104 protein-coding genes (1 of these 104 cut by a window edge) are annotated in these 115,343 nt (G+C 44.3%); 52 read left to right on the top strand and 52 right to left on the bottom strand.

Translation table 11 applies throughout. From position 1 onward, the window contains the following. The 4 genes from OCU46_RS08975 to OCU46_RS08960 all read right to left on the bottom strand — a co-directional run. Nucleotides 1-128: the 5' portion of an FTR1 family iron permease gene (locus tag OCU46_RS08975; RefSeq protein WP_141268549.1), read on the bottom strand. 697 nt of this gene lie to the left of the window's left edge; 128 of the gene's 825 nt are visible here — the first part of the coding sequence; the start codon lies at nt 126-128; the stop codon falls past the left edge of the window. A gap of 175 nt (nt 129-303) precedes the next feature. Then, nucleotides 304-1,752, bottom strand: coding sequence for a vWA domain-containing protein (locus OCU46_RS08970; RefSeq protein WP_141268547.1), 1,449 nt, complete (start codon nt 1,750-1,752; stop codon nt 304-306). 9 nt (nt 1,753-1,761) lie between these two features. Further along, the gene (locus tag OCU46_RS08965; RefSeq protein WP_141268545.1) at nt 1,762-2,313 is read right to left on the bottom strand and encodes a TadE/TadG family type IV pilus assembly protein; all 552 of its coding nucleotides are present in this window, start codon (nt 2,311-2,313) and stop codon (nt 1,762-1,764) included. 2 nt (nt 2,314-2,315) lie between these two features. Continuing rightward, nucleotides 2,316-2,804 carry a TadE/TadG family type IV pilus assembly protein gene (locus tag OCU46_RS08960; protein WP_141268788.1) on the bottom strand — a complete coding sequence of 163 codons (489 nt, stop codon included), beginning with the start codon at nt 2,802-2,804 and terminating at the stop codon, nt 2,316-2,318. Between the two features lie 536 nt (nt 2,805-3,340). On the opposite strand from OCU46_RS08960, the gene OCU46_RS08955 reads away from it, so the two are divergent. From OCU46_RS08955 to OCU46_RS08940, 4 genes are all read left to right on the top strand, one after another. After that, nucleotides 3,341-3,496 (top strand): hypothetical protein, encoded by a 156-nt coding sequence (locus tag OCU46_RS08955; protein ID WP_167495318.1) that lies wholly within the window; start codon nt 3,341-3,343, stop codon nt 3,494-3,496. A gap of 186 nt (nt 3,497-3,682) precedes the next feature. Further along, nucleotides 3,683-4,564 carry a LysR substrate-binding domain-containing protein gene (locus OCU46_RS08950; RefSeq protein ID WP_141268543.1) on the top strand — a complete coding sequence of 294 codons (882 nt, stop codon included), beginning with the start codon at nt 3,683-3,685 and terminating at the stop codon, nt 4,562-4,564. Between the two features lie 137 nt (nt 4,565-4,701). Then, entirely contained in the window at nt 4,702-5,595 is an 894-nt protein-coding gene (locus tag OCU46_RS08945; protein WP_141268541.1) for an acyltransferase, read from the top strand. Nucleotides 5,596-5,762: 167 nt separating this feature from the next. Then, nucleotides 5,763-6,323, top strand: coding sequence for a sugar O-acetyltransferase (locus OCU46_RS08940; protein ID WP_141268539.1), 561 nt, complete (start codon nt 5,763-5,765; stop codon nt 6,321-6,323). 125 nt (nt 6,324-6,448) lie between these two features. Here OCU46_RS08940 and OCU46_RS08935 read toward each other — a convergent pair whose 3' ends face one another. From OCU46_RS08935 to OCU46_RS08915, 5 genes are all read right to left on the bottom strand, one after another. Next, nucleotides 6,449-7,630, bottom strand: a complete 1,182-nt coding sequence (locus OCU46_RS08935; RefSeq protein WP_141268537.1) for a multidrug effflux MFS transporter — start codon at nt 7,628-7,630, stop codon at nt 6,449-6,451. 112 nt (nt 7,631-7,742) lie between these two features. Further along, nucleotides 7,743-9,131: a sensor histidine kinase gene (locus tag OCU46_RS08930; RefSeq protein WP_141268535.1), complete on the bottom strand. Its 1,389-nt coding sequence runs from the start codon at nt 9,129-9,131 to the stop codon at nt 7,743-7,745. Next, nucleotides 9,128-9,814: a response regulator transcription factor gene (locus OCU46_RS08925; protein ID WP_141268533.1), complete on the bottom strand. Its 687-nt coding sequence runs from the start codon at nt 9,812-9,814 to the stop codon at nt 9,128-9,130. Before OCU46_RS08925 ends, OCU46_RS08930 begins: the two co-directional genes overlap by 4 nt. Before the next feature lie 11 nt (nt 9,815-9,825). Then, nucleotides 9,826-10,401: a PepSY domain-containing protein gene (locus tag OCU46_RS08920; RefSeq protein WP_141268531.1), complete on the bottom strand. Its 576-nt coding sequence runs from the start codon at nt 10,399-10,401 to the stop codon at nt 9,826-9,828. Between the two features lie 224 nt (nt 10,402-10,625). After that, nucleotides 10,626-11,528 carry a 1,4-dihydroxy-2-naphthoyl-CoA synthase gene (locus OCU46_RS08915; RefSeq protein ID WP_141268529.1) on the bottom strand — a complete coding sequence of 301 codons (903 nt, stop codon included), beginning with the start codon at nt 11,526-11,528 and terminating at the stop codon, nt 10,626-10,628. A gap of 221 nt (nt 11,529-11,749) precedes the next feature. Here OCU46_RS08915 and OCU46_RS08910 point away from each other — a divergent pair, with 221 nt between their 5' ends. The 3 genes from OCU46_RS08910 (at nt 11,750) to OCU46_RS08900 (ending at nt 16,577) form a co-directional block, all read left to right on the top strand. Next, nucleotides 11,750-13,186 carry a M48 family metalloprotease gene (locus tag OCU46_RS08910; protein WP_244311327.1) on the top strand — a complete coding sequence of 479 codons (1,437 nt, stop codon included), beginning with the start codon at nt 11,750-11,752 and terminating at the stop codon, nt 13,184-13,186. A 345-nt stretch (nt 13,187-13,531) separates the two neighbouring features. After that, entirely contained in the window at nt 13,532-14,947 is a 1,416-nt protein-coding gene (locus OCU46_RS08905; protein ID WP_141268525.1) for a sodium/glutamate symporter, read from the top strand. Next, complete coding sequence (locus OCU46_RS08900; protein ID WP_141268523.1) at nt 14,940-16,577, top strand: amidohydrolase; 1,638 nt, start codon at nt 14,940-14,942, stop codon at nt 16,575-16,577. Before OCU46_RS08905 ends, OCU46_RS08900 begins: the two co-directional genes overlap by 8 nt. A 111-nt stretch (nt 16,578-16,688) precedes the next feature. On the opposite strand, the gene OCU46_RS08895 is transcribed toward OCU46_RS08900, so the two are convergent. Then, on the bottom strand, nt 16,689-17,621 hold the full coding sequence (locus tag OCU46_RS08895) for a CorA family divalent cation transporter (RefSeq protein ID WP_141268521.1): 933 nt from the start codon (nt 17,619-17,621) through the stop codon (nt 16,689-16,691). Between the two features lie 280 nt (nt 17,622-17,901). On the opposite strand from OCU46_RS08895, the gene OCU46_RS08890 reads away from it, so the two are divergent. After that, entirely contained in the window at nt 17,902-18,297 is a 396-nt protein-coding gene (locus tag OCU46_RS08890) for a DUF2391 family protein (protein WP_141268519.1), read from the top strand. A 21-nt stretch (nt 18,298-18,318) separates the two neighbouring features. On the opposite strand, the gene OCU46_RS08885 is transcribed toward OCU46_RS08890, so the two are convergent. The 4 genes from OCU46_RS08885 to OCU46_RS08870 are packed head-to-tail and all read right to left on the bottom strand — an operon-like array spanning nt 18,319 to nt 21,922. Then, complete coding sequence (locus OCU46_RS08885) at nt 18,319-19,077, bottom strand: iron ABC transporter ATP-binding protein (RefSeq protein WP_141268517.1); 759 nt, start codon at nt 19,075-19,077, stop codon at nt 18,319-18,321. Nucleotides 19,078-19,079: 2 nt separating this feature from the next. Then, nucleotides 19,080-20,030, bottom strand: coding sequence for an iron chelate uptake ABC transporter family permease subunit (locus tag OCU46_RS08880; protein WP_141268515.1), 951 nt, complete (start codon nt 20,028-20,030; stop codon nt 19,080-19,082). Then, nucleotides 20,023-20,979, bottom strand: coding sequence for an ABC transporter permease (locus OCU46_RS08875; protein ID WP_141268513.1), 957 nt, complete (start codon nt 20,977-20,979; stop codon nt 20,023-20,025). Before OCU46_RS08875 ends, OCU46_RS08880 begins: the two co-directional genes overlap by 8 nt. A gap of 22 nt (nt 20,980-21,001) precedes the next feature. After that, nucleotides 21,002-21,922, bottom strand: coding sequence for a siderophore ABC transporter substrate-binding protein (locus tag OCU46_RS08870; protein WP_208733509.1), 921 nt, complete (start codon nt 21,920-21,922; stop codon nt 21,002-21,004). A gap of 105 nt (nt 21,923-22,027) precedes the next feature. Here OCU46_RS08870 and OCU46_RS08865 point away from each other — a divergent pair, with 105 nt between their 5' ends. Then, entirely contained in the window at nt 22,028-22,966 is a 939-nt protein-coding gene (locus OCU46_RS08865) for a LysR family transcriptional regulator (protein WP_141268511.1), read from the top strand. Between the two features lie 146 nt (nt 22,967-23,112). Continuing rightward, nucleotides 23,113-25,077, top strand: coding sequence for a TonB-dependent receptor domain-containing protein (locus OCU46_RS08860; RefSeq protein WP_141268509.1), 1,965 nt, complete (start codon nt 23,113-23,115; stop codon nt 25,075-25,077). A 74-nt stretch (nt 25,078-25,151) separates the two neighbouring features. Here the strand turns inward: OCU46_RS08860 and OCU46_RS08855 are convergent, their stop codons facing one another. The 4 genes from OCU46_RS08855 to OCU46_RS08840 form a co-directional block, all read right to left on the bottom strand. Then, on the bottom strand, nt 25,152-26,204 hold the full coding sequence (locus OCU46_RS08855) for a DUF2955 domain-containing protein (protein ID WP_141268507.1): 1,053 nt from the start codon (nt 26,202-26,204) through the stop codon (nt 25,152-25,154). Beyond that, the gene (locus OCU46_RS08850; protein WP_141268505.1) at nt 26,194-27,366 is read right to left on the bottom strand and encodes an HlyD family secretion protein; all 1,173 of its coding nucleotides are present in this window, start codon (nt 27,364-27,366) and stop codon (nt 26,194-26,196) included. Before OCU46_RS08850 ends, OCU46_RS08855 begins: the two co-directional genes overlap by 11 nt. A 103-nt stretch (nt 27,367-27,469) precedes the next feature. Next, nucleotides 27,470-28,618, bottom strand: coding sequence for a DUF481 domain-containing protein (locus OCU46_RS08845; protein ID WP_141268503.1), 1,149 nt, complete (start codon nt 28,616-28,618; stop codon nt 27,470-27,472). Nucleotides 28,619-28,715: 97 nt separating this feature from the next. Continuing rightward, complete coding sequence (locus tag OCU46_RS08840) at nt 28,716-28,985, bottom strand: hypothetical protein (RefSeq protein ID WP_141268501.1); 270 nt, start codon at nt 28,983-28,985, stop codon at nt 28,716-28,718. A gap of 220 nt (nt 28,986-29,205) precedes the next feature. Here OCU46_RS08840 and OCU46_RS08835 point away from each other — a divergent pair, with 220 nt between their 5' ends. Both OCU46_RS08835 and udp read left to right on the top strand, forming a co-directional pair. Then, nucleotides 29,206-29,622, top strand: a complete 417-nt coding sequence (locus OCU46_RS08835; protein ID WP_141268499.1) for a CBS domain-containing protein — start codon at nt 29,206-29,208, stop codon at nt 29,620-29,622. A gap of 225 nt (nt 29,623-29,847) precedes the next feature. Beyond that, the gene (gene udp / locus OCU46_RS08830; protein ID WP_141268497.1) at nt 29,848-30,618 is read left to right on the top strand and encodes a uridine phosphorylase; all 771 of its coding nucleotides are present in this window, start codon (nt 29,848-29,850) and stop codon (nt 30,616-30,618) included. 61 nt (nt 30,619-30,679) lie between these two features. On the opposite strand, the gene OCU46_RS08825 is transcribed toward udp, so the two are convergent. Further along, a complete protein-coding gene (locus OCU46_RS08825; RefSeq protein ID WP_141268495.1) occupies nt 30,680-31,840 on the bottom strand; it encodes a Card1-like endonuclease domain-containing protein in 1,161 nt (386 codons plus the stop codon). Between the two features lie 226 nt (nt 31,841-32,066). Between OCU46_RS08825 and hinT the strand changes: the two genes are divergently transcribed. The 8 genes from hinT (at nt 32,067) to OCU46_RS08785 (ending at nt 38,854) form a co-directional block, all read left to right on the top strand. Beyond that, nucleotides 32,067-32,417 carry a purine nucleoside phosphoramidase gene (gene hinT / locus OCU46_RS08820; protein ID WP_141268493.1) on the top strand — a complete coding sequence of 117 codons (351 nt, stop codon included), beginning with the start codon at nt 32,067-32,069 and terminating at the stop codon, nt 32,415-32,417. An 8-nt stretch (nt 32,418-32,425) separates the two neighbouring features. Next, nucleotides 32,426-33,820, top strand: coding sequence for a COG3014 family protein (locus OCU46_RS08815; protein WP_371858827.1), 1,395 nt, complete (start codon nt 32,426-32,428; stop codon nt 33,818-33,820). Further along, nucleotides 33,820-34,209 carry a YcfL family putative periplasmic lipoprotein gene (locus tag OCU46_RS08810; protein WP_141268489.1) on the top strand — a complete coding sequence of 130 codons (390 nt, stop codon included), beginning with the start codon at nt 33,820-33,822 and terminating at the stop codon, nt 34,207-34,209. Before OCU46_RS08815 ends, OCU46_RS08810 begins: the two co-directional genes overlap by 1 nt. A gap of 9 nt (nt 34,210-34,218) precedes the next feature. Beyond that, a complete protein-coding gene (lpoB, locus tag OCU46_RS08805; RefSeq protein WP_017029724.1) occupies nt 34,219-34,809 on the top strand; it encodes a penicillin-binding protein activator LpoB in 591 nt (196 codons plus the stop codon). 236 nt (nt 34,810-35,045) lie between these two features. Beyond that, complete coding sequence (gene ycfP / locus OCU46_RS08800) at nt 35,046-35,585, top strand: alpha/beta hydrolase YcfP (RefSeq protein ID WP_141268487.1); 540 nt, start codon at nt 35,046-35,048, stop codon at nt 35,583-35,585. Between the two features lie 341 nt (nt 35,586-35,926). Continuing rightward, on the top strand, nt 35,927-37,216 hold the full coding sequence (locus OCU46_RS08795) for an NAD(P)/FAD-dependent oxidoreductase (RefSeq protein ID WP_141268485.1): 1,290 nt from the start codon (nt 35,927-35,929) through the stop codon (nt 37,214-37,216). A 203-nt stretch (nt 37,217-37,419) separates the two neighbouring features. Beyond that, on the top strand, nt 37,420-38,298 hold the full coding sequence (locus OCU46_RS08790) for an amidohydrolase family protein (RefSeq protein WP_141268483.1): 879 nt from the start codon (nt 37,420-37,422) through the stop codon (nt 38,296-38,298). Nucleotides 38,299-38,503: 205 nt separating this feature from the next. After that, nucleotides 38,504-38,854 (top strand): RidA family protein, encoded by a 351-nt coding sequence (locus tag OCU46_RS08785; RefSeq protein ID WP_141268481.1) that lies wholly within the window; start codon nt 38,504-38,506, stop codon nt 38,852-38,854. Between the two features lie 43 nt (nt 38,855-38,897). Here OCU46_RS08785 and OCU46_RS08780 read toward each other — a convergent pair whose 3' ends face one another. After that, a complete protein-coding gene (locus OCU46_RS08780) occupies nt 38,898-39,902 on the bottom strand; it encodes an AraC family transcriptional regulator (RefSeq protein WP_141268479.1) in 1,005 nt (334 codons plus the stop codon). A gap of 199 nt (nt 39,903-40,101) precedes the next feature. On the opposite strand from OCU46_RS08780, the gene OCU46_RS08775 reads away from it, so the two are divergent. From OCU46_RS08775 to OCU46_RS08765, 3 genes are all read left to right on the top strand, one after another. Next, nucleotides 40,102-41,664 carry an L-serine ammonia-lyase, iron-sulfur-dependent, subunit alpha gene (locus OCU46_RS08775; RefSeq protein WP_141268477.1) on the top strand — a complete coding sequence of 521 codons (1,563 nt, stop codon included), beginning with the start codon at nt 40,102-40,104 and terminating at the stop codon, nt 41,662-41,664. Between the two features lie 159 nt (nt 41,665-41,823). Continuing rightward, nucleotides 41,824-43,074, top strand: a complete 1,251-nt coding sequence (locus tag OCU46_RS08770) for a dipeptidase (protein ID WP_141268475.1) — start codon at nt 41,824-41,826, stop codon at nt 43,072-43,074. A 140-nt stretch (nt 43,075-43,214) separates the two neighbouring features. Further along, nucleotides 43,215-44,498, top strand: a complete 1,284-nt coding sequence (locus OCU46_RS08765) for a dipeptidase (protein ID WP_141268473.1) — start codon at nt 43,215-43,217, stop codon at nt 44,496-44,498. Between the two features lie 642 nt (nt 44,499-45,140). Here OCU46_RS08765 and OCU46_RS08760 read toward each other — a convergent pair. The 4 genes from OCU46_RS08760 to OCU46_RS08745 all read right to left on the bottom strand — a co-directional run bounded on the left by OCU46_RS08760 (nt 45,141) and on the right by OCU46_RS08745 (nt 48,913). Beyond that, entirely contained in the window at nt 45,141-46,004 is an 864-nt protein-coding gene (locus OCU46_RS08760; RefSeq protein ID WP_208733508.1) for a hypothetical protein, read from the bottom strand. Nucleotides 46,005-46,420: 416 nt separating this feature from the next. Next, nucleotides 46,421-47,401 (bottom strand): helix-turn-helix transcriptional regulator, encoded by a 981-nt coding sequence (locus OCU46_RS08755; protein ID WP_141268471.1) that lies wholly within the window; start codon nt 47,399-47,401, stop codon nt 46,421-46,423. 246 nt (nt 47,402-47,647) lie between these two features. Then, on the bottom strand, nt 47,648-48,439 hold the full coding sequence (locus OCU46_RS08750; protein WP_141268469.1) for an aspartate/glutamate racemase family protein: 792 nt from the start codon (nt 48,437-48,439) through the stop codon (nt 47,648-47,650). 114 nt (nt 48,440-48,553) lie between these two features. Further along, nucleotides 48,554-48,913 (bottom strand): DoxX family protein, encoded by a 360-nt coding sequence (locus OCU46_RS08745; protein ID WP_141268467.1) that lies wholly within the window; start codon nt 48,911-48,913, stop codon nt 48,554-48,556. 98 nt (nt 48,914-49,011) lie between these two features. Here OCU46_RS08745 and OCU46_RS08740 point away from each other — a divergent pair, with 98 nt between their 5' ends. Then, the gene (locus OCU46_RS08740) at nt 49,012-49,911 is read left to right on the top strand and encodes a LysR family transcriptional regulator (RefSeq protein WP_167495317.1); all 900 of its coding nucleotides are present in this window, start codon (nt 49,012-49,014) and stop codon (nt 49,909-49,911) included. Continuing rightward, entirely contained in the window at nt 49,901-50,947 is a 1,047-nt protein-coding gene (locus tag OCU46_RS08735; protein ID WP_141268463.1) for a helix-turn-helix domain-containing protein, read from the top strand. The genes OCU46_RS08740 and OCU46_RS08735 overlap by 11 nt, the downstream gene beginning before the upstream one ends. A gap of 95 nt (nt 50,948-51,042) precedes the next feature. Here OCU46_RS08735 and OCU46_RS08730 read toward each other — a convergent pair whose 3' ends face one another. Then, the gene (locus tag OCU46_RS08730; RefSeq protein WP_141268461.1) at nt 51,043-51,852 is read right to left on the bottom strand and encodes a peptidoglycan binding protein CsiV; all 810 of its coding nucleotides are present in this window, start codon (nt 51,850-51,852) and stop codon (nt 51,043-51,045) included. A gap of 154 nt (nt 51,853-52,006) precedes the next feature. Further along, the gene (gene mfd, locus OCU46_RS08725; protein ID WP_141268459.1) at nt 52,007-55,462 is read right to left on the bottom strand and encodes a transcription-repair coupling factor; all 3,456 of its coding nucleotides are present in this window, start codon (nt 55,460-55,462) and stop codon (nt 52,007-52,009) included. 227 nt (nt 55,463-55,689) lie between these two features. Between mfd and lolC the strand changes: the two genes are divergently transcribed. Genes lolC through lolE form a run of 3 tightly spaced genes read left to right on the top strand, consistent with a single transcriptional unit; the run spans nt 55,690 to nt 58,827 of the window. Next, a complete protein-coding gene (gene lolC, locus OCU46_RS08720) occupies nt 55,690-56,898 on the top strand; it encodes a lipoprotein-releasing ABC transporter permease subunit LolC (RefSeq protein WP_141268457.1) in 1,209 nt (402 codons plus the stop codon). Next, a complete protein-coding gene (gene lolD, locus OCU46_RS08715; RefSeq protein WP_141268455.1) occupies nt 56,891-57,586 on the top strand; it encodes a lipoprotein-releasing ABC transporter ATP-binding protein LolD in 696 nt (231 codons plus the stop codon). Before lolC ends, lolD begins: the two co-directional genes overlap by 8 nt. Then, entirely contained in the window at nt 57,583-58,827 is a 1,245-nt protein-coding gene (lolE, locus tag OCU46_RS08710) for a lipoprotein-releasing ABC transporter permease subunit LolE (RefSeq protein ID WP_141268453.1), read from the top strand. The genes lolD and lolE overlap by 4 nt, the downstream gene beginning before the upstream one ends. A gap of 260 nt (nt 58,828-59,087) precedes the next feature. Here lolE and OCU46_RS08705 read toward each other — a convergent pair whose 3' ends face one another. Further along, nucleotides 59,088-59,633, bottom strand: a complete 546-nt coding sequence (locus OCU46_RS08705; protein ID WP_141268449.1) for a DUF2062 domain-containing protein — start codon at nt 59,631-59,633, stop codon at nt 59,088-59,090. Nucleotides 59,634-59,641: 8 nt separating this feature from the next. Between OCU46_RS08705 and OCU46_RS08700 the strand changes: the two genes are divergently transcribed. Genes OCU46_RS08700 through kdsB form a run of 5 tightly spaced genes read left to right on the top strand, consistent with a single transcriptional unit; the run spans nt 59,642 to nt 65,609 of the window. After that, nucleotides 59,642-61,909 carry a DNA internalization-related competence protein ComEC/Rec2 gene (locus OCU46_RS08700; RefSeq protein WP_244311326.1) on the top strand — a complete coding sequence of 756 codons (2,268 nt, stop codon included), beginning with the start codon at nt 59,642-59,644 and terminating at the stop codon, nt 61,907-61,909. A 32-nt stretch (nt 61,910-61,941) separates the two neighbouring features. Next, nucleotides 61,942-63,690: a lipid A ABC transporter ATP-binding protein/permease MsbA gene (gene msbA / locus OCU46_RS08695; protein WP_141268447.1), complete on the top strand. Its 1,749-nt coding sequence runs from the start codon at nt 61,942-61,944 to the stop codon at nt 63,688-63,690. A 3-nt stretch (nt 63,691-63,693) separates the two neighbouring features. After that, nucleotides 63,694-64,692, top strand: a complete 999-nt coding sequence (lpxK, locus tag OCU46_RS08690; RefSeq protein WP_141268445.1) for a tetraacyldisaccharide 4'-kinase — start codon at nt 63,694-63,696, stop codon at nt 64,690-64,692. Next, on the top strand, nt 64,682-64,861 hold the full coding sequence (locus tag OCU46_RS08685) for a Trm112 family protein (protein ID WP_141268443.1): 180 nt from the start codon (nt 64,682-64,684) through the stop codon (nt 64,859-64,861). The genes lpxK and OCU46_RS08685 overlap by 11 nt, the downstream gene beginning before the upstream one ends. A gap of 1 nt (nt 64,862) precedes the next feature. Then, nucleotides 64,863-65,609, top strand: coding sequence for a 3-deoxy-manno-octulosonate cytidylyltransferase (kdsB, locus tag OCU46_RS08680; protein ID WP_141268441.1), 747 nt, complete (start codon nt 64,863-64,865; stop codon nt 65,607-65,609). Between the two features lie 71 nt (nt 65,610-65,680). On the opposite strand, the gene OCU46_RS08675 is transcribed toward kdsB, so the two are convergent. The 3 genes from OCU46_RS08675 to OCU46_RS08665 all read right to left on the bottom strand — a co-directional run bounded on the left by OCU46_RS08675 (nt 65,681) and on the right by OCU46_RS08665 (nt 70,625). Then, entirely contained in the window at nt 65,681-67,207 is a 1,527-nt protein-coding gene (locus OCU46_RS08675) for a SpoVR family protein (protein ID WP_141268439.1), read from the bottom strand. Nucleotides 67,208-67,230: 23 nt separating this feature from the next. After that, entirely contained in the window at nt 67,231-68,502 is a 1,272-nt protein-coding gene (locus OCU46_RS08670; RefSeq protein WP_141268437.1) for a YeaH/YhbH family protein, read from the bottom strand. A 188-nt stretch (nt 68,503-68,690) separates the two neighbouring features. After that, on the bottom strand, nt 68,691-70,625 hold the full coding sequence (locus OCU46_RS08665) for a PrkA family serine protein kinase (protein WP_141268435.1): 1,935 nt from the start codon (nt 70,623-70,625) through the stop codon (nt 68,691-68,693). Nucleotides 70,626-70,830: 205 nt separating this feature from the next. Between OCU46_RS08665 and OCU46_RS08660 the strand changes: the two genes are divergently transcribed. Beyond that, nucleotides 70,831-71,574 carry a MipA/OmpV family protein gene (locus OCU46_RS08660; RefSeq protein WP_141268434.1) on the top strand — a complete coding sequence of 248 codons (744 nt, stop codon included), beginning with the start codon at nt 70,831-70,833 and terminating at the stop codon, nt 71,572-71,574. A gap of 45 nt (nt 71,575-71,619) precedes the next feature. Here the strand turns inward: OCU46_RS08660 and OCU46_RS08655 are convergent, their stop codons facing one another. The 5 genes from OCU46_RS08655 to OCU46_RS08635 all read right to left on the bottom strand — a co-directional run bounded on the left by OCU46_RS08655 (nt 71,620) and on the right by OCU46_RS08635 (nt 78,354). Beyond that, complete coding sequence (locus OCU46_RS08655; RefSeq protein WP_017030372.1) at nt 71,620-72,120, bottom strand: YfbU family protein; 501 nt, start codon at nt 72,118-72,120, stop codon at nt 71,620-71,622. A 62-nt stretch (nt 72,121-72,182) separates the two neighbouring features. Continuing rightward, a complete protein-coding gene (gene pflA, locus OCU46_RS08650) occupies nt 72,183-72,917 on the bottom strand; it encodes a pyruvate formate lyase 1-activating protein (RefSeq protein WP_141268432.1) in 735 nt (244 codons plus the stop codon). 130 nt (nt 72,918-73,047) lie between these two features. Next, nucleotides 73,048-74,052 (bottom strand): lipid A deacylase LpxR family protein, encoded by a 1,005-nt coding sequence (locus OCU46_RS08645; RefSeq protein WP_141268430.1) that lies wholly within the window; start codon nt 74,050-74,052, stop codon nt 73,048-73,050. A gap of 128 nt (nt 74,053-74,180) precedes the next feature. Beyond that, entirely contained in the window at nt 74,181-76,457 is a 2,277-nt protein-coding gene (gene pflB / locus OCU46_RS08640) for a formate C-acetyltransferase (RefSeq protein WP_141268428.1), read from the bottom strand. A 355-nt stretch (nt 76,458-76,812) separates the two neighbouring features. Next, entirely contained in the window at nt 76,813-78,354 is a 1,542-nt protein-coding gene (locus OCU46_RS08635) for a DUF3360 family protein (protein ID WP_141268426.1), read from the bottom strand. Nucleotides 78,355-78,965: 611 nt separating this feature from the next. On the opposite strand from OCU46_RS08635, the gene OCU46_RS08630 reads away from it, so the two are divergent. The 5 genes from OCU46_RS08630 to OCU46_RS08610 all read left to right on the top strand — a co-directional run bounded on the left by OCU46_RS08630 (nt 78,966) and on the right by OCU46_RS08610 (nt 82,652). Then, nucleotides 78,966-79,736, top strand: coding sequence for an ABC transporter ATP-binding protein (locus OCU46_RS08630; RefSeq protein ID WP_141268424.1), 771 nt, complete (start codon nt 78,966-78,968; stop codon nt 79,734-79,736). A 66-nt stretch (nt 79,737-79,802) separates the two neighbouring features. Next, the gene (locus OCU46_RS08625; protein ID WP_307722290.1) at nt 79,803-80,579 is read left to right on the top strand and encodes an ABC transporter substrate-binding protein; all 777 of its coding nucleotides are present in this window, start codon (nt 79,803-79,805) and stop codon (nt 80,577-80,579) included. Nucleotides 80,580-80,749: 170 nt separating this feature from the next. Beyond that, the gene (locus OCU46_RS08620; RefSeq protein WP_141268420.1) at nt 80,750-81,490 is read left to right on the top strand and encodes an ABC transporter permease; all 741 of its coding nucleotides are present in this window, start codon (nt 80,750-80,752) and stop codon (nt 81,488-81,490) included. 3 nt (nt 81,491-81,493) lie between these two features. Next, complete coding sequence (locus OCU46_RS08615; RefSeq protein ID WP_141268418.1) at nt 81,494-82,177, top strand: ABC transporter permease; 684 nt, start codon at nt 81,494-81,496, stop codon at nt 82,175-82,177. Between the two features lie 322 nt (nt 82,178-82,499). Then, on the top strand, nt 82,500-82,652 hold the full coding sequence (locus tag OCU46_RS08610; protein ID WP_167495316.1) for a hypothetical protein: 153 nt from the start codon (nt 82,500-82,502) through the stop codon (nt 82,650-82,652). Between the two features lie 58 nt (nt 82,653-82,710). On the opposite strand, the gene xthA is transcribed toward OCU46_RS08610, so the two are convergent. Genes xthA through dinG form a run of 5 tightly spaced genes read right to left on the bottom strand, consistent with a single transcriptional unit; the run spans nt 82,711 to nt 87,147 of the window. Continuing rightward, nucleotides 82,711-83,517 carry an exodeoxyribonuclease III gene (gene xthA / locus OCU46_RS08605; protein ID WP_141268416.1) on the bottom strand — a complete coding sequence of 269 codons (807 nt, stop codon included), beginning with the start codon at nt 83,515-83,517 and terminating at the stop codon, nt 82,711-82,713. Nucleotides 83,518-83,558: 41 nt separating this feature from the next. After that, the gene (gene rsmS / locus OCU46_RS08600) at nt 83,559-83,723 is read right to left on the bottom strand and encodes a pleiotropic regulatory protein RsmS (RefSeq protein WP_017030361.1); all 165 of its coding nucleotides are present in this window, start codon (nt 83,721-83,723) and stop codon (nt 83,559-83,561) included. Continuing rightward, nucleotides 83,723-84,271, bottom strand: coding sequence for a primosomal replication protein (locus OCU46_RS08595; RefSeq protein WP_141268414.1), 549 nt, complete (start codon nt 84,269-84,271; stop codon nt 83,723-83,725). The genes rsmS and OCU46_RS08595 overlap by 1 nt, the downstream gene beginning before the upstream one ends. Before the next feature lie 9 nt (nt 84,272-84,280). After that, nucleotides 84,281-85,060: a sulfite exporter TauE/SafE family protein gene (locus OCU46_RS08590; protein WP_141268412.1), complete on the bottom strand. Its 780-nt coding sequence runs from the start codon at nt 85,058-85,060 to the stop codon at nt 84,281-84,283. Nucleotides 85,061-85,077: 17 nt separating this feature from the next. Continuing rightward, on the bottom strand, nt 85,078-87,147 hold the full coding sequence (dinG, locus tag OCU46_RS08585) for an ATP-dependent DNA helicase DinG (protein WP_141268410.1): 2,070 nt from the start codon (nt 87,145-87,147) through the stop codon (nt 85,078-85,080). Between the two features lie 535 nt (nt 87,148-87,682). Between dinG and OCU46_RS08580 the strand changes: the two genes are divergently transcribed. Then, nucleotides 87,683-88,705 carry a porin gene (locus OCU46_RS08580; RefSeq protein WP_141268408.1) on the top strand — a complete coding sequence of 341 codons (1,023 nt, stop codon included), beginning with the start codon at nt 87,683-87,685 and terminating at the stop codon, nt 88,703-88,705. 320 nt (nt 88,706-89,025) lie between these two features. Beyond that, a complete protein-coding gene (glgA, locus tag OCU46_RS08575) occupies nt 89,026-90,474 on the top strand; it encodes a glycogen synthase GlgA (RefSeq protein WP_141268406.1) in 1,449 nt (482 codons plus the stop codon). A gap of 688 nt (nt 90,475-91,162) precedes the next feature. On the opposite strand, the gene purB is transcribed toward glgA, so the two are convergent. The 3 genes from purB to mnmA form a co-directional block, all read right to left on the bottom strand. After that, nucleotides 91,163-92,533 (bottom strand): adenylosuccinate lyase, encoded by a 1,371-nt coding sequence (gene purB, locus OCU46_RS08570; protein ID WP_141268404.1) that lies wholly within the window; start codon nt 92,531-92,533, stop codon nt 91,163-91,165. Nucleotides 92,534-92,674: 141 nt separating this feature from the next. Next, a complete protein-coding gene (gene hflD / locus OCU46_RS08565; protein WP_102360223.1) occupies nt 92,675-93,292 on the bottom strand; it encodes a high frequency lysogenization protein HflD in 618 nt (205 codons plus the stop codon). A gap of 17 nt (nt 93,293-93,309) precedes the next feature. Next, nucleotides 93,310-94,440 carry a tRNA 2-thiouridine(34) synthase MnmA gene (mnmA, locus tag OCU46_RS08560; protein ID WP_141268402.1) on the bottom strand — a complete coding sequence of 377 codons (1,131 nt, stop codon included), beginning with the start codon at nt 94,438-94,440 and terminating at the stop codon, nt 93,310-93,312. A 165-nt stretch (nt 94,441-94,605) separates the two neighbouring features. On the opposite strand from mnmA, the gene OCU46_RS08555 reads away from it, so the two are divergent. Further along, nucleotides 94,606-94,869: a hypothetical protein gene (locus OCU46_RS08555; RefSeq protein WP_017030351.1), complete on the top strand. Its 264-nt coding sequence runs from the start codon at nt 94,606-94,608 to the stop codon at nt 94,867-94,869. 109 nt (nt 94,870-94,978) lie between these two features. On the opposite strand, the gene OCU46_RS08550 is transcribed toward OCU46_RS08555, so the two are convergent. Then, on the bottom strand, nt 94,979-95,656 hold the full coding sequence (locus OCU46_RS08550) for a pseudouridine synthase (RefSeq protein ID WP_141268400.1): 678 nt from the start codon (nt 95,654-95,656) through the stop codon (nt 94,979-94,981). 370 nt (nt 95,657-96,026) lie between these two features. Between OCU46_RS08550 and OCU46_RS08545 the strand changes: the two genes are divergently transcribed. Further along, nucleotides 96,027-98,255, top strand: coding sequence for an NADP-dependent isocitrate dehydrogenase (locus tag OCU46_RS08545; RefSeq protein WP_141268398.1), 2,229 nt, complete (start codon nt 96,027-96,029; stop codon nt 98,253-98,255). Between the two features lie 109 nt (nt 98,256-98,364). Here OCU46_RS08545 and OCU46_RS08540 read toward each other — a convergent pair whose 3' ends face one another. Then, complete coding sequence (locus OCU46_RS08540) at nt 98,365-99,789, bottom strand: basic amino acid/polyamine antiporter (protein WP_141268396.1); 1,425 nt, start codon at nt 99,787-99,789, stop codon at nt 98,365-98,367. Nucleotides 99,790-100,096: 307 nt separating this feature from the next. On the opposite strand from OCU46_RS08540, the gene OCU46_RS08535 reads away from it, so the two are divergent. Both OCU46_RS08535 and OCU46_RS08530 read left to right on the top strand, forming a co-directional pair. Next, nucleotides 100,097-100,387 carry a putative quinol monooxygenase gene (locus tag OCU46_RS08535; RefSeq protein WP_141268394.1) on the top strand — a complete coding sequence of 97 codons (291 nt, stop codon included), beginning with the start codon at nt 100,097-100,099 and terminating at the stop codon, nt 100,385-100,387. Nucleotides 100,388-100,480: 93 nt separating this feature from the next. Then, nucleotides 100,481-101,263: an esterase/lipase family protein gene (locus OCU46_RS08530; RefSeq protein ID WP_141268392.1), complete on the top strand. Its 783-nt coding sequence runs from the start codon at nt 100,481-100,483 to the stop codon at nt 101,261-101,263. 92 nt (nt 101,264-101,355) lie between these two features. Here the strand turns inward: OCU46_RS08530 and OCU46_RS08525 are convergent, their stop codons facing one another. Continuing rightward, nucleotides 101,356-102,012 (bottom strand): NAD(P)H-dependent oxidoreductase, encoded by a 657-nt coding sequence (locus OCU46_RS08525; protein WP_141268389.1) that lies wholly within the window; start codon nt 102,010-102,012, stop codon nt 101,356-101,358. A 309-nt stretch (nt 102,013-102,321) separates the two neighbouring features. Here OCU46_RS08525 and OCU46_RS08520 point away from each other — a divergent pair, with 309 nt between their 5' ends. Next, nucleotides 102,322-102,552: a glutaredoxin family protein gene (locus OCU46_RS08520; protein ID WP_141268387.1), complete on the top strand. Its 231-nt coding sequence runs from the start codon at nt 102,322-102,324 to the stop codon at nt 102,550-102,552. 72 nt (nt 102,553-102,624) lie between these two features. Here the strand turns inward: OCU46_RS08520 and cspD are convergent, their stop codons facing one another. Next, nucleotides 102,625-102,846 (bottom strand): cold shock domain-containing protein CspD, encoded by a 222-nt coding sequence (cspD, locus tag OCU46_RS08515; protein ID WP_141268385.1) that lies wholly within the window; start codon nt 102,844-102,846, stop codon nt 102,625-102,627. A gap of 443 nt (nt 102,847-103,289) precedes the next feature. Here cspD and clpS point away from each other — a divergent pair, with 443 nt between their 5' ends. Further along, the gene (gene clpS / locus OCU46_RS08510) at nt 103,290-103,610 is read left to right on the top strand and encodes an ATP-dependent Clp protease adapter ClpS (RefSeq protein ID WP_017030342.1); all 321 of its coding nucleotides are present in this window, start codon (nt 103,290-103,292) and stop codon (nt 103,608-103,610) included. A gap of 57 nt (nt 103,611-103,667) precedes the next feature. Further along, complete coding sequence (clpA, locus tag OCU46_RS08505; RefSeq protein WP_141268383.1) at nt 103,668-105,932, top strand: ATP-dependent Clp protease ATP-binding subunit ClpA; 2,265 nt, start codon at nt 103,668-103,670, stop codon at nt 105,930-105,932. A 115-nt stretch (nt 105,933-106,047) separates the two neighbouring features. On the opposite strand, the gene infA is transcribed toward clpA, so the two are convergent. The 3 genes from infA to aat all read right to left on the bottom strand — a co-directional run bounded on the left by infA (nt 106,048) and on the right by aat (nt 107,789). Beyond that, complete coding sequence (infA, locus tag OCU46_RS08500; protein ID WP_001040192.1) at nt 106,048-106,266, bottom strand: translation initiation factor IF-1; 219 nt, start codon at nt 106,264-106,266, stop codon at nt 106,048-106,050. Nucleotides 106,267-106,336: 70 nt separating this feature from the next. Next, nucleotides 106,337-107,035 (bottom strand): arginyltransferase, encoded by a 699-nt coding sequence (locus OCU46_RS08495; protein WP_141268381.1) that lies wholly within the window; start codon nt 107,033-107,035, stop codon nt 106,337-106,339. A gap of 46 nt (nt 107,036-107,081) precedes the next feature. After that, a complete protein-coding gene (gene aat, locus OCU46_RS08490) occupies nt 107,082-107,789 on the bottom strand; it encodes a leucyl/phenylalanyl-tRNA--protein transferase (RefSeq protein ID WP_141268379.1) in 708 nt (235 codons plus the stop codon). A gap of 6 nt (nt 107,790-107,795) precedes the next feature. Here aat and OCU46_RS08485 point away from each other — a divergent pair, with 6 nt between their 5' ends. Then, nucleotides 107,796-108,251, top strand: a complete 456-nt coding sequence (locus OCU46_RS08485; protein ID WP_141268377.1) for an outer membrane lipoprotein — start codon at nt 107,796-107,798, stop codon at nt 108,249-108,251. A 120-nt stretch (nt 108,252-108,371) separates the two neighbouring features. After that, nucleotides 108,372-109,655 carry a 3-phosphoshikimate 1-carboxyvinyltransferase gene (gene aroA, locus OCU46_RS08480; protein WP_141268375.1) on the top strand — a complete coding sequence of 428 codons (1,284 nt, stop codon included), beginning with the start codon at nt 108,372-108,374 and terminating at the stop codon, nt 109,653-109,655. Nucleotides 109,656-109,722: 67 nt separating this feature from the next. On the opposite strand, the gene OCU46_RS08475 is transcribed toward aroA, so the two are convergent. Further along, nucleotides 109,723-110,526: a glucosaminidase domain-containing protein gene (locus OCU46_RS08475; protein ID WP_141268373.1), complete on the bottom strand. Its 804-nt coding sequence runs from the start codon at nt 110,524-110,526 to the stop codon at nt 109,723-109,725. Between the two features lie 170 nt (nt 110,527-110,696). Further along, nucleotides 110,697-110,942: a YciN family protein gene (locus OCU46_RS08470; RefSeq protein ID WP_141268371.1), complete on the bottom strand. Its 246-nt coding sequence runs from the start codon at nt 110,940-110,942 to the stop codon at nt 110,697-110,699. Between the two features lie 245 nt (nt 110,943-111,187). On the opposite strand from OCU46_RS08470, the gene topA reads away from it, so the two are divergent. Together topA and OCU46_RS08460 are read left to right on the top strand one after the other, a co-directional pair. Next, entirely contained in the window at nt 111,188-113,821 is a 2,634-nt protein-coding gene (topA, locus tag OCU46_RS08465; protein WP_141268369.1) for a type I DNA topoisomerase, read from the top strand. A gap of 181 nt (nt 113,822-114,002) precedes the next feature. Next, nucleotides 114,003-115,307, top strand: coding sequence for an inosine/guanosine kinase (locus OCU46_RS08460; RefSeq protein WP_141268367.1), 1,305 nt, complete (start codon nt 114,003-114,005; stop codon nt 115,305-115,307). Nucleotides 115,308-115,343: the final 36 nt, after the last annotated feature.

Below are 115,343 nucleotides of genomic sequence, written 5' to 3'. Positions count from 1 at the left end.
CCGCCGATTCCGCCCATTAGAATCCATCGACTCGCCCCTTTTACTTGCTTAGTTGCGGCTAGTAATAGGGTGATGATCAAAACCATCTCGAATCCTTCTCTCGACACTATGGCCATACTTGCAAACATAACAACTCCGTTTATAAATGAAATGAATTCTCATTATCAGAAAACTGAGAGCGATGTTATAGATGAAAAAAATAAAACTAAGATGCAGGTTTTGAGCAGAGAAAAGAGTTTGTGGATGCAATATAAAGAAACAGCACCGAATTGAAGATTCGGTGCTTGAGGGATCGAGAGTGATTTATAGAGTCAATCGGATTATGACCTCGAGCATTTTATCGAAACAAGGGCCTAAATCGTCTTCAGTTTCCGCAAAGCAATAGACCCCCTGATTTTGGTCTGGCTCAAAGTCAGCTGCTAGTGGTGTTCCTGTTTCACCAGGGAAAGTCGCTGTCAGCATTGCTGGGTCGTTAGCCATTCTGTAAAGCAAATATTCTCCCCGTTCATCATTATTTTTCCCTGATTCTTCCTGTAGCGCATCCCCTAGACCTAAGGTAAACACAAATATGTTGTTCGAGCGAGCTGTCGATGCCATCTGTTCGGGTAAGTTTCGTGATGCTTGCTGAATATTTCCCCACAAAATGCTTGTGCTATCGCCACTGGGACCATCAAAATTGGTGAGAGGCCTTTTTACAGGAGTAACCTCATCTATCTCGAATAAATCAGTATTCCCATGATGTGGTCCAGTGCTATTACCAAAAGTACTCGTCATGGTTATTTTGCTTTCTATATTACTGCCGTCATAGTAATCTCCATCACTATTGTCTAGTGTCGCATATACTTGATCGGGATCCCAAAGCCCGTGGGCCTCGCTGCTTCCCGAAATACGCAATACCCCTTCAATGAGCTCATCTGTTGCGCCAGGACCCGTTCTATAGCCAACTTCAGCAGTCATTGCCGTTGGCGTTCCATCCGTAAAAAACACAATAACCTGCAAGTCGGCAGGTGTATCGACATTAGATATCTGTGAGTAGCCTTTATAAAACCCTTCTGCAGTATTGGTATATTGCCCGCTACTAATATTGAATTTATCAATTTCATCTATGACGCCATCTTCACCATCAGTCAGAGTAAACCCACGACTACTGTTAAAAGGTACCGCAACTTCCGCTCCGTTTGCATATTTGACAATCGATACTCTGTCGAAACTTTCACTGAAGTTGGAGACGAAGGATTTGGATCTTGCGATCACAGTGTCAGCTTCATCTGCAAGGGACCCACTGTTGTCAACAATTAAAACGATGTCTACAGGTCTTCGTATTGCTTCGGCTTGCACACTAACGGGCCAGGTATCAAATCCCAACAGGCCAATAAAAGTGGTTGGCATATTCGCAGTTGCAGATAGATTTATAGATATATGACCTGTTCCTCCTGAATCATCATCAACTTGAGTAATGATAGGGGTCCCTAGGGTAGGGTTAGCTATTTTTAGCGCTTGAGAAAGATTAACATTAAAATATTTTTCTGCAGCATCTTCTGCTGCATCTTCACCCTGTGCCACTGCTCGTGCTGCAGCAACGGCTGCAGCATCAACAGCGGCAAAGAGCTTGGCTTGCATACTGTAGGCGCGTCCGGAGTCAATTGCTAAACCAGCCATAATAAGCAAAAATGGTAGGGCTATCACTGTAAGCAACACAGCCAGTCCTTTCGACTCTTTCATGTTGCGATGAAATTTTTGAGTCACATCCATGCTGACTCCTTATAAGTAAGTTAATTCCTTGATGGTGATATCACTATCAAAGATGTAAGTGGAAATGGGGGAGTAACGGTAGATTACTTCAACAACGTAAACGGCTTCCCCTTCGTCTAATTCTAGAGGGAAGTCGCTTAATTCGGGTTCGGATTCCGGAAGGTCACACTCACCATCTGAACCCCAAGTATCACAGCCATTCCACGTGCTGCTGTTAGCAGAATAGCCGTAACTGGCCCAACGATACTGTTCAAGTAATTGGGGGGCCTCACCTTCAGCGCGACCATAAACAAGATTGACGTAGATTATCCCATCGGCTTCTAGATCCAGTGGGTCTGCTGTGGAAGCAACAGTATTCATAACCTGCTCAGGGGTTTGAGTCGTATTGCGTGAAATAAGGTTTGCACCTTCACGGCTGATACTAATGATGATGTTGTTCGCTTGGATAATCTGAGTTAATTCGAAAATACCGACCATAATAATCATAAGGATAGGCACGATGATGGTCATTTCGACTGAGGCTAGACCACGGATCTCCTTTAAATAGCTAGAACGCTTCATGACTAGAATGCCTCATTCTTCATAGCTGTTTTAACAGTAAATGTGTATTTGCCGTCGGTGAGTAGTGGGTAAATGATTGGACTTACTGTCGGCCACTCACAGGCTATCTCTAGCACTATTGCCTCACCGGAGGCACCAAAGGTTCCGTCATTGATATAAACCCCATTTGAACTGACTTTTATGCCATCCAGCACTACGACTTTTGATAAGAGGCCATCCGATGACTGATCTATTTTCTGCAAAATAGCTTTAGCTCGTTCTTTGGTTCCATCTTCATCTTCATCTGGGTCTAAGTCGTTACGTCCGGTGATGGCGTACCTTGCACCTTCTCGCACCGCATGTTGCATGGTTAATTTCACATAACCAAATAACGCAAAATCGACGATTGTGAAAAGCAACGCAAATAGAAGCGTCGCAACTATTGAAAACTCAATTAGAGCGACACCTTTTTCTCTTCTAAAAAGATACTTACTCTTTGTTTTGTTTAACATCATAGCTTTCCCCCAATCAGGGACTGCCCATAAGTGTTGGCCTCAAAGCATAGGGATGAAATTCTGTGAAAATGCATCTTTTTCAAATACAAATTCCAACATTGTGGTGCTTTTTGACGAGCGTCCATTGCTCCATCCTTAGGCTATAGGTAATTATTTTTAACCAATCGCAATTGAATATTCTGTCTAAAAAATAGACAGTCCTGACTTAGGATTAGTTGAAGTTATCTGGTAGATCAAGTGAGCAGGGTTGCATACTGTATAAGTGAGGGGCACCCTTTTCAGAAATACGAGTAACTACAAAGAGTTACTTCTTTATGATTATTTGTTCGTATATTGCACTTATTGATAGCCAAGATGTATAAGAGTCTCTTGTAACTATTGAGGTAGCTTATGGGTTTGCTTGAATTTTAAACAGGCATTGAAACTTCATTTATTTTAGTTTTGAAAGGTGATTAATGTCGCTGTTATTGAATTATTGTTAATGTATTGTCATCAGTAATGTTCAAAGCTATTACGGATAAAGAGGAAGTACCATGGTAGTGACAAAAGATAGCTTCAAGAGTGAGAACAAAACTCAAAGACCTACAAAGTCGGCAGGTAAGGAAGGAACCCTACCTAAATTCCTAGCGTTTTATGGTTTGCTAGTAGGTTGGTGTTCATTAGTTATCTATTCCATGATGACGAGTTGATGTTAACTTGTTATTAACAAAAAAAGGGGCGAAAGCTCCTTTTTTAGTTCTGCTTGTCATGCTTTACCACCATTCAATATTTACCTCTCTCCTTATTCCTCTGCTCGTTATTTTTTAGCCATCTAGACGTTTACATGCTGTTGTTAGATGAGTATGTTAGTAGGATAGTAATGGTTAGGATGGACGATGTTAGAGTTAAAACATTTAAGGACAATGCAAGGATTAGCTAAGTTTGGCTCTATTGCGAGCTGCGCTGAGAACTTGCACATTACCCAGTCGGCAATTTCTCATCAGCTTAAAGAGCTTGAGGTAAGAATTGGCGGGCAACTGTTTTATCGCAAAACTAAACCGATACGTTTTACCTCCCAAGGCCAGATTATTGTTGAGCTAGCACATCGAGTACTGCCCCAAATCTTGGCGACAGAGCAGCAATTAAGCCAGCCACAAGAAAATAGACGCTTTACTTTAGCCATCGATTGTCACTCGTGCTTTCAGTGGTTATTACCAACAATCAAGCGTTTTCAAAACCAATACGCAGAATTGGATGTAGACCTTGAATCAGGTTTTCATCAGCACCCGCAAGAGCGACTGTTAGCGGGTGAGATAGATCTCATGATTACCTCAGATATAGAAACTCGCGGAGACATCCATTTTCTGCCGTTGTTTGGTTATGACCTGCAACTGGTGATGAGTAGCGATCACCCTTTGAACAATAAGCCTTTCATTGAACCCGCCGACCTTGCCTCTGAAGTATTGCTCACTTACCCGGTAGATAAGCGCCGTATGGATGTTTACAACCTGTTTCTTAAGCCACATCAGTGTGAGCCTCTTAAGTGGAAGAAGGTTGATAACACATCAACACTATTACAGATGGTATCAGGTGGCTTTGGGGTAGCAGCATTACCGGATTGGGCTGTGCGCACGTTCGAGAATCAAGATCTTATCTCTACTAAGCCATTGGGTGATGGAATACGACGCCACTTATATGCTGGGGTACGCGTGGCGGATAGCAAGCTTGAGCATATTCAGGCATTTACTGAACTGACGCAGACACACAGTATTAATTAGATCTGATCGGATGTGTTTCGGTTTTATTCCTATTTATGTGCGATGTTTAGTATTGATTAAAGAAAATGTGTTTTTGAGATTAATATGCCGTTAATTCTGAGATATGATGTCGCCTTCACATGCTACGGACTCAGCAAATGCTTAAAAATCTTCAAATGATCATGAATATTTTCTTGGTCATGTTAAATACTGCCTACACCTCTTTGGTAGTTAGTATTCTGGCAATTATCAAAATAGTCTTACCGTTTGCCGGTGTTAAAGTCTCAATGAGTAAACTGGCGAATAAGCAGATGTGGTTGTGGGCGACGATCAACCTCTGGCTACTTAATGTAAATAACAAGATTGATTGGCAGATTGAGGGTGGAGAAAATCTTTCCACAGAGCAGTGGTATTTATTGATCTCAAATCACCTTAGTTGGGCTGATATTGTTATCTTATCTTCGGTGATGAAAGATAAGATCCCAATGGGTAAATTCTTGCTTAAGCATAGTTTGTTATACGTTCCCTTTGTTGGTTTAGCATGCTGGGGTCTGGACATGCCATTTATGCGTCGCCATTCCCATGAATTTTTGGTGCGCAACCCAGAGCGTCGTAATGATGACTTTGATGCGATTAATAAGGCGTGTGAGAAGTTTCGACGTGTACCAACGACCATGATCAGTTTTGCTGAGGGTACTCGTGCCAACCAGGAGAAAATGGCGACAGCGAAGACGCCATATCAACACTTACTAAAACCTAAGACAGGTGGTGTCGCGTTTACCCTTAATGCTATGAACGAGTTACTCGATGGGGTAGTGGATGTCACTCTTGCGTATCCTGAGAACCGTGAAGACCCATTCAACGACCTGTTGAAGGGGCGCTTAACTAAGGTTGTAGTGAATATTCGAGTGTATGATATTGATGAGAACCTTCGCGGTGATTACTTTAACGACAAAGTGTTTAAACGCGGTTTCCATCGTTGGCTCAATAATGTTTGGCAAGAGAAAGATGAATACCTAAAAGGTGTTTACTCAACCAATAAAGACCAATAATTAAGAGGCAGCAGTAGCTGCCTTTTTTGCGCCTATTGCATATGATTACAGCCTCAAAGTTCATAGCTACAGAGCGTGACCATGCTCGTTTTTTTGTAATTATATTCTCGCCTTTGAAGCCCTCTTTTTGCATATTGCTGATTCGATCTATTTCATCGGTAGTAGTAATGAAAACTGAAAAAGAAAAGATGCTGGCCGGAGAGCCGTATGAAGCATGGGATGAGCAACTTCTTGCAGAAAGAACCCAATGTCGTAAGGCTGTGAAAAAATTCAACGAAACCCTTCCAGGAACGCCAAACTGGCGCAGCACAATGGAAGACATGATTCCAAACAGTGGCGATGCGTATATTGAGCCGCCATTTCGTTGTGACTATGGCTCTAACATCAAGCTAGGCAAGAATTTCTACGCCAACTTTAATTGTGTGATTCTAGATGTGAATACCGTCGAGATTGGCGACAACGTGATGTTTGCGCCTAACGTTCAGATTTACACAGCGGGACATCCGATTGATCCGGTAGAGCGCATCGAAGTTGGTATTGAGTTTGGATTGCCGATTAAGATTGGTGACAACGTGTGGCTTGGAGGCGGTGCCATTATTTGCCCAGGAGTGACCATTGGCGAAAATGCAGTTATTGGTGCGGGAAGCGTGGTTGTGAAAGATATTCCGGCCAATGTGGTTGCAGCGGGTAATCCTTGTAAAGTGATTCGTCCAATTGACGTGAAATAATCCGCGTCTTTTAGTTGAAATGAAAGGGGCACGCCTAGTGAGGCACGCTTAGTGGGGCACGCCTAGTAGGGCATGTCGAGTAGGACAAACTTAGAGAGGCGCATTTAGCGCCTCTTTTTTATCTATCAACCGTTTGGTACTTCGCTCTTAAAGCCTCGGTAGATGTTGGCATAGGTGATTATAGAAAACAGGGCAATGACACAGCCCAGTTGCCATGCTTGGCTTAAGCCTATCGCCATCAGGCCCATACTGACTATGGAAGAAATGATCATCTGCCCGCCGCCAGACATCGCGGCAGCGACACCTGCTTTGCGTCCGTATGGCTGCATGATCATTGCTTGTGCACAGGGCAGTGCTAAACCATTTCCCAGCACCATAAATAGCTGACCAATCATCAACCATAAGGGCTCTAATGGGCAGAGTATCAGCCAAATCGCTCCGATCATCTGTAAGAAAGGCGTGATCCTGAGTGTCTTATGAATGCCTATTACCGGTCGTAATCGGTTACTTAGCGAAGTGCCAATCAGCATGCCCGCTGTTGGAATCAAAGCCCATAACGCGTATTGATCTGAGGTCATTCCAATCTCATCTTGCATGATGAAGGGCATCAGTGAAACGGTAGTGACCACCAAACTAAAATTGAGCCAGGAAATGCTTGAAAAGCTAATGAAATAGCGTGAATTGAGAAGCTCTTTATATTGCCCTAGCATGGTACCGACAGAAGGCAGTTTGCGCTTATCTAGCATGGTCTCTTTAAAGTTCATCATCAGCACTAACCAAGCGACAGCCACATAACAAAGCAAAGAGATAAAGACCATACCCCAGCCAAAGTAATGGTTAATAAAGCCACCGATCACAGGGGCAACTAATGGAGTGAGTGAGGCAACCATAGCGATATAAGAAAGCGCGGTAGGAAGTTGAGAGCCGGTATAGCTATCCCGAGTTGAGGCTCTAGCGAGAACCGCACAACACCCGGTGCCTAGACCTTGAAGGAAACGGCCCAATACCATAGCTTGGAACGAATCAGAATAGAGGATGATCGCACCAAGCCCCATCATGGCAATCAATAGTCCACTTAGAAGCACTTTCTTTCTTCCTAGTGCATCTGAAATCGGACCGTAGATAAACTGTGAAGGTCCAAATCCAAGTAAGTAGATACCAACAAGCAGTTGAGCTTGATCTAGCGTGATGGAAAAGTCTTTGGCAATCCAAGGAAGGGATGGGAAAACGAGTCCCATACTCAACTGACCAATACTGATGATCAAACAGGCAAGGAAAATAGGCTTTTTACGAAATAGCTGAGTCATGAGTGTCCGGCTTGGTCTACGCAATGAGCATTAGAAAGGAGAGTCATCGCGTTAAATTAGAAATTGAACCATTGGTTCATCTGCCAGTATATCAAGCTTGTATGACTTTTTCTCAGCCTTTTGTGTTAGGGAGATGTAAGGTGATCTTAAATCCTGTTTCTTGCTCTAAATGGCTGAATCCTACATCGATATTTATATCATGCAGTTTTGCCACAACCGCAACCAATGCTAGCCCTAGGCCATGCCCTGGAGTGTTTCTCGATTTATCTGCACGATACAGGCGCTGCATGATTTTTTGTTGCTGGCTCTTTGGTACACCAGGGCCATTATCTTCAATAATGAGTGCATTGTGAGTGAGTTGGATCTTTACCTTGGCTTGCTCAGGGCAGTATTTATAAGCATTATCCAAGAGGTTATAGATCAAGCGAAACAGTAAAGAAGGCTCACCTTTTATGGAAACAGGAGAGGCATCGATAGTGAGTGTTTGCTGTTTTTCTTCTAATTGTGGCTCGGCCAGCTCCGCAGCATCGTGAATGATGCGCGATAGGTCTAAGTCGACAAACTGGCTTTTGTCACCGATATTTTCCAGCTTGCTGAGTTCTAGCATCGCGTTGAAGGTTTGCAACAGATCATCGAATTCTACGCGAATCTGCGTAATGTTGGCTTGGGGTATCGATTGATATTCTGGTAAATCTTCTAATGTAGCGATACGGTTTTTGATACGCGTCAAAGGTGTGCGCAGGTCGTGTGCAATCGCATCAGTAACCCCTCGGATCTGACTAATCGATGATTCAATCTCGTCGAGCATGGCATTAATGTAATGCGCAATATTGTCCCATTCATCATGGGAGTCATTGGTTTTAATTCTTCCACCAAAACGCCCTTTCTCTATCTGGGACACCACGGAGTGTATTCCAGACAGTTGAGATTTCATTTTGCGACGGATTATCCAGCTTGGAATAAGTGCGATGAAAAATGCACAAATAAGTACCACGATAGCTGTATTTTCGAAGTTCTCACGCATTTGCCATAGATATTCGCTATCGGTCGCTACCAGTACCGAGTAGCCGTCCATTTCAAACTGGCATCCCTCTAGTAAAGAAATGCTATCACTGTTTCCTCGAATAACGGGAAACGGCTTGAGGCGGGGACATTCGGGCAAGGTTCTAGGAAAGTGGCTGAGTGAGCCGTACAGCTCACCGTTTTTGTTTCGTAATACTGTAATTATCCCCTGCGGATTGTAGAGTGTATCGTCAAGGAGATCGGGTAGGGTACTAGGTGCGTTAGTCTCACTGGCACTTTGCAGTTGCTGAGCATGCTGCAGCAAGATTTGTTGACGTGATTGTATAAGCGGCTGAATACTTAGTTGATAAATGGTAAACAAAGCCACGGCAACGGCTAGCCAGAGCATCAAGGCAATTGAAAGAGACAGGCGCCACAACGAATGGCGGCGCCATGCGTTTATGACCAACAGTTTGCCTTGATTGAGCAAGTTGCTCATGTTGCTTTTACCATTCTGTATCCTGCACCTCGCACCGTTTCGATAAGATTCGGCTTGCCTTCAACTTCGAGCTTTTTTCGAAGGCGCGCAATATGAACGTCGATAACGTTGGTTTGAGGGTCAAAATTGTAATCCCACACGGCTTCAAACAGCAGTGAGCGAGTCACGACTTGCCCTGCATGTTCAATTAAGTAGCGCAGCAGTTTAAATTCTTTTGCCTGCAGATTAATTTTTTGCGATGCAACGTAGACCTCTTGAGATAGGAGGTCTAATTGAATATGGCCATTTCGAAGTTGGCTTTGAACTGACGATGACGATGAGGCAGCCCCGCGGCTTGCAAGGATCTCGACACGAGCAATTAGCTCAGCTAAAGCAAAAGGCTTGGTGAGATAGTCATCGCCGCCTTGCTTTAATCCTTTTACTCGCTCATCGACGCTGTCTAGTGCGCTTAGAATAAGTACACGAGCAGCCGTATTGGCCGCTCGTAATGTTGAAAGTACAGTGAGGCCATCAATGGAAGGCAACATGCGATCCAGAATGATCACTTGATAGTCGCCCTCTAACGCTAGAAATAAACCGTCTTGTCCATTGTCTGCGCTGTCAATCTCATAGCCTTGTTGTTTGAGTGACTGACAAAGATACTCGCGTGTATCTTTGTCATCTTCGATCACCAGTACTTTCACTTAGACAGTCCTTATTTGTGCTTCTTATTCTTCATCACAGGGATCTCTTCACCCGTTGCGACATTAATGAGCAGTTTTTGTTTACCTTGCTCGGTGCTCGCTAGCTCAACTTCATAAAAAACGATGCCTTTTTTGCTTTCAAGTTCTACCTCTAGCGCTTTGGCTGAGTATTTGTCTTCAAGCTCAGTCAGCTTCTTCAAAATATCGAAATCAGCTTTCTGCACCTGCTCAATCGCATGTCGCTCATCGTCGTCTAAATCGCTGAAACCAAAGGTCATTAAGCTCTCTGATTTATGTTCTAGTAGCGCACCATCTTGAACAGAGTAGCTCATTTTGTGCTTGTAGCCCTCTGTTAAGTCCACCACTTTAAACTCGTAAGCAAATAGGGTGTCTTTGTAGTCATCAAGCTCTACTTCGGTAATGACACCAGTAGAAATACTGCGAACCTCAGGAGCTAAATTAGCTAAGCTAGCTGACCCAGAGTTGATGGCCATTAGGCTCAATGCTGCATCTTGACGATCGTCTGCGTGTACAAATGGAACAACAGCAAGAAGGCTAGCAAATAGTCCGGTTTTTAGTAGTTTCATGTTTGTTTCCTCGGCTAGTGAGTAATTGGGAAATAATGAGCAAGAGCATGGGTAACTGAAAATAAAAACGCATAAGCCATTGTACATACCAGTAGTCCGCGCTTGTTTTTGTGTTTCACTTTCGTTTTGCTCCCTGTCTCTCGATATGCAATTACTATAAAGTGCCGAGATAAACCCAAGATGGAGAGAAGATTAAATTAAATTAATCTTCTCTAAAAATGAGGTTAGTAGTGCCAAGGGAACTTAGAGAAATCTTTGGCGCGTTTCTCTAAGAAGGCATCGCGACCTTCTTGTGCCTCGTCTGTGCCGTAGGCTAGACGGGTGGCCTCACCCGCAAACAGTTGCTGCCCCACCAAGCCATCGTCAGGTAGATTAAAGCCATATTTGAGCATTCGCATGGCTGTTGGTGATTTACTGTTGATCTCGGTTGCCCAGCGCAGTGCCTCTGTTTCGAGGTCAACATGGTCAACCACTTTGTTTACCATACCCATGTCATAGGCTTCTTGAGCGCTATAATCAAAGCCGCAGAAGAAGATCTCTCGGGCACGCTTTTGCCCAATCATTTTCGCTAGGTAAGCTGAGCCGTAACCAGAGTCAAAGGACGCAACATCAGGGTCGGTTTGCTTAAAGACAGCATGTTCTTTTGAGGCAAGCGTAAGGTCGCACACCACGTGTAGGCTATGTCCACCACCCACGGCCCAACCTGGAACCACTGCAATCACGACCTTTGGCATAAAGCGTATTAAGCGCTGAACCTCTAGGATATGCAGACGACCCATGCGAGCGACATCGGCAACATTCTCGCCGTCACCCTCATATTTATAACCGTCTTTGCCACGAATACGTTGATCTCCACCCGAGGAGAACGACCATTGGCCTTTTTTAGAAGGGCCGTTACCGGTCAATAGAACGCAGCCTACGTCTGACCACTGTCTAGCATGATCGAGCGCGGTATAGAGTTCGTCTACTGTTCTAGGGCGAAAAGCATTCAGGCAGTCAGGGCGGTCAAAAGCAATGCGGACTGTGCCTTGGGTCTTACTTCTGTGATAGGTAATATCTTCGAAGTCAAAACCGGGTACTGTTTCCCAAAGTTCGGGATTAAAAATAGGTGAAGTGGTGTCAGTCATGATAATTCTCACTGGATGTTTCTATTAGGCTAGGAATTTGCTCGGTGTCAGTCAACATGAGTCTATGATTTGTTTAGTTTTTTCGTTACTTGTGTCGTTAAATTCAGCAATGTAGTGAGATTTCTGACAAGGATTTAGAAATAGTGGATTGAACAACTATCTTGATGATGAGGTTTTGTTATTATCAAGAAATATGAAACAAAATATTAAGCAAGGAAGATATGAATATTTTTGTCGAGAAGAATGTAGCGAGAGCATTCATAGTCTCAGCTGTCGCTCTTGGTTTGGCTGCATGCAGTGTTAGCACTGATTATGACAGAAAAGTTGGCGCACAAAATGCCGTTGCGGTAGAAATGCAGATGGGCGTCTATGATAAAAACCAGATGGAAGCATATGTGCAGCAAATCGGCGCTCGCCTTGTTAGCCACATTGAAAACCCAGAGTTTGAATTCCAGTTTAAGATTGTTGATGATGCCATTCCAAATGCGTTTGCGCTTCCTGGTGGGTACATCTTTGTTTCTCGTGGCTTGCTAAGTCTAGTGAACAATGAAGATGAACTAGCTTGTGTCTTGGCTCATGAAATTATTCACGTCACTGAGCGCCACTCGGTTGAGCAGATGAAATCGAGTGTTCTTCCTGGCCTAGTTGAACTACCAGGCAATATCGTTGGTGGAGTGGTTAATGAAGATCTTGGCAACCTCATCAACGCGCCAATCTCTGCGGGCAACAGTTTACTTATGGCCGGTTACAGTCGAGGACACGAGAGTGAAGCCGACAGACTTGGCATCCAACTTGCCGCCAAAGCGGGCTATGATCCTCTTGCGATGAACAGCATCTTGAGTCGCCTGAATAGGTCGGTAGAAATTCAAACTAAACAAGAATCCGAAAGAAGCTATTTTGATTCTCACCCATACACCCCCGATCGTGTTGCGGATGTAACAAAGGAAGCTAAAAACCTCAACGTGGCTGAGCTAGCACCTATTCACAAGGATTTCGTTTCTCAGATAGACGGACTTCTAGTGGGTCAAAACCCTGGAAAGGGTTTGTTTAGAGAACAGACCTTCATGCAACCGGATATGAAGTTTGTTATCGATTTTCCACAAGAGTGGCAAACTGTTAATCAGCCTGCCGCGGTTGCAGGGATAGATAAAGAACAAGATGCAGCGGTTGTATTGAGCATTGCATCAAATGAGTTCAGCGCGAAAGAACATGCACTTCGTTTTCAGAATGAATTGAAACGTCGTTATGGCATGGTTCTGGAAATTAATGAGAAGAAACTCGATTGGGAAAGTTCTTTGTACAGTATTACGCTGACAAATGAAGATAAAAAAGGTACTAGCTACATGACCCGAGGATGGGTGAACATGGGCATCGATACCTACCAAATTGTGACTATCTCTACTGAGGAAAAACAGAAGATAGCAAACGATAGTGCGGCCACTTTCCGTCCAATGACAGATAAGGAACTGGCATCTATTACTCAATTGGAGTTGAAGGTTATTGAAGCTAAGCAGGGTGAGACGATCGATATGATTTCTAACGAATCTCACAGTAAGGTCTCAGCTGAGTTATTGGCAGTAATGAACGCTGTCGGTGAAACTGAAGCACTTGAGAGCGGTGAAAAAGTGAAAGTGGTTGTCGAGGCACCATACAAGTAACGACATAGTAATGGCGTAACAGTGCTGGTGGTTTAGCGTCCTTTCTTTAACCAGTACTTGGTTATTACAAACAATCGAAGTTGGCGTAAAGCCATTCAAATAAGCCCCGAAAGGGGCTTTTAGTTTATCTCACATCCACTTTGTAACCCTCTACAAATAACATTGCCTAGACAAGTAATTAGATAGGGTCATTAGCAATGCTTCCCCTGCCTTGATTGATCATTCAAGCTTTCAATTTACTTCTCATCATATGCAAGCTGACACACTTGCATATGCAAACTGTCACTACCGCCTAAATAACCTCATAGATAGTGTGGGATTAGTTCATTAAATGAGGAAAATCATATGGAAAGCACCTTTCATGGAGTGATAGCATTCGCGCTTCTTTCAATGATGTTAATCATCGGTAATGTCATTCGAAGTAAAGTCACTTTTATAAAAAACAACGTCATCCCTTCAAGTCTAATAGCCGGTATTGTTGGACTAGTCCTACTAAACACGGGGCTGCTAGGCGATTTTACTTCTGACGATTTTGTCCCTATCACCTTCCACTTTTTCACCCTTAGCTTCATGTCACTCTGCCTGTGTGGTGGTATTCGCAAGAAAAAGCGTCCTGATAGCAACCCAAAAGATGTGGTACGAGGAGGTATGTGGCTAACTTCGGCCTGGTCTCTTTCCTTAGGACTGCAAGGGTTAACGGGCATTGCGGTAATACTGGTGTTTAATCACTTCTCTGGTGGGGAGATGAGCTATTTCCTTGGCTCAATTGCAACACATGGTTTTACCCAAGGGCCAGGCCAAGCGTTGACCTATGGCAGTATCTGGGAACAACAATACGGGATTGTAAATGCGGCTCAAGTGGGGGTGATTTATGCTTCTCTAGGATTTGTCGTTGCTTTCCTAGTCGGTATACCGATGGCAAAGCACTTTTTGCGTAAAAATCTGAACACGAACAAAGAATCCAAATTAGATAGCCATTACGTAAATGGTATTTTTGAACACCAATCCAAACCAGACAGTGGCAAACTAGTGACGCACTCTGCGAATCTGGATTCACTGGCTTATCATATTGGCTTGTTGGGAACCGCATACGTCATTACCTATCTATGGCTGCATTTCATTCAAGGTGTTGTTGCTGGTGTGGATATTTTTGGTATTGATTTTAGCGTGTTGTTTAGCTTCAACATGTTTTTCATTCATGGCTTTACCACCTGTTTGATTATGCGTACTACGATGAACAAACTAGGTTTATGTCGAACCGTTGATGATGAAACCTTAAAGCGTATCACAGGCTCTTCTGTCGACTTTATGGTGACTGGCACCATTATGAGCATCAAGTTGTCAGTATTAACAGCTCTGCTTGTACCTATTTTATTGGTGGCTGTTGCAACCTCGCTTGTTACCACCTTGATATGTCTATTGATCGGTAAATACAGTGGTTCACTTGGGCCAGAAAGAACAATAACCGCGTTTGGTTGCTGCTGTGGATCTACGGGCACAGGCTTGCTACTTCTTAGAATGTTGGATTCTAATTTCAGTACTAACGTCGCAAAAGAACTCGCATTTTTTAATGTTGCTATCGTCATCGTTAACTTCCCTATCTTAATGATATTTACTCCTATAGCACCTTCACTTTCTTTCTCTGGCTACATTCTTTTATTGAGCTCAGGAGTAATTATGTCATTGATATGTATGGCTCTTCTTGGTGCAACAAGTAAGAAATCTACTTCTATAAATTCAGAGGTAATACCGAATGGATAATCAGTTAACTGCATTTTTAGCAAAGCGCATAATCACTATGAACCCATCACTGCCAGATGCAGAGTGTGTAGTGTTGCGTGGTAATAAAATTCTAGCAACCGGCCCTAGGTCGATACTGTCTAGCTATCCATTAGTACAAATAAACAACAAGTATGCTGACAAGGTGATTGTTCCTGGATTTGTGGAGGGGCACTGTCATGCGATGGAAGGGGCAGTATGGAAATACTTGTACTTGGGGTACTTTCCCCGTGTAGATCCGCATAACGAGCTCAAGGCTGGCGTGACAAGCTATGAGCAACTTTCTCAACAGCTTCGCCAAGCAGATTTAGCACAGACAGACACAGCGCCACTAATTTGCTGGGGTTTTGACCCTATCTATTTTCCTAATAGTCGATTAGATAGGAAAGACTTAGATGAGGCATGCCCGAATAGACCTGTAGTGATCATTCACGCTAACTTTCACTTGATGACAGTCAATACTGCCATGCTAGAAAAAATTGGTATGGCGAGCTTAGAGAATACCGAAGGAGTGCTGAAGGATGAATTCGGCTACCCCAATGGCGAGTTGCAAGAAATGGCTGCCATGGGGCTAGTGTTTAAACTCCTAGAAGACAATGTTTTTGATGTGGCTGAGGATCAAGAGGCATTAGAGTTATTTGCCAAGTCCGCTAACAATAAGGGGATAACTACGATAACTGATCTGTTTAACCCTTTATCAGATGGAGGTTTAGAAACGCTGAAGAAAATGAGCAGTAGTGACAAATTTAATGTTCGCTTGGTACCGGCAATGAGTGCCCATAATTGGTCTATTGAACAAGGCACCAATCGCTTTCTGATGCTCAAAGAACATCAGAACGACAAGCTCTATTTTCCCATCGTTAAACTAATGACTGACGGTAGTATTCAAGGATATACAGCAAGATTACTGGAACCAGGCTATCACGACGGCCATCCTAATGGCCTTTGGAACAGCCCTTTACAGGAGGTAGCGGAACTACTTAATGCCTACCATCAAATTGGTGCTACGATTCATGTGCATACAAATGGTGATGAGGCGGTAGAAGAAATGCTGTCATCTATCGAGCAGGCACTAATACAACATCCGACTACGGATCACCGCCATACACTTCAACACTGCCAAATGATCAATCAGGCGCAAATGAAGCGTTCCGCTAACGCGGGGGTTTGCCTCAATATGTTTATTAATCATATTTACTATTGGGGGGATATCCATAGGGACTTTACTCTGGGTTACGAAAGGGCACAACGACTAGAGCCTGTTGCATCTTCTTGCAAGCATGGCATTGTCACAGCTATTCATAGTGATGCGCCGGTTACCCCATTAGGGCCTTTGTTCTCTATGTGGTGTGCAACGAATAGAAAGACCGCTACCGGAGACCTGTTGGGAGAATACGAAAAGGTTACCGCTTATCAAGCACTGGAGATGGTCACGATTAATCCAGCATACACCTTAAAGTTGGATCACCTAGTAGGGAGTATCGAGGCGGGTAAGTTTGCAGACTTTGCCGTATTAGATGAAGACCCTTTGCAAGTACCCTGCGAGGAGATAAATAAGATCAATGTGTTAGCAACTATTTTGGGAGGGGAAGTGGTTGCTGAGCTAGATTAAATTGGCAACATACCCACTTGTACTAAGAGGCGTTTATGCACAAAGTACAGGTGGGTTTTTATTTCTGGAACGGTTATTCCAAAAATATTATTACCTTTAAAGGGGAGTATCTTAGATAAACTTTAGCTTTTTCAACACAATCACCTCGATGGCTACGATCCCAAGTAGGCCAAGGCAAAACAAGGTAAAAGCCCACGGGTTATCAACCCCTGGTATCCCGCCAATATTGACTCCCAGTAACCCAGTGAAAAAACCGGCAGGAAGAAATAGCCCTGCGACAACAGAGAACAAATAGGTGTTGCGATTCATGCGCTCTGCTTGTTGCTGGCTGACACTGTTGAGAAACACGCTAATTTGCTCTAGGTAAAATTCTATAGATTCATTGAGCCTGATGACGGTATCTAAGCTGTTTTTAAAATGGTTGTGGTTTGAGGTGAGCGGAGTGACATCAGCGGCAATCAAATCCTCAAATACATAGCGCTGTGGCTTAAGGTATCGCCTCAGCCGCAGCAATCTTGAATGCAGCAGATTGATGGTGGATAGGTCGACGTTTTCTGCAGTTTCAAGGTGATCTATCTGCTCTTCAACTGGGGTAAGAAATTCAGCAATGATGGTATTAACGCCGTTCACCATCTCAAGTAGAAGGGAGGACAAATTGCTTGGCCCTTGACCGCTTTCCAACCTTTTTATCAGATTGTTGACCGCGCGTGATGGGATCTTTCGGGTCGAGATCAGCGCTCCCTTGAACCATAAAATTCGAAGGCTCAGCATGTCATCAGGGTCTGCATTATGATTAAGGTTTATGCCGCGTAAGATAATAAGAAAGCAATCTTCGGCAAACTGTTCAAATCTGGGGCGGGTATCATCAGCTAGCAGGGAATCAATCATGGCTGTGGGTATCGATTGTTCCGTCAGCCAGTCTTTTAGGCGTTCATCATCTCTTTGACAGTGATACCAGCATCCTGAGCGCAGTTTGTCGTGCGATTCAACAGGAGAAGCCACATCCGCAGAAAAGTCCCAACTTGAGATAACAAATTGATTCATAAGTAACCTTTGTGTGTTTGTCCAGCAACAACTAGCCTTATACCAATCGTACTAATTAACTGGTCATCCGAGCTTGTTAAAACACTCTATGACTGCGTTAGAATTTTTGATTGTAGAATCACTACTTATCGAAAAATTCTGCCTTGTCCTAGAGCATTTTTCCTGCGCTATTTCTGAACACTTACTTAGTGTGATTGGTATTAATCCTAGTCAATAAAACTATACTGGCGCTGATAAAAGGTGTATTTGTTTAGGGCAATTGGGCGCTTGGAGACATTCAATGAAGATTAGCTTCAATATGGAAGATGCAAGTCAGGTATTTGTTGGTGCATTTGCGCTTGCGGTACCGATTTCGTTTTCTGAAGAAGCGTGGCGACTGGGGGAAACCTTGCCACTTGGAAACCTGATGATGTTATTGGCACTATCGGTATTGTTTCTGGGCGTGTTTACGTATCAAAGCGTGTTTCAAAAAAACATACGGCAGCGCCTGTTTGTGTTCGTGTTTCGTATTTTTATTGCTTATATGATGACGGCGCTGGTGGTCAGTTTAGTGCTGTTTTGCTTGGATAAGTTGCCGCTTTTTGCCGATCCTATTACTTCGTTAAAAAGGGTAATAGTGATAACAATGCCTGCATCAATGGGGGCGATAGTCGTGGATAGTTTTGATAAAGAATGACTATTCACGACTTGCTTTAGATTAGCTGTAGTAGAGACAGATCTTCTGACCGTTGGCTTCACTAATGGAGAAGTCAATCTCGTAGATGTTGCTTAACGTCTGTGCATCAATCACTTGCTCTGTTTTTCCTTGCACTACGACTTCACCCAACTTCATAGCAATGATGTTATCTGAATACACTGAAGCAAAGTTGATATCGTGGATAACAATGACGACAGCCTTACCAGATTCATGAGCGAGGCGCTGAAGTGATTTCATGATCGCCACAGAGTGCTTAATATCAAGGTTGTTCAGCGGCTCATCAAGGAAGATATAATCCGTGTCCTGTGCCACTACCATTGCAATGAATGCCATCTGTCTTTGACCACCCGAAAGCTGGTCTAAAAAGCGGTGCTGAATATCGCAGATGTCCAACTGCTTTAACGCTTGGTCAATGATGTTTTCATCATTGGCAGTTAAACGGCCATTGCTATGAGGAAAACGGCCAAAAGCCACCAATTCACGAACAGTGAAGCGCATATTGATGTTGTTGCTTTGACGTAATACTGCCAAGCGCTTTGCCAGTGCCTGCGTATCCCATTGAGAAAGCGGCTTATCTGCGATCAGGACTTGGCCTGCATCACTGTCGGTGAGGCGACTTGCCATCGACAATAGGGTACTTTTACCCGCACCATTGGGGCCGATAATGCTGGTGACTTCCCCAACAGGGAACAAGGCGTCGGCATTATTAACCACGTATTTATCGTTGTATTTCTTACTTAATCCGGTGATCTTAATCATGATTAGCTGATCTTGTTTCGTACGAGTAGGCTAAGGAAGTAACTTCCGCCGACAAAGTTGATGATAACGCTGATGGTGGTTTGAAAATCCAGCATATGCTCAACCAACCACTGACCACTAATCAGCAGCGCAATAGAGACGACACAACTGCTAGCAATGAGAAATCGGTGCTGGTAACCAGTAAATATCTGCCTAGTCAAGCTCACAACAATAAGGCCAAGAAACAGTACAGGGCCTACCAATGCGGTCGATATCGAGACCAATAGCGTGGTAATAAACATGACTTTTTTGGTGAGCTTTGCGGTATCGACTCCGAGGCTTTTGGCGTTGTCGACCCCAAGCCAAAGTACATCTAGTTGTGAGGCATATTTATATAGGTAAGCAATACATCCCAGTAGGGGCAGGGTGCACCAGTACACTAATTCAGTGTTTACATTGTTGAAGCTGGCAAACATCGAATTTTGGATTGCGATGAACTCATCGGGGTCTATCACCATAGTGAAAAAACCGGTGACACTATTAAACAAACTGCCACATACCACGCCGATCAATAGAAGGGTAAAGATATTGGTTCTTTGCTTTTTGAAATAAAGCCCGAATAAAAAGGTCGCCAATACTGCCATGATTGCCGTTGAAAGCACAAAATTAATCTTGGCATCGGTAACCCAGATACTCAGACCGCCAAAGCTTGCCACCAGAATCACTTGAATCATGATGTACAAGGCATCAAAACCAAGTATTGAAGGCGTTAGAATTCGGTTGTTGGTAACGGTCTGGAACACTAACGAAGAGGCGGCTATTGCCATACCCGCTAGAACGATGGCCAGAACCTTAGGTATGCGACGTGACAAGAAAAATTGATAGTTGTCGACAGTTAGCCCTTTTCCTAGAAAGTAACCAACGAATACAAGTGCGAAGCCAAGGATCAGGGCAAATTTGGTCGTATCACGCATTGCTCTTATCCTTCAATATTAGGTGGATGAAAACCACACCGCCCAAAATGCTAATCACCATGGAAATAGGGATTTCATAAGGGAATATGATCACTCTACCTAATACATCACAGGCCAGTACTAGCATGATTCCGGTATACGCTGTCCAAGGAAGGTTCTTACGCATATTATCGCCAACAAACATCGACACGAGATTAGGAACAATCAGGCCAAGGAAGGGGATAACTCCAACAATCATTACTACTGAAGAAGACAGTACAGCCACAAGTAGCACGCCAATAAATACGATCTTTTGGTAGTTCAAACCAATATTTCTCGCAAAGCTTTCGCCAATGCTGGCGGCGCTAAACTGGCTAGCAAACCCATAGGCGAGCAATGAAGCCGGTATTGCTAAGTAGAGAAATTCGTAATTGCCTTGTAATACAGAGGCAAAGTTTGCCACCGTCCATGACGACATGCTTTGTACTAGGTCGTATTTGTAAGCGACGAAAGTCGTTAACGCAGAGATAACGTTGCCGTACATGATACCAATCAAGGGCACTAGCATGGCATTTTTGAACTTCAGGCTTTGCAAGAAGCGAACGAAGACTAAGGTACCCACTACAGAGAAAGCGAAAATAAGTGCAAGATGCGCCCAGCCACCGATATCTGAGAATACAACCAAGCTCAACACGTAACCTAACAGAGCGCAGTCTATAGTGCCGGTGGTGGAAGGAGCGGCAAAGCGGTTCTGAACGATTTGCTGCATGATGAGGCCTGCAATACTGAGGCCAGCTCCTGCAAGGCAAATAGCGATAAGGCGTGGAAGTCGGCTCTCAAACAAGATGTGCCAAGCGTGGCTGTCCCCGTCAATGAGGGCAGACAAGTTCATGCTAGCGACGCCGATAAACAAAGAGGCTGACCCTAATACTATTAGAGCCAGCGCAGAGAGATAGTGATGTACTTTCATCGGATTCGTCGTTTAGAACCCATTACAGAACAGATTCAACATCATTAATCATGATGTGCGTTGCTTTGTATCCGCCAGCACTCAGATACCATGCTGCTGGGTCCATGAAGACCATTTTCTGGTCTTGGTATGCAGGAGTACTGTGTACTAATGCATTATCAAATAGGGCTTTAGCGCGACCGTTGCTGGTGCCAATGGCTTGCTCTCTATCCAGAATAATCATGGCATCAGGCTTTGCTTCTGCGATGTATTCAAATGAAATCAGATTCCCATGAGGGCCTGTAGGTTTCTGAGACTGAGCAGTTGCTGGTGCAAAGCCAAAGTCTTCAAATATGATGGAAAAACGACTCTTTTCACCATACATAGCAAGATTGTTACCATTGTTCATCACCGCTAGAGTGCGAAGGTTTTCTTGACTATTTTTAGCGTGCACACTCTTCATTCGTTCATCGGTTTTAGCGATAAGAGATTCAGCTTCATCTTGTTTTTCAAAGATTTCACCTAACATACGCCAGTGGTGCTGGGTTGTTTTCCAATAGTCTTGATTGTCTATTTGAAATAGATAAGTTGGCGCAATTTGGCTCAGCTCTTTGTACATTGGTGCCTGACGGCCTTCAGCAATGATGAGATCTGGCTTTAGCATGAAGATAGTCTCAAAGTTGGGCTCTTTAAGAGATCCAACGGTTTGATAATCATCTCCTGCATAATGCGAGATAAAATGAGGGAGCAGAGGTTTTACTACACCAACGGGCTGAACACCGAGTTCGTCAAGGATATCTAGGCTACCGTGGCCCAACACAACGATTCGTTTCGGTGTTTGAGTAATTTCGATAGTTCCCATTGTATGGGTGATTTCTTTTGCTTGAATCGCTTGTGGCACAAGGGCGCAGCAAAGAACCGATAATGAGGTCACTAGATGCTTTATGGTTTTATTTTTTAACATAGTGCTAATATCACAACCTGAATAATTACAAATGAGAATTAATTTCAATTGACATAAGTTATCAAATGCATAAAATCCGTCAAATATATATTCGGAATAATCACTATGCACTTATTGAATAGCGGCCACTTGGATCTCAATCTCCTAATCGTTCTTAAACAGCTTCTAGAAGAGAAGCATGTCTCCAATACGGCACTCACACTTGGGTTAAGCCAGCCAGCGGTAAGTCGTGCTCTGCAAAAACTGCGAGTAGTGTTTAACGATGAATTACTGATTCGCTCTGGAGAGGGCTATCAAATTACAGAACGCGGCAAGGTGTTGCAGTCTGAACTGGACCAGGTACTGCAAGGACTCGAAGCCTTAATGCAAGGTGACAGCTTTGATCCTGCTTCTTCAACTAAGACCATTAAGTTGTTTGCTTTGGTTCCTCAGGCTACGGCGCTGATCCCTAAACTGTTTTCTGAATTAAGAGAACGAGCACCGAATATGCACATGGCGGTAGATACTGTACCCCAACACCATTTCTCCTGTTTAGAAAGTGGTGACGTGCATTTTGTTATGAGTACAGCTCAGCCCGACTATCGACAGCAAAACCTGTATCGTTTGCCTCTGCAAAAGCGAGACTTTCGTTTATTGATGAGTCACTCCCATCCATTGGCGAAAAAAAAGAAGATTCAGGTTGAAGATCTTTTGACTGCGCAGCTTGGCCGTATTTCTTTATATGGTGATAAACGCTTTAACTTGCAAAATCGCTTGAGGGAAAAAGGCTATCTAGGAAAAGACGAGCAGCTTAACGTTCCTGTTTCGTTGACCAATTTCAATCTTGCTTCCTCTATCGCGGAATGTAGCGATGTGATTTTTCACTTACCCACGCCTTATGCAAAAGAAGTGGCTAAGACAGGTAAGTTGGTATTGAAAGAGGTTCCGGAGGAGATACGCTCAGATAAAGAGCAAGTGTACCTATATTGGCATAAGCGCTTTCAAAACGATGGTATGTGCACTTGGTTTAGAGAATTGATAAAAGAAATTTATAGCGTGAGTTAGCCGGTTTGTTCAAATAGCGCTCATTATTCATAAGCTGAATACTAGCAATTCAGCTTATGCATTCGGTTGTGTTTGGTAAGTATGGCCACTGTCGAGTATGTTAATGCGAAACATTATCATTATTATTACGAAAAGCAGTGGTATCCATGTCAACTCGCACCAAAGTCTCTACTGCCATACTCGCAGTTCTGTCATCTTCGGCGTATGCCAACGAAGAAATGAAAACTGATGAGCAGATGGTAGTTACAGCTACACATACAGAAACCTCCGTCATCGAAGCTCCAGCAACCATTTCTGTCATCACCGCGGAAGAATTGATGGCAGAACCAGGTACAGCTCTTAACGATCTAGTAAAGAATATTGCTGGTGTTGAGAGTCAAATGGATGGTGGGCGCGCAGGTAGAGAGATGATCTCTATTCGTGGTATGGACTCAAAGTTCACAATGATCTTGGTTAACGGTCGTAAACTAAGCTCTTCGAATGCTATCTTCCGTGGTAATGACTTCGACTTGTCAACAATTCCAAAAGAAAGCATTCAGCGTATTGAAGTTATTCGTGGTCCAATGTCTGCATTGTACGGTTCAGAGGCGCTTGGTGGCGTAATTAACGTGATCACCAAAAAGCCAGAGAATGAATGGCGTACTCAATTTAACGCCGATTACGGATATCGCGATGATGACGATGGTGGTGAATACTCAACTGGCTTAAGCACATCTGGTTCACTGATTGATGACACTCTATTTATGTCTTTTTCTGTCAGTCAAAGTGCGCGTGATGCTTGGAATCCTTATACCGGTATCGCGACAGGTAACAATGGCGACTATGACCGCTCAGAGGCAACCGCACTTGAAGAGCGCGATACACTGGCGCTAACGGGTGGCTTATTATGGTATATCAACCAAGACCACGACCTTTCTTTCGACTTTACCTACTCAGATGATGACCGCGAGGGCGTGATTGAGTCGACTGCAGGATTGACCGAGTCAGACCAGCGTGTGAAGCGAGACACTCAAGCGGTTACCTATAACGGTGTATGGGATTGGGGTGATACGTTACTGCGCTATAACCGCGACGCGGTCGTAAGCAAGGATAATCACAACACGACGTTGGGCTACTACGACATCGATGAAGTGAACCACTCTGTGAATGGTCATGCCACTACTTACTTGAATGATCATACGGTTACTTCAGGTGCTGACTGGAACTATTCAGAGCTGAATAACCCAGACAGCCTAACCCAAACGGGTACAGCGAGTGTTAACCAGTATGCTCTGTTTGTGCAGGATCAATGGGCGCTAGCTGATGATTATACGTTTACCTTTGGTACTCGTGTTGATATTCATGATGACTTTGGCGCGCACTGGAGTCCGCGAGCTTACTTGGTTAATAATTTCAGCGACAAGATCACCATCAAGGGTGGTGTAGGCACTGCATTTAACGCGCCAACACTGCTTCAATTGTCTGAAGAGAACATTATTACTAGCTGTAAAGGCAGTTGCCAGGTCGTCGGTAACCCTGACCTAGACCCAGAAACGAGCATCAGCTATGAAGCTTCGGTTGCGTATGTGGATATGAGCTGGCAGGTAGAAGCTGGTATTTTCCGTAATGAAATCGAAAACTTGATTGAGCAAGACCGAGACAACCCTGTGGGCAACGTCGGCGGCTTAGATGTTTACACTTACAAAAACGTAGACGAAGCTGTGATTCAAGGCTTTGAATTCTCAGCACGCTATGAAATCACCGAGGCTGTGAATCTTCGTGGTAACTATACCTTCTTAGATACTGAAGATAAGACTACCAATGAAGCTCTTGAAGACCGTCCTGACCACTCAGCGATGGCGCGACTAGGCTGGGCGGTGAATAACGATTTAGACACCTTTATTCGAGTGAACTATACAGGTGAGACCATCATTTCTAATGATGACAATGTATCTCGTCCTTCATTCATTACAGCAGATCTAGGCGTAAATTACGCGATTCATCAGCAGTTCAGGTTGCGTGCAGGCGTTCAGAACCTTACCGATGAGCGCTTTGACGAGGTAGAGGTAACCTCTCGCGGCTACGCTATCGACCCAAGAACTTGGTATGTGGGTATGACCGCTGACTTCTAATAAGTCGTCAACCTATTAAAAAAGCCCACAGCTGATATCAGTTGTGGGCTTTGTTGTTATTGGAACGCAGGGTGCTAGCTCGGTTTCTTTTTATCAAATACAAAGGCATCTAGGACTCGCAGTGCAACAATAATGTAGAGTATGGCTAGTGATATGAAGAATATCCTTGAGACTAACGCGCTGATAAAGTCAGAGTCGGCACCCATGTTGCCGTTGATCAAAACAATGATGCACGTCATCGCAGAGCCGTAGTATTTGCCTCTAGGGTTAGATGAAAAAATATTCATGCCCATATACAGCGCGATACCAAACATCAAAATGATGAAAAACTGAAACAGCGGTACCGCCACCAACCCCCAATAGAACACGAACGCAATCAGGCCACCGAGTATGGTGGAGATAAGAGAATTTCGTCCCGCTTCTTTACCCGCACTTAGCTCGGGTTTAAGAGTAAACATGGCAGCAAAAATCATCGTCAGCAGCAGATCGGTACGGGCAAAGGTGATGCAAAATGCCACTATCGGGAAAGCAACCAAGGTACTCTTTAAGGCAAATTGTGCAGCCACTGGCGAGTAGACGTTTTTAAATGGAGGAGGAGAGGGCAGCGTGATCTTATTAGTATCGGGAACAACAAAATGCAGAACAAACACAAACAGCATCGCGGCCCATGCAGATGCGACAAATCCAAGAGAAAAGCCTATCGCTAGTCCTTCAGACATGTAAGTCAACATTGGCAAAATTAACATCGAAAACATAGACATTAACGTTAACCAAAATGAGCCCCCTCGGTTGAGGTAGTAATAGATATTGAACAAGGCCAAAAACATTAAGATCAAGAAGATCACAGGAAACTTGATCAATACCACTGAAAAAAACAGGCCGAAGCTAAATCCCTTGACGGTGTTAAATAATCCCACCCCAAGCTGTTTTGGGGTCATTTGAGGGACTGGCATTGACAGCAGAAGGGTTGTGAAAATAGGGAATAGGAAAGCGAGTGGCCAATTAAAAATGTAGGCAATCGCAGCTGAGGTGGACACCCCTACTGCAAATCGAAGCTGTTTAACCATTGTCGCATCTTGCAATGCGAGCTTGATGTTTGAACTTTGGGAGCGAGTCTTAGTAGACATAGGAGATCCAGCTCAACAAGCGAATGTACACTTTTGCTATTCCATTTAGCACAAAGTTATTGCTGGTGTAGAACTGAACATCAGCTTGTCCACCTACACGACGTACACCTGTTGGCAGTTCTTCTTCAAAAGAGATAACAACGGGAAAACGCTGAGGATCACGAAGCCAGCCTGAACTCGATTTTACTGTAACTAACCCGCCTACGGCGTCATTAGACCCACTGGCGACGGCAAAGCCAATACTTCTTACGCTACCTTTGTAGATCTTACCTGGGGTAATGTCTAAAGAAATGTCGACCGGATCGCCAATCTTCAGATTAGCTAAGTTATTTTCTTTAAGGTTAGCCTCAATCCAGACATCATCTGCGTCAATAAAGGTCAGTACCGGTGCGCCTGGATTAGCGTAGTAACCCACATCCACTTGTAAGTTAGTGATGCCACCAGTAGTGGGTGCAAGAACCTGTGTTCTGCTCAAGTCTAGCTGTGCTTGCTTGAGCTTAGCCATTGCCGTTCTTATTCTTGGGTTGGCTTCGCCCTCAGCGCCAAGAGATTGCTTTGCTTTATCAAGGTTAGCCTCTGCGCTGTTAACTTGTGCTTTAGCTTGCTTAATCGCAGCACGTGCTTTATCGCCATCGGACTTTGAGTAGAGCTTACGTTGCTCAAGTTCGAATACGCGAGCACTTTGCACATTGACGTGCTCTAAATTGGTTTGAGCTTCTACCAGCCCTGCTTGTGCCGTGACTACACTTGCCATACCAGCCCCGATTTCTTGACCGGCAATTTCCAATTCAGATTCAGCAAGCTCTACATTTAATTCGTAGTCTGCAGGATCGATTCGAAACAGGGGTGAACCGCGTTGTATCACATCATCTTGGGAGACGTTGACCTCAAGTATTTTCCCTGAAACCTGTGGAATAATTGGAATAACGTATGCTTGTACGCGAGCTTCATCGGTCCAAGGAGTATGTCTGTCAGCAAACAAATACCAAACGAAAATGAGGCCGACAACAATGAAGACATTACGTGTGATTTTTTTTACCGGATCATGCTGGTCTTGCGGGGCTTCTGTCTCAGCTTGTGGGGCGCTTGCTTGCTCTGCGGCTGGCTGAGCCTCAGCTTCTGGTTGTGATTTTTCGGTTTGATTTTCTTTTTGGTCGCTCATGTTTACCTCTAACATCCATTTTTAGGTAAGTATCACGTTATGAATATGTGAAATATCGTTACATTTTATGTGCTTATGGCAATGATGTATAGCACCAGTGTGCTTAAAATTCGTATTCAATGCCTACGGTAAACACGATATCCGTGGCTTCTGGCTGATTTCCGTCCTCATCTGCAATAGGTTCTATGGTGTTGTCGATAACGGTAATCAGCTCTAAATCAAAGTCATCGATGAGCTCAATATCAAATCCAGTTTCGATGCGCTGAATAAACTTACCTGATGCATCGTTCACGACTTTAGCGTCATAAATGAGAAAGAACTCCAGATCGGACGTAATGTCATATTCAAAATCAAGACCAAAGGCCAGCACAGGAGACACTACTTGGTCTTCCTCGCCTGCTTCTACGTTAACAAACTGGGTATACTGAACACTTGGACCGGCATAGACATTGAGATCCATTCCTTTAATGTCGATGACTTCATAGCCAAGAGCGACACCCAAAGAGGTCTGGTGGTCAATGTTCCTAAATTCATCGAGAATCAGATCGTAGCTGGGTAGTGTGAAGTACAATTTTTTTGAGTAGTAATAGTCGTATTTTGCCGTCACACGATGGTTATCTTCTGTGGTCACGCTAGAACCTGTGATTTCTTCACGAACTTCTTCGTATACCCCGCGATAGGTGACGTTAAAACGTCCTGAACTGATTAAGTAGCGTAGGTCACCGCTAATGTAATAATCAAAACTTTCCGTGTTACCTGATTTGAAATTTAACCCGGCACTGATCTCCCCGATCCATAAGCTCTCACCACTTTTCTCGGAGGGTGAAATAGACAATATGTTTTCCCTTGGATAGGTAACAGAAGGAAGCTCCATCAAGTAGACATTTTGTTCATCAATGACAATATGCCCCTCTATGATGGTGCCATCGAGAAAGCGCAACTGCATGACGTCTTTGGTTCTTAACTCCTTAATATCCTTCATTTTCACTTTATGGACGCCCACTTCATCACTATCAAACTCAACGCGTTCGTCATACATAGCAATGATGTCACCACCAAGAAGTTCGCCTTTGTGGACGAGTAGCCAATCAAATTTTGTGGGTACAGAGGGAACTTCAATGAACCAAGCAGGGGCGGTCAGTTCGGGTTTTTGGTCAGAAGAGTCTAGCTCTGACTCAGCGAGGCAAGTAGAAGAGAGGGCAATGGCGCAGAAAGCGGCGCTAATTTTCTGTTTGCGAGACGTCATTGTCATAATGAAACCAAATCCTTGTGTTCCATTAAAATTAGACTATTTCTCGTTAAAAAACAGTGAGTTTGTTAAATAGTTTTAGGCAATTGTGCTAGGGCAATTACTTTACCCTCATTAGTTGATGTTCTGCTTTTGACAGCTTAAAAACTCGAACTTGTGAAGGCTTCATTTGCTCAACCGATTCAAGCATCTCTTTTGTGTAGTCTCTGCGTTTCATCCATTCAAGGTGTTCTTTAAAGTTATCCTCACATATGACAAAGGACTCATCTTTAAAGCGGCTTTCTTTAACGTGAACGACCCAAACTCTCGATTGAAACTCACTTAGCTCTGAAAGCCACTTTTTAGTAGAAGAGAATATTTGATTAAACATGATATAGAGCCCAAGAAAACAGCGTATAACTTTATCAGATTTGGTTACGCTAAATACAGGAAGAGTTTAGGCTTTGGTCTAGCGTTTTGAACATCTAATGCTTTTCATTGAGAGTTGAAAGAATGGGGTTATTACTGAAATAGGTAAAAACAATTTAGTAAATTCTCAAATTTGGTCGACACTTAACAGGTAGAGTGACGTTGTGTGGAAGGAGTCCAGAATGCAGTCATTAAAAGTTAAAGATTATATGAACCATCAAGCAGTTACATTTACCCCAGGTATGTCATTGTCTGCAGCACTGGAAAAAGTTTTGCACTCCACACATGTGGGTGGACCGGTTATCAACGAAAAAGAAGAAGTGGTGGGATTCTTATCAGAGCAAGATTTGCTCGATAAGCTCATTAAGGTGAGCTACCACTGCCAAGACACACACATTGTCAGCGACTGCATGTATAAAGAAGTACTATCAGTGACCCCTGAGACTTCAATTATTGATTTGGCGTCAATGATGCAAGTAGGCAAGCCGAAGGTGTATCCGGTGATTGACGCTGGAAAACTGGTAGGCATTATCTCACGCAGTGACGTTCTTAAAGCGGTAGGTGCATCGATAGATTTATGCTTTAAAAATCCAATCTAGTTTTTGATGCCTTTGATGTGAATCAGATATGCCTCGATTTTTCGAGGCTTTTTTGTTTTTGAACTGCGTGGTAACCCTTTTCTTATTCTAGAATGTGATAGCAACCGTTTAACCTTGAAACCACTCCAACTAGGTAATCGATAATCGTGATCATAGTCACAATTGGTCGTGGTTATATTGTCTAGAGTAGTCGCTAAATAATGACCACATTAGAAGGGTATTGTGATGACCACTGAACAAAACGTGTTTCACTTGGGCGTAAATAAAAATGATCTGCAGGGCGCAACATTGGCCATTATTCCGGGTGATCCGGACCGTGTTAAGCGTATTGCTGAATGTATGGACAACCCAGTGTTTCTTGCCAGTCATCGAGAATACACCGTTTACCTCGCTGATCTTGCAGGTAAAAAAGTGGTTGTATGCTCTACGGGTATTGGTGGTCCTTCAACTTCCATTGCAGTAGAAGAGTTGGCTCAGCTTGGCGTGGATACGTTTTTGAGAGTGGGCACAACAGGTGCAATTCAGCCTCATGTTAATGTTGGAGATATGATTGTAACCACAGGCTCTGTGCGTCTTGATGGTGCCAGCTTACACTTCGCACCAATGGAATTTCCTGCGGTAGCCGATTTTAATATTGCTCTGGCGATGAAGGAAGCTGCACTTAGCGAGAAAGCCACCGTACACACGGGTGTGACAGCATCGAGTGATACCTTTTATCCTGGTCAGGAACGATATGACACCTTTAGCGGCCGCGTGGTTAAGCGATTCCAAGGTTCCATGCAGGAATGGCAGGACATGGGGGTTTTAAACTTTGAAATGGAGTCTGCAACCCTACTGACTATGTGTGCGAGTTCAGGGCTTCGAGCAGGTTGTGTTGCTGGGGTGATTATCAACCGAACTCAGCAGGAGATCCCTGATCAGTCGAAGATGAAAGAGATTGAAGGACTATCTATTCGCACGGTCGTGGAAGCGGCAAGGCGTGTACTTGAGTCTTAGTTCTGAGAGTTAAATGATTAAAAAAGGCCTGATTCAATCAGGCCTTTTGCTCTTTAAGGGGTTAGATCAGGTCTGTTCCACCTGCTTTGATTAACCACTCTCGTAAATGGCTTCTCAAATCTTTTAGTTCCTCAGGGCCAATCAAGCCAAGCCCAAGATCCATGGCTCGGGTAATGTCGTTATAGCGCAGAGGTCTAAAACTGACTAGCATCGCTCGAGCTTGTAATCCACCAAGTAGATCGCGCAAGGATTCAAGCTTGTAGAGTGTATCGTCACCGTCATCACGCATACCCTTAGTCTTACACTCAATGATATGCAGTTTGTTATTCACAACAGTGGCGACGTCCAGTTCATTGCGAACTTCTTTTTCGCCAATCTTACGCGTCACTTGAACATTCAAAGAACAGTCTTGAATGGTGGTCAACTCTCTTTGTACACATTTAACCTGTGTATGCACATAAGACTCTAGCCATTCACCGTTAGAGAAGCGCCTTGCTTGTTCTGAGCGGAAGGTCAGTACGCCGTTGCTGTAAGTAGCCAATTCAGAATCAACTAAATCTTGAAGCAGGATATTAAGCTCTCGGTAGCCTTGCTGCTTTTCTGACAGAGCCACATCAAGCTTTTGCTCTTTGCGACAGGTGGTAGCTAAGAAATTGAGTGTGGCAAGGCCTGGACCAAGCTCTAGCGCGTTGCTTGCCCATTTTTCACAGATCTTAAGTAGCGTATCGTCAATTTGGATAGCGTCATTGGGATCGGGGAACTCTGCCTGAGCACCAAAAATCGTCAGATAATCGGCAATGGTGATGTGGTCTTGCACCTGAGCGTCTTGCAGGCCGTCGGGGTACAACCAACTAAGACTATCGGTATTGGGCTCAACTACAAAAATAGGCCATCTGTAGCTGCGCACGACTTCATAGACTGAAAGTAAACGGTGGCGAAGTCCGCAGCTTGCATTAAGTTTGATTTGTTCACCCGTGAGCTTTAAGCGCTCAGCCAACTGGATGATTTCTTTCTTTATGATGGCGGTATTGGAGACGTTGGGGATCTCAAAAAACTCACTCTTGATACCGCGCATACCAAGTACAATGCTCAGTTTATCGAACATAGGTTTTTGAGAAGAGTCGCCTATAAATATTGTATGACGACTTGAGGCTCTATCATCGAGCAAAGGGGTGACCAATCTGATCGGGTCTTTGTCGATAATACCAATTTGAATTGGCATAAGGGGTCCTTCTTTTTTAATTGTTATAAGATTCGTGTAACCGAATGCAACTGACATCTTATCTTTATAGATAGCGAGGATGTCTAAAAATTACAATTGCTTACACTAATCTTAGTTTCCAAATTTGAAAAGGTACTCCTTTATTATTTTACGCCTCAGGAAGTTTGCATTTATCTAGGTAATGATACAATCTTGATACAACTACGGAACGGGCTAGAGAAATACCATGGCTGAAGAAACTATTTTTAGTAAAATCATACGTCAAGAGATACAAACTGACCTAATTCATCAAGATGACTTGGTGACCGCTTTTCGCGATATTAATCCGCGAGCTCCTTCACACATTCTGATTGTTCCCAATCATGTGATCCCAACCGTAAACGACGCTACAGAAGAAGACGAGCGAGCGCTAGGCCGCATGTTTACCGTAGCCGCAAAGATCGCTAAAGAAGAAGGTATTGCAGAAGATGGCTATCGCCTTATTGTGAACTGTAATTCTTTTGGCGGCCAAGAGGTCTATCATATCCACATGCACCTTGTAGGTGGTAAGCCACTAGGCCCAATGTTGGTTGGTTAATGTTGGCGTTGAATAAATCAATTCGTTTTTGTTTGATTGTGATGAGCAGCGCAGTAATCACTGCCTGTTCTTCTCTTTCTGCTGGTAATTTGTTTAGCCACTATACCGCCCAAAACAAATCTGTTTATCAAGCCGTGCAGGCTGGTGATTATGTAACGGCGCAAGAAAAACTCCCTGATTATCGAGCGGGCGACATTCTGGATAATATGGAGAAAGGGCGCGTTAATTTCTTGGCTTCCACGTATCCAGCCAGTAAAGCGTCTTTTGAGCTGAGCGATAGAGCGGTACGTGAATGGCAAGACCAGGCGCTAATTTCTGTCAGTGATACTGCTACCAGTGTTGGCGCTTTGGCCGTTAATGACAATATTACCAATTATGAGCCTGCGGACTATGAACTGGGCTTTTTGCATTTATATCTGGGGTTAAATTACATCCAGATTAATAGTCTTGAAGGGGCATTGGTCGAGATGCGCCGTGCCAACCAAGTGCAAGAGCGTGCTAAACGACAAAGAGAATCTGATCTTAAGTCAGCAGAAGCTGATATGAAGAAAAGTGGTTTGAGTCCAAACTTGGGAAGCGTTTTGTCTCGCTACCCAGATGCTGGAGACAAACTAAAAGCGGTTCAAAATGGCTATTTATTGTATTTGTCAGCACTGCTGTATGAAACACAAGGCGACCCTAACAGTGCTTACGTCGATTATCGCCGCGCACTTGCAGTGGCACCGGATAACAGGCAAGTCATTGATGGAGCGCTTAGAGTGGCAACCCTGTTGGGTATGCGACAAGATCTAGAGCTACTAACCAAACAGTATGGACCTTACCAGCCTCTACCTAAAGGCGAGGGACGCGTGATCATCCTAGATGAACGAGGCGTGGTCAAAGCGATGGATGATTGGCGAATCACCATTCCTGTTAAGGATAGTCGCGGCGATGTTGGTTTCTATTCGGTTGCGCTGCCGTATTACAATAATAATGCGGGTCAACGATTTGGCGCATTGCAGCTGGATGGCAAAGGCATTGACGGAGATGAATTAGTCGACGTTAATCTCATGGCTAGCAACCAACTGACGGAGCAAATGCCTAAGATTCTACTGCGTCAGGTTTTACGCACAGTAACAAAAGATCGGTTGCGTAAAGAAGCAGCAAACGGTGATGATGTAACCAATGTTTTGTTTAACGTTTTTAATACTCTAACGGAGCAACCGGATACTCGCAGTTGGCAGTCTTTGCCAGCCGAGGTATACAGTTCAGGTGCTACACTAGAAGTAGGTTCTCACCAGTTAACTGTGGCAGGAACGAGTCACGAGTTTTCTGTACGAGAGGGTGAGACTACCTTAGTATGGCTATCAAGACAGGGTAGTAACGTGACAATATGGCACAAACAATTGGGAGCGATACAATAATGAAAAAACTGGCGCTACTGTTCGTGGCTCTTGTAGCACTGGCAGGCTGTTCTCAAAACACTGCAGGCTTAAGAGTGGATGGAAAGAGTCAAAAGGTACTCTTTGGCGATAACGTATTAGGCAGTCGCCTTATCGTTGATGATATTGCGACGGTAGAAAAAGACGGCCGCACTAGAGGCATAGTGACGGTGAGCAGTACTTATAAGGCTGATTTACGTATCCAATATCGCTTTTATTGGTACGACGACAATGGGCTAGAAGTAAATACCAAGCCTTCAGCTTGGAGACAAGATGTAGTGAGAGGTTTCGAGACACGAACCTTCTCTGAAGTTTCAATCCATCCGGAAGGGACTCAGTTTAGAGTACAAATCCGTGAGTCGGACAACTAAGGAAATAAGATGAAAAAAAGTGTAGTTGCGTTATTAGGCCTAGCTGTCATTCTTGGTGGCTGTTCAAACAAGGTAAACTATGGTGACGCGCAAGCTGTAGAAACAACGACCGTTGATTTTGGGTCTACAGATCTGCAGAAAATTGCCGGTGAAATGGTAGATAGCATGCTTAACTCAGGTTCAGTAGCAGCGATTACCAAAGATCAGCGTCCGATTGTGTTTGTAGAGCGTATCAAAAACAAAACCAGCGAGCACATTGATACCGAATCGATTACCGATTCTGTAAGCACAAAAATGTTGAACTCTGGTAAGTTCCGTTTTGTGGATATGGACCGTGTCGAGTCAGTACGTAAGCAGCTTAACTTCCAAAACAATGATGAGCTTGTTGATCAAAGCAGCGCGATTCAATTTGGTAAGATGGTGGGAGCGCAATATATGCTTTACGGCAACCTATCAAGTATCGTAAAAGATGCGGGTAGTGATAAAGACGTGTACTACAAAATGACCATGCGTTTGATGGATCTAGAGACCGGCTTGATTGAATGGGCTGATGAAACTGAGATTCGTAAGCAGCAGTCTAAGAGCTTGTTTGGACTGTAATTTTAGCTTAAGCGTTAGAGGCCAGCAGTTTGCTGGCCTTTTTTATTTATCGCAGCTAGGTTTGTTGTTATCAATAATTTCTTCAATACTTGATGTGGCTCAAGAAATGGCAGCAACAATTTCCATTCGACAACTTCTTATTGTCTGAATACGTGTTAGATTTAAATGAGTAGTGACTATTTTCGGCAGCTGATATATCTCAACCAGTGGCTGTCAGCATTTACAAGGAAGGCTCCATGATTATCTATCTTCACGGCTTTGATTCAACTAGCCCAGGTAACCACGAGAAGGTACTGCAACTTCAGTTTATCGACGAGGACGTACGTTTCATCAACTACAGTACGTTGCATCCTAAGCATGATATGGCACACCTTCTAAAGGAAGTGCACAAAGCCATCGAGTCATCAGATGATAAGAATCCAATTATCTGTGGCGTAGGCCTTGGCGGATATTGGTCTGAGCGTATTGGTTTCTTGTGCGGTATTAAGCAGGTGATCTTTAATCCAAACTTGCACCCAGAGCGCACCATGCAAGGCCGAATTGACCGCCCAGAAGAATATGATGATATTGCCACTAAATGTGTAGAGCAGTATCGAATTAAGAATAAAGACCGCTGTATGGTGATACTGTCGAAACATGACGAGATCCATGACAACACGGTAACCGCTGATGCGCTGGAAGACTACTACCAGATCGTTTGGGATGAGCATGAGACACATAAGTTCAAGAAAATCTCTCAGCATCTACAATCGATTAAAGCATTTAAGAATGCTTAACAAGACAATTCATCCATTTTGATTTAATGAGACCTGCCTACGAGCAGGTCTTTTTTTATGCAAATAGTGCAATGATCGTTCTTAATCGACCAATATAATGACAATTTCATTACAGTAATTGGGGTTATTTGTGGATTGTTGGTTGCTCAGTTAGTCGAATTGGATATAATGCGATTAAAAATAAATTGATTTAGATCAAAAAAAATTGAGAGGCGAGAATAGAATCGCCCCAAAGAACTGAACGTGAACAACAGTGTCTATTGATACTCAACCAAATTCTCACAAGTGCGCACAAGCGGGCTTGAAATCAAAAATTATCATTTGTATCAAGGAGTGTTGAAATGACACGAATCATTATTGTAGGCGGCGGTGCTGGTGGATTAGAGCTAGCAACCAAAATGGGTCACAAGTTTAGACGCAATGAAAATACTAGCGTGACTTTGGTGGACCGTAAGGCCAGCCACCTTTGGAAGCCTCTTCTACACGAAGTAGCAACCGGATCTCTGGATGCGGGCGTGGATGCTTTAAGCTACCGTGCTCATGCGAAGAATCACGGTTTTGACTTCCAGATGGGAAGCTTGTGCGATATCGATCGTGAGCGCAAGGTTATCATTCTTGAGGAGTTGAAAGACGCCAATGGTGAACTGCTTATCCCTAAGCGTGAGCTAGAGTATGACTACCTTGTTATGGCGATAGGTTCAACCTCTAACGATTTTAATACTCCGGGCGTACGCGACAACTGTATCTTCCTAGATAGCCCTGAGCAGGCACACCGTTTCCGTGAAGAAATGAACAATCAGTTCCTTAAATTGCACGCTCAATCTGGTCAAGGTCAGGTTGATATTGCTATCGTTGGTGCGGGCGCGACCGGTGTTGAGCTGTCAGCTGAACTGCACAATGCAGTGAAAGAGCTTCGCAACTACGGCTTTGGTGACCTAGATTCAAGTAAGCTTAACGTTAGCCTTGTAGAAGCTGGTGAACGCATTTTGCCTGCACTGCCTCCTCGTATCTCTCAGTCTGCTCACCAAGAGCTGACAAAGCTAGGTGTGAACGTTCGCACTGCGACTATGGTGACATTGGCTGATGAAACGGGCTTGACGACTAAAGATGGCGAGAAGATACCTGCACAAATCATGGTGTGGGCTGCGGGCATCAAGGCTCCAGACTTTATTAAAGATATCGCGGGATTAGAAACCAACCGCATTAACCAGTTAGTGGTTAAGGATACGCTACAAACGACGCGTGACGATCACATCTTCGTTATTGGTGATTTGGCTCAGTGCACTCAAAAAGATGGCAAGTTTGTGCCACCTCGTGCGCAAGCTGCTCACCAAATGTCTAGCCATGCATTCCGTAATATCTTGGCAATGATGAACAACAAAGCGCTGTCAGAATACGAATACAAAGACCATGGTTCACTAGTATCACTTAGCCGTTTCTCTACGGTAGGTAGCTTGATGGGTAACCTGACCAAAGGGTCAATGATGGTTGAAGGTCGTATTGCTAGAGTGGTGTATATTTCACTGTATCGCATGCACCAAATGGCGCTGCACGGTATGTTTAAAACTGGTCTAATGATGCTAGTGGGCAGAATCAACCGAGCATTGCGTCCAAACTTGAAGCTGCACTAAGCTGATTAATAAATAGTAAGAATAGGGGAACGTTAGGTTCCCCTTTTTTTGTCTTTAGATAGTTCGTTTTTTGGCCATGTGCGATGGGCATTACCTCATTTTGGCAAAAGTAAGTGTACACTTTGTTTGTTGGCGTTGATGTCCATTATGTAAGGCGCTGCATTCTCTATCCATAGATTAAGATTAATGGAGGTCTATCCGGCATGACCCACACCATTCCTGCACAAATTCCTTTTTCATCAGGCAGAAACCGACCAAAAATTTCAGTACCAGAAGGGGCTTGCGATGCTCATCATCATATCTTTGACCCCGTAAAATTTGAATATAAGAAAAGCGATACGACCAATATCCCACCCGCGACAGTGGCCAGTTATCGGATGCTGAAGAAGCGCTTTGGATTTGATAGAAATGTGATTGTTACGCCTTCTGCTTATGGTTGTGATAACCGCTGCACCTTAGATGCACTCGCGCATATGGGCGAAAGTGCTAGAGCGGTGATCGCTATCGAACAGTTACCATCAAGGAGTGAGCTCAAGGTGATGCATAACCTTGGGGTTCGCGGAATCCGTTTTGCGGTAACAGCTCAGAAGGATTTTGATGAAGCGTTTGTTCGACTTTGCGCAAAAGAACTCGCCTCATTGGGTTGGCATATTTGTTTTTGGATAAGCGCTGACTTAATTGTGAAATTCAAAGCTGTCTTTGAGTCGCTAGAGTGCCAGATTGTTTTTGACCACAGAGGCCAATTGCCAGCAGAACAGGGGATTGAACACCCTGCATTTGAACTAATGAAGAGTTTGATGCAGCGCGATAAAGCTTGGGTAAAGATTTCATCTGCGTATCAGGGGTCTATAAGCGGTGCCCCGCATTATAGTGACAATATTGCCATTGGTCGGGCATTGGTCGAAGCCTGCTCAGAGCGAGTACTTTGGGGCTCTGATTGGCCTCATCCTAGTGAGTATATTAATAAGCGAGACATGCCCAACGATGTCGCTGTGCTTGATCTTTTAGCTGAGCAGGCCACCTCACAACAGTTAATTGATCGAATACTGGTAGATAATCCTGCTCGATTGTATGGCTTCTAGTCCCTTTAACGTCCTGAGCGAATAAAAACCTAAGCTTAATCTAGAAATCGAGCTTACTTTCCTAGGATAAATCTTTGCTTCTTGGCACCGGATGGTTAATCGTTGCCACCGGATTCCCCTCATAATCTCGCTGTCTTCATTATTCACTGTCCTTGTTGCGTTATCAGTAGATAAGCCCAAGGCTACTATTTAAGGGTACTTCAGCATGATTAAAACTATCTCTCCAATGGGCCGCTACAGCAAAGCTAAAATCGTTAATGGTACTGTGTATCTTTGCGGTCAGTTCTCAACGGATCTTACATTGGATGTAAAAGGCCAATCAGACAATACGTTTGCTCAAGTCGATGCACTGCTTGCCGAGTGTGGCGTTGATAAAAGCAAGATCCTAAGCATTATGGTTCACTTAAATGACATAGCGAACGATTATGCAGCGTTCAATGAAGCATATGATGCTTGGATTGCGGGTGATGAAGCTCCTGTACGCACATGTGTGGAAGCTAAAATGTTTTCTGAGCAATGCTTGGTGGAGCTGACGATCATTGCGACTCAAGAATAAAATCACTGCTGTAAGCTAAATAGGAAAACACCTCTAGTACAAACTAGGGGTGTTTTTTGTTTTGGCTGCCTAATAATTGCTTCTTATATTCTTTTGGCGAGACGCCTGTAAGACGTTTGATACTGCGAGAAAACTGGGATATAGAAGAAAAGCCAAGTTGGGTAGCGATGTTTGAAAGTGACTGATTCGTTCCTTGAATCATTAGTTTTGTATTTACCAACATGACTTCGTCCTTTAGCTCCTTAAAGGTAGTGCCATGCTCCTCAAGTTTATATTGCAACTGTCGAATACTGACACCTAAGGTGTCAGCAATTGTCTCTATGTTGTAATTCGGGGTGCCAATGTAGCTGTCCATTGCCATTTTGACCGAGTCTATTAAGCCTATTTCTTGCTCATGCCCAAGGTTGGATGCAAATTTATGTTCCTCCAATACTACCTTTTCTTCCAATAGTGGCTTTGAAAAACATATACCCGCCAAGGACTCGGTACTAATGACGTCGTTCGCTGGCTCAGAGACCATAGGGGATAACACTGGTGTGATAGATGGGGACGGAGATTTGATTCTTAGAGCTCGTATCTTTTGTTTAGTCAGGACATCAATAGCGACTTTGATGAACATGAAAAAAAACAAATTAGATGGGCCATCGTCAGCGACATTTTTGATCACCTTGTCTCGGAGCACCCAAAACTCATTGTCATCATGCTCTAGTGTCACTTTTGCTGACGGCGTTTCGGTTTGGCCAATATTGATAAAGAACCGTAGAGATTCATATACATCCATAGGTTTGCGAGGGCACTTAGAAATAAAAAGTGGGATTGCGAATGAGCGACATAGATGTTCATAAAATCGATAAAGCTGAAAATCATCGAGGCTGTGATGCACAAAACTCAAGAACACAGAAAAGGGCTTTGAGGGGAAAAAGTATCCTTTTTGCTCATAAACCAGGGTACTGAGTCCAAAATTTTCTACTTCAATGGGACGGTTGGTGATTTTCTTATAACTTTCCAATGCGGCCCTAACCAGAGCAACATTTACGAGAGGTACCATTAATACTCCTAGTTTGAAAAGAAAATAAATTTAGTTACCAATAACTTAGCGCAAGTTTGCACCTTATGGTAATTAATAGTGCCATATTGGCATCGAATGGTTACGACAAAAACGTCAATGTTTATAAACTTCGGGGCAGTTCTGAAAAACAATAAATTTCGCACCGTGAGAGTGCACCCTTTACCTTGGAGAATCGACTATGTCTGTAGAATTGTACCCTAGCTTTTTTAATGACGTCATGGGCCCTGTAATGCTAGCAGGTTCAAGCTCACATCTTGTTGCACCACAGCGCTTAGGACTGTTGTGTCACCACCTTACACGCGGTGAAACCCTTAAAAAAATTGAAGTGATTATGGATACCGAAGGGTCTTTTGCTGGGACATTTGGTCTGATGTCAGAAGATATCGGCATGTGTTCTGGTGCAATTGGATTGCCGGTTGATTCTCCTATTCGAAACAATTGTTTAGAGATGGCGAAAGAGCGCGGCATTGAAGTGGTGTTCACCAAAGCACCAATGAAAGAAACGGGTCACCTTAATGGCATGAAGTTCATCCTTACCGGTGAAACCGATACGGAATATACCTTGGTCGGTGATTCTATCGGTGGTGGTATGGTGCAAACCAAAAAAATCATGGGTTTTGACTACATCTATAAGGGCGATACCAATCTTATCGTGATCATCAAACGCGATGGTTCCCCAATAATGATTGACGGCGTTAAATCTAAAATTGATGGCATGATGCAATGTGATGTAGCCACCAATGAAGAAGGCGCGACAGCATTCTTTATGACGGCTACGGATACTCCTGATTTAGAGGCGATTCGCTCAACAGTTCCTGATTGTGAAGTCTATTGGTTAGAGTGTGTTCTTCCGACTCCGACTCATCCAGAGCGCAAAGCTCAATTGTTTGATAATTCGACTGACTTCTTGAAGCTATGTGAAGAGAAGCCGATGCATGAAGTGGCTCTGGACTATCAAATGGCAGCAACCGGAATGACTCGCGAAGAGATCATCGCTAAGGTAGAAGAGTTGCGTGGGCACATGGTTTATCTTGTAGAACGTATGGACAATCGCGATTTTGATCTTGATTACAAACATGCTTACGGCTTTAGTACCGGCAACTTCGATAAAGTTGCGGCGCAAGCTCATATCCCGCAGCCTATGTTTGATGCAGTTCGTTTTTACTTCTCTGTACTGTCTATGGCTCCAGAAACACTGCATGTAGGTTTTCCACATGGAGCAGGCGGTGGCGTAGTGATGTCTTGTCTGCGAGCAGCTCAGCTTCATTACGGGTTCTCTGATGAGAAGGTAGTAGAAGGCTTATTGGTTGCTGCAGCTTATGGCAGCATTGGTTATACACGCACTGACCCTACTGGTGAAACGATTGGTTGTGCTGGCGAGATGGGGCTGTCAGGTGCATTTTCAGCGGCGGCTTTAACTTACATCCTTGGGGGGACACCTCGTCAAGTTGACTCTGCGGCGTCTCAAGCAATGCAATTGTCTGTAGGTTGGCCTTGTGATCCTATTATGGGTGGTGAGGGTGAGCCTTGCACGTCAAGAGGCATGGCGGTAATTACAACACCTTTCATGTACTCACAACTCGCACTAAGCAACATGCTGACCTTGATTCCTTTCCATGAGGCGTTAGATGTCGCGGCTAAGGTGGGCGCGTCACTAGGTGATGATATGTTGTGTACTGGTCGTGGTGGTTGCGCCGCATGCCCTTCAGCGTGTGCTGTAAAGGTTGATCTCGGCCTATAATTTCAAGTGAAGTGATATATCCAGCCTTGGTGACAAGGCTGGATTTTTTTGTTTATGGACACACAAAGTGCCAGATATTCCTAATGTGGTCATTTTTAGGGCTATGGCGACTTATACTTCTTTTCGTCAGCAAACACTTCGATTATTAGAGAGAACATAATGAAACTGAATCAAATCGCCATTGCAGTAACTCTAGCATCTTCATTTAGTGTTTTTGCTCATGACATTGGTCATGAACACGAGCACGTAGAGGGAGGCTGGAACGCACAAGCAGGATTTGTCTCAGATACGGATATCACCGCAACCTATTTCAATACCCGCGGTAAAGACCATGAAACGATTGTCAAACGCGCTTTATGGCTTGCAGAGCAGTACGATATAGAGCGCACTCCAAAGCAAATTGAAAGAGCTAAGGCAGTGCGCAAAAAATACCAAGATGCCATTGCTATTAACTCAGTATTGCCATCCTCTGTTGGTATTATCGGAAACACCCACGAGCACTTTACTACAGCGGTAAAACGCAACAAAGATGCAGGCATGACACTGGCCTCGGCAACAGTGTATGCATTTCCTGGTTCGACAGACTCTCATACTGCATACCAAGTTGTTGATTCATCGGATAAGGTGATTGAAGAGCAAGGTATGATCAAAGTGAACTCTACCGATGACATTATAAAAGCAAAGAAAGAGAACAACCTTGCAGTGATGTACAACACGCAAGGCGCTGATTATGTTATTGAAGACATGGAGCACCATGCTCACGCTTCATATGATAGCGGAATCCGAGTGATGAACTTTACCTACAACAATAATAACGCTCTTGCTGGTGGTGGTGCTAAACAAGATCTTGGCTTGACCAAGCAAGGTTATGCTTGGGTACAAGAAGCGCAAAATGCAGGGATGGTCATTGATGTTTCTCACTCATCAAATCAGGTTGTTATTGATGCGGCTAAGGTATCAACAAAACCAATTGTTGCATCTCACTCTAATGCTCAAGGGCTGATGAATGTGTCGCGAAACCTATCAGATGAGGCCATTTTAGCGATTGGTTCAACGGGGGGCGCTGTGTGTCCAACGGGCGTAGGACTTTTCTTGAATAAAGAGTTGGACGCTTCACCTGAAAGATACGTTGAACATGTGGTGTATGTGGCAGACAAAATCGGTAAAGACAAAGTCTGTTACTCAACCGATTATGTGCACAATATCCTAGATTATTATGAGCGTGACATTGGTAATACCGATCTTTACCCGCCTGAGCTAGGCTTTGGTTCACCACTCAGCAATATGGCTGCAGAGCATATTTGGGATGTCGCTGCGATATTGGAAGATGACTACGGCTGGACAGAGCAGGAAGTTCGTGGCTTTTTGGGTGAAAACTTAATGCGTGTTTATAAGGCAAACTGGAAGTAACACGTTCGTAATCTCTTAACGAGCTCAAATAGGCCTGCACTTAATGGTAATTAAGTGCGGGCTTTTCGCATTAAATGGCAAATATAGAGGTGACTGATTAAGTAAAGTATCCCTATTGTTTACGACCACTAGAGATATGAATGATGAAAAAAACACTGCTTGCCTTAATTACTTCCGCTATGTTTGTTAGCCCCGCCTTTTCGGCAAAAGAGGGCTTGTCGGATAACATCCATGACCGTTACTGGGATGTGACGAATGCAGATGGTTCTCTTAAATCTGACGACATAATCAATCAACGACTTTCTATTGTTGATCAAGCGAAGGAACCCTATACAGAGCAAGAACGAGAGGCTTTTCGCAAAAAATATCAAGCAAAGTATGAGAAATACATAGTGTTGGACGGCTTAGTTGTTGGCGGAATGAACTCTAATGGAAAAGGCTTTCCTATGATGTCTAAAGCGCAGTTTGATACGATCGCAACCACTGGAGAAGTGGATTACGATGTTATGTCGATAACCATTTCTAATGGCACGGATAAAACGGTATCCGAGGTGTATGATCGTGCTGATACAACGAGCAAACATTTGTATCACGACCATGGTCACCACCTTGTGAAAAGCGTCGATGATATTCGCCTTAATCATAAAGAGGGTAAGGTTTCTTATTTCTATAACTTTCAGGCGATTGATCATCTGCAGCGTGGAAGCGAGGAACCATTGTCACATATCCCTAAGTTTGCGAGCGAAGGTGTGAAGGTCATGTCCTTCTCTTATAACATCAGCAATGACTTTTCGGGTTCTGGTGATACTAATTCGCTCAAATCAGGACCTGAAGGCCTGACTCCTTTGGGAATTGAAGCGGTCAAAGCGATGAATGAAGCAGGTGTTGTCGTGGATTGTTCACACGACAGCGACCAAACCTGCATTGATATCGCAAACTACTCCACTAAACCTGTGGTGGCCTCGCACTCGAATGCTCGCGCTCTTCGAGACATTGATAGAAATATTTCCGACGAGGCGATCATAGCGATTGCCAAAACGGATGGAGTGATTGGCGTTAATTTTATTGGCGGCTTTCTTAATGATCAGGCAACAGCATCCGGTGATGATATTGCTGCACACATTGTTTACATTGCTGATTTGATCAGTCGTGAGCTCGGCGTTGATGGTAAAAAACATGTGGGTATCGGTGCGGATTATGTGCACAACTACATTGATGCGTTGCAATGGATCGTTCGAGCACCGGATAAGTTTCCAGCGACGTCTGCAGGTGGTGGTTATGCATCATTATCAGAGTATGGTCGACCTTCAGACATTTGGGCTGTGGTAGACAGCTTAGAAACCAAGCATGGATGGTCGGAGCAGGAAATTGCGGGTGTGCTAGGTGAAAATACACTGCGTGTTTATGAGGCCAACTGGAAATAACTCCTGCCACAAAACATGCTAGAAAACTGATAGCGCTCATCGTCTTAGACGGTGGGCGCTTTTTGCTTTGTGAGCATAACAATCCTCGATGGCTACTTGGGCTGTTCTACATGGTTAGACTATTTAACATTTGATGTGCTTTCTTAGGCTATTCCTGTTTGATTGAGCGGCGCTTAACCCGTGGGTTATGGGTAAACAGCCAGATGATACGTGCAATGAAGGGTATCCAATGACGCAATGGGCGATGTTTACCTTGGCTAACGAGTGCTGAACGCTTGTTGCTGTACAGGCACGGCGGGTGAGTCTCACGTACTTTTGGATTGTTAGTCTTGTCGTTTCGCCTTGTTGATACGAAATCACAATGTGAAGTGGAGTTTAGTATTACTGTTCGAGACGACGAAATGCGCTTTATGAGAGTCGCAAATGTATTCTCAGCACAAAAGGTCTTTGGGATAGGCGAGTGTTAGATACGAGGGCGGTAAGGCGTTTAGTTAGATGAAGTTATTCCTAGCAGACCAGGGAGGGCGGACGTATAGGATGCAGCGCAACAACGCAGATTAGTTTATTCGGGATGGAACGGACGAGATCAAAAAGGGAGTGCATTGTGAGCACTCCCGTTTGTTGTTAGGTCAGTTTGATGGGTTATTTGAGTAAGCCAGCAAGCTTGTTTTCAACTACTGGGCTGATGTTAAAACTCAACATAAAGTCTGGGCGGGACTCGGCTTTTTCAACATAGTAGTTAACTTCCATGCCAATTTTCCAGGGACGCTGACCCATGATTACCGTTTTACTGACCATCAAGTTTAATGGAATTTCGGCTTGGTCGTTGTTCCAGTCATAGCTAAGCATAGGGACAGAACCATAGGTCCAACCGCCTCCGGCGATTTCTACCCACAATAGCTGCATGTTGGTCGCATTTCGAGTTTGTACGCCGTCATCTTCAGCAAAACCCCACTGGTGTGTGGTTAAAGCACCCACAACGCGCTGCGCACTCAACTTACCTACCAATATCTCAGGACCTGCAGCGTATTGTTCTGCTGAAAAGCCATCTGAGCCAGTAGGCACGGTAACAAACGTACCTAGGGCGAGCAGGTTTGTTGGATCGGATAACGTTGGGGCATATGCAAGATCGAATGAGATATCAGAGAAACCACCGTCATCACCTGTAGGACCAACCTTATCGATATTCTGTGAATAGGAAATCGCAGGACGGAAAAAGATCTTATCGCCATTGGCCAGTGGCATAGGCATGGACGGTTGGAATGTGGTATTGAAATTGCTACCGCCTCCTTCAAAGCCACCACTGTACTGAAATTTAAAGTTCATTGTGGCGTAGACAGTGTTTGGGTTGGCTAGTTCTTTGGCCGCTTTCTCTGCCAAGTCATCTCTATCTTTTGTCTCAGCAACCGTTTTTCTGACTTCGTCTGGCGCAGGTTTGGTTGAGGTCTCGGCGTTGACATGAGTGCAAAGCAGTAGCGAAAGTAGGGCAGTTGCTTGATATTTCATCATTTTCTCCACAATAGGGATTACCCAATCGTGCCTTAAGGCACAAAATTGGATCAGTTGAGTTCCTGATAAGAGTGAAGCGTTGGTAGAAAAAGGCCGGTATGGCTACGCTGAAGATGCACTTTGTTCTGGCTGCACTCGATATTCTGTAGCGCATAGTAGCGGATTGAATCGTGCCTTTGATAACCACTTGATGCCAATTAAATAGATAATTTCGTGGGCGTTTAAAGTGAGGGAAATAAGTAAATTTGTCTGCGTAAAGCGAATTGAAAGGAGGCCATTAATGCGAGGGGAAGAGTCTTGTTATCAAAAAAATAATGCCACTCTTGATGACTTATTGGTGAGCTTAGGCACCGCAATTTTGCGCTACGATACCTTAATACGAGATGAATGCTTTAAAGGTAGGCCGTGATCTATTATTTTTGATAGCGCTCTCTAAATGCAGAAGGTGTCAGTTCAAACTTCTTTTTGAATGCACGGGTAAAGTGGGATGTATTTGAATATCCGAGATTAAAAGCAATATTGGTAATGGTTTCATTACTGCCGATCAGTGATTCACATGCGATCTCATCCATGACTTCTTCGAGTATTTCACTGTAGGTTTCGTTCTCTTGTTTAAGCCGTCTTTGTAAGGTTCTTACACTCATATTGGCGTACTCAGCGGCTTCATTAATTGTGGGCATGCTGATCGATAGATAAGGTTTTAGAAGTGCCTGTAATGAATATTTGAAGGTATGTAGCTCTTTGATTCGATGTTGCTGTTCTTCCCCAATGAAGGGAGTTATGGTTTTTTCAACTAACGATTTTGGTACGTAAACCCCGGTGTAAACTGAGCGATGTTTATAGTCGATATTATGTGTTGGGAAGAAGCTTGATAAAGGCTGACCATTGGTCAATGTGGTACTGACGATACTAGGAGTCCATTGGGATTGGGTCAGTTTCTGGATTAAGTAGGTAAATATGATTAACGTCACCACACAGCCTATCTGCATATCATGGGCGCGTTTGCGGTAGACCCAGTAATGATCACCATAATCATCAATCATAAATTCAGTGTCTGTAGAGTCAACTTTGAGTTGTTCGAATAACGAGTGCAAGGCGTTTATCACCGAGCCTTCCAAATGTTTACCAACCAATATCTTATCGACATTAAGTCGGCAAGAATGAGCGATCATTCGATTCATTGACTCACTCGATAGCTCTTTTTCAAGCTTATCAAATAGACGCAGCATCACCTCACGTGAGATATGTCCTTGGCTTGACTTAATAGCTTGAGGCAAACCTGATTCATATAAGTCTTTCACAAACTGACTTTCATAGATCTCGATATATTCTACGTACGTTTGGATCTGATCAATACTGATTAATGGAATAAATCGATTCTGCTTCTCGGTCATATTTACTCAACTAAATTTGATGCAACAAAATAAACTAATAACATTTGGTGTGTATGCATGATCTATATGCGATTTGATCAAGATTACATCGCTACCTACCATATTGGCATGAAATGGTTAGTGGCAGACAGGTGTTATTTCAATAATACACCAATATTGTTGAATAAGATTAACCATCATTTGGGCTACTTACATATTTTTTAATAATGACTTTCCCCCTAGAAAAGAAAGCCATTATAGAGTGAGTTACCTCACCAGGTTGTAAACCATCTTAGTCATATCAACAGCGTCAAATACGGGCAATTGAGTCGCCTTGCGAATAGCGTCTGCAAAAGGTGGCATTTCAGTACATTCGAGGATAATTTGCCCGACATCTGGATTGTTTTCAATCAATGCAGTTGCTACCGATACTATGGCATTTTCGACCCTGTCTTTGCTGTAGTCCACATCATTGAACTGAGTTGACCAATCATCGGCATGAGAGGACTGATCCATACCTTGAATAACCATACGCGACTTATCGATGCCACATTCGTCAAATAGCGAGCCGTTGTTCATATTCAAGCTATTTTCATTGACCGTCAGTACGGCGATTTTCTTGTCTGATGCTAAAGTGCTGAGCAAAAAAGGGAAGAACAGCATGGTTGATGAATAAACAGGAATGGTTACCGCAGCAGCTAATTGAGACTGCATCATCGCAGTTAATCCACATCCTCCAACGAGAGCCTTACATCCATCTTCTTCGAGTTGCTGTGCACATGCGATCCAATTCTCTAGATTCCATGCATTGCTTGCACCATCATTGACAATATTGTCGAGATTGAAAGGGTCATCAACATACCCTAGGCGAACGGGAAAATTGTAGGCTTGGCTGTTGGCAAAATGCTTAGGATCACTGATGCATGGATACCAGGCTCTAAATACCATTAGGCCAACTTTATCACCAAAATTAAAGTGAGCTTTGTTTTCATTCATAACCTGAAATTCAGGTAAGCCCTGTTCGTCAGTGGTTAGCAAAGTACGTGGTTTAATACCCATATCAAGTTCCTATTTCAGTTAGTGTTGGCAGAAATTGTAGGGATATGTGTAATGACTTACTTACCATAAAATGCAAATGTCGATATTAACTTTCCATAAGGTGCAAAGCTAGCATCACAAAAACAAGATCAGGATGGAAGATAGAGACAGCGTCACAAGTGCCGGAATCGCATCTTTCCATGTATCGAACTTAAAATGAAAAAACAGTGCACCGATAGAGGTGAACGCTATGCCAGTTGAACCCATCAAGCCTAGTGTGGTTGATGAGGTCAACACTCCCATTAGTAATAAAAAAGCACTGCTCATTTCTATCAGACCAATGATGAACATTGCCATTCGATTGAGGCCATACTTTTTAAAAAACATCAGTTGGGTATCAAATACCAACTTGTGCCACGCAAAGAGTTTCACTGAGCTGGCAAGGATGAAAAATAGAACAAGTAATAGGGCGATGATGATTAAGCTTAATGGCATGAGTGTTTCCTCTTAGTCTGATAAAACTCAGTTTACCTATTCCATATACTCTTACTATACTCATAAATGACTTTGTTATATTCCCATTAGGAATGGATGTGGATAAGCTAGAATCAATTAAATTGTTTGTGCGCGCGACTCAGCTGGGCAGTTTTACCGCTGTTTCTGAAGAGAAGGGAGTGACACAAAGTGCAGTGAGCAAAAAGATTGCGGCATTAGAAAAAAGCCTAGGCTTTCCTCTGTTGCATAGAACAAGCAGACAGCAGCACTTAACTCAATCGGGCGCTAAGTATTTACGCTTCGCGGAAACGCTGCTGCAAGACATGTCAGAGATTGAATCAGAGCTGTTTGACGAACAATCCACGCCCCGAGGACGGCTTAAAATTACAGCTCCTATCGCGTTTGGAGAACACTATTTAGGCGAGTTGATCGCTTCTTTTTCTACCCAATATCCCGAGATTCAGCTTGAGTTAGAGCTCAGTGACTCAATGTCGGACATAGTCCTCAACGACGTAGACATCGCGATTAGAGCTAATGTACTACCAGATTCAAATTTTAAGTCGCGACACCTATTTGATAATCAAGTGACCTATGTTGCTTCACCTGATTACCTTGCTAGAAAAGGAACGCCCCTTCACCCTCAAGAGGTAGAGCACCATGATTGTTTGGTTTATTCCTTATCAAATCAATATCGCTATCAATGGCACTTTGTAGAAAAGGGGGAATCTATTTCGATTCCTATTCAGAGCAATATTCAAGTCAATAACGCCAGTGTACTAAAGCAGCTAGCGCTAGCAGATCAAGGAGTAGTCGCTCTGCCACACTGGATGGTGAGCGATGAACTTGCAGCGCAGAAGTTGCAACAGGTACTTAAACCTTTTACCCATAGTGTATTGCCTATGTATCTTTTGTATAAAAACACCCCGTATGTGCCATCTAGAATACGGGTGTTTATTGATTTTTTAGTAGAGCAAATGGAAGACTTCAGTGCACGATAACGCCAAGTACAATAAAGCCGAGGACAATAAAGCGATTCAAGAAACGACAGTCGTTCGTCCTGTGTTTATCAAGCCAATCTTTGAGCATGCGCTTGCACTTGGTTTGCCTGTCAAAGAAATTCTACGGGACGAGGGGGGAGAAGAGTACTACTCATTGGTCTATCAACCTCATACTTTGACAATGGCAGCACAACCTGTAAGGGTCGTGATGGCATTGGCTGAGAAACAAGGGCTTGATACTTTTGGGTTGGATGCAGCGTTGAATGCAGGGGCAAACACCCTTCTCCCTGAGATGAGGCCACTAGTGGAAAGTAGTGGCAATTTATATGAGTTCTTGAGTAATTTTTGCCAATACACCAATAAGTATTTATCGCTGTTTAATTTCTTTGATTTGGAAAGTGAGCCAAATGGGGTGTTTTTACGTCGAAATCACAACTTTATGACGCTCCTTGCCAGTGACTCTATGGAAGTCTATACACTGACTTTACTGTCTAAACTCATAGAGAATTACCTGCAGACACCTTGGCAACCAAAGATCATTTGGGTATCAGCACAGCAGGTAAATGCAGCGTTTTCTACTCATTTTCAATCTGCACATATTTTCACGCATAAATCCGTCAGCAAGATATTTATTGAGGATAAAACGTTAGCGAAAAGAAGCCCGCTGTACTTGGCGAAAAGTGTTCCCTCAGCGACACCTATGGCAACCCCATCGATGAGGGCTTTAGTGTTAATGGCATTGCAGCCCTTTGCGCTTGATGCTCTTCCAACCATAGAAAGGTTGAGTAAATTACTTGGATTGCACCCTAAGAAGGTTCAATTAAAATTGGCTGAAGAATCTTGTACTTACAGACAGATGTTGATTGAGCTAAAGGCTGAACATGCGGAGCAACTAATACGAAATACCGATTTTGATATAGGCACAGTCGCCTTAGAATCGGGGTACACAAATAGCACACACTTTATAAGAGCTATGAAAAAGGTATGGGGTGTCACACCGTTGCAGTTTGCCAAATCCATTCGAAATAAGCCCTAGCGGCTGATCTTTGCCTGAACTGTGAACTGTAAAGTGCAATAAAAAATGGCTTCTCGAAAGAAGCCATTTTTACATTTGAACATAGCAAGAGTCGTTTACTGTTCCACTCTTCTTACCTGAATGATCATGCCCATAAGCGGATGATCTAGGTAATGAGTCTCGCTGCTACGCATACGACGTTTTTGGTCCATGCGGTAGCTCTTTAAGAATTGCTCTTCGATTTTTTCCGGTGAAACTTGTTGTAGATTGCCCGATTGAACGTTGGTATCAGCCGTTTCTGTATCAGCCAATACAGCAAAGTTGTCACTGTCTTTGAGCTCATCAGGCGTTTTCTCTGTAAACGTAACGCTGCGAACGCTAGGCTCACGAAGATCTAATTCTGTTTCTACAAACAAGTAATGTTGGACATAAACTTGAATAGCACCATCTAGTTCATACAGAGGCTGAGCAATGCTAGTTTCTTGAATGTCGTCACCCATGCCTGCATCACTGCTTTGAGAGCCAATCTTTGAACCATCTGGGTTAAAGGTTTTAGAGTAATCCTTGCCCGCTTGAATGTGGAATTTAGGCGCGCTTGCTCGCCCTTGATCGCCTTGACGCCATGCTGTGTGCAGTAACACCTCAAAACCTGCGTGACTCTTTAGTACATCACGTTCTTTAAGGAGCTTGTAGTTGTCGTATGAGAGCATTTGTGCTCCCTTCTTTTGACGATAAGCGTGATTACTGAAAGGCTCTACACCCTCCATATTGATTTGAGTTAGCTCATTTGGCCATGATTCTGTCGTTTTTTCAGGGTCGATCGAACGCTTGAATATCAGGACTTCAATGTCAAATTCTCTCTGTTGTGCTTGTGCGAGTGTTGGAATCAGCAGCAGCATCATCAATAGAGGAATAATTTTTTTCATTCTGGCTCCATGGCTTATCAAAAGGCCGTTTATCTTTATGAATACTTTGAAATTATTTAAATTAGAGTGTGCGTATTTTCATCACGAAAGGGCAGTTTACCCTAGTTTTAGGCAGTATAGCAGATCTCATACTAATGCTTTTACTGCCTAATGGTTACGCGACTCTATTTTTTGCGAAATCTTCAATTAATTGCTTAACATAGGAAACGCGATCTCGTCGGTCTACTAGGCTCTGTGTAAATTTAATTTTGGTCGGCCCATCCATAGCAAACTTGTTAGGCTGTGACTGCAATAGCTTAACCAAATACATTGGATTTATGTCAGCATCGGGATAAAACTCGATATAGCCGCCTTTTTCATGAGCTTCCACCTTGTCTACCTTGATAGCAGCGGCAGCAAGTTTAATCTCGGATACTTGAAGTAAATTCTTGGTGGCATCCGGCAGCGGACCAAAGCGGTCAATGAGCTCAACCTTCATTTCAGTCAACTGATCATCGTTGGCCACACTGGCAATGCGTTTATACAGAGATAAACGTGTATTGATGTCGGGGATGTAGTCGTCAGGCAATAGGGCAGGAAGGCGCAGTTCCACCTCGGTCTGCTCACGTAACAAGTCATCCAAAGACGGTTCTTTACCCTCTTTTAACGCTTCAACTGCTTGCTCTAGCATCTCCATGTATAGAGTGAAACCGATAGAGTGGATCTGTCCACTTTGCTCATCACCTAATAACTCTCCCGCACCACGTATCTCAAGATCGTGTGTGGCAAGAGTAAATCCTGCACCTAGATCTTCAAGAGAGGCGATGGCCTCCAGACGCTTAGCGGCATCCTTGGTAACGGCCTTAGGGTGCGGAGTGAGCAAGTACGCATAGGCTTGGTGATGAGAGCGGCCTACACGGCCACGCAATTGGTGAAGCTGCGCTAAACCTAGGTTATCTGCTCGATTCATAATGATGGTATTGGCAGTTGGAACGTCGATACCTGTCTCTATGATTGTGGTACACACTAGCAGGTTGAAGCGCTGGTGGTAGAAATCGTTCATCACCGATTCTAGCTCGCGTTCTCGCATTTGTCCGTGAGCCGTGGTGATACGAGCCTCTGGTATCAATTTCTCCAGATCTTGCGCCACCTTATGGATGGTATCGACTTGGTTGTGCAAGAAGTAAACCTGACCACCACGCATGATCTCACGCAACACTGCTTCACGAACGATGGCATCATCACTTTGACGAACAAAGGTCTTGATGGCTAAGCGACGTGCCGGCGGTGTCGCGATGATAGAAAGATCTCGCATGCCACTCATGGCCATGTTCAGCGTTCGAGGTATTGGCGTCGCAGTGAGGGTGAGAATATCGACATCCGCACGCATCGCCTTCATTTTCTCTTTTTGTCTCACGCCAAATCTGTGTTCTTCATCGACAATCAATAGACCAAGATCTGCGAACTTGATGTCATCTTGCAGAAGTTTGTGTGTGCCGACAATAATATCGATCTTACCCTCCGCGACATCATTCAGAATCTGTTTCTGCTCTTTGGCACTCTTAAATCGGGATAACACCTCAACACGCACTGGTAGGTTGGCAAAGCGATCTCGGAAGTTTTCAAAGTGCTGCTGAGCGAGCAGAGTAGTGGGAACCAACACCGCAACTTGCTTAGCGTTATCCGTGGATACAAATGCAGCGCGCATAGCGACTTCTGTTTTACCAAAGCCAACATCACCACACACTAATCTATCCATTGCTTTCGCTTGGCACATATCCGATAAAACTGCATTAATTGCTTGGTTTTGGTCATCGGTTTCTTCAAATGGGAAGCCGGCCTTAAACTGAGCATACTGCTCTCTGTCTAGCTTGAATTTGTAGCCAGGTTTAAGCTCGCGCTTTGCATACACATCAAGGAGCTCAGCCGCGACATCGCGAACTCGCTCTGCCGCTTTACGGCGGGCCTTGCCCCAAGATTCGCTGCCAAGCTTATGCAGTGGAGCTGACTCTTCCGCGCCACCAGAGTACCGGCTAATGAGATTTAGCGAAGAAACCGGAACATACAGCTTGGACTCATTGAGGTATTCAAGGGTCACGTACTCGGTTTTGATTCCGCCCGCTTCTAGGGTTTGTAGGCCTATATAGCGACCTATACCGTGGTCTAGATGCACAACAGGTTGACCAGGTTTAAGCTCGGCGAGATGGCGAATAACTGTGTCACTATTGACCGCTCGTTTATCTTTTTTACGTCTTTGAATAACGCGATCGCCGAGTAAATCACTCTCACAAATCAGTGCAAAGTCTGGGCTGGTATGGATGAAACCGTGCTCTGAAGCGCCAAGCACGAGCGTAAACTTGTCACTGCTTGCTAGGGCATCATCAAGGCTAGACACCGCTTTGGGTGCAATCTTAACAGGGCTAAGTAGCTCCAGTAGCGCCTCTCGACGGCCTTCAGACTCAACGGAGAAGACTATCTTGCCTGTGTAACCTTCACTAAACTGACGCAGAGCCGACATTGGCTCTTTAGTTTGCGGAGCTGCGGCAAGTGCCGGTAATGGTTCTATATTGAGGTTAAAGCGACCAGCTTTACTATCAGTACTCTCTTTATTCAGCTTTACTTGCGGCCATTGCTTAATAGCGGCAAATAACTCGTCTTTCTTCATCCATAGTTCAGACGGCTCGAGCAGAGGACGTAGCGGATCTACGCGACGCTGATCAAAACGATAATCAACGTCAGTGAGAAAGGTGTCGATGGCCGGTTCTATTTCTCCTACAGAGAGCAATAACGTGTTCTTTGGGAGATAGTCTAATAGGGTTTCTGTGTTCTCAAAAAACAGTGGCTGCCAATATTCTATCCCTGCAGGCCAAGTGCCCTTTGATACTTGCATGTAAACCGACTCAGGTTCGCGTCTTGCGTCGAACTTTTGTCTCCAACGAATACGGAAGTCTTCAATCGCTTCTTCATTGGTCGGAAATTCATGAGCAGGCAGCAGTCTGATCTCTTCGATGTCGGCGATGGAGCGCTGATTCTCAGGATCAAAGGTGCGAATGGTGTCGATTTCATCGTCAAAAAAGTCAACACGATATGGATCGGAGCTACCCATAGGGAATAGGTCGAGTATGGAGCCGCGACTGGCGTATTCACCGGGGCCAAATACTTGGTCAACGTTTCGATAGCCCGACTTTTCAAGTTGCATCCTGAGCTTTTCTAGAGAGAAAAGGTCGCCCGCTTTAACCATCAAGGTATGTTGTAGAAGAAACTCTCTTGGAGATTGTCTTTGCAATAGAGTGCTGATTGGAACAATGATGATGCCTTGGTCAAGCGTCGGCAGTTGATAAAGTGTTGAGATGCGATCTGAAATAATATCTTGGTGGGGAGAAAAACTGTCGTAGGGCAGTGTTTCCCAATCTGGAAACAACGAAACAGGCACCGAGCTAAATTGCTCCAATTCCATCTGCAATTTCAGTGCTGTCTGCGGGTCACTCACGATTAACAGCGTTGGTCCTTGGTGTTGCTTATTTAACTGAGCGACTGAGATAGCTAATGACGCACCTTGCAGGTTGCCTAGCTGTTTTCTATCGCCAGCGGTGGACGCAATCGGTAGAGAAAAGAGTGAGTGGTTATCCATAAGAGTGTGAGTTTCCAAGATAAATTGATCAGCATGTAATGTATCTGATTATCGTAAACCCAGACGGGTTTATCTATCAATAAGTGGTCAAAACTGGCTGTTTGTTGATGTGATTGCTCAATTATTGACGTTTTATGGGAAATTCCAAATAAAAACAGAGGCAAACACTACTCGAAAAGGCGATTAGTGGTTACATTAAGGGCATTGTCATCATTTTTCGGTTGGTTATGTTTCGACCCGTTTCGCTTTATATTGGCCTGCGTTATCTCAGAGGACGTTCGGGAGATCGATTTAGTCGATTTGTTTCCTACATGTCTACTGCAGGCATCACCATAGGTGTGTTGTCTCTTGTCACTGTTATGTCTGTGATGAACGGTTTTGAAAGCCAACTAAAGGGGCGAATTCTTGGGGTTCTGCCACAAGCTATTGTGGGGGATGTTTCAGGAAAAACCACATTAACCGAAGAACCTCCAAAGTTTATTACCTCTCTTCCTCATGTCATCGAAAGTGTTCCGATAGTATCGAGCGAAGCGGTATTGCAAAGTCCTGCACAACTCACCGCCGGCCAACTTATTGGTATTGAGGGAAATGCCGACGAGCCTTTGCGTCAATTTATGCTGTCAGGAAGCGTGGACTCTTTGCAGCAAGGAAAATACCGTATCATTATTGGCCATACGCTAGCGCGCAAGCTTAAAGTGAACCAAGGCGATAAGGTTCGTCTTATGGTTACCAGCGCCAGTCAGTATTCGCCTCTTGGCCGCATTCCTAGCCAGAGGAACTTTACCGTATCGGGCATATTCAACACAGGCTCTGATGTGGATGCTCAGCTAATGGTGACCAATATCGAAGATGCGGGTCGCTTATTGAGAATGAATAAAGAGCAGGTGTCTGGATGGAGGCTGTATCTAGACGATCCTTTTGCGGTAAGCACTCTATCGGCAATGCCATTGCAAGATGGCTGGGCTTGGCAAGATTGGCGCGCGCAACGCGGTGAGCTTTTTCAGGCAGTGAAAATGGAGAAGAACATGATGGGTCTTATGCTCGGTCTCATCGTGGGGGTGGCTGCATTTAACATTATCTCTGCACTGATTATGGTGGTTATGGAGAAGAAATCTGAAGTGGCCATTCTAAAAACGCAGGGAATGACCAAGCAACAAGTGATGGCTTTGTTTGTGGTACAGGGCGCAAGCAGTGGCGTAGTCGGCGCTGTGTTTGGTGGCTTGCTCGGCGTACTGCTGTCAAATAACCTGAACTTAATACTGCAAGCTATGGGCGCTTCTCTCTATGCCTATGGTGGGCAACTACCTGTGTTAATTGAGTATGGACAAGTACTCCTTGTGGTTGGATTGGCTGTGTGTTTGAGCATTGTCGCTACCCTTTACCCTTCCTACCGAGCTGCATCCGTTAAACCCGCTGAGGCGTTAAGATATGAGTAATTTACTAGAGTGTCAGAACCTAAAGAAAACCTACACCGAAGGCAGTGTTGATACACAGGTTCTTAGAGGTGTGAGCTTTACGGTAGGGCACGGTGAGCTCGTCTCTATTATCGGCAGCTCTGGGTCGGGTAAGAGTACCTTACTGCATATATTAGGTGCATTGGATGATGCGACTGTGGGAGACGTACAGTTCAATGGGCAGGATTTAGGCGCACTATCAAGCAATCAGCAAGCGAGACTGCGTAATCAACACCTTGGCTTTGTGTATCAGTTTCACCATCTACTCGCCGATTTCTCTGCGGTAGAAAATGTGGCAATGCCTTTATTGATTGGCGGTGAAAAGCCAGCAAAAGCCAAGCAAGCGGCCAAGGAGTTGCTGACTCGTGTTGGATTGGATCACCGTTTGGAGCATCGCCCGTCAGAACTGTCTGGCGGAGAACGCCAACGCGTGGCCATTGCCCGTGCTTTGGTGAATAAACCCTCTTTGGTGTTAGCCGATGAGCCTACAGGAAACTTAGACCACACGACAGCTTTGGGCATTTATGACTTGATGCGAGAGTTGAACCAGAAATCAGGCACCGCCTTTTTAGTTGTTACTCACGACAGTGAATTGGCCGCTAAGATGGATAGACAGATGCACATGCAAGATGGTCTTTTGGTTCAAGTGGCAGAAGAGGTTAGCGAGTGATCAATTCTTTATCACTGTTTATTGGTGGGCGTTTTAGTCGTGCCAAACAGCGGAACAAGATGGTGTCTTTTATCTCGCTCTCATCGACCTTGGGGATCATGGTGGGTGTTGCAGTGATCATCATCGGCCTATCTGCGATGAACGGCTTTGAAAGAGAGCTAGAAAATAGAGTGTTATCTGTGGTTCCTCATGGCGACTTTTCCGCGGTGAACAAGCCCATCCAAGATTGGCCTCAGTTGGTCGAGCACATTAACAAGCAACCACAAGCTGTAGCTGCAGCACCCTTTGTGAAATTCACTGCATTAGCAGAGCGTGGTACGCACCTCAAAGCAATACAGGTCAAGGGTGTTGATGCGGCATTGGAAAGTGAAGTATCTAGCCTATCTCAATTTGTAGAAGGGGATGCATGGCAACATTTTGCGCCGGGATCAAATCAGGTGGTGCTGGGTAAAGGGGTGGCAGATCAGCTGGGTGTTGCAGTGGGAGATGGCATTTCCCTAATGATTCCTGTCGCATCGAAAAATGGTCGTACTCAGGCACCAAAACGTGTTCGCTTAACAGTCAGTGGCGTTTTCTCTTTGGGTGGACAACTGGATCATGGCTTGGCGATGATCCCACTTGAAGATGCTCAGTCCTACCTCAGCCTTGGGGATACAGTGAGTGGTATTTCGGTGAAGACGACCAGTGTCTTTGATGCTCCAGACTTGATGAGAACATTGGGCAGTAGCCTGCCAGTTTATGTGTATATCAATAGCTGGAAGCAGGAGTTTGGCTACATTCATCGAGATATTCAGATGGTTCGTACCATTATGTATTTGGTGATGGTGTTGGTTATTGGCGTTGCTTGTTTCAACATAGTATCAACCTTAATGATGGCGGTGAAAGACCGTTCCGCTGAAGTGGCTATTTTGCGCACCATGGGGGCTCAAGACTCTTTAATTAAAGCTATTTTTATGTGGCAAGGGGTGTTGTCCGGCGTTATGGGAGCGGTAGCAGGCAGTGTGCTTGGATTACTTGTGGCTCTAAACTTGACGACTATGATCCAACTGGTTGAGAAGATCATCGGGCACAAGTTTTTATCTGGGGACGTTTACTTCGTGAACTTCCTGCCATCTCAAGTCAATCCAATGGATGTGTTAATCGTATCAGGAACGGCTATTCTATTGAGTTTGGTTGCCACTTGGTTCCCTGCTAGTAAAGCGAGTAAGTTGAATCCAGCGACAGTGTTGAGTGCGAAATAACCTTGAATACCAATCGTAGTAAATAACTGGCCATCCTAGCTTGTTAAAACGCTCGATAACGGCGTTAGAATTTTTGATTGTAGAATAACTACTTATCAAAAAATCCTGCCTTGTTATCCAGCGTTTTTCCTGTGCTATTTCTGACCGCTTACTTACTGTGATTGGTATAACTGGTATGAATAAAGAATTAAAAAAGCGTTGCTCGATGAGCAGCGCTTTTTTTGTGTCTAGGATTTTTGTGCTAGGGCTTTGTCGCGAGCTTAGCTTGCATCTTTTTTGGCAAATGGGTTTAGCTTGATTTTTAGCTTCCTTTTTTGCCAACTGCGTACCACAGAGTATCGCCATAGAGCGCGAATACCGAAGTAGCCTAATGCTGAAAAGATTACTGCACAAATGGCACAACCAAGCAGGAACGGAGGTCCAATAGTGGACATTTGAGATACTAGGTATTCCCAAGATAACTCAAAATGAAACGGCTGTGCAGGAATATGCATTATCCAAGCACCAAGCTTGTAGGCCAGATAGAACATAATTGGCATGGTAACGGGGTTACTGATCCATACCAAGGCTACTGAGAGCGGCAGGTTGACTCCAAACATGATTGCAAGCCCTGCTGCCATTATCATTTGGCTAGGAAGGGGAACAAAACACATGAAAAGGCCGACAGCAAACGCTCCTGATGCGGAGCGTCGATTCAAAACCCATAAGTTTGGGTTGTAGAGAACATTTCCAAATATTCTAAGCGCTTTTTGACGTTTAATCAGTTCATGGTCCGGCATGAAGCGTTGAATAAATTTTCTAGGCATGAGGGAATATGGCTCTCTTACTAGGTAACTGGAATCTTATTTCATTCTCAGCGACGATTGTCGCAGCAATGTATTGGCACACTCTTCCTGAATTGCAGTGGCTTGTTTTAATACTTGCCATGGTGTTGCTCTGTTGCCGATTGAAAGTACTAAGGATAGCACTTGGGGTCTTGTTGGCATCAGTGGTTAGTCTAGTACAGAGTCATGTTTTTGTAAGAGACGTCAACACCTTATTCGATTGCGCCGAGAATATTACCATAAATGTTGAGTTGAACAGCACATTTAGATCAAATCTTTATTTTTCAAATTCGATAGTTAACGCAGATCAAATTTATGGTTGTGATACCCACTTCTCTGGTTTGCTGTTGCTCAAGGTACCCATAGAATTAGCGCATAATTTGAAGCTTGGCGAGACGTGGCTGGTAGAGGCGAGCATAAGACCCATTTACGGCTTGCTCAATGAGGCTGGGTTTGATGCAGAGCGCTTTTATTTTGGTCAACGAGTCATAGCCCAAGCTAAGGTCAGTCACCTACTTCAACGGACAAAAAAGGCAGATCTAAGAGGTCACTGGTATAACGAGGTTTACCAGCGAACGGCGCAGTTGGAGTCCCGGCCTCTCATCCTAGCTCTGCTGTTTGGTGAGCGTTCTCTTATTGAACACCAGCTATGGAACAATCTAAAGCAAACTGGCATTGCTCATTTGATTGCAATTTCTGGTCTGCACATAGGATTAGCCTACATGGTAGGTTGGTGGTTAGGGCATGTATTGCGTATCGCTATCCCCAACTGGATTTGGTTACCGGTTTTTTTTGCGGTGGTAATGGCCACTTTTTATGCGTGGCTCGCGGGGTTTAGTTTACCCACTCAACGCGCGTTGGTTATGTGTATCGTTGCCGCTTCCACATTGTTTCTTGGGATTCGCCTAAGTCGCTGGCGCATATTGTGGCTAACCCTAGCCGTTGTGCTTACTCTGTCACCAATGTCTGCTGTATCTTCAAGTCTCTGGCTTAGTGTTGGGGCTGTCATCATTATATTTCTTGCTATCGAGCCACATGATAACAATGCAGAGCAGCGGACTTCTCAAGTAGCGACAAGATACAGAAAGTTGCGCTATTGGCTTCGAATCCAGCTCTATCTCAGTTTAGGGCTAGCGCCAATGTCAGCTCGGTTGTTGGGCGGAGTTGCGTGGCTGTCTATCGTATTCAACGCCATTGCAATTCCTTTGGTTTCATTGTTTGTGGTACCCCTGCTCCTTGCCGGTATTATGCTAAATCCGCTATCAGCATCGGTAGCTATGGGGCTATTTCATCTATCTGATATGGGGTTGGGCCTCTTAGTTGACTTGATCTCCATGACTCAAACTCATCCTAATTTGTGGTTTCAAGCCTCACAGGTACAAGTCGTGGGTTTGGCTATATTATTTGCGCTTATCTGCGTTAGAAGGCGCTGGCGGATTCTCATTCTTTGTATCAGTGGGATATGGATGATGCTAGTTGGACTAGCTAGAGACGATGAAACATGGCGACTTGACGTGTTAGATGTCGGTCATGGCCTAGCGGTGCTAATCGAGTCAGATGGCCGTTCGATTGTGTATGACACTGGGGCTGGTTGGGATGAGGGTAGCATAGCTGAAATGATCGTTGATCCAATCGTTGTGCAGCGTGGTACTGGCATTGACGCCCTGTTTATCAGCCATTGGGACAACGACCATCAAGGGGGAATGAACTACCTTATAGCCCGTTTTTTACCTAGATATGTATTCACGCCTCAACAAGACATCAAGGCGCTTCCTTGCATGCAAGGGCAATTCTGGTGGTGGCAAGGGCTAAAGTTTGAAATAGTTTGGCCTCCAAAGAGAGTCTCTAGAGCCTACAATCCTCATTCGTGCGTATTGCGGATTTCCAATGGGGCTCATTCAGTGTTATTAACCGGTGATATAGATGCGATCGCAGAGTATCAATTAGTAGATGCCATCGCTCAATCTGATGTGATTATTGTCCCTCATCACGGAAGTAATACGTCTTCAACGCTAGCCTTAGTTGATAAAGTCGATGCAAAAATAGCCATCGCCTCGGTTACAAAGCAGGGACGTTGGTCGCTTCCTAACCAAGAGGTGGTGAATAGATATCGACAATCTGGTGCAAGGTGGCTGGATACGGGGTCAGATGGACAGGTATCTGTACGTTTTTTGAGTGATGAGTTGAAGGTTATGACTCTGCGCAACCCACAAACTGCTGCTTGGTATAGGCAGATTTTGCGGAAGGGAGTAGAATAACTATTAACTGAATAAAAAATAAAGCAATTCTTATGTCACAACTTGAAGATGAGTCTACGTGGAAAACCTTTAAACGCCTGTGGAAATACATTCGTTTATACAAACTAGGACTCTTCGTCGCAGCCTTCGCTCTGATCATCAATGCGGCTGCAGATACCTACATGATATCGCTATTAAAACCATTGCTTGATGAAGGCTTTGGCGATGTAGAATCAAATTTCTTAAAGATTTTACCTATGATCATCCTTGGTATGATTGTGGTGCGTGGTCTGTCTGGCTTTGTCTCTACCTACTGTTTGAGTTGGGTATCCGGCAACGTCGTTATGCTGATGCGACGCGCTATCTTTAATCACTTCATGCACATGCCTGTGCCATTCTTTGATAGAGAGTCAACTGGTGGCTTGCTGTCTCGCATTACCTATGACAGTGAGCAGGTTGCTGCTGCGACGAGTAAGGCTCTGGTCAACTTGGTCCGCGAGGGTGCAAGTATCATTGGCTTACTTACCTTGATGTTCTGGAACAGTTGGCAGTTATCACTGGTGCTGCTTGTTGTCGCTCCTGTAGTGGCGTTTGCTATCCGCGTTGTATCAAAGCGTTTTCGTAAGATCAGTAAGAATATGCAAACGGCAATGGGGCAGGTGACCTCTTCTGCAGAGCAGATGCTTAAAGGGCACAAAGTGGTGTTGAGCTACGGTGGTCAAGACGTTGAAAGAGGCCGTTTTGATCAGGTCAGTAACAAGATGCGCCAACAAACGATGAAGATGGTGACAGCGCAAGCCGCTGCAAACCCAATCGTGCAGTTGATTGCCTCGTTTGCTCTAGTGACAGTACTGTATTTAGCAAGCTTTGAGCAGGTGAGAGCCGACCTTACTCCAGGTGCATTCACGGTTATCTTCTCGGCTATGTTTGGCATGATGAGACCGCTTAAATCACTGACTAACGTAACGTCTGAATTCCAACGTGGTATGGCGGCGGCTCATACCTTGTTCTCTTTGATGGATTTGGAAACAGAAAAAGATACGGGCGGCAAAGAGATTACTCGTGCTAAGGGCATGATTGAGGTGAAGGATGTGACCTTTACTTATCACGGCAAGGATAAGCCAGCGCTTTCTCACATTGATTTCACTATTCCACAAGGTAAGACCGTTGCTCTAGTTGGGCGGTCAGGCTCAGGAAAGAGCACCATTGCCAATCTGTTTACCCGTTTTTATGAGGTAGATGATGGTGAGATTCGCCTTGATGGCGAGAACATTAACGACTACAAACTAACCTCTTTGCGAGAGCAGTTTGGTCTTGTTTCGCAAAATGTTCATCTGTTTAACGATACTATTGCCAACAACATAGCGTACGCGGCAGAGGGTGAATACACTCGTGAGCAGATTGAGCATGCCGCTAAATTGGCTCATGCGACAGAATTCACTAACAACATGCCTGAAGGCCTAGATACCATGATCGGTGAGAATGGTGCTAGCTTGTCTGGTGGTCAGCGTCAAAGGGTTGCAATAGCTCGAGCGCTGTTACGTGATGCTCCAGTATTGATTCTAGATGAGGCAACCTCAGCCCTTGATACGGAGTCCGAGAGAGCGATTCAGGCAGCGTTAGATGAATTACAGAAAGATAAAACCGTGCTGGTGATTGCACATCGCTTGTCGACTATCGAGAATGCAGATGAGATCTTGGTTGTGGACGACGGAGAGATTATTGAGCGCGGTACACATGCTGAGTTGATTGCCAAAGGCGAAGCCTACGCGCAATTGCATAAAATACAGTTCGGTGACTAGTTAGTGATACATCTACTCTGGTTTAGCTCCAATCCTTTACGATGGTTGTTTTGGCCACTGCTGTGGCCTTTAAGTCAGCTTTTCAAGGTGATTAGCCAAGGGCGCAGAAGTGATTACCTGCAAGGGAAAAAAACTAGCTACCGTGCGCCCGTTCCTGTCGTTGTGGTGGGAAACATTACAGCGGGTGGAAATGGCAAAACGCCAGTGGTGGTGTGGTTGGTGGAAAACTTGCAAGCCCAAGGTTTAAGCGTCGGTGTGGTTTCCAGAGGATATGGGGCTAAAGCGCCAAGCTATCCTTTGCTAGTAGGTCAGGATACACCGACCAAGCATTGTGGTGATGAGCCGAAACTTATTGCTCAGCGCACTGGTGCGATAGTGGTGGTTGATCCGGTACGATCGAATGCGGTTAAGCATCTGCTGCAGCACAATATTGATATTGTGGTGACAGATGATGGATTGCAACACTACGCTCTGCAGCGCGATATAGAGTTTATTGTTATTGATGGCAAGCGACGTTTTGGCAATCAACAGTTAATTCCTCTGGGCCCCCTTAGAGAGAAAATGAGCCGCCTACAAACGGTAGATTTTCGCATTACCAATGGCGGAGAGGCGCAGCCAGACGAAATTGGCATGACCCTTCAACCTTCGCTCGCAGTGAACCTAGTTACTGGAGAGAAAAAAGCCGTTGCTCAGTTGGGAGCACTGACGGCAATAGCCGGTATTGGCCATCCTCCAAGGTTCTTTGATACTTTAGAAACGATGGACGCCAATGTAATTACAACTAAGGGCTTTGCTGATCATAAAGCTTTGTTAAAGGCGGATATAGCGCCGTTAATAGCTGAAGGCCATCAGTTAATAATGACAGAAAAAGACGCGGTTAAATGCCGTGAATTTGCAGATGATAATTGGTGGTATCTACCTGTATCAGCACAGATTAGTGACGATAACCGCCACAAAATAATGAATAGAATTCAAGAGGTTTTAAAGGAATATGGATCATAGATTGTTAGAGATCGTTGCATGCCCAGTATGCAAAGGAAAGCTGACTTTTGATAAAGATAAGCAAGAGCTAGTGTGTAAATTGGATCGTCTTGCTTATCCAATAAAAGAAGGAATTCCTGTACTCCTTGAGCCTGAAGCACGCTCAATCTCTATGGATGAGGGGCGCTAATATGTCATTTACGGTCATTATCCCTGCTCGATACCAGTCGACTCGTTTGCCTGGTAAACCATTGGCGGATATCTGTGGAAAGCCAATGATTGAGCACGTGTATCGACAAGCGATTCAGGCGGGTGCTGATCAGGTGATTATAGCGACCGACGATCAACGTGTGGCGGATGTGGCAACGGGGTTTGGTGGCTCGGTATGCATGACCTCACCTGATCATGAATCAGGTACTGAGCGCTTGGCGGAAGTTGTAGAAAAAATGGGCATTGCACCAGACCATATTGTGGTTAATGTGCAAGGAGACGAGCCATTAATTCCACCCGTTGTGATTGCTCAGGTAGCTGATAACCTTGCCGCTTCTACGGCACCTATGGCTACGCTTGGCGTTGCTATTGAAGATGCGGAAGAAGCATTCAACCCAAATGCGGTGAAGGTGGTGACAGATAATCAAGGCTATGCGCTCTACTTTAGTCGTGCAACCATACCTTGGGACAGAGACCAGTTTGCGGATGATAAGTCTCAACTAAATCAGCCCCTAATGCGTCACATTGGCATCTATGCGTATCGCGCTGGTTTTATTAGCAAGTACATCAATTGGGCACCCTCTGCCCTTGAAAAGATAGAAAGCCTAGAGCAATTGCGAGTACTTTGGTACGGAGAAAAGATCCATGTTGCTTTGGCGAAACAAACACCTCCACCAGGTGTTGATACGCCAGAAGATCTAGAAGCGGTCAGAGCGCTGTTAAGCTAGGTTATATCTAGAGTTTAAAAAGGGAAACAGGTTGCTGTTTCCCTTTTTCTTTGTGAGCATTTCAACAGGCGCTAGATACTCTTACCAAAATCAGTACGTTTTGGGCAGGTAGCGAGCACATCTCTGTGACCAGATTCCTTGAGCTCTTCTAGAATTACATCAAAGCCCCATAACCGATAAAGGTGCTTCAGAACATCATCGTAGCTCTTGTCTAAAGGAATACGTTGATGGGGGATATGTTGCAAGGTTAACGAGCGATCACCGCGTACATCGACATTCCATACCTGAATGTTGGGTTCTAGATTACTAAGGTTGTACTGAGCGGCCAGCTTTTCTCTGATTTCTTTGTAGCCCATTTCATCATGAATGGCATCAATTTCAATATAGTTCTTTCTATCGTCGTCTTTGATGGCAAAGAACTTAAATTCACGGATAAGCTTTGGAGATAAGTACTGGCTGATAAAGCTCTCATCCTTGAAGTTCTGCATCGCAAAATGGACCGCTTCTAACCAGTCACTGCCGGCTAAGTCTGGGAACCACTCTTTATCTTCATCGGTTGGTTCTTCGCAGATACGACGAATGTCTTGGAACATAGCAAAGCCCAAGGCATAAGGGTTAATGCCACTGAAATACGGGCTATTGTAGGCTGGTTGGGCAACCACACTGGTGTGACTGTGCAAAAATTCCAGCATGAACTTGTCAGAGACTAAGCCTTCATCGTACAGGTGGTTGAGAATGGTGTAGTGCCAGAATGTCGCCCAACCTTCGTTCATAACTTGGGTTTGTTTCTGAGGATAGAAGTATTGGCTTACCTTACGCACTATACGTACGATTTCGCGTTGCCATGATTCAAGAAGCGGGGCGTGTTTTTCAATAAAGTACAGGATGTTCTCTTGTGGCTCTGACGGGAAGCGTTTCTTTTCTATTTCCGCACTATCGGTAGACTTTGGAACGGTTCTCCACAGTTCATTAACCTGAGATTGAAGGTACTTTTCACGCTCTTGTTGCCTGATCGTTTCCTCTGCGATTGAGATCTTCTCAGGACGCTTATACCTATCAACGCCGTAATTCATCAAGGCATGGCAAGAGTCGAGCAGCTTTTCTACCTCATCCACGCCGTACTTTTCCTCACAATTACTGATGTAGTTTCGAGCGAAAATAAGGTAATCGATTATAGAGCTTGCGTCAGTCCATGTCTTGAAAAGGTAGTTGCCCTTGAAGAAGGAGTTGTGGCCGTAGCTTGCGTGAGCCATAACCAAAGCCTGCATTGTGACTGTATTCTCTTCCATCAAGTAGGCAATACAAGGATCTGAGTTGATAACGATCTCGTAGGCAAGTCCCATTTGACCATGTTTGTAGTTTTGTTCGGTTTGAATGAATTTCTTACCGAATGACCAGTGATGGTAGTTAATAGGCATGCCTATACTGGAGTAGGCGTCCATCATCTGCTCTGCAGTGATAACTTCGATTTGGTTTGGATAGGTATCCAGCTTGTAGTGCTTAGCTACACGCTTGATCTGCTGGTGGTACTCTTCCAGCAAATTGAAGGTCCAGTCTGGACCATCAGGCAATGTCTTGTATTTAACTTCTGCTGTCATAGCGCATCCTTACTCGTATTCCCTTAGCTATGTTCCTTTTGGAACAGCTCCCTAAATACAGGGAAGATATCTTCCACCGCTCGGATATTTTTCATGGCAAAATTGTCAAATTCAGACTCAAGTTTCTCATATTCGTGCCACAAGGTTTGGTGGCTTCTACGTGTGATCTCTATGTATGAGTAGTACTGGCAAATTGGCAATAACGCTTCGGTGAGTAGTTTCTTACACCTAGGAGAATCATCAGCCCAGTTATCACCATCGGAGGCTTGTGCGGCGTAGATATTCCATTGATTGGTGGGGTAGCGATCTTTGACTATTTCGTCCATCAGTTTCAATGCACTAGAGACTATGGTTCCACCGGTTTCTTGAGAATAGAAAAACTCGTGCTCATCCACTTCTTTGGCTTGAGTATGATGGCGAATAAACACCACCTCCACGTTCTCGTAGGTACGATTAAGAAACATATACAGCAATACATAAAAGCGCTTAGCGATGTCTTTTGTGGCTTGATCCATTGAACCGGATACATCCATTAAGCAGAACATTACCGCCTGACTGGATGGAATAGGGCGCTTCTCATAGTTTTTGAAACGTAGGTCGAAGGTATCAATAAATGGAACACGCCTCATTTGAGCTCGAATTTCTTCGATCTCTTCTTTAATGCTTTTTTCTTGCAATGGTTTGGCTGGCTCACAGTTTCTCAGTGAGGTCAGCTCTTCTTCTAATTCTCTGAGTTTGCGTTTTTTACCCGCAGACATTGCTGTGCGTCGTGCCAAAGATTGCTGTAGGGAACGCACGACGGCTATGTTGGAGGGAATACCTGCCGTTTGATATCCGGCTCTATGGGTTTTCCATTCAGTAATGCGGTTAACTTGGTTTTTCTTGAGGTTAGGAAGTGCGAGATCTTCAAACAGAATATCGAGATATTCGTCTTTCGATATCTGGAATATAAACTCATCTTGGCCTTCGCCGTCAGGGCTAGCGTCTCCTTCACCAGAGCCACCTTGGCCTCCGCCGCTTGGAGGGCGTTCTACTTTATCCCCTCGGATAAATTGGTCGTTACCTGGGTGGACTCTTTCGCGATGCCCCCCCTGACCCTGATGAAAGGCAGGTTCTGTGATGTCACTTTTAGGAAGCGTGATATCCTCGCCGTTATCGGTATCCGTAATCGAGCGACGGTTTACCGCATCAGAAACAGCTTCCTTGATTTTCTGCTTATGTCGGCGAATAAAGCGCTGTCGATTAACAGTGCTTTTATTCTTACCATTCAGCCTTCGGTCAATAAATTGAGCCATGCGCCACCTCAATAAGTCCTACATGGTGATACTCGTATAACCCACCTGTTGAGTGGTCATTACTAGTCGAGTCATACGCGTATGATCCTTGCGCCACAACCTAAGTTGCATCAATGCCCTCAACTGCTCATACGCAAGAAAGAGGGCATAGTGTCCAATGAGTGGCGGGATTAGCGCCACTCGGTCTTTTAAGAAGACTTACGTACTCGCAAGTACCACTCAGATAGCAAGCGTACTTGTTTCTCTGTGTAGCCTTTTTCCATCATGCGATTAACAAAGTCGTCGTGTTTCTTCTGATCCTCGGTAGAGGTTTTTGCATTAAATGAGATAACAGGAAGCAGTTCTTCTGTATTAGAGAACATTTTCTTCTCGATAACAGTGCGAAGTTTCTCGTAACTTGTCCAAACAGGGTTAGTGCCACCATTGTTAGCGCGAGCTCTGAGAACAAAGTTAACGATTTCATTTCGGAAATCTTTTGGATTACTGATACCCGCTGTTTTCTCAATTTTTTCTAGTTCTCCATTCAGTGAGGAACGGTCAAATAGCTGTCCGGTTTCAGGATCGCGATACTCTTGGTCCTGAATCCAGAAATCAGCGTAAGTGACATAGCGGTCAAAGATATTTTGGCCATACTCAGAATACGATTCTAGGTAAGCGGTTTGGATTTCTTTACCGATAAACTCAACATATCGAGGCACTAAGAAGCCTTTCAAGAACTCAAGATAACGCTCAGCCTGCTCTTGCGGGAACTGCTCTCTTTCTACCTGCTGCTCTATGACATAGAAAAGGTGCACAGGGTTTGCTGCGACCTCAGTTTGGTCAAAGTTGAATACTCTAGACAAGATCTTGAAGGCAAAACGGGTTGAAAGCCCTGACATCCCTTCATCGACACCGGCAAAGTCCTTGTACTCTTGATGGCTTTTCGCTTTAGGATCCGTGTCTTTAAGCGTTTCACCATCATAGACACGCATCTTACTGAATACTGAAGAGTTCTCTGGATCTTTTAGACGCGAAAGGATACTAAATTGCGCCAGCATATCTAGGGTGCTTGGTGCACAAGGCGCATTAGTTAACTCACTGTTTTGCAACAGCTTCTCGTAAATTTTAACTTCTTCAGACACTCGCAAGCAGTATGGAACCTTAACGATGTACACACGGTCTAGGAATGCTTCATTGTTTTTGTTGTTGCGGAAGGTCGTCCATTCAGATTCATTGGAGTGAGCCAAAATCATGCCATCAAATGGCAGTGCTGATAGTCCTTCGGTGCCGTTAAAGTTGCCTTCTTGAGTTGCGGTTAGAAGTGGATGCAAGACCTTAATAGGAGCCTTGAACATCTCTACAAATTCCATCAAGCCTTGGTTCGCTTTACACAATGCACCGGAGTAGCTGTAGGCATCAGGGTCATCTTGAGAGAAGTGTTCGAGCTTGCGGATATCTACCTTACCCACAAGAGATGAGATGTCTTGGTTGTTCTCATCACCGGGTTCGGTTTTAGCAACGCCAATTTGGTCAAGAATGGAAGGGCGTAACTTGATGACTTTAAACTTGGATATATCACCGCCATACTCATGCAGACGTTTTGCAGCCCAAGGTGACATGATGGAGCGTAGATAACGTTTATCGATACCATATTCACTACGCAGTATTTCCGCGTCTTCAGATGGATCGAATAGGCAGAATGGGTGGTCGTTGACTGGACTGCGCTCGCCATCGGCGGACAACACATAAATTGGCGCTTGCTGCATTAACGCTTTTAGCTTCTCGGCTAGAGATGATTTACCACCACCCACAGGGCCAAGTAGGTACAATATTTGTTTCTTCTCTTCCAAGCCTTGCGCAGCATGCTTTAGATAAGAGACGATTTGCTCTATGGCATCTTCCATACCATAAAAATCTTTAAAGGTTTTATACCTTGCTATGACGCGGTTTGAAAAAATGCGACTTAAGCGAGGATCCAGTGCAGTATCAATTAATTCTGGTTCACCAATAGCATGCAAAAGACGCTCAGCAGAGTTGGCATATGCCATCTTGTCTTCGCGACATAATGACAAAAACTCCTGAATCGAGAGCTCTTCTTCCTTTGCAGCTTCGTATCTGTGCTGAAAATGTTCAAAAATACTCATAACAAAAATCCCCTTTAAAATGTTACAAGACCCAAGCCAATCGTTACGCTTATCCCAACCTTAATCCTAGACATGAAAAAATAGATTTGCTTGAAATATAATAACTTTTTCATCATTTAGCACTAAACCGACTATCAATATGCGTGTATTATAAGACCTGCAAATAAGCAACAAAATTACAACATTGACGCAAAAGGATTTGCCTTTGAAATGGATTGGATTTTCGGCAGCGCTGTTCGTTCTGTCATCTAGCCCTGCAATAGCAGGGTGGTCTTTGGGTGTGGGTGCTTCATATTCCCCTGCGGTCTATAAGGATACGCCCTCAAATCAGGTAGTGATTCCTATCATTGGTTATGAAGGTGAGCACTTGTATCTACGTGGTTTTACGGCGGGATACCGAATTTGGGAGCGTCGCTCACCACACAACATCATTTTTCGATTAGCTTACGATCCCCGCACGCTACAACCTTCAGATTCTGATGATCCTATTATTCGCCAAGTTGATAAGCGAAAAAGCACAGGGTTGGGTGGTGTCACTTACCAGTACGCCAATCGTTCTATAGGCCAGTTTCAGGTGACGTTTGCAGGTGATATTGCTGGCGTGCATGATGGAATGTATGCCGAGACGGTATATAGCGTGCCTATTCGAACCAAAAAATGGATGCTGACACCGTCCATAGGCTATTCATGGAATTCATCAAAATTGAATAATCACTTGTATGGCGTGTCTGGAGAGGAAGCAGCGCGTATCGATGGCTTAGATGAATTTACTCCAGATGGAGATGGACAGTTCTTCTTAGGGCTAAGAGGTTTGTACAAGTTTACTGATCATATTGTGGCAACGGCAGGAGTGCGTTATACAAATCTAGAAGGGGATTTGGAAGACAGTCCGCTGTTGGAGGATACAGATTCGTTCTCTGTAAATATTGGACTGGTTTACGCTTTTTAAAGTCTGCTAGCTGAAAGCTTAGTGCTTTCAGCTAGCAGTTTATTTTTATGCGTTAAAGATCTGAGTGATCTCAGTAGCACATAGGTGGTATTGACGTGGGCAGTTGCGCCACGTTGTCAGCATACGACGGTACTTGTCTAGCATCGGCATCTGGCTGTTGAAATGGTGATCCGCTTTATCGAACTGAGGGTATAGGCCTTCAGATTCAGTCAAGAAGCGCACGTAGTTTACGATGCTCGCTTCAGTTGCGATATCAAAACCTAGGAACATAAGGCGACGCTTGTCCACGTTTGCTTGCTCAGCAGTAGCAAGCATGTTGAACGACTCTTGCATTGCGTGGTACATCTCCATGATGTCGATGACTTCGCGACATTCACTCTCACTAATTGCGCCAAAGTCTTTGTCTAGTTCACGCATTTGTAAGCCGTAGCCACGCTCAACGATTTTTTGTAGACGCTCGTACTTGTCTTTGTTTTCTGGAGAAAGCTTAGACATTAGGTAGTATTGGTTCGAAAGGATCAAACGCTGTGCGTTGGTCATTTCCATAGATAGGTTTCCTTAATGATATCTAAATGTACTTTAGTGCCACTGATTGGCTGAGTACGAAGTTAGTATTTAACGTTGTCGTTGTATTGGCTAAGAATACCGACAATCTTGTCCATTGTTTCTTTCGATGGAGGCTCAGTTCCCTCAAGAGGGTATTCGTAACCGAGCGCTTCCCATTTGTGGGCACCAAGCTTGTGGTAGGGCAGTAACTCTACCTTCTCGATGTTATCCATATCTTTGATAAACTCGCCAAGCATGTGTGCAGATTCTTCATCGTCAGTGTATCCCGGAACGATAACGTAACGAATCCAAGTCGTTTGGCCAATTTTGTGCAAGTAGCGAGCAAAATCTAGAACTCGCTTGTTAGAAACACCGATAAGATTCTGATGGATTTCATCTTTCATATGCTTAAGATCGAGCATAACGAGATCGGTAGCTTCTAATACTTCATCGACCACATCAGTATGTTTGCGGATATAACCGTTAGTATCTAGGCAAGTGTGGATGCCTTCAGCTTGTGCTCTGCGGAAAAAGTCACGAACGAACTCAGGTTGAAGCATTGCCTCGCCGCCGGAGCAGGTGACACCGCCGCCAGATGCGTTCATAAAGTGGCGATAAGAAGTTGCTTCTTTGATCAGTTCATCAACTGTAATCTCTTTTCCATCATGAGTGTCCCATGTGTCGCGGTTGTGACAATACATGCAACGCATCAAGCAACCTTGCAAGAATACGATAAAGCGAATGCCTGGGCCGTCAACAGTACCACAAGACTCAAATGAGTGAATTCTGCCTTTCATAGATTTTCTCAATTCTGATCATTTTGCGAATGTGATAAGTGTATTACAAACAGGGGTCATTACCTAGACCAGAGGCCAGATAAAGCCGTGAATATTCATAGATTTTTACGTATTACATTCAAGGCTTAAATTAGAACAACAAGAACAGAGCCAGTGAACCGTTGGTGTGCACGCTCTCACTATCTTCTTTGTAATCTCGGCTCTTAGTAGAGATAGACAAACTTGCTCCCCATCCTCGATAGTAACCGGTAATACCGACACTAGCGGTGCCTTGTATATGCTCAACTTCACTCGCAGTAATGCCATCATCTGGACGATCGCCATCGATGGTAATATCGTTAAAGCGAACGCGCCCTTCAATGCCACCAAACATGTACCAACCGCTTTTACTGCGCACAATCAAACCAGGATCGACAGTAGACTCATTGTTCACCTTAGCACTACCAAAGCTTTGATTTAGGTTAGTACCCCAGCGCCACATTAAACCACTTGCCACTTCACTACGATAATTACCGGCAAGTAATCGACTCGGCACACTTATTTCATGGGTAGTGTTGCCGCTCGGTTCGGACTGATACATTTTATCAGTTCTGTGATAACCAAAGTTCAGCACTAATTGATTGTCGATCTGGTTGTCCCAGCCCTGAGGATCCTCAGATTTAATGATGCTATGAACATATTTCTGAGTTTCTTCTGCATAGGCATTGGGACCGACAGTACCGAACATTAGGCTGTAGGCATTAATGGTTGAAGGTGCAATAGAGTAAAGCGTTGATGATAAATAGAGCAAGCCAGCATAAGGGCGTTCATCTGGAATGGGGTCGGGATCTTCGATGGCTTCAGGTGTCCACATTTTCTGACCAAGCTCGATGCTGTATTTATGCGTTACGGTATCCGTGGGATCAGATTTAAAGTGCGAGCCAGGAAGAGAGTCAAAAAAACTGTTGGGCTCGATGTTAAAGTCGCTGGAATAGACTAAGAACAACCCGTTAGAGTAGTCTTTGTCTGTGGTAACGATACTGTCGTTATCTATTCCGATATAAAAAGAACTATCGTATTCGGCAAAGGCAAAATTGGACGCCAATGCTAACGAGCATGCCAATAGGCAACGCGCGTTGGCTGGGAAGTGGGACATACTACTCCGTGTTTAATCAAAACATCCTGTCTCATGGTCACCAAGCTTATTACAATTTTAGGTAATAAAAAACCCCGCCTAGGCGGGGTTTTCGTTATAACTTGCGACTCAGTCTAAAGTTTTAAAACTTATAGAGACTCAGTGAAAGTACGAGCGATAACGTCTTTCTGCTGTTCAGCAGTTAGAGAGTTGAAACGCACAGCGTAACCCGATACACGGATAGTTAGCTGAGGGTACTTCTCTGGGTGCTTAACTGCGTCTTCTAGAGTTTCGCGGTTAAGAACGTTAACGTTAAGGTGTTGACCACCTTCGATGTCAGACTCATGGTGGAAGTAACCATCCATTAGACCAGCAAGGTTAGCACGTTGGCTGCTTTCTTCTTTACCTAGAGCGTTAGGTACGATAGAGAAGGTGTAAGAGATACCGTCTTGTGCATCAGCAAATGGTAGTTTACCTACTGAAGTTAGAGACGCTACCGCACCTTTTTCATCACGACCGTGCATTGGGTTAGCACCAGGAGCGAAAGGAGCACCAGCTTGACGACCGTCAGGCGTGTTACCAGTCTTCTTACCGTATACCACGTTTGAAGTGATAGTCAGGATAGACTGAGTAGGACGCGCATCACGGTAAGTCTTAAGCTTACGGATCTTGTTCATGAATACAGAAACTAGTTCACAAGCAATGTCATCTACGCGAGCGTCGTTGTTACCGAATTTCGGGTAGTCGCCTTCGATGTTGAAGTCGATAGCGATGCCATCTTCGTCACGAACTGGGCTTACTTTAGCGTACTTAATAGCAGCTAGTGAGTCAGCAGCAACAGATAGACCAGCAATACCACAAGCCATAGTACGAGCAACGTCGCGGTCGTGTAGAGCCATAAGAGCAGCTTCGTAGCTGTACTTATCGTGAGAGTAGTGGATAGCGTTTAGTGCAGTCACGTATTGTGTTGCTAGCCAATCCATGAAGTGGTCCATCTTGTCCCACACGTCAGCGTAGTCAAGAACTTCGTCAGTGATCTTAGGCATCTCAGGACCCACTTGGATCTTAAGCTTCTCATCCACACCACCGTTGATTACGTAAAGTAGTGTTTTAGCAAGGTTTGCACGAGCACCGAAGAACTGCATTTGCTTACCAACAACCATTGGAGATACACAACATGCGATTGCGTAGTCGTCAGATTCTAGGTCAGGACGCATTAGGTCGTCGTTTTCGTACTGGATAGAAGAAGTATCGATAGATACCTTCGCACAGAAACGCTTAAAGCCGTCAGGTAGTTGCTCAGACCAAAGAACAGTGATGTTTGGCTCTGGGCTTGGACCCATAGTGTATAGGCTGTTTAGGAAACGGAAGTTAGAACGAGTAACTAGCGTACGTCCGTCAAGACCCATACCACCCATTGATTCTGTTGCCCAGATTGGGTCACCAGAGAACAACTCATCGTATTCAGGAGTACGTAGGAAACGAACCATACGTAGCTTCATTACGAAGTGGTCAATCATTTCTTGAGCTTCTACTTCAGTGATTTTGCCAGCAGCAATGTCACGCTCGATGAAGATATCAAGGAAAGATGAAGTACGACCAAGAGACATAGCCGCGCCGTTTTGAGATTTAACAGCTGCTAGGTAACCGAAGTAAGTCCACTGGATAGCTTCTTGAGCAGTTTGAGCTGGCTCAGAGATATCGTAGCCGTACTTAGCTGCCATTTCTTTCATTTGACCAAGTGCACGGTACTGCTCTTGCAGTTCTTCGCGCAGTTGCATAGTCAGTTGTAGATCTTCACCGCTTTCCAGTTTCTCTTGAGTAGAGTGGAATTGTGCAGCTTTGTTCTTCATTAGGAAGTCGATTCCGTAAAGAGCAACGCGACGGTAATCACCGATGATACGACCACGGCCGTATGCATCTGGAAGACCAGTTAGAACACCAGACTTACGACATTTTAGGATGTCAGGAGTGTAAACATCGAAAACACCAGCGTTGTGTGTTTTACGATAGTCAGAGTAAATCTTCTTAACTTCTGGATCTAGTTCACGATCGTAAGCTTTGCACGAACCTTCAACCATACGGATACCACCGTTAGGGATAAGTGCGCGCTTAAGTGGTGCTTCAGTTTGAAGACCAACGATAGTTTCAAGATCTTTGTTGATGTAACCAGCGTCGTGAGACGTGATGGTAGAGATAACAGAAGTATCGAAATCTACAGGAGCGTGGGTGCTGTTCTCTTGCTTGATACCTTCCATAACTTTAGCCCAAAGCGTGTTAGTCGCCTCAGTACCTTCAGTTACTAGGAAAGACTCATCGCCTTCATATGGCGTGTAGTTCTTTTGGATGAAGTCACGAACGTTTACGTCGTTTTGCCAGTCACCTGCCGCAAAACCTTCCCAAGCTTTAGCAAATTGCTCTGCCATGATGTACCTACCTTATTAGTAGCAAAAACACGTGCCGTCCCACTACTCAAAATTGAGTAGCTAAGTGTCGCAAGCGACACAGCACACTTAAGATTAATAACAATATGGATAAGTTTAGTATCAACCTAATACTTATTCATATTGGTACGAACCAAACAATAAACAAGTCAATCTTCAAAAATAATTATAAGTTTTAAAATAAATTAATAAAAGCGTTTTTTTGCAATCTTTGAACTCAGTTTCACTTTGTTGACATTACTCAAAAGTATTACAGGGTTTTAGACGACTTTTACTCAGTAATCAAACTCTAATTTGAAACAAAGGGTAGTGCGCTAACACTACCCTTGAATCTGCATTATAGGAACGCTTTCAAACCGTACTGTGGTTCAAGCATACCTACAGCCAGCATCGCTACTAGACATACTACGAATACGCCAACAGGGATGATGATTTTATCAGTGAAAGTTAGGCGTGAAGCACGCTCTTTGTCACCGATAAGGCCGTTGTTGTCCAAGAACATAGTTAGAGCCCAAGCAAGAACTGGGTTCGTCACTACAGCAGCAAAGATACAGATACCCGCCGCTTGTGAGTCTTTAGTTTCTCTAACCATTTGCATACCCGCTTCAAGAAGTGGCAAGAATACGCCAACTAGAAGAGCAATACGCATTACTGGAGGCCATACCGCAACGTCCATAGGGAAACCAAGGATAGCTACGACAATACACATAGCACCAAGCAAAATTGCACCGCCAGGAATTGGGCGCTTCGCAATCGCAGCTGGAATCATGTACGTACCCCAAGATGAAGTGATGTTACCACCACCTACAGCAGTACCAACGATTTGACGAACAGAACACATAGTCATAGTGTCATCAACGTCCATCAGTACTTTTTCAGTCTTTTTAGGGTAGTTCAATTCTTGGAAGATACGGTGACCTAGGAAGTCAGGTGACCACATAGCTACCGCTAGGATTGCAAACGGCAGAGATGCAACAAAGTGAGCCACATTAGGAAGACCTAGTTGCCAACCTTGCTCTGTGCTGCCCCACCAGTAAACAGGGTTTAGGTTAGGGATACCCATTTCTGTTTCGAACGTAAGGTCAAAGCCTGCGCCTAGACCAAGCGCGATAATAAGGCCCGCGATAGCACAAACAGGGATAGCTAACCAACGCATACCAATCTTAGCTAGGTAAGCGTAGATTGCGATGTTGATACCCAGTACCACTAGACCAATGTAACCTAGGCTACCTGCAGCAACATCAGCAGACTGAAGACCTACAGCCCAAGATTGGATATCGCCAATCTGGCTCATGGTTCCGGTAAAGCCGAGGAAGATCAATAGACCGCCTGCGGTACCCTCTGAGGTGAGGTTAACGAGTTTCGAACCACCCTTAAAGAAGCTAAGCAATAAACCGAAGATACCAAGAAGAATAGCTAGCGCTAGAGGGTGAGCACCTGCAAGTGCAATAGAACCGATAAGAGGAATCATTGGACCGTGGTTACCGGCCAAGTTCGCTCTTGGGTTAAAGAAGCCAGAAGCAAGGATACAGAATAGAAGTGCAGGAATAAGCATTTCTACACGAGCTACTTCGATAGCGAACTCTTTGCCTAGGTTAACGTGGTCCCACGCTTGAGTTAGGCCATCAGCCCAAGACATCATTACTGCAGAGTACATTGCAATAATGCCGATAGTACCTGCTAGAGCTGGAACTAAATCTTCTAGTTCAAAGCGGAAATCACGACCAGGAAGGTTCAAACGGAAGCGGCGAGGCTTCATGATTTGTAGTTCGTGATCTAAGTAATCAGAACGGCTTGCGAATTCAGAGGCTGGTTTATGCAGTTCTGAATAGCTTTTTTCTTCAGCTTCAGACTGCTTGTTGTTGACAGCGTCGGACATAAAATCCTCGTTAACTTATAGGTAGAAATGAATCTGGGTTAATTTGACACGTTCGCATGAATCATTTGCGACGGCATAATTTCTCATACTTATTGAAATGTAGCACGTCGTTTTCGAAATAATCTTAGGCGAAAATTTGAAAAATACTCGTCAAATTTGAATTTATTGGGCGGAGTGTAACAAGGTCGCAACTTAGAACAATTGATCTTGATCAGTTAAAGAAAATTACTGAAATAAAAGTACATAAAGGGATCTGGGAAGATAACCGCACCAAAAGTGTGGTAATTGCACTTACATTTGTAAATCTCCATTCACCTTTGGTTACATTATCGGCACTCCTGCGCAAAATATGCTCAAAGCCACATTCTTGTTTCAAAATTGTAAAAAGTTGTGGTCTTTTGTTTGGTTTCATTTACATTTATAGCCCGATAACGTGCTGTAGTTAGTGCGTTTATTCGCCAATTATAACGTTGTTTGTATATATAGGCGGTAAATATGACTAAATATCCTAGAAATTCACTATTGTTGAACCATTGCTAAACGTTTGCGCAAATGGTACCTTTCTTTCATCAATATAGCCTGATACTAGGATTACAGGGAGAAACAAGCGCATGACGGACGTACCCGCGCTAAGAATTAATAATCTGCATAAAACCTTTGGACAGAACGAAGTACTTAAAGGCATCTCACTGGATGCACACAAAGGCGACGTAGTCTCTATCATCGGTAGCTCAGGCTCAGGTAAAAGTACATTTCTTCGCTGTATCAACCTTCTAGAGACACCAACAGCAGGTGAAATCTGGGTAAATGGCGAACTAATTGAGATGAAGAATAACCGTCTCGGTGAATCTCTCCCATCAAATGCGAAGCAAGTACAACGCATTCGTTCACGACTCGCTATGGTGTTCCAAGGCTTTAACCTTTGGTCACACATGACAGTGTTAGAAAATGTGATTGAAGCGCCTGTACATGTCCTTGGCGTACCCAAGGCACAAGCTATCGAAAACGCGAAACAGATCCTGCAAAAAGTGGGTTTGTACGAGCGCAAAGATTACTACCCAGGGCACCTTTCTGGTGGTCAGCAGCAGCGTGCAGCGATAGCTCGTGCATTGGCCGTCGATCCTGAAGTAATGCTATTTGACGAGCCTACCTCAGCTCTGGATCCAGAACTGGTTGGCGAAGTACTAGGTGTTATGCGAGATCTTGCCGAAGAAGGTCGCACCATGCTGGTTGTGACACACGAAATGGCGTTTGCTCGCGATGTGTCAAACCACGTTATGTTCCTGCATCAAGGTTTAGTTGAAGAGCAGGGCGATCCTGCCAAGCTATTCACTAACCCTGAATCAGAACGTCTAAAACAGTTTATTTCATCAATTTACTAAACGAAGTGCTCTTAAAGCGCTCACTTAAACACAACAAAAAAACACTTAAATCACAGGAGTATGGATATGAAAAAGTGGTTATTGGCTGCGACACTAGCAGCAACAGCACTTTCTGGCGTTGCACAAGCGAAAGAATGGAAACAAGTTCGCTTCGGCATTGAGGGTGCGTACCCTCCATTTAGTAAAACTGAAGCCGATGGCTCACTAAGCGGCTTTGATGTAGATATGGCAAATGCGCTTTGTGAAGAGATGCAGGTTAAATGTGTACTTGTTGCTCAAGATTGGGACGGAATTATCCCTTCTCTTCTAGCACGTAAGTACGATGCGATTATCGCTGCAATGTCTATCACCGAAGAGCGTAAGAAGCGTATCGACTTTACTGGTAAATACGCTCAAATCCCTAATAAGTTTATCGCTAAAAAGGGTGCTGATATCGATTTCTCTAAAGCGGGCCTAAAAGACGTTAAGATTGGTGTTCAACGTGCAACAACTCACGACAAGTATCTTTCTGACAACTACGGTAAAGATGTAGAGATCGTTCGTTACGGTTCTTTTGATGAAGCTTATCTAGACCTTGCAAACGGTCGTATTGCTGCAGTATTGGGTGATGCATCGGCATTAGAAGAAGGTGTTCTTAACTCTGCTGAAGGCGATCAATACGAGTTTGTTGGTCCTTCTCTAACTGATCCAAAATGGTTCGGTGAAGGCATGGGTATTGCAACTCGCAAGCAAGACAAAGAACTAACAGCGAAACTAGACGCTGCAATTCTTGCTCTACGTGAGAAAGGTGTTTACGACGAGATTGCCGCTAAATACTTCAACTACGACGTATACGGCGAGTAAGCCTTTAGGCAACATTTATGGCCCGGGAATGGAATTGCTATTTCCGGGCTATTTTTCACAGCCTCATCAGATGTTGTTTGATGAACGCATCAACGGTTTGTACTGTTGTAAACAGGCAACTGTCATCAACTAGGACGCCAACATAGCCGTAATAGTGTTGGAAGATAATTATGTTAGATTTACAGGGATATGAAGCCTCGATTCTCAGTGGAGCTTGGCTGACGTTACAGGTAGCGGTGCTATCACTGCTTTTGGCGGTAATACTTGGCATGCTAGGTGCTTTAGCTAAGCTATCGCCTTATCGTGTGGCCCGAGGTATTGCGACCCTTTACACCACCATTATTCGTGGTATCCCAGACTTAGTGCTGATGATGCTGATCTTCTTTGGTGGCCAGATCCTGCTCAATAATAGCTTGTATGGCATCAATGAATGGCTAAACGAGTACTTCACAGCAAGCGACCCAGATCATGCGTGGGTTTCTTATGTCCCAGATTATATTGATGTTAGCCCATATGTTGCTGGCATTCTTACTATAGGTTTTATTTTCGGTGCCTACATGGCGGAGACCTTCCGTGGTGCAATAATGGCAGTTGATGCTGGCGAACTTGAAGCAGGTAAAGCCTACGGAATGAGCCCTGTTTTATCCTTTAGACGCATCCTGTTGCCACAAATGATTCGACATGCGCTACCAGGCTTTGGTAACAACTGGTTGGTACTGTTAAAAACAACGGCACTCGTTTCCATTATCGGCTTGGAAGATATGGTTCGCGTTAGTGCGATGGCTGCAGGCACAACCAAGGCACCGTTTACCTTCTACATGGCAGTATCGCTTATTTTCTTATTGTTTACTGCAGTATCCACGGGCTTGTTAAAGCTTGTTGAACGCAAATTTAGTATTCAGGCGAGGTAGGACATGGATTTTTCAATTATCCTCGACAGCTTCGATGTGTATTTAGAAGGTTTATATACCACGGTATGGCTGGTAGGTTTAGCGCTCATTATTGGTTTGTGTATTGCGATACCTTTAGCGATTGCCCGCAATAGCAACAACTGGTTGCTAGTGGGGCCTACTTGGGCATTTATTTATTTCTTCCGAGGCACTCCTTTATTGGTGCAGCTGTATCTTATCTACTACGGTATGGATCAGTTCTACCCAGTAAAAGATACCATGTGGGAGAACGCGTGGTTCTGTGCGTTAGTTGCCTTTATCCTCAATACCTCAGCGTACACATCTGAAATTATTCGTGGCGCAATTAATGGTTTACCTAAGGGCGAAGTTGAAGCGGCAAAAGCGTATGGTATGAGTCCATTTGCTACCTATCGCCGTATCGTACTGCCAAGTGCACTACGCCGTGCTCTGCCTGCGTACAGTAACGAAGTGATCTTTATGCTTCATGGCTCAGCGGTTGCGGGTATTGTGACAATACTCGATCTTACCGGTGCAGCGCGCTTAGTAAACTCTCGTTATTACGCACCGTTTGAATCATTTTTGACGGCAGGCCTATTCTATATGAGCTTGACCTTCATCATCTTGTTTGTGTTCAAGCATGCTGAGAAACGATTCTTAGCTTATCTAAGACCTCTAGAGTCGAAATAAGCGTACCACTTAAATGAAGCCGGCTTTTGTGTCGGCTTTTTTCGTTTTGAACCTTGATAAAAAATCTTCACCCTTACGATAAATAACCAGATTAGTTGCTTTTTTTGCTTTCTGATTTAATAGCGCCCGTTCGGTTTTATACCAATCACACTAAGTAAGTGAGCAGGAATAGCGTAGGAAAAATGCTCTAGGACAAGGCAGGATTTTTCGATAAGTAGTTATTCTACAATCAAAAACCCTAACCCAGTCATAGAGTATTTTAACAAGCTAGGATGACCAACGATTTAGTACGATTGGTATCAATTATCAATTGGGTATAAAAATGTTCAATATTGAAGATGTGGTTGTAGCAAGTAAAGGCATCGATCTAGGCCAAATGGTGGTAACAGGTTTAAGTGCGGGTGGTTACTATGTTCATGTTTCTGTGGATGGAATGACGCTGACTTATCCAGCTCGTGACTTAAGAAAAGCATAAAATAAAAAAGGTAGCCTTATGGGGCTACCTTTTGTTTTAGTGCTCTGTTCGTTTGTGGTTATTTAAACCTTGCCCAAATAGGCGCGTGATCAGAGGGCTTTTCGATGCCACGTAATTCATAATCAACCTCTGACTCGACACACTTATTCGCAAGAGAAGGCGTAGCCAATATCACATCGATACGTAAGCCGCGATTGTCTGGGAAGCCCTTAGAGCGGTAGTCGAACCAAGAAAAACGATCGTTAACTTCTGGCTGAAGCTTGCGGAATGTATCTTCTAAGCCCCAATCCATTAATGTTTTTAGCCATTCGCGCTCGATTGGCTGGAATGAGCATTTACCCGTCTTAAGCCAGCGCTTACGGTTGGGTTCGCCAATACCAATATCCGCATCAATAGGGCTGATATTGATATCACCCATCACGACTAGCTGCTCATCATTGTTGTGATGATCATTTAGGTAGGTCATTAGATCCTTGTAGAACTGCTCCTTATAAGGAAACTTAGTCTCATGGGAGATATTGTCACCTTGTGGGAAGTAGCCATTGAGGATTGTCACTGGCTGGCCTTGCTCATCTTCTACTGTCACCATGATCATGCGCTTTTGATGATCGTCATTGTCGGTAGGAAAACCTTTTTGCACTGAGATAGGCTCTTTCTTACAAAGCATCGCCACCCCATAATGTGCTTTTTGACCATGATGATAGACCTTGTATCCCATCGCCTCGACATCTTCGATAGGAAAGGCTTCGTCGTGCACCTTGATTTCTTGTAGACCGATAACGTCTGGTTGATGTTTATCTATGATGGCTTGCAGTTGATGAAGGCGAGCACGAAGCCCATTGATGTTGAAACTAATTACTTTCATTATTCAATTCCGTTGATTGAGCAGAGTCGGGTAGACAGACCCTAGTCTTGCTGCTGTTTTTTACTGATCAGATCGCTCTTGACGATCTCAAGGGCAGAGAGGGCGGTGTCGATATCAACCTCATTGGATTCGAAGAGGTAGATAAGATCGACAGCCAGCTTTATATCGTCTGGTGCATTATCTAATGGCGATTTAGGCTCACTCATTATTGATGTTGCTCCCTAAAGGTTATCTGTTTTTCTATCTTGATAATGGCGTCTTTGCAACGTTGCAAACGCTGCTCTGCGGTGATCAAGGCTCTTTGAGCTTGGCTTTGATTAAAACCCACCGCCGTGTCTAAGGCACGTTGTCTATCAATCACCATCTCCATGAGTTGGCGTTCCCATTCCTTGTGTTTCGCAAGGTCTTGATAGATAGCGTTGATAGGCTTGCGATAATAGCTCTTGTGCTTAGGCTCATCCTTACGAAAATACGCGGTAGAGAGCTCGCGAGTGATAGCACTTATCTGTGCTAATAATCGTTCGGATAAATACTCGGCACGTTCTGCCGTCAGCAGGCCGTGTTGTTTTTCGCGACTTATGGCTTCGTAGGTATTGGTGGCTTCTTTTACACAAGGCAGTAATATTTTGGCGCGGCAGTTAAACAAACTGCTATCAAACAAGGGTAGGTGATGTTCACCACGCTGTTTATCCAGCTGTTCTGCACTGTGCGCCATTTGCGCGAGCTTTTCTTTTAGTTGTGCGAATTGACTCATCAAAATCCCTTAAAGAGTGACAAACCAAGCGTCATAAGCAAGCTTAGCAGCTAGGATAGTGACGACAGTAACAAATACCGGGCGGATAAACTTAGCGCCAAATCGAATCGCAGAATGCGCGCCAAAATAAGCCCCAAGCATTAGGCAGAAACCCATAGTCAGACCTAATAGCCAATCGATATGTCCTAAAATGGCAAAGGTGATTAATGAGGTGAAATTACTGGTGAAGTTCATTGCCTTCGCAAGACCTGATGCTAGCAGTATATTAAGACGATAAAGCGCCATACTGCTTACGGTCCAAAATGCGCCAGTGCCAGGTCCCGCGACACCGTCATAGAAACCCAAACTAAAGCCTTGTGTGACTTGAGTTATATTGTGCTTTCTGCCCGGTTCGGGCATTAGATTCTTATTTGCATCGGGCGTTTTGTGGATGATGGTATAAAGGGCTGCCGCTAAGATGACCAGTGGCAGCACCTTTTCTAACCATTCTGTAGAGATAGAATCCACAAACAAGGTGCCACAGGTTGCGCCAACCAAAGTAGCAATAAACGTAGGTAGCCATAATCTAGGCTTAAACAGTTTTTTCTTGTAATAGGTAAAGGCCGCTGTTGAAGAGGCAAACGAGGCTGCTAGCTTGTTGGTACCCAAAGCGATGTGAGGAGGTAAGCCAATAGAAAGCAAAGCTGGGACGGTAAGCATCCCACCCCCGCCAGCAACCGCATCAATAAAGCCTGCTATAAAGGCGACGAGCGCCAAAATAAGCAGCATACTTGGTTCTATGTATTCCATTGAGTAATGAATCAGTCCTAATCGATGCGACGTTTAAAGGGTGGTAAAGAGTCTAATAATGCCTTGCCGTAACGTTTGGTTACGATACGGCGGTCGAAGATGATTACTCTACCAGAATCTTGCTCTTTGCGCAGTAATCTCCCTACAGATTGAATCAGCTTTTTACTCGCTTCGGGCACCGCAATTTGCATGAATGGATTGCCGCCACGGCTTTCTATGTATTCAGCATGCGCTTCTTCTACAGGAGAGGTTGGCACAGCAAAGGGGATCTTGGTAATTACTAGGTTCTCTAGCAACTCTCCTGGTAAATCTAGACCCTCTGAAAAGCTTCCTGTACCAAACAAAATACTGGTTTTGCCTTTCTTTATGGCTGCTTTATGATTTTTTATGATTTCAATTCTCGAACTATCCCCTTGAACCTGTAGTTGCCACCCTTTTTTGGTCAGCTCTTTTTGCATGGCGTCAGCCACTTGGTTCATCTGCCAGTATGAGGCAAACAACACCAGATTTGCCTTGTCTGGGGCCAGCCAATTGATCAGCTCCTCACTCAAATAGTCGGTAAATTGTGGTGCTTGAGGCTCATATTTTGCTTTAGGCACAATCAACTCGGCATTGTTCTGATAGTCGAAAGGGGAGGCTAGTGCTAAAAACTGCGTTCCTTCTTCTTTATCATAACTGACACCACTTTGTTGGCAGAAAAACTGGAAAGAGTTGAGCGCTCTTAGGGTGGCAGAGGTTAATACTGCGCCAACACACTTGCTCCAAAGTTTCTGATCTAGAGACCAACCAACCTCAAGTGGAGAAACGCTGACAATGAAATCGAGCTCTCGCTCTGGATTCGTTTCAATCCAGCGGGCAAGGGGAGCGCCTTTATCGCGTGATGGTTCAGCCATTAACTGCCAAACTTTGGCGAGATTCTCTAAGCGCTGTAAAAAGAACCCTGCTTCAGCAAGTGCAGGCTCCGCCAACCGAGGGGATACCTCGCCGTCTTTCACACGCTCACTTATCAGGTCAGTGATTTTAGCCAGCGCTTGAGCCGCTTTGTTGCAAACGGTTTTTAGCTCTTTGCTCTGCTCTACTAGCCAATGGGGCAGTTCGCCGTGCTCAAATCTAAGTCTATTTTCTTTAAAACCAGCAGGGTCTAGCTGACGTGCAACGTTGTTAAGGCTTGGAATGATTTCGCTGATAGAGTTTTGCAATTCAGTAAGAAAGCGATCCACTCTTTTAGCATCACCAAGAGACGATATCTTGCTGCTACTTTTATTCAGTGTTTCTAACCATGCCGCCGCACCTTTTAAGCTAGCGGAAGCCGACGAGTGGTCTCGAGCCACCTTGGGAAGGTGATGGGCTTCATCAAACACATAGATAGTATTTTCTGGCTCTGAAAGAATCACACCTCCACCTAAGTCTAAATCGGCCATGACCAAGCTATGGTTAGCAATTACCACATCCGCTTTATCTAGCTCAGAGCGTGCTTTTTGAAAGGGGCAGTCCCTATGTGCAGGGAGCCCATTATTGCAACTGTGTTTGTCACTGACAATGCTTTGCCACACTTCATCTTTGATTGGCTTAGGCCACGAGTCTCTGTCGCCATCCCATTTGTTTTCGGACAGGGCTTTGTACATTCTTTCCAATAAATCGATATCCGATTTGTTTGGTTTGGTTTCGAACATGGCAATCTGGGTGTCATCAGCACCTGAAGCTGCGGCGAGTTTTTCTGCACAGCAATAGCGCTGTCTTCCCTTAGCTAATATAAAAGAGAATTCAAAATCCACTAGTCGACGATACAGTGGCAGGTCTTTATTGATTAGCTGCTCTTGAAGAGCGACCGTCGCTGTCGAGATCACAACCTTTCGACTATTAAACTTTGCAACGGGAATAGCGGCCATCAAATAGGCTAATGACTTACCAATGCCGGTTCCAGCTTCAGCCACTATTAAGCGATTCGACTTATGATAATCCCCACATAGAGTCTTGGTAATCTCGGCAACAAGGTAATTTTGGGCGCGACGAGGAATAAAGTTGTCCAGCTGATGATGCAGGTTTTTATAGCTGTGGCGGATCGCTTCTTGGATTTTTCTATTCATTTCTTTTCAGACAGTTAGATGCTTTAGCCATGATAACACACCTCTAAAGCACAAAGAGTTCCCCTCAAAATGATATTTATCTAATATTTTTCGTGATCGACTTCTCATAAATGTCATTAGCAAACTTAAGCTACTGAAACTTCTCAATGAATCCATTGTCGCGCCCGTTTGGTGAATAATTTTAAAAGTGCTTTTAGATTTTATTATGTCAATAAATTAAATTCTAAATCCTCAGTTAAAAATAGTGGTTAACTCTGCATAATTATCACTTTGCAAAATTGTTAAGTAGCGGTGAATTGGCTGTAAAAAGTGTGAGCTACGCATTTGAACTCCTTTAACTTGTTGTTTTTGCTTGTTTTTTATATTTTGTTTTGTGTTTTTTAGGGTGTTTGACACTGGTTTAGAAAAATTGTAATGTATCAGCAACTTCAGGAGAACGTAGATGCAGAAGCATTTTCGCCTGATGATTATAAAAATAAATATATTTTAAGAATCGCCATAGGGTTCGAGTTAAAAGAAAAGGACGTAAATTAACATGAAAAAAACACTATTAGCGCTAGCAGTAGCATCTGTAGCTGCAACTTCTGTAAACGCAACGGAAATCTATAAAACTGAAGATGGTAGCATTGACTTTTATGGTCAACTACGTACACAGCTTGAGTTTAATGATAGCAATGAAGAAGCTGGAGATCCTAAGGCGCATACAGCAACATTGAATTCTGGTTCTTCTCGTACCGGTATCAAAGGCGCTTATGGAATTACTGATACTGTCGATGTAATTGGTTTAGTTGAGCTTGGCGTTGGCATCAAAGACAGCGTAGATACTCGTCTTCACTACATTGGTTTCCAAAGTGATTTCGGTACAGTAACATTTGGTAAACAATGGCTAGCTACTGATGATGTTTGGGGTGCTGATTACTCATATTTCTATGGTGGTTCTGCTCTTCGTGGCGAAACCTTGAACGGTGGCCGTCATGATTCTGCTATCAAATATACTTTTGATGGTGAGAACTTCTGGGTAAAAGCAACTTGGGGACTTGATGAAGACGAATCTGAACAAGAAGTTTATGATGCTTTCGTAGGTACTTCATTTGGTGATCTGGCGTTACATGCTGGTGGTGGTTACACTCAGGATTTCGCATCAGAGCTATCTAATACATACGCAGAGTTTACCGCAGAGTATGGTATTGGCGATCATCTAATTGGCTTTACTTACTACTGGGCTGAACTCGCAGACGAAGGTGCAACAAATACTAAGATTGACGAGAATGGTCTTTCTTTAGCTGGTATTTTCCAAATGACCGAGAAGACTGCTCTTTACGGTGGTTACGAATATACAATGCAAGAAGTTAAAAATACAAACCTAGATGAAGACGGAACAGTAATTTACCTAGGTGTTGAGCACAAATTTAATTCTTGGGCACGTGTATATGCAGAGTATGCATACCTAGACGGTACAACTTTAGGTTACACAAGTGGTGATGATACTACCGTAGCTCCAGGTCAAACTAATGATGCCTTCAATAACTTCGGTATCGGTGCACGTTTCTACTGGTAATATCTAGTTAAAACAAATTAATCAATGCCCAGCCATAGTGCTGGGCATTTTTGTATCTAAATCTCATTGTCTAGCTATGTAAATCACGGTTTTATCTTTTTTTACCTCGTTGTTGGGGTAAGTATTTCAAAGCGTTATAGATGGAACATGAGTCGTAAGTTAGAGTCGTTTGTACTCTGCAATAGCGAGGTGTCATAGCGCGGTGGTACTAGCGCAATCGTTTGGTTTTTATGTTAATATCGCCTAGAAATGACGCGAGTCAAATCAACCATAACCAGAAGCTGTCAACAGCTCTAACGAAAAACAGGATTTCCCCAAAAATGTCACAATTAAAAGTTTGGTTTACAGTTTCCGAAGCTGAAGGATTAGTAAAAAGCGGAGGCTTGGCTGACGTTGGTAAAGCGTTACCTAAGGCGCTACAAAACCTTGGCACTAATATCGCCATTGCTATTCCTGGCTATACAAAACTGCCTAATTTTGAACAGAGCCCAGTGGTTCTGTCTACGACTTTAGATCATCACCCTCACACTCCATATCAAGTTCGCAAGTTAGAGCTTGATGGTGTACCCGTTTATGCATTCGAATGTGCGCAATACTTTGATCGCCCTGAGCTTTATGCTGAGCGCAACCAAGCGTACGCAGATAACGGCGAGCGCTTTGCGTTCTTCGCAGCAGCAAGCCTTGATGCTCTACCTAAGTTAAACTTCAAGCCTGACGTTGTTCATGCAAATGATTGGCACACTGGGTTAGTGCCTTTCTTGTTAAAGACGCGTTTTGCTAAGAATGACTTCTATAAAGACATTAAGAGTGCATTGACTATTCATAATGCGCTGTTTAAGGGTATCTACCCATACAACGAAGTAAGCATCATTCCTGAGCTAACTGAGGTTGAAGCAAGCACAGTGAACTACGGCCATGACTGCATTAGTATGCTACGTGCTGGTATCCAATACGCTGATAAGCTAAATGCGGTAAGCCCTAACTACGCTGAAGAACTCAAGACCCCACTTGGTTCACACGGCTTAGTAAACGACTTCGTGTCTCGCTCTGCAGATTTCTCAGGTATCGTAAATGGCTGTGACTACAGCGAATGGGATCCTGCGACTGATAAATACCTAGTTAAAAAATTCAAGCCAACTAAGGCAAGCTTTAAAGCAGGTAAAGCGGCGAATAAAACAGCGCTTCAGCAAGAGTTTAATCTTCCAGTGGCTAAACTACCTATGTTTGGCATGGTGTGTCGTCTGACTCATCAAAAAGGCTTCCACTACATTCTGCCTATCCTAGATCGCTTCTTGAAGAACGATGTACAACTTGTGATCATCGGTACTGGTGATCCTGATATTGCTGCGCAACTGCGTGAAGTATCAGAGCAATACGGCGATAAGTTTGCCTTTGTAGAAGCTTACGACAACCGTCTAGCTCACCTTGTTGAAGCTGGCTCAGATTTCTTCCTAATGCCTTCAGAATTTGAAGCATGTGGCCTGAACCAACTTTACTCTATGGCTTACGGCACACTGCCTATAGTTCGTGATGTAGGTGGCCTGAAGGATACCGTGAATGATTACGATACTGACCCAAGTGTGGGTACTGGCTTCTCATTCCACGATCCAATCCCAGATGAGCTTTTGGTATGCATGCAACGCGCGTTGATCCTATACCTTCAACAGCCAGCAGAGTTCGCAGAAGTACAGTTGCGCGCTATGAAGCAAGACTTCGGCTGGAACGTGGCTGCAGAGAAATACCTAGAAATGTTTAAGAGCGCGATGTAGGGCAGAGCCAACGTAAGTTGCGTGAGTTCTAGGTTAATACAACGCACCGTCATCGTAGAAAGTTCGAAGAACTTATCTAGGACCTTGGGGGGTGCTTTAGTTTGATATTGGCACTCTCTAAGGTCCTGACTTTCGTCAGGATGACGCGTTTGTTGTTGTGTGCAATGTGCGTGCTAAGACCCTGATTTTCATCAGGGTGACGAGCATGAAAAGCGTGAATCTTTCGCTTTTAGTTTGAGTGCGGTGCTAATACAACGCACCGTCGTCATCCTAGAAAGTTAGAAGAACTTATCTAGGACCTTAGGAGGTGCCTTTGTTTGACATGGGCACTCTCTAAGGTCCTGGCCTTCGCCAGGATGACGTACGTGTTATTGCGTACAATGTGCGTGCTAAGACCCTGATTTTCATCAGGGTGACGAGCATGACAAGCGTGAATTTTTCGCTTTTAAGTTGAGTTCGATGCTAATACAACGCACCGTCATCCTAGAAAGTTCGAAGAACTTATCTAGGACCTTGGGAGGTGCATTAGTTCGACTTTGGGCACTCTCTAAGGTCCTGACTTTCGTCAGGATGACGCGTTTGTTATCGTGTACAATGTGCGTGCTAAGACCCTGATTTCCATCAGGGTGGTGAGCAAAAAAAAAGCCTGAATCTTTCGATTCAGGCTTTTTAATATCTAGCTGTTAGCTTACAGCTTATCAGTCAGTTCAATTGCTTGACCGATGTAGTTTGCTGGAGTCATTTCTTTCAGGCGAGCTTTCTCGTCTTCTGGAAGCTCTAGGCCGTCGATGAAGTTACGCATAGCTTCGCCATCAACGCGCTTACCACGTGTTAGCTCTTTTAGCTTCTCGTATGGCTTCTCGATACCGTAGCGACGCATTACTGTTTGTACTGGCTCTGCTAATACTTCCCAGTTTTGGTCTAGCTCTTTAAGTAGCGCTTCACGGTTTACTTCTAGTTTGCTAATACCTTTTAGAGTCGAAGTATAAGCAATGATTGCGTAGCCTACGCCAACACCAAGGTTACGAAGAACCGTAGAGTCAGTTAGGTCACGCTGCCAGCGAGAGATAGGCAGTTTCTGAGCTAGGTGGCCAAATACAGCGTTAGCAAGACCTAGGTTACCTTCAGAGTTTTCAAAGTCGATTGGGTTAACTTTGTGTGGCATGGTTGAAGAACCGATTTCGCCTGCAATGGTCTTTTGCTTAAAGTGACCTAGTGCGATGTAACCCCAGATATCACGATCGAAATCGATCAAGATAGTGTTGAAACGTGCAACCGCATCAAATAGCTCAGCGATGTAATCGTGTGGCTCGATTTGAGTCGTGTATGGGTTCCAAGTTACTCCAAGAGATTCAGTGATGAACTCTTCAGAGAATTGGTGCCAATCAACAGTAGGGTAAGCAGATAGGTGAGCATTGTAGTTACCTACAGCGCCGTTGATCTTACCTAGAATCTCAACGTTTTCGATCTGCTTGTATTGACGCTCCATACGGTACGCCACGTTTGCCATTTCTTTACCCATAGTCGATGGAGACGCTGGCTGGCCGTGTGTACGAGATAGAAGTGGAATGTCACGGTATTCAACAGAAAGTGCTTTAAGAGCATCAATGATGTTCTTGATCTCAGGAAGAATCACAGTGTCACGCGCTTCTTTAAGCATTAGAGCGTGAGAGGTGTTGTTGATGTCTTCTGAAGTACATGCAAAGTGGATGAACTCGTTAACAGCGTGGAGCTCTGGTACGCCAGCAACTTTCTCTTTTAGGAAGTACTCAACCGCTTTTACGTCGTGGTTAGTCGTGCGCTCAATGTCTTTGATACGCTGTGCGTCTTCTTCACTGAAGTTAGCCGCTACGTTATCAAGAAATTGGTTTGCTTCAGCGCTAAACGCCGGTACTTCTGCGATTGCATCTGTTGCTGCAAGCTTTTGTAGCCAGCGGATTTCAACGATAGTACGGTACTTTAGGAGGCCATACTCACTAAAGATGCTACGTAGTGCAGTGGTTTTGCTACCGTAACGGCCGTCTACTGGTGAAACAGCAGTCAATGCTGACAGTTCCATGTTGTTCTCCCGAGTTGAGTTTCTTAAATTTTGTGAGGTTTATACCAGTAACAAGGGCAATTGTCACTAGTGTTGCGCAAACGATTGCGTTAATTTTCTATGCGCAAAAAAATTAGCTCGCGACAATGCGCGAGCCAATGTTTAAATTCGTGCTAAAAGTATCTCAGCCTGCTCTATCATTTTCTTGCGGCCAAAGATCAAGTGGCGACGTTTTCCACCTACCTGGCGCCACAGTACAGCACTACGAATACCAGAAAGGAGTAGGGCACGTACCTTGCTTTGTACCGAGGTTTGCTGAAGCATTGCTGGGTTGCCAGTGACTTGAATACGAGGGCCAATTGGGCTGACCACATCAAGGTAGACGCTAGCAAGGTTGCTGATCATTTGTTCTTCAAACAGATCAAAATGCTCAGTTTGGCGTTCAATTTGTTGAATGCGATCGCCAAGTTGTGCCATAGAATCACGACGCTGACTTAGCTTGCGTTCAAGTGCCATCAAACTGATCACGTAGCGAGTCAGTTCATTGCCTGTCGCTGAGCTATCGATGCCACGCGCTAGGCACTCAAGACCCACCTTTAGATCACGCTCATTACCAAACACGCTCACAGTATCGGCAGGGTTGGTATTGATAATTGCAGCAACTGAGGTTTCAAACGCGGCAGAATTACAATGTCCGTCTTTTGCCACTTGTTGAACTAAAGCGACAGCCTGGCAGATGCCAGCAAAAGCGATGGTACGGTCATAATTGGTATTGGCCACGTAAGAACTCCTTTGTCTTAAGCTTTGATTCGTTTTTCGATGATTCCGCCACCCAAGCATACATCGTCTTTATAGAAGACCGCAGATTGACCAGGGGTAACGGCAACTTGTGGTTCGTCGAAGATTACTTTGATGTTCTCGTCGTCCACAGGAATAATGGTACATGGAATATCGGTTTGGCGATATCTTGTTTTTACTGTGCAACTCATTGGCTCACGAATCGGGTTACGGTCGACCCAGTGTAGTTGAGACGCAAGTAAACCTTCAGACTTAAGCAGTGGATGATCCGCACCTTGAACCGCAATTAATACGTTACGCTTCAGGTCTTTCTCAGCAACGTACCATGGGTCTTCGTTACCGCCGCCGCCTTTTTGGCCACCAATGTGAAGACCTTTGCGCTGACCAAGGGTGTGATACATCAAGCCCATGTGCTCGCCAATTTCTTGACCTTCCGGGGTTTCAATTTTACCCGGCTGAGCAGGCAAATAGCGAGAAAGAAAATCTGTAAACTTGCGCTCACCAATAAAACAGATGCCCGTTGAGTCTTTTTTCTTCGCTGTGATTAGGCCTTGCTCTTCAGCAATGCGGCGAACTTCTGGTTTCTCGATGTCGCCCACAGGGAATAAGCTACGGCCAACTTGTTCGTGGCTGAGTGTGTACAAGAAGTAGCTTTGATCTTTGTTGCCATCTAGACCACGAAGCATGCGAGGCTTCTCACCTGCGGCAATTTCTTCTGCGCTCGGGAATGTACGGCGCACGTAATGACCCATTGCGATGTAATCAGCGTCCAGAACTTCGTCGGCAAACTCTAAGAAGGCTTTGAATTTAATTTCTTTGTTACAAAGGATATCTGGGTTTGGTGTACGACCTGCTTTGTACTCTTGAAGGAAGTACTCAAACACGTTGTCCCAATATTCTGCAGCAAAGTTTATCGTGTGCAAATGAATGCCCAGCTTGTCGCAGACCGCTTGCGCGTCGGCAAGGTCTTCTGCTGCTGTACAATACTCTTCGTTGTCGTCTTCTTCCCAGTTCTTCATAAACAGGCCTTCAACTTGATAGCCTTGCTGTTGAAGCAGGTACGCAGAGACAGAGGAATCAACCCCACCGGACATGCCGACGATGACTTTCTTTTGGCTGTTGTCAGACATTCAAAATTACCACTAGATAAACACGGTCGCAGATTCTAACAGAAACAAACTCAGTGTGACAGATCCGCGAGGTGAATCACACTTTCAAATTGACTGAAAAGTGTAAACATTTTCTGTCATACTATGTGCCAACATTTCGTTGCTCCCACAATAGGGCTAAAGACCATGCAAGACCAACAAGAAGTTCAAGACCAACTGATCGAAATCGTTGAAAATCAGATTGAATCAGGCAACCCAAAGAAAGTAAAAGAAACGCTGATGCGCCTAATGATGACCGGCAATAGCCGAGATGATGCTATCGCCATGATTGGCTGTGCGGTTGCAATCGAAGTGTTTGATGTTGTGAATAACGGCGCAGAGTTCAACGAAAAGCGTTACGCAGAACATCTAGACCGACTGCCGGATCTAGGCTTTATGGAAGGTGAGTAGCCAAATTCGCAATAAGTGCTGAGCCTTGCTCGGAAAGGCCATCGTCATCCCGGAATTTGCGCCAGCAAATATCCGGGATCTTAGAAAGCTCAGAGCAAACCCCAGTACATTAAACCTCTTTCCACTCCCCATTAGGCAAATCGCCCAAACTGTACTTGCCGATGGAATAGCGGATCAGTCGCAGAGTAGGGTAGCCAATATTGGCGGTCATTCGGCGCACTTGTCTATTGCGACCTTCGATAATGGTGATCGACAGCCAGGTGGTCGGGATCGCCGCACGAAAGCGCACTGGTGGATTTCTTTCCCATACAGTCGGCTCCGACATGATTTCTACCTTTGCTGGCAGGGTCATGCCATCTTTTAGCTCTACGCCATTACGCAATTCATCGAGATCTTGCTCAGTCGGTGCTCCCTCTACCTGTACCCAATAGGTCTTAGGAGACTTTGAATCAGGTTGGGTCAATTTAGCCTGTAATATACCGTCATTGGTCAGTAACAATAATCCTTCACTATCTCTATCTAGCCTTCCTGCTGCGTACACATCCTTTACTTGGATGAAATCGGCCAGAGTTTGTCTGCCGTCACCGTCAGTAAATTGGCTTAATACATCAAAAGGTTTGTTAAACAGCAGTACTTTTCGCTCTTCGGCAGAAACGCGTTTAACGGTTCGCGAAGGCTTCCTTCTGTTGGAAGAACTAGAGCGATTTTGGCTGAATTTGTTATTGGGCTTCGAAGATGGTTGAGAAGTTCGAGACTTATTTTGAGGTCGGCGGTTGCCGCTAGACATGTTAACTACCTTGCATTTTTGTAAACAAACTGTACGAGTTCATTCTCAGGAAACAACATTTGCTTTATGATACGCGCAGCAAACGGGTTAGGTTAATCATAACACGATTGCTAACAGAGCCGATTATTTGATAGGTTAAACAGTATCGCCTTGTATGACTAAAGGCGTTTTAGGCAATTTAAAGCCAATAATTGATAAAACCCAAGACACAACATAGTACCAGTCACACTAAGTAAGTGATCAGAAATGAATGAACAGAGACTTAGTACGATTGGTACGGTACCGATTCGCACGATGCGAACGCTATAAAATCGACTGACACGAGAGCTGAATACAGCCAGTGAACAAATAATAACGATAGGGAAATTTCATGTCTGCACAAAAGCCCACCATTATTTACACCATTACCGATGAAGCTCCAGCGCTGGCAACATACTCGTTTTTGCCAATGGTACAAGCATTCACTGCATCATCTGATATTGCAGTCGAAACTCGCGACATCTCATTAGCGGGTCGTATTATCGCTAACTTCGCTGAGTACTTGAAACCAGAGCAACGTATTGGTGACGCATTATCAGAGTTAGGTGAGTTGGCGAAAACGCCAGAAGCGAACATCATTAAGCTGCCAAACATTTCAGCGTCTATCCCGCAGCTAAAAGCGGCGATCAAAGAGCTACAAGCAAAGGGCTATGATCTTCCTGATTACCCAGAAGAAGCAAAAACTGACGAAGAGAAAGCGATTCAATCTATCTATGACAAGATCAAGGGTAGTGCGGTAAACCCAGTATTGCGTGAGGGTAACTCAGATCGCCGTGCTCCTGCTTCAGTAAAGAACTACGCGAAGAAGAACCCGCATTCAATGGGTGCATGGTCTAAAGATTCTAAATCGCATGTCGCGAGCATGGACGGTAATGACTTTTTCGGTAGCGAAAAGTCGGTCACTATCGATGGCGCGACAGAGGTTCGTATTGAGCTACGTGGTGATGATGGTAGCAATAACACATTAAAGTCTGCTTTTGCACTACAAGACAAAGAGATCATTGATACGTCTGTTTTAAACAAGAACGCGTTGGTGTCTTTCTTTGAGAAAGAAATCGAATCAGCTAAAGAGCAAGATGTGCTGCTTTCACTGCATATGAAAGCGACCATGATGAAAGTTTCAGACCCAGTTATCTTTGGTCATGCAGTTAAGGTTTACTACAAAGATGTCTTTGAGAAATACGGTTCTCTTTTTGACGAGTTAGGTGTAGATGTAAACAACGGTATTGGCGATGTTTACGCTAAGATCGAATCGCTACCTGAAGCACAGAAACAAGAAATTGTTGCAGCTCTTAATGCGGTTTATGAAACGCGTCCAGAACTTGCGATGGTAGATTCAGACCGTGGCATCACTAACCTTCATGTTCCATCTGACGTTATCGTTGATGCTTCTATGCCAGCAATGATCCGTACCTCAGGTCAGATGTGGGGCCCAGATGGTAAGCCAAAAGATGCGAAGGCAATGATTCCAGATCGCTGCTACGCAGGTGTTTACCAAGCCGTTATTGATTTCTGTAAGCTACATGGTGCGTTTGACCCTACGACTATGGGTAGCGTGCCTAACGTAGGCTTGATGGCGCAAAAAGCGGAAGAGTATGGCTCTCACGATAAGACATTTATCTTGTCTCAATCAGGTAAAGTCTGTGTTGTTGATGCTAACGAGAACGTACTGCTTGAGCAATCGGTAGAAGAAGGTGACATCTTCCGTATGTGTCAGGTTAAAGATGCGCCAATCCAAGATTGGGTGAAACTGGCGGTTAACCGTTCACGCCTTTCTGATACTCCTGCCGTATTCTGGTTAGATTCAAATCGCGCGCACGATGCAGAGCTTATCAAGAAGGTTGAAGCCTACCTACCTGAGCACAAAACTGACGGTCTAGATATTCGCGTATTGTCTCCAGTAGAAGCGACGTCATTTACCTTAGAGCGCATTGCTAAGGGCGAAGATACTATCTCTGTAACGGGTAACGTACTGCGTGATTACCTAACAGATTTGTTCCCAATTCTAGAATTGGGTACTTCAGCTAAGATGTTGTCTATCGTTCCTCTAATGAATGGTGGCGGCTTGTTTGAAACAGGTGCTGGTGGTTCTGCGCCGAAGCACGTTCAACAAGTTGAGAAGGAAAACCACCTACGTTGGGATTCTTTAGGTGAGTTCCTAGCACTTGCGGCATCTCTTGAGCACTTAAGCGAAGTGACTGGTAACGAGAAGGCACGCGTACTAGCCGAGACGCTAGATGCTGCGACAGGTAAATTCCTTGACGAGAACAAGTCTCCTTCACGTCGCGTGGGTGAACTTGATAACCGTGGCAGTCATTACTTCCTTGCTCGCTTCTGGGCTGAAGCATTGGCTAGCCAAAACAAGAATGCGGAACTAGCAGAGCAATTTGCAGCGATAGCAAAATCCCTTGCTGCAAATGAAGAGGGCATCATTGCTGAGCTTAACGGCGCACAAGGTGTTGCAGGAGAGCTAGGCGGTTACTACTCGCCAGTAGACGCGATTGCCTCTAAGTTGATGCGTCCAAGCGCAACGCTAAATCAGATTATCGATAACGCATAATCTAATATAGATATGAAAAGCCCGAGCTAAGTGATTAGCTCGGGCTTTTTTATGCGTTGATATTTGTTGGTTAATGGCTAAGCATGCAAGTGGCTATGCTTATAGATGACTAGGCGTGCAGGTAACCAGTAAACATCAGATAAACCGACAGTGCGGCTAGCGCAATCAGTGCTCGCTCAATCCAAGTATCCACTACAGAATAGACTTTTTCGCCAGCCTTGATTCGAGAGGCGTGCGTGTAGCGGAAAAATGGAATACCTATGGTGTACAAAATCGTCGCCATTAGTTGATACTCAAGTCCTGCCGCGGTTATTAGCCATGCACAAAACAACGCCGCGCTTGCTGCCAAGGCAATGTGTCCGTAGTTGTGTTTTTCTAAGCCAAGGGACTTAGGATTTAGCGAGATCTTCAGAAGAAATAGGCAGCTGAGCAAATAACAAGGAAGCACCATTACCGATGCGATGTTAATCGCCGCTAGGTATACATTCTCAAACATCACCACCAACAGCACACACAGTTGCATGAATAATGTAGATACATTTAGTGCATTGATTGGTGCTTCATTTGTATTAGTGCGGCTGAAAAAGCTAGGAAACTCACCAACCTTACCTGCTTCGTATGGCACCTCAGCAACCAGCATAGTCCACGCGACAAGGGCCCCAAATACTGACACCAATACACAGATGTTCACTAGAACACGTCCATAGGGACCAATCGCGGCTTCTAAAAGAGATGCAGCAGACGGGTTTGCCAATTGTGACAACTCCTGCTGAGGTAAGATGCCAAACGCCAATATGGAGATCAGGCTGTACATACTAATCGCGACTAAAAAACCAATAAGGGTAGCTTTACCTACGTCCGATTTCTTTTTAGCCCTTCCAGATAGTACTACTGCGCCTTCGATACCCACAAAACACCAAAGAGTAACCATCATCGTACTTTGTATTTGAGTGACCACTGAGCCTAGCTGCTGCTCTTCTCCCCATACATCAAGGGATAGGTTTGCAGGCTCAAAGCTATACATGATGATCGCGATAATAATAATCAAACCAATCAGCTTACCTACTGTAGAGATCAGGTTGATAAAAGATGAACTTGCGGTGCCTCGCAGTGCTATGGCGTTCATGCCCCAGAGTAGTGCTGAGCATAGGAATACGGTTTCTATACCGTGTTGCAGCAGTACAGGGAAAAATAAGCCTAAAGAGTCGTTAATCATAACGGCAAGGGCGACGTTGCCCATACAGGTCATTAACCAATAGCCCCATGCAGAATGGAAGCCGATGTATTCACCAAAGCCCGCTTTCGCGTATGAGAAAATACCTGAATTAAGGTTAGGCTTTTGTTCGGCAAGCACTCTAAAGGTTTGCACTAAAAGAAGCATACCGATACCCGTGATCAGCCAGGCTAGGGAGACCGCTCCTATAGAGGCTTGCTCCGCCATATTTTGCGGAATACTAAAGATACCGCTACCGATCATTGAGCCAAATACGATGGCGATTAAGCCAACTAAGCCCACAGAGTTCTTATTATTCATTACGTGCTCTAAACTGCTTAAGTGGTCATCAAAAAAGGGAGATGACCAAAAATTATCGAAAGTAAACTGATGAGTTGGCCATAAATTAACCGGTGCTCACCACAAGGGGGAGGGATTATACTGATTGAAGTGCTGAATAAGTAGAGTTATTCGTAACGAGAGATTAAAACTATTTTTCCACTGTTGATCGGTGTTCTTTAGGGGGAAGCTGAGCTGATATTTCGAATTGAGTGTTCATAGCCAATTATTGTGCCTTTAGTTTATTAAGGGACACATTTAGTTACAGAATAGAGGGAAGGGTTTAAGGATGACGAAGTTAACCATAGTAGCCAATATTGTTGCTAAGCAAGACAAAATAGAGTTGGTAAAATCGGAGTTACAAAATCTGATTGCAACCACGCGCGCTGAAGAAGGATGTGTTAACTACGACCTTCATCAAGATAATGATAATTCAGCACATTTTCTTTTCTTTGAGAATTGGGAAACTCGTGATTTATGGCGTAAACACATGGAAAATGATCATCTGGCGGCTTATATTGCGGCGACAGAAGGGGCTGTAGAGTCTTTCGTTGTGCATGAAATGACCCAGATAGGTTAGCCTGTATATTGGTTTGATTTTGAACAAAATTTGGTGAGTGTTTGATTCCTGTTTGATATTCTAAGAATAGAAGAGATAGGAGTCATTTAGTCCATGAGAAAAAGCCTGTTCGCTGTCGTTTTTGGTGTATTAATTACGGGTTGTAGTCAATCGGAAACCCCTAAAGAGATCAGCGATTATAACTCCCATAAGAACCAACAGGTAATTATTGTTCACGGTCTTGCTCGCAGTGCGTCTTCAATGGAAGAGATGTCAGAGCGAGTAGAACAGCACGGCTATCAAGTTTGTGTGGTGGATTATCCTACTGTTGGCAGGGAGCTAGACTACACATTATATAAAAGCGGCTTGCAGATAGATGAGTGTGTTTATCAGTTTGATCGTGAACTGTCTCAAAGCAGCGGTAGCAAAATACACTTTGTTGGCCACTCTCTAGGAGGGTTGGTGATTCGAGATTATCTTGCCAAAAAACCAGCAATGACCTATTCCCAACACTTAGGGGAGGTGGTGTTCTTGGGCACCCCAAATCATGGCAGTGATGTGGCTGATTTTTTCTCTAGCCTGTGGTTATTGCCACTTGCTGGTGGTACGGCGGCCTCATTAACTACTGATCCACAAAGTTTACCTAATTCGCTACCAACACCCAATTATCCTTTTGGAGTGATTGCAGGGACAGATACTTACCCAATTTTAAGGCACGTGTTCGAGAATTCTAACGACGGTCTGGTGTCAGTGGAGTCAGCGCAATTGGAGGGGATGCAAGATTTTATTGCGGTGGACATTAAACACGATAGCTTGAGAAGCGACCCTATGGTGACAGATCTTGTTCTTAACTATCTGAGCCATCGACGTTTTGCCGCAGCTGATACTGTGCAATAATCGGGTTTACAAAATTTAGATAAGAACGGCTGACTCTTTAAGTTAAACATTTTGAGTTAGCCGTTTTTGTATTATGGGCGTGTTCGATAGGATTATAGAACCTTGACTACCTTGTCTAGGTCTAGGCGAGACTTAGGTAGATTGGCATTATAGTCTTCTTCTTTATGATGATAGCCAATGGCTAAAGCAACATTACATACGTAACCGTCAAGCTCTTCAGCAAAGATGTCTCCAATCAACTCACTGTCTACACCTTCCATCGTTGTCGAGTCAATACCAAGCCTCGCAAGGACATGTAGAGCGTTACCTAAAGCTAAATAGGTTTGCGATTTTGTCCATGTGGAGGTGTCACCATGCTCGTCAGTGTTAAGCTCAACAAAGGCAAATGCGCCAAACGCGGCATCACGCTGCTCTTTGGGTGTGCGACCATCTTCGATGCCTTTGTCCACGACTTTGGCATAATCTTCTTTGGTGTATTTAGGATTGTGCGCAAACAGAATGACATGCGAAGCTGACTTCACATGAGGCTGGTTGAATTGGTGCTTAATCGCGAACGTATCGTGCATACGCTGCTTAGCTTCGTCACTTTCAATGACGATAAATTTCCAAGGCTGTGAATTAATGGACGACGCGGATAGGCGAAGTGCCTCGTAGATCACGTCTAAATCTTGTTGAGGTATACGCTTTGATGGATCGTAGCGTTTTGCGGTGTAACGATTTTCTAGATCAGTAATGATTGGATGAGCCATGGCTTAGTCCTTCGATATTTGCATAGAGGCGGCAGGTGAGAGCGGCCAAATAAATTGTGAGTGCTTTGAATAAATCTAGCCTATTTGATTGAGTGTCGTGGATAAACAGCAGTTCACGCAAATTACTTTCAAATACTATTCAATAATCACGGCGACTCAATAGGTGTTGATTCCTACTGCCATCTATCCTAACTGATTGAATATTATGAATATGCTACATTCGGTCACAAAAAAGGGTTCTGCCAAGTATTTGCGATTCTAGTTTTGATCTCGCATAATCGGCTCAAATATTATTGCTAGGTTTGATGCATGAAACGATTAGTTCTGTACGTAAAGGATAAGTGTCCGCATTGCAAAGATGCTCAGCGCTATCTTGATTCTAAGGGTTATAAATACCGCTTAACCAATGCCAAGATGCAAAGAGGGCGTAAAGAGCTGGATGCGATTGGAGCTAGGTCTTTACCTGTATTGAAGATTGGTGATCAAATTATGATTGGTTGGAATCCGAAGAACTTCGAGCGGATGTACAATAGCAATTAAGCTAATCAAAAATTCGAAATTCAAAAATGAAAAAAGAGGCCCTTGAGCCTCTTTTTTACTTGAACGGTAACGCTATTTTGCTGCGTCGCTTTCTATTGGTACCACAGCGCTTGCATGGGAGCCTTTTGGCCCATCTTCCACTTCATAAGTGACAGTCTGACCCGCTTTCAATGTTCTGTACCCATCCATTTGGATAGTTGAATAGTGAGCGAATACGTCGCCTTCTTCTCCTTCTGGGCAAATAAACCCAAACCCTTTGGCGTTGTTAAACCACTTAACTGTACCTGTTGCCATGCCTTACATCCTTATGCATTTATTACTTATTGTGCGCTGTGTCGCAATAGTCTGAATGATAAAATTACATCAGTTAAACCAACTTCATCAGCCTATCTTGTTTGAATAGAAAATCTGTAATGATGATTTTCTAATCAGACAATAGAATAATGTAGACAAAGAATCATCATCGTCAATACATTTCATTCGATTATTTAACAGAATAATAACTATTGATTTGAGATTAAACAACGCGGATCACTGAATATGTGGTGTAAGGTCAAGGTATGAGCAACATGTTGCAATAATCGACGTATTTCGTAGCGAAAGTAGGCTAAAAAACGCTCGTCCGATACTGATAGCAATCTTTTATTTGCAGGGATACAATTGCTCTATTAGTCTCTAAAGTAGCTGGAAAAAATTCTGCTACAAGAGTGATTGTTTTTTCTACTAAAGACGTAAAAATGAGTAAATTTTTTGAATGGGTGACTCCAGACTCTGACTTGCTGGAGAAAGAAAAAACCGAGGTAAAACCACCACCTATGTATCACGTTATTCTTAATAATGATGATTACACCCCTATGGATTTCGTTATTGAGATCCTTGAGCGCTTCTTTGGTATGGATGCCGACAAAGCGACTCAGACCATGCTTCAGGTGCATTACCAGGGGAAAGCACGTTGTGGAACGTACACAGCTGAAGTTGCAGAAACAAAGGTCGCTCAGGTTACAATGTATTCTGAAGAGCAAGAGCATCCTTTGTTGTGCACCATGGAAAGAGCATAACCACATCGCTGTCGAACAGGACTAAGTGGTTGTTTTTGAAGTTTTGGGGAGGCCTGTATGCTTAACAAGGAATTAGAAACGAGTTTGAATGGCGCTTTTTCTCAAGCGCGAGATAAGCGGCACGAGTTTATGACGGTAGAGCATCTGCTGTTGGCGCTCCTGGATAACCAATCTGCCCAAGAAGCTCTCAAGGCTTGCGGGGCAAACATTGACACTATTCGTCAAGAGCTTGATACCTTTATTGAGCAAACCACTCCATTAATTGCCGTTGATGATGCAACGCGAGAAACTCAGCCAACTCTGAGCTTTCAGCGAGTGTTACAACGTGCCGTTTTCCATGTGCAGTCTTCTGGTCGTAATGAGGTGTCTGGTGCAAACGTACTGGTCGCTATCTTTAGTGAGCAAGAGTCTCACGCAGCTTATCTTCTGAAAAAGAACGATGTGAGTCGATTAGACATCGTTAACTTTATCTCACACGGCATCACGAAAACTCAAAAAGACGAGCCTTCTGAACTGTTTGGCAGTGCAGAGACGACGGAAGAAGTTGCGCAAGAAGACCAACTCGAAAATTTTGCAACCAATCTTAATATTGTGGCGCGCAATGGCAACATCGATCCTCTTATTGGCCGTGACCAAGAGCTAGAGCGTACCATTCAGGTTTTATGTCGTCGTCGTAAGAACAACCCGTTACTTGTAGGCGAAGCAGGTGTAGGTAAAACGGCTATAGCCGAAGGCCTAGCGTGGAGAATTGTTGAGGGCGACGTGCCAGAGGTTATTGCTAACTCTGTTATTTACTCTCTAGATATTGGTTCACTGCTTGCAGGCACCAAGTATCGTGGTGATTTTGAAAAACGCTTCAAAAATATTCTCAAGCAGCTTGAAAAAGAAGACGACGCTATTCTATTCATTGATGAGATTCATACCATCATTGGCGCAGGTGCAGCATCCGGTGGTCAAGTCGATGCTGCCAACTTAATTAAGCCGCTACTAAGCAGTGGTAAGTTGCGTTGTATCGGTTCAACCACCTATCAGGAATACAGCACCATCTTTGAAAAAGAACGTGCGCTTTCTCGTCGCTTCCAAAAAATTGATGTTGTTGAGCCGTCTCTTGACGATACCACTAAGATCCTAATGGGGCTTAAGTCCAAATACGAAGAGCATCATGAGGTTCGTTACACCAATAAAGCCCTTCGTGCTGCTGTAGAGTTGTCTGCTAAGTACATTAACGAGCGTCACTTGCCTGATAAAGCCATCGACGTTATTGATGAAGCAGGTGCTAAGAGCCGTTTAGTTCCGAGCAGTCGTCGCAAGAAGACGGTAGGGGTGGGTGACATTGAAGCTATGGTTGCTAAGATGGCACGTATTCCTGAGAAATCAGTTTCTTCTTCAGATAAAGATATTCTTCAGAATCTCGACAAGAAAATGAAGATGTTAGTATTTGGACAAGACGAGGCTATCGATGTATTGAGTGAGTCCATTAAGCTTTCTCGTGCAGGTTTGGGTGCCGAGAATAAGCCTGTGGGTTCTTTCTTGTTTGCAGGCCCTACAGGGGTAGGTAAAACAGAGGTTACCGCGCAGCTAGCTAAGCTGATGGGTATTGAACTGCTTCGCTTTGATATGTCAGAGTATGGTGAGCGTCATTCTATCAGTCGCTTGATTGGTGCTCCTCCTGGCTACGTTGGCTATGACCAAGGTGGTCTATTAACAGATGCGGTTATCAAACAGCCTCACTCTGTAGTGCTTCTTGATGAGATTGAGAAAGCACACCCAGATATCTTCAACTTGCTTCTGCAAGTTATGGATAACGGCACGCTAACGGACAATAACGGCCGTAAAGCAGACTTCCGTAATGTTATCTTGGTAATGACAACTAACGCCGGTGTGGTTGAGATTGAGAAGCAATCCATTGGTTTGATCCAGCAAGATCACGCGCCTGATGCAATGGCGATTATTAAAAGAGTGTTTACTCCAGAGTTCCGTAACCGCTTAGATAACATTATCTGGTTCAACAGCCTAGATGAAGTGGTTATCCATCAAGTGGTTGATAAGTTCATTGTTGAGCTTCAGGCACAGCTTGATACTCGTGGAGTGTCTCTAGAGGTTGCAGACAGTGCTCGCGAATGGTTAGCGGTGAAAGGCTACGATAAGGCGATGGGTGCAAGACCTATGTCTAGGGCAATTCAAGAGAACTTGAAGAAGCCACTGGCTAACGAGCTGCTATTCGGTGTATTGGTGAATGGTGGTACTGTGACAGTTGATCTTAAGAACGACGAGTTGCAATTCCACTACGCAAATACCGAGGAAGAAGCTGTTCATCATTAATGGGTGATAAGTTCGGCTCTGAAAAGGGCCAACTTAAGGCTTACGGAAATTAATCTTAAGCCAACAAAAAACGGAGCCTAAAGCTCCGTTTTTTTATGCATAGTTAATAGAGATATTAACGAGCACGGAAGACGATGCGGCCTTTACTTAGGTCGTATGGAGTCATCTCTACAGTCACTTTATCGCCAGTTAGGATACGGATGTAGTTTTTGCGCATCTTACCAGAGATATGTGCAGTCACAACGTGACCGTTTTCTAGTTCTACACGGAACATAGTGTTTGGCAGAGTGTCCAGGACAGTGCCTTGCATCTCAATTACGTCTTCTTTAGCCATTTAATCCTCGAATCAGAATAAGGGTAATCTTGGTAACTCATTTAGTTACCTATTAACATTGGGCGATATTCTACCCTTGCCACCGGTGATTTACTAGCTTTTGATGCGAATCAAATCGGACTTTATAGTTCATGGCCGGGCATTCATCGATTTGATAGCCCAGATAGAGCCATTTTTTACCTTGCGAACGGGTGTATTGGATTTGGTAGAGCACTGACAGTGTACCCAATGAAATAGGGTGCTCCGGGTCGTAAAAGGTATAAAAAGCACTGTTCGCACTGTTCACTTGATCCGTCACGGCTACCGACACCAATTGGTCTTGATAATAAATTTGTAAAAAGGTAGTTGGAATAGTGCTTGAGCGAATGAATTTGGCAAAGTCATCGCGTTTTGGAGGATACATGCTGCCTTCAAAGTGTCGCGCTTCGATATATTTCTCGTAAATATCAAACCAATTTGGGTTTATTTTAGTGGTCACTTCCCAAGTATATTGTTTGCCTTTATTGAGCAGACGTTTTTGGCTTTTTGATGGTTTACAGTGTTCAACATCGATTCGTATCGCTATACATTTACTACAACCTTCACAGTGAGGGCGATAAATGGTATCTCCACTGCGCCTGAACCCATTTGCTAACAACAGTTCATAGCCTTGTAAGCTTTGCAGTTCATTATCCAGTGCAATAGCGACACGCTCTTGCTTGTCCTTCAGATAACTGCATTGATGGCTTTGGGTAAAACCCACTCGAATTTGTTGTAACTCAGGATTCATTTACGAATAGATTCCTTTTTGATGTGAATTGAACACGAGATAAATATTAGGAAGCAAACAGCTGCTGGTTGTCATAACAACCTGAAATCACCGATGCATCTCTACTATCTAAAAGATAGTCTTGAAAGGTGGTTCTTGGTATCTCTATTGCGCCTAAAGAGGCCAAATGAGGGTTCATAATTTGGCAATCAATCAGTTTTCCACCATGGCTGATGAAGTGCTGGCAAAAATACCATAGCGCTATTTTTGAAGCGTTGGGCTTAACACTGACCATAGATTCGCCACAAAATACCTGACCAACAGAGACGCCGTACAGACCGCCAATCAGTTGTTCGCCATCCCACACCTCTACCGAGTGACATGAGCCTGCTTTGGCAAAAGATTTATAAGCTGAAAGCATTTGCTCTGTTATCCATGTTTCTTCATCGGGGCGAGTGTCAGCACACAGTTGGATTAACGCTTCCGTCGCGTGATTAAGAGTCACTCTATAAGCGTGCTTTCGTTGAAATTTCACTAAACTTTTTGCTGGCTTGAAAGTCTCAGGGATAAATACAGCTCTTGGTGATGGACTCCACCACAAAATGGGTTCACCATAGCTATACCAAGGGAATATCCCCTGTCTATAGGCGCTACGCAGTCTGTCTACGGAGAGATCCCCCCCAAATGCCAACAGCCCATTAGGTTCAGCCAGTGCTAAACTTGGGTCAGGAAACTGGGTATTACTGAGACTGAGTTCTGGAAGATATAAGGTCATTATAAAATGAGAATACTGATTACATTTTTGCTACTGATTCCATTATTAGCACAAGCTGCTTATCAAAGAAATACAGCTCGTCCAGTTAATGAGGTGGTTTATGGCCAAGTCGATACCGTTCGCTATATTTCTCAGCAACAAATTGTGGAGTCAGAGGCTAAGGGGTGGCAAACCCTGTTGGGCGCTGTTGTCGGTGGTGTGATAGGCAATCAATTTGGCGATGGTACAGGGAAAGAAGTGGCAACTGCGCTGGGCGCTGTCGCGGGTGCCGGTGTTGTACAACATTATGGCAATCAGCAATATCGTGTAGAACACAAGCTGGTGGAGATACTGATCAAGACAGATGACAATCGACTGATTGATGTTATTCAAGATATCGATAGAAACATGCTTTTCTCTGCGGGGGACACTGTTCGAATCCTTTATTTTGATAATGGTGTGAGAGTAGATTTGCATCAATAAAACAAAATTCTCGGATTTAGTGCCAATTGAGTCTGTTTTTCTTTGCGCAATTTAGATAGTCTGAAATCATCTTCAATATCACGACTTAGCATCAAATTGCTTTCAAGGAAAAAGACATCGATGGAAAGCTTAACTCTACAACCTATCTCTAAGGTCAGCGGCCAAGTTAATTTGCCCGGCTCTAAGAGCGTATCTAACCGTGCACTACTACTTGCAGCCCTTGCAAACGGCACTACTCGTTTAACTAACCTTCTCGACAGTGACGATATTCGTCATATGCTAAATGCTCTTGAGCAACTAGGCGTAAAATATAGCCTGTCTCAAGATAAAACAGTGTGTGAGGTTGAGGGCTTAGGTGGTGTTTTCAATGCGCCTAAAGCTCTAGAGCTATTTCTAGGTAACGCGGGTACAGCGATGCGTCCGTTAGCCGCTGCACTTTGTGCTAGCCAAGGTGAGTTCGTATTGACGGGTGAGCCTCGCATGAAAGAGCGTCCAATTGGTCACTTGGTTGATGCTCTGCGTGAGGCGGGTGCAGAGGTGACGTATCTTGAAAACGATGGCTTTCCACCACTTAAGATCCAAGGAACAGGGTTAACCTCTGGCGAAGTGTCTATTGATGGCTCTATCTCTAGCCAGTTCCTAACCGCATTTTTGATGACTGCACCTTTAGCTGATGGCGACATCACTATCAATATCGAAGGTGACTTGGTGTCTAAGCCATACATCGATATCACTTTGCATATCATGGAGCAGTTCGGTGTTAGCGTTGAAAACTACGATTATCAAAAATTCATCGTGCGTTCTGGTCAGCGCTATGTAGCTCCTGGTGATTTCTTGGTCGAAGGTGATGCATCATCTGCGTCATACTTCTTAGCCGCAGCCGCAGTTGGTGGTGGCGAAATCAAGGTGACAGGTATCGGCAAAGACAGTATTCAAGGTGATATTCAATTTGCTGACGCACTACAGGCGATGGGCGCTGAAATCGAGTGGGGTAGTGATTACATTATTGCTCGCAAAGGCGATTTAAAAGCCGTAGATATGGACTTCAACCATATCCCTGACGCTGCAATGACTATTGCGACTGCTGCGCTGTTTGCTGAGGGCACAACGGCCATTCGCAACGTTTATAACTGGCGTGTGAAAGAAACAGACCGTTTAGCCGCTATGGCAACTGAATTGCGTAAAGTGGGTGCGACGGTGGAAGAGGGTGAGGACTATATTATTATCACCCCGCCAAAGCAGCTGATTCATGCCGCAATTGATACCTATGACGATCACCGTATGGCAATGTGTTTCTCGTTGGTTGCATTGAGTGATACTCCAGTCACGATCAATGACCCTAAGTGCACGTCAAAAACCTTCCCTGACTACTTTGATAAGCTTCAAGGTCTGGTTGTAAGCTAGGTTGCAGTATTATCAGTGAAATCAAAAACGGGCTCCCATTGGGAGCCCGTTTTATTTGTATTGAGTCTTAGTTAGCTTGAGTGGGTTGCTCAAGGAGTTCCTTGTTATGTCGCAACATAGCCAGAATATCATTGATGTAGTCATCAGAGCGCTCAGAGTAGCTGCCTAGACCATGAATCAGCTGTTCAGCGGTTGGAGTTTTATGTTGTGCGCGAATATTCGCACGAAGCTCTCTAAAGCTGCTGTAGGCTTGGTTGGTATTTAGGTTATCTACGTAGGCAGATACGGAATCGCCAACAGAATCGAATTTAGCGACCTCGTGAGTCATGCCTTCTTTACGTTGGTTTGGTACAACACCACAGTCTTTTGTAAAGCACCACTGACCAAAGAAGTTATTGGCTTCTTTAGCAAAACGAGACGTTCCCCAGCCACTTTCATTGGCAGCTTGGATCAGAACCAACTGCTCTGGAATTGTGTCTACATGCACAAGCAAGGCATCAACTTCATTTAGGCTGAAGTCTTTTACTTCAACACGATACTGATTCGCAATTTGAGTGAGTGTATTTTGCTCTGCTTCAGACAGGACTTCGCCATTGACCAACTCGCTTTGCAGCGTCACTAAAGTTTGGCGTTGCTGCTGAACAAAAGCGTTTTTCTTTTCAATGTATGGTTTAATGAAGGCAAAAAACTCACTCTTTTTCTGATTCACGTCGCTAATTGCGGCGAAATCGGGCACCGATACTTTTTCAAATTGTAGAGAGTTTTGGTTATTACCCATGCCTAGATGGTAATAGATTGAAGCCATCAAAATGATAGCCATGCTACCGATAATAATTGCGCCATTGGTTGGTATATATCTGCGTAAACTCACCGTAATTCCTTGTCTCAATCGATTGAAAAATGTGAAGTGGGTCATTATATGTGAGAGTGAAGCGCTTGGATACACGCGTAACCTTATGTTTCGTGTTTTATATGGCGTATGCAAAAAGGTGTAGGGAAAGGGCCATAAAAAAGAGCCCCTGAAAGGAGCTCTTAGTGAGATTAACGAACCGTAAATTCTTTTGAAAGATGGTGCGCTAAGTATTTGAACATATTGAAAACTGCAGTGGTGTTCGGGGTCGGTAAACCGTTATCATCAAGGAAGTATTCACCCTTAAAAATCAACACATCATCTTTTTCGACGACTGCGGTCGCACGCATTCCCTCTATATAGTCATCGTGCTCTTGGATGATGTTGTTTGCAATCATCAGCAACTCAAGTTCTGAGATAGGCTTCTTATCACTCATCTTGTTACCTATAGTTCAATTAAATTCTGGCGCTAAGTGTACCGCTAATAACACGCAAAACGAAAGCAGATTCATGTAAATCCGTCTATGGTCTATCCTGACTAGACTGGCTATTAAGCGCACAATTAGCACTAAAAGAGTAAAAATGGGTTGATTTTGAAAAAATCTCGCTCAATAGTAAAAAAAGAATCAAAATTGGAGTTCGCACGTTTGCGGGCCAAAAACATAGGACAGAACGTTCAGTTATGGGTAAGTCTCTCGTTATAGTGGAGTCACCAGCTAAGGCTAAAACGATCAATAAATACCTTGGCAAAGATTTCATTGTTAAATCTAGTGTTGGTCACGTACGTGATCTACCTACTGCGGGTCAATCCAGCGGTAAAAAGGCTACGCCTGTATCCACCAAAGGATTGAGCGCGGAAGAAAAAGCGCGCATTAAGAAAGAAAAAGATAAGAAAGCACTGATCAAAAAGATGGGCATTGACCCTTATCATGGTTGGGCGGCTAACTATCAAATCCTTCCTGGTAAAGAGAAGGTCGTTTCTGAACTGCAAAAACTCGCTAAAGACGCTGACTACGTTTATCTCGCAACCGATTTGGACCGCGAAGGAGAAGCTATCGCATGGCACCTTCGTGAGATCATCGGCGGCGATGAACAGCGATACAAGCGTGTGGTATTCAACGAAATTACTAAAAATGCTATCCAGCAAGCGTTCGAGACTCCAGGCGAGTTGAACATGGATGGTGTTAATGCTCAGCAAGCGCGTCGATTTATGGACCGCGTTGTGGGCTTTATGGTTTCACCATTACTTTGGAAAAAGGTTGCTCGCGGTTTGTCTGCAGGTCGTGTGCAATCCGTTGCCACTAAGCTTGTGGTTGAGCGTGAGCGCGAAATCAAAGCATTTATCCCTGAAGAATTTTGGGATGTCCATGCTAATACGCTAACCAAGAACAGCGATGACTTCCGTCTAATGGTGGCTCAACGTGACGGACAAGCATTCAAGCCAAGAAATGAAGCGGATACTAAAACAGCGTTAAATGTTTTAGAAAAAGCTGAGTACGAGGTTTGTAAGCGAGAAGATCGCCCAACGAAGAGCAAACCTTCTGCGCCTTACATCACGTCAACGCTACAGCAAGCGGCAAGTACGCGTTTAGGCTACGGCGTTAAGAAAACCATGATGTTGGCTCAGCGTTTGTATGAAGCGGGTTACATTACCTATATGCGTACCGACTCGACTAACTTGAGTAGCGAAGCGGTTGAAAATCTACGTAGCTACATCGGTAGCGAATACGGTGACAAGTACCTACCAGCGAAGCCTATTACTTACGGAAGCAAAGAGGGCGCACAAGAGGCGCACGAAGCTATACGTCCCTCGAGCGTAGAAGTGAAGGTAGACGACCTTGCGGGCGTTGATGCTGATGCTCATAAGCTGTATGCGCTTATTTGGAATCAATTTGTGGCATGTCAAATGACACCTGCACAATACGATTCCACAACCATCAGTGTTAAAGCTGCAGAGTTCACGCTGAAGGCGAAAGGTCGCATCCTGAAATTTGATGGTTGGACTCGCGTTCAACGTCCTATGGGCAAAAACGAAGACCAGATTCTTCCTGAAGTTAAACTTGGCGATAAGCTTTCACTGAAAGAGCTAGAACCAAAGCAACACTTTACTAAACCACCGGCGCGCTTTACCGAAGCTGCCTTGGTTAAAGAGCTTGAAAAGCGTGGTATTGGCCGTCCATCGACTTACGCATCAATCATCTCAACGATCCAAGATCGCGGATATGTGAAGGTTGAGCAGCGTCGATTCTACGCAGAGAAGATGGGCGAGATCGTGTCAGATCGCTTGGATAAGAGTTTCTTAGACTTGATGAACTACGATTTCACCGCTCGTATGGAGCAAAAGCTCGATCAGATTGCTGAGGGTGATGCGACTTGGACTCAAGTACTGGATAGCTTCTTCAAAGACTTCTCATCAGAGCTGGAAACTGCAGAGCTTGATGCAGACCAAGGCGGTATGGAACAAAACCATATCGTAATGACTGATATTGAATGTCCAACTTGTTCTCGCCCTATGGGGATCAGAACTGCATCAACGGGCGTTTTCTTAGGTTGTTCTGGTTATGCACTGCCACCGAAAGAGCGTTGTAAAACGACCATTAACCTCGGTGATGAAGACGGCATCATCAATGTTCTCGAAGAAGATCCAGAAACGGCTGCGCTACGTGCAAAACGTCGTTGTCCGATCTGTGAAACCGCGATGGATGCTTATCTAATTGATGATAAGCGTAAGCTTCATGTGTGTGGTAACAATCCAAACTGTGAAGGCTACGAAATCGAAAACGGTGAGTTTAAGGTCAAGGGCTATGATGGTCCTGTGGTTGAGTGTGATAAATGTGGTTCCGACATGGTGTTGAAAAACGGCCGTTTTGGTAAGTACATGGATTGCACCAGCGAAACCTGTAAGAACACCCGCAAGATCCTGCGTAATGGCGAGGTTGCGCCACCTAAAGAAGATCCAGTGCACTTCCCTGAGCTACCTTGTACTCAGTCGGATGCGTATTTTGTACTTCGTGATGGTGCTTCTGGTCTGTTTATGGCAGCAAGTAACTTCCCTAAATCTCGTGAGACTCGAGCGCCGTTAGTGGAAGAACTGGCTCGCTTTAAGGATCGTATTTCACCTAAGTTCCAATACTTGGCTGACGCTCCCGCTCAGGATCCGGATGGCAGACCGACTGTGGTTCGCTTTAGTCGTAAGAGCAAAGAGAACTATGTCCGCTCTGAAATCGATGGTAAGCCTTCTGGTTGGACAGGCTTATACATTGACGGGAAGTGGGAAATTACCGACAAGCGTAAAAAACCTAAAGCGAAGAGCTAAGGGTTTAAAATCTGAGTGAAAAGAGCCAGTGCCGTTAATCGTGCGCTGGCTTTTTTTGTTTAAAATTTGACCGAACGAGTAATTTAATTCTGAGTTAACCGTTTGCGTTTTCATAGTGTGTTGAAGGTCACATTTCTAGCGTCTACAATTTGCAGATCTATTCCCCTAACATAGAACTCGAATGAAATTTCCAGGCCAACGCAAATCTAAGCACTACTTTCCAGTTAATACCTCTGATCCATTAGTTCCGAAAACACAAGCTGATGACGGTGCTCATAGCACGTATGTTGTGGGAATTGATCAGACGTTAGTAGACATAGAAGCTACGGTTTCAGATGAGTTCATTAGCAAGTTCAATCTTAGTAAGGGCCACTCTTTGGTCATTGACGACCAAACCGCAGAGTCGCTGTATAACGAGCTTAAACAGCAGCAATTGATCACCAATGAGTATGCGGGTGGTACTATTGGTAACACCTTACACAACTACTCAGTGTTGGCAGACGACAAGTCTATCTTGCTTGGCGTGATGAGTGCTGACATCAAAATTGGCAGTTATGGTTTCCGTTATCTGTGTAATACCTCTAGTCGCATGGATCTAAATCACCTACAAGGTGTGGATGGCGCTATTGGTCGTTGTTTTACCCTTATCTCTGATGGCGGTGAGCGTACCTTTGCGATTAGCGAAGGTCAGATGAACCAACTTCGCGCAGAGAGTATTCCTGAGTCTATTTTCCCTGATGCAGCCGCTCTTGTACTGACTTCATACTTGGTTCGTTGCAAAGAGGGTGACCCAATGCCTGAAGCAACGATGAAGGCAGTAGAGTATGCGAAAAGGCACAATGTTCCTGTTGTTCTAACCCTTGGCACAAAGTTCGTTATCCAAGATGATCCACAATTCTGGATTGATTTTATTTCTGAAAACGTTTCTGTTGTGGCAATGAATGAAGAAGAAGCTGAGGCGCTGACAGGTATGAGCGACCCTCTACTCGCTGCAGATAAAGTCTTGGACTGGGCTGACTTAGTTCTATGCACTGCGGGCCCTGTAGGTCTGTTTATGGCAGGTTATACAGAGGAGAGTGCTAAGCGTGAAACCTCATTGCCACTTCTACCAGGAGAAATAGCAGAGTTTAACCGCTATGAATTCAGTCGTCCTGCTTTGAAATCGGCCTGTACTACTCCTATCAAAGTCTACTCGCATATTGCGCCATATATGGGTGGTCCAGAGAAGATTAAGAATACGAATGGGGCAGGTGATGCCGCTTTATCTGCTTTATTGCACGATCTGTCAGCGAATAGATTCCATAAGCAGAATATTCCTAATTCGAGTAAACACGAGCATGAATATTTGACTTACTCTTCTTTCTCGCAGGTTTGTAAATATTCTAATCGTGCCAGTTATGAAGTTTTAGCACAGCATTCACCTCGTTTATCTCGTGGATTGCCAGAGCGAGAAGATAGCTTAGAAGAGGCATACTGGGAAAGGTAATATTTTGTAATTAAATAAAGGCTCCGATAGGGGCCT

Origin of the sequence: Vibrio comitans (assembly GCA_024346835.1) — a bacterium.
Classification (GTDB): domain Bacteria; phylum Pseudomonadota; class Gammaproteobacteria; order Enterobacterales; family Vibrionaceae; genus Vibrio; species Vibrio comitans.
Note: the sequence above shows the minus strand (reverse complement) of the source record. Positions and strands in the feature narration are given on the sequence as shown.

Coding starts and splice junctions, on each gene's coding strand:
- OCU46_RS08955 (WP_167495318.1), top strand. CDS start 3,341: ATGGTAGTGACAAAAGATAGCTTCAAGAGTGAGAACAAAACTCAAAGA.
- aat (WP_141268379.1), bottom strand. CDS start 107,789: ATGACCTTATATCTTCCAGAACTCAGTCTCAGTAATACCCAGTTTCCT.
- OCU46_RS08550 (WP_141268400.1), bottom strand. CDS start 95,656: ATGTCTAGCGGCAACCGCCGACCTCAAAATAAGTCTCGAACTTCTCAA.
- OCU46_RS08555 (WP_017030351.1), top strand. CDS start 94,606: ATGCAAGACCAACAAGAAGTTCAAGACCAACTGATCGAAATCGTTGAA.
- OCU46_RS08765 (WP_141268473.1), top strand. CDS start 43,215: ATGATGAAAAAAACACTGCTTGCCTTAATTACTTCCGCTATGTTTGTT.
- OCU46_RS08875 (WP_141268513.1), bottom strand. CDS start 20,979: ATGAAAGTACATCACTATCTCTCTGCGCTGGCTCTAATAGTATTAGGG.
- OCU46_RS08525 (WP_141268389.1), bottom strand. CDS start 102,012: ATGGCTCATCCAATCATTACTGATCTAGAAAATCGTTACACCGCAAAA.
- OCU46_RS08970 (WP_141268547.1), bottom strand. CDS start 1,752: ATGGATGTGACTCAAAAATTTCATCGCAACATGAAAGAGTCGAAAGGA.
- OCU46_RS08905 (WP_141268525.1), top strand. CDS start 13,532: ATGGAAAGCACCTTTCATGGAGTGATAGCATTCGCGCTTCTTTCAATG.
- OCU46_RS08915 (WP_141268529.1), bottom strand. CDS start 11,528: ATGACTGACACCACTTCACCTATTTTTAATCCCGAACTTTGGGAAACA.
- OCU46_RS08965 (WP_141268545.1), bottom strand. CDS start 2,313: ATGAAGCGTTCTAGCTATTTAAAGGAGATCCGTGGTCTAGCCTCAGTC.
- OCU46_RS08665 (WP_141268435.1), bottom strand. CDS start 70,625: ATGAGTATTTTTGAACATTTTCAGCACAGATACGAAGCTGCAAAGGAA.
- OCU46_RS08645 (WP_141268430.1), bottom strand. CDS start 74,052: ATGTCCCACTTCCCAGCCAACGCGCGTTGCCTATTGGCATGCTCGTTA.
- mfd (WP_141268459.1), bottom strand. CDS start 55,462: ATGGATAACCACTCACTCTTTTCTCTACCGATTGCGTCCACCGCTGGC.
- OCU46_RS08790 (WP_141268483.1), top strand. CDS start 37,420: ATGACCCACACCATTCCTGCACAAATTCCTTTTTCATCAGGCAGAAAC.
- OCU46_RS08580 (WP_141268408.1), top strand. CDS start 87,683: ATGAAAAAAACACTATTAGCGCTAGCAGTAGCATCTGTAGCTGCAACT.
- OCU46_RS08785 (WP_141268481.1), top strand. CDS start 38,504: ATGATTAAAACTATCTCTCCAATGGGCCGCTACAGCAAAGCTAAAATC.
- OCU46_RS08835 (WP_141268499.1), top strand. CDS start 29,206: ATGCAGTCATTAAAAGTTAAAGATTATATGAACCATCAAGCAGTTACA.
- OCU46_RS08485 (WP_141268377.1), top strand. CDS start 107,796: ATGAGAATACTGATTACATTTTTGCTACTGATTCCATTATTAGCACAA.
- purB (WP_141268404.1), bottom strand. CDS start 92,533: ATGGAACTGTCAGCATTGACTGCTGTTTCACCAGTAGACGGCCGTTAC.
- OCU46_RS08880 (WP_141268515.1), bottom strand. CDS start 20,030: ATGCGTGATACGACCAAATTTGCCCTGATCCTTGGCTTCGCACTTGTA.
- clpS (WP_017030342.1), top strand. CDS start 103,290: ATGAGTAAATTTTTTGAATGGGTGACTCCAGACTCTGACTTGCTGGAG.
- OCU46_RS08470 (WP_141268371.1), bottom strand. CDS start 110,942: ATGAGTGATAAGAAGCCTATCTCAGAACTTGAGTTGCTGATGATTGCA.
- OCU46_RS08520 (WP_141268387.1), top strand. CDS start 102,322: ATGAAACGATTAGTTCTGTACGTAAAGGATAAGTGTCCGCATTGCAAA.
- OCU46_RS08540 (WP_141268396.1), bottom strand. CDS start 99,789: ATGAATAATAAGAACTCTGTGGGCTTAGTTGGCTTAATCGCCATCGTA.
- OCU46_RS08530 (WP_141268392.1), top strand. CDS start 100,481: ATGAGAAAAAGCCTGTTCGCTGTCGTTTTTGGTGTATTAATTACGGGT.
- glgA (WP_141268406.1), top strand. CDS start 89,026: ATGTCACAATTAAAAGTTTGGTTTACAGTTTCCGAAGCTGAAGGATTA.
- OCU46_RS08930 (WP_141268535.1), bottom strand. CDS start 9,131: ATGAGCAACTTGCTCAATCAAGGCAAACTGTTGGTCATAAACGCATGG.
- pflB (WP_141268428.1), bottom strand. CDS start 76,457: ATGGCAGAGCAATTTGCTAAAGCTTGGGAAGGTTTTGCGGCAGGTGAC.
- clpA (WP_141268383.1), top strand. CDS start 103,668: ATGCTTAACAAGGAATTAGAAACGAGTTTGAATGGCGCTTTTTCTCAA.
- msbA (WP_141268447.1), top strand. CDS start 61,942: ATGTCACAACTTGAAGATGAGTCTACGTGGAAAACCTTTAAACGCCTG.
- ycfP (WP_141268487.1), top strand. CDS start 35,046: ATGATTATCTATCTTCACGGCTTTGATTCAACTAGCCCAGGTAACCAC.
- OCU46_RS08770 (WP_141268475.1), top strand. CDS start 41,824: ATGAAACTGAATCAAATCGCCATTGCAGTAACTCTAGCATCTTCATTT.
- OCU46_RS08960 (WP_141268788.1), bottom strand. CDS start 2,804: ATGTTAAACAAAACAAAGAGTAAGTATCTTTTTAGAAGAGAAAAAGGT.
- hinT (WP_141268493.1), top strand. CDS start 32,067: ATGGCTGAAGAAACTATTTTTAGTAAAATCATACGTCAAGAGATACAA.
- OCU46_RS08745 (WP_141268467.1), bottom strand. CDS start 48,913: ATGCCATTAAGCTTAATCATCATCGCCCTATTACTTGTTCTATTTTTC.
- cspD (WP_141268385.1), bottom strand. CDS start 102,846: ATGGCAACAGGTACAGTTAAGTGGTTTAACAACGCCAAAGGGTTTGGG.
- OCU46_RS08900 (WP_141268523.1), top strand. CDS start 14,940: ATGGATAATCAGTTAACTGCATTTTTAGCAAAGCGCATAATCACTATG.
- OCU46_RS08845 (WP_141268503.1), bottom strand. CDS start 28,618: ATGACAATGACGTCTCGCAAACAGAAAATTAGCGCCGCTTTCTGCGCC.
- OCU46_RS08625 (WP_307722290.1), top strand. CDS start 79,803: ATGAAAAAGTGGTTATTGGCTGCGACACTAGCAGCAACAGCACTTTCT.
- OCU46_RS08615 (WP_141268418.1), top strand. CDS start 81,494: ATGGATTTTTCAATTATCCTCGACAGCTTCGATGTGTATTTAGAAGGT.
- OCU46_RS08920 (WP_141268531.1), bottom strand. CDS start 10,401: ATGAAACTACTAAAAACCGGACTATTTGCTAGCCTTCTTGCTGTTGTT.
- OCU46_RS08730 (WP_141268461.1), bottom strand. CDS start 51,852: ATGAAAAAAATTATTCCTCTATTGATGATGCTGCTGCTGATTCCAACA.
- OCU46_RS08495 (WP_141268381.1), bottom strand. CDS start 107,035: ATGAATCCTGAGTTACAACAAATTCGAGTGGGTTTTACCCAAAGCCAT.
- OCU46_RS08670 (WP_141268437.1), bottom strand. CDS start 68,502: ATGGCTCAATTTATTGACCGAAGGCTGAATGGTAAGAATAAAAGCACT.
- OCU46_RS08840 (WP_141268501.1), bottom strand. CDS start 28,985: ATGTTTAATCAAATATTCTCTTCTACTAAAAAGTGGCTTTCAGAGCTA.
- OCU46_RS08620 (WP_141268420.1), top strand. CDS start 80,750: ATGTTAGATTTACAGGGATATGAAGCCTCGATTCTCAGTGGAGCTTGG.
- OCU46_RS08700 (WP_244311326.1), top strand. CDS start 59,642: ATGGCTCTCTTACTAGGTAACTGGAATCTTATTTCATTCTCAGCGACG.
- lpoB (WP_017029724.1), top strand. CDS start 34,219: ATGAAAAAAAGTGTAGTTGCGTTATTAGGCCTAGCTGTCATTCTTGGT.
- OCU46_RS08795 (WP_141268485.1), top strand. CDS start 35,927: ATGACACGAATCATTATTGTAGGCGGCGGTGCTGGTGGATTAGAGCTA.
- infA (WP_001040192.1), bottom strand. CDS start 106,266: ATGGCTAAAGAAGACGTAATTGAGATGCAAGGCACTGTCCTGGACACT.
- xthA (WP_141268416.1), bottom strand. CDS start 83,517: ATGAAAGTAATTAGTTTCAACATCAATGGGCTTCGTGCTCGCCTTCAT.
- OCU46_RS08885 (WP_141268517.1), bottom strand. CDS start 19,077: ATGATTAAGATCACCGGATTAAGTAAGAAATACAACGATAAATACGTG.
- OCU46_RS08850 (WP_141268505.1), bottom strand. CDS start 27,366: ATGAGCGACCAAAAAGAAAATCAAACCGAAAAATCACAACCAGAAGCT.
- OCU46_RS08535 (WP_141268394.1), top strand. CDS start 100,097: ATGACGAAGTTAACCATAGTAGCCAATATTGTTGCTAAGCAAGACAAA.
- OCU46_RS08895 (WP_141268521.1), bottom strand. CDS start 17,621: ATGAATCAATTTGTTATCTCAAGTTGGGACTTTTCTGCGGATGTGGCT.
- OCU46_RS08860 (WP_141268509.1), top strand. CDS start 23,113: ATGTCAACTCGCACCAAAGTCTCTACTGCCATACTCGCAGTTCTGTCA.
- OCU46_RS08655 (WP_017030372.1), bottom strand. CDS start 72,120: ATGGAAATGACCAACGCACAGCGTTTGATCCTTTCGAACCAATACTAC.
- OCU46_RS08950 (WP_141268543.1), top strand. CDS start 3,683: ATGTTAGAGTTAAAACATTTAAGGACAATGCAAGGATTAGCTAAGTTT.
- OCU46_RS08870 (WP_208733509.1), bottom strand. CDS start 21,922: ATGTTAAAAAATAAAACCATAAAGCATCTAGTGACCTCATTATCGGTT.
- rsmS (WP_017030361.1), bottom strand. CDS start 83,723: ATGAGTGAGCCTAAATCGCCATTAGATAATGCACCAGACGATATAAAG.
- OCU46_RS08755 (WP_141268471.1), bottom strand. CDS start 47,401: ATGACCGAGAAGCAGAATCGATTTATTCCATTAATCAGTATTGATCAG.
- OCU46_RS08635 (WP_141268426.1), bottom strand. CDS start 78,354: ATGTCCGACGCTGTCAACAACAAGCAGTCTGAAGCTGAAGAAAAAAGC.
- OCU46_RS08610 (WP_167495316.1), top strand. CDS start 82,500: ATGTTCAATATTGAAGATGTGGTTGTAGCAAGTAAAGGCATCGATCTA.
- OCU46_RS08630 (WP_141268424.1), top strand. CDS start 78,966: ATGACGGACGTACCCGCGCTAAGAATTAATAATCTGCATAAAACCTTT.
- OCU46_RS08775 (WP_141268477.1), top strand. CDS start 40,102: ATGTCTGTAGAATTGTACCCTAGCTTTTTTAATGACGTCATGGGCCCT.
- OCU46_RS08590 (WP_141268412.1), bottom strand. CDS start 85,060: ATGGAATACATAGAACCAAGTATGCTGCTTATTTTGGCGCTCGTCGCC.
- OCU46_RS08935 (WP_141268537.1), bottom strand. CDS start 7,630: ATGACTCAGCTATTTCGTAAAAAGCCTATTTTCCTTGCCTGTTTGATC.
- OCU46_RS08675 (WP_141268439.1), bottom strand. CDS start 67,207: ATGACAGCAGAAGTTAAATACAAGACATTGCCTGATGGTCCAGACTGG.
- OCU46_RS08910 (WP_244311327.1), top strand. CDS start 11,750: ATGAATATTTTTGTCGAGAAGAATGTAGCGAGAGCATTCATAGTCTCA.
- pflA (WP_141268432.1), bottom strand. CDS start 72,917: ATGAAAGGCAGAATTCACTCATTTGAGTCTTGTGGTACTGTTGACGGC.
- OCU46_RS08750 (WP_141268469.1), bottom strand. CDS start 48,439: ATGGGTATTAAACCACGTACTTTGCTAACCACTGACGAACAGGGCTTA.
- OCU46_RS08705 (WP_141268449.1), bottom strand. CDS start 59,633: ATGCCTAGAAAATTTATTCAACGCTTCATGCCGGACCATGAACTGATT.
- OCU46_RS08780 (WP_141268479.1), bottom strand. CDS start 39,902: ATGGTACCTCTCGTAAATGTTGCTCTGGTTAGGGCCGCATTGGAAAGT.
- OCU46_RS08810 (WP_141268489.1), top strand. CDS start 33,820: ATGAAAAAACTGGCGCTACTGTTCGTGGCTCTTGTAGCACTGGCAGGC.
- mnmA (WP_141268402.1), bottom strand. CDS start 94,440: ATGTCTGACAACAGCCAAAAGAAAGTCATCGTCGGCATGTCCGGTGGG.
- lolD (WP_141268455.1), top strand. CDS start 56,891: ATGAGTAATTTACTAGAGTGTCAGAACCTAAAGAAAACCTACACCGAA.
- lolC (WP_141268457.1), top strand. CDS start 55,690: ATGTTTCGACCCGTTTCGCTTTATATTGGCCTGCGTTATCTCAGAGGA.
- OCU46_RS08545 (WP_141268398.1), top strand. CDS start 96,027: ATGTCTGCACAAAAGCCCACCATTATTTACACCATTACCGATGAAGCT.
- OCU46_RS08865 (WP_141268511.1), top strand. CDS start 22,028: ATGCACTTATTGAATAGCGGCCACTTGGATCTCAATCTCCTAATCGTT.
- udp (WP_141268497.1), top strand. CDS start 29,848: ATGACCACTGAACAAAACGTGTTTCACTTGGGCGTAAATAAAAATGAT.
- OCU46_RS08825 (WP_141268495.1), bottom strand. CDS start 31,840: ATGCCAATTCAAATTGGTATTATCGACAAAGACCCGATCAGATTGGTC.
- OCU46_RS08945 (WP_141268541.1), top strand. CDS start 4,702: ATGCTTAAAAATCTTCAAATGATCATGAATATTTTCTTGGTCATGTTA.
- OCU46_RS08460 (WP_141268367.1), top strand. CDS start 114,003: ATGAAATTTCCAGGCCAACGCAAATCTAAGCACTACTTTCCAGTTAAT.
- kdsB (WP_141268441.1), top strand. CDS start 64,863: ATGTCATTTACGGTCATTATCCCTGCTCGATACCAGTCGACTCGTTTG.
- OCU46_RS08855 (WP_141268507.1), bottom strand. CDS start 26,204: ATGTCTACTAAGACTCGCTCCCAAAGTTCAAACATCAAGCTCGCATTG.
- OCU46_RS08760 (WP_208733508.1), bottom strand. CDS start 46,004: ATGAAATATCAAGCAACTGCCCTACTTTCGCTACTGCTTTGCACTCAT.
- OCU46_RS08595 (WP_141268414.1), bottom strand. CDS start 84,271: ATGAGTCAATTCGCACAACTAAAAGAAAAGCTCGCGCAAATGGCGCAC.
- topA (WP_141268369.1), top strand. CDS start 111,188: ATGGGTAAGTCTCTCGTTATAGTGGAGTCACCAGCTAAGGCTAAAACG.
- OCU46_RS08685 (WP_141268443.1), top strand. CDS start 64,682: ATGGATCATAGATTGTTAGAGATCGTTGCATGCCCAGTATGCAAAGGA.
- OCU46_RS08940 (WP_141268539.1), top strand. CDS start 5,763: ATGAAAACTGAAAAAGAAAAGATGCTGGCCGGAGAGCCGTATGAAGCA.
- dinG (WP_141268410.1), bottom strand. CDS start 87,147: ATGAATAGAAAAATCCAAGAAGCGATCCGCCACAGCTATAAAAACCTG.
- aroA (WP_141268375.1), top strand. CDS start 108,372: ATGGAAAGCTTAACTCTACAACCTATCTCTAAGGTCAGCGGCCAAGTT.
- OCU46_RS08890 (WP_141268519.1), top strand. CDS start 17,902: ATGAAGATTAGCTTCAATATGGAAGATGCAAGTCAGGTATTTGTTGGT.